Raw genomic sequence first — 114175 nt, 5'->3', positions numbered from 1 at the left:
CGGTAAGCGCACGCAAAAACATGAATGTATTCGTAGGGTTGGCCCGCTGTCGCTGAGGGGATGCAGTGGTTTGTGCATCTCAACCTGGCCGAGGAGCCGGACCAGCGTGGGTTTATAGCCCAGAGAGGGGATATATCAAGCCCGTTTGACGGCCGCAGTATACGGGTTTTGTACCGGGTATTTCAGCCAGTTTTTTTTCGGACGATGCGACGAAATGCCCTAAATTTGGCCTGGACTTGCGCTGGGGTTAGGCGGGGCGCGGGTTTGTCTGCGAGGATTTATTTTGCAGCATGGCTAAGCGGTCGAGTGACCTGCGGTGCAGAAGGAGGCGGGGGGTGTCTGGGGTGGACTAAGCCCGGCCGAAACCGGGCGTTAAGTCACAGGGGGCATCAGCCCAAACGGTGGCCGTTGGTGCGGTCATAGCCGTCCTCAGCAAAAGAGGCTGAGCGAGTGTTGTCGTAGCCGTCTTCGGCAAAAGTGGCCGCGTGCGTGCGGTCGTAACCGTCGGCCGCAAAAGCTGCGCTGGCCAATACCGATAGACTAAAAGCCAATATCAGTGAGCGTTTCATTAACGTCAGTCCTGAAGGTGTTATTCGCGGGGCGTGAACAGTTCAATACACACGACTGTGCATCGAAAGTTATAAGTTCAAGTCGGGATATACACGCCATAAAAGAGGGCGCTTTAAGCATTTAACAATGGCACGTTAGCCGTTGGAGCAACCATTACCCATCACGCGGTATTCGAGGGTGTGTTGCATGCCGTGGGAGTCTTCATAAACCATTTGTGCCGGTACAACTTCGCACACGCTGGGCACTTCGCTCATGGAGATAACTTTGGCAATGTCCAGCTCGGAAGAATAAGAATAGTGTTCAACGGCCGGTGACTGGCTGGAAACAGGGGTGCTGACTTCATCCGCCATGGCGGTTAAACACACACTGCTGAGGGCCAGAACTAACAACGCTTTCATTTCAGTTTTACCTGTTTTCGGTCGAGTGGGGTCACGTAGCCCTTATGAGGCCACGTGTGAAACTTCATCAGTTAAGTGCGACTAAACTTGCCTTCGTGGGGGCTGTCACTTGCGTTAATCGCAGTGCCTTGGTTGGCGAGGTGAATTTTATGCCTGCGCCGGACGGGCATATAGGGGGACTTTTGATAAAGACTGTTGACAGATTTTGCAACAATCGTAGAAAACAAGCCGTGTCAGGTGTTTTTGAGCGTGTCGTCCTGGGTTGCCAAGCCCTGTAAGCACTGTGCTTGAGCCTTCAATACAAAAGCTGTGTTTTTTCTACGCGTTTCTTACTACCAACGTCGAATGGAAGTCGTACGGTAGCCCGGCTAAAACAGGGTCATAAAACAACAACTACAAAAATAATTGAGGTGTGAAACATGAGTGCTGCTTCCCTGTATCCCGTACGCCCCGATGTCGCAGCAACGACGCTGACAGACGAGGCGACCTACAAGGCGATGTACCAGCAATCCGTCGTCAACCCCGATGGTTTCTGGCGCGAGCAAGCTCAGCGTCTCGACTGGATCAAGCCTTTTACCACCGTCAAGCAAACCTCCTTCGACGACCACCACGTCGACATCAAATGGTTTGCCGACGGCACCCTTAACGTGTCCTACAACTGTCTGGATCGCCATCTTGCCGAGCGCGGTGACCAGGTCGCGATCATCTGGGAAGGTGACGATCCTTCTGAGCAGCGCAACATTACTTACCGCGAACTGCACGAAGAAGTGTGCAAGCTGGCCAACGCTTTGCGCGGTCAAGACGTGCACCGGGGTGACGTCGTCACCATCTATATGCCGATGGTTCCCGAGGCGGTAGTCGCCATGCTGGCGTGTACCCGCATCGGCGCGATTCACTCCGTGGTGTTCGGTGGCTTCTCGCCGGAGGCGCTGGCCGGGCGCATCATCGACTGCAAATCCAAAGTGGTGATCACGGCCGACGAAGGCGTACGTGGCGGCAAGCGCACGGCGCTCAAGGCCAATGTCGATGTCGCGCTGACCAACCCGGATACCTCAAGCGTTCAGAAAATCATCGTCTTCAAACGCACCGGAGGTGACATTGCCTGGTACAAGCACCGTGACATTTGGTACCACGACCTGATGGCGGTAGCCTCGACGCACTGCGCGCCCAAAGAAATGGGCGCCGAAGAAGCCTTGTTCATCCTTTATACCTCCGGCTCCACGGGTAAGCCCAAAGGCGTGCAGCACACCACGGGTGGCTACCTGCTCTATGCCGCGCTGACCCACGAACGTGTCTTTGATTACCGCCCCGGCGAAGTCTACTGGTGCACGGCGGACGTGGGCTGGGTCACGGGCCACACCTACATCGTTTATGGACCGCTGGCGAACGGCGCGACCACGGTGTTGTTCGAGGGCGTGCCCAATTACCCGGACATCACCCGTGTGTCGAAAATCATCGACAAGCACAAGGTCAACATCCTCTACACCGCGCCAACCGCCATTCGCGCCATGATGGCCGAGGGGCAGGCGGCGGTTAAAGATGCAGACGGTTCCAGCTTGCGCCTGTTGGGTTCGGTGGGTGAGCCGATTAACCCGGAAGCCTGGAGCTGGTACTACAAGACGGTGGGCAAGGAGCGTTGCCCGATTGTCGATACCTGGTGGCAGACCGAAACCGGTGCTTGCATGATGAGCCCGCTGCCGGGTGCTCACGCCCTCAAGCCGGGTTCGGCAGCGCGTCCATTTTTTGGTGTAGTGCCCGCGCTGGTGGATAACCTGGGCAACCTGATCGAAGGGGCCGCCGAAGGAAACCTGGTCATTCTTGATTCGTGGCCGGGTCAGGCGCGCACGTTGTATGGCGATCACGACCGCTTTGTCGATACCTACTTCAAGACCTTCCGTGGCATGTACTTCACCGGTGACGGTGCGCGCCGCGACGAAGACGGTTACTACTGGATCACCGGGCGGGTCGATGACGTGCTTAACGTTTCGGGGCACCGGATGGGCACGGCCGAGATTGAAAGCGCTATGGTCGCCCACCCTAAAGTTGCAGAAGCGGCGGTTGTAGGTGTGCCGCACGACATCAAAGGGCAGGGCATTTATGTCTACGTCACGTTGAATGGCGGCGAAGAACCGAGTGAAGCGTTGCGCCTGGAGTTGAAAAACTGGGTGCGTAAGGAAATCGGTCCCATCGCTTCGCCCGATGTCATTCAGTGGGCACCCGGCCTGCCCAAAACCCGCTCGGGTAAAATCATGCGTCGGATCTTGCGCAAGATTGCGACGGGGGAATATGACGGGCTGGGCGATATCTCGACGTTGGCAGATCCGGGTGTCGTGCAGCATTTGATTGATACCCATAAAGGCATGAAGGTCGCGTAAGGCGCCGTTTGCTTGAGCAAACCCCCGTCCGGCATTGCCTGGCGGGGGTTTTTATTGATCGGCCAAGCACAATCGTCAGGCGCTCTGTCGTGTTGTGGGGGCGCCTCATATGACTCGTCAACGGCCACCTGTTTTGCGCGCGCGCTGCCTGGCTGGCGTTTGAGGGGCGCAGGTGAGGTGTTACCGCATGTGTAACCGGGTGCGCGAAAACGGGGCCTTGCGCCACGTACAGCACTGTTTTAGAGCCTTGTTATGGGGGCTGAAAAATAAGATGAAACGCTACACTTGCCGGAATAGAAGGCTTTGCGAATAATAGGCCCGCTATTTGCAACTCATATAGGTTCTATATCAATTGCTCTTGCATTAATTTGAAGGGCTGTCAATGCCTCGGGTCGCATTTCTCAGTGCATCTGTAATTTGTTGTCGCATTGAAGAAATAACGGCGTGAAGCCTGTCGTTAGAATGCCGATCACTCGCTCGTCGTTGTTGTGCTGACCCCAGTGCAACGCCAGTAGCACGTGGCGCCGCATTCCCGGTTTAACCTCCGCATATTGGGCTTACGCTCATTCTGCATTTATTGCCCTTTACCGATGGAGTCCTAAGATGAAGAAACTCGTGCTTCTTGGCGCCCTGGCGCTGTCTGTGCTGTCCATGCAGGCTTTCGCTGATCAAAAACCTCTGAAAATTGGTATCGAAGCGGCCTACCCTCCGTTCGCCTCCAAGGCACCGGATGGCAGCATCGTTGGTTTTGACTACGACATCGGTAACGCACTGTGCGAGCAGATGCAGGTCAAGTGCACGTGGGTTGAGCAGGAATTCGATGGCCTGATCCCGGCGCTTAAAGTGCGCAAGATCGACGCCATCCTGTCCTCGATGTCCATCACTGACGACCGCAAAAAATCTGTCGATTTCACCACCCGTTATTACCTGACTCCAGCGCGTCTGGTAATGAAGGAAGGCGCCGTTGTCAGCGACAGCCTTGATGAACTCAAGGGCAAGAAAATTGGCGTGCAGCGCGGTTCGATTCACGACCGTTTTGCCAAGGAAGTGCTGGCGCCTAAAGGGGCCACCATTGTTCCTTACGGCTCGCAGAACGAAATCTACCTCGACGTAGAAGCCGGTCGCCTTGATGGCACCGTGGCGGACGCGACGCTGTTGCAAGACGGCTTCCTGAAAACCCCGGCGGGCAAGGGCTACGCGTTTGTAGGTCCGCAGTTCACTGACGCCAAATACTTTGGTGACGGCATCGGTATCGCCGTGCGTAAAGGCGACAAGGAACATCTGGATCAGATCAACGCAGCGATTGCGGCGATTCGTGCCAACGGCAAATACAAGCAAATCCAGGACAAATACTTCGACTTCGATATTTACGGCGCAGACGCCAAGTAAGTCATCGCAGCACTCTGTCCTGAATGGCGCAAGCAACAGAATTTCTGAAGTTTGCGCCATTTTTTCATTCAAATTTTGAGGACCTGAATCATGTTGAAAGGCTACGGGGCTGTCATCCTCGATGGCGCTTGGCTGACGCTTCAGCTCGCCTTGTCGTCCATGGCCCTGGCCATTGTTCTAGGTCTGATTGGTGTTTCTTTGCGCCTGTCGCCGGTGCGCTGGTTGGCCTGGCTGGGCGATTTGTACTCCACGGTCATTCGCGGAATTCCCGATCTGGTGTTGATTCTGCTGATTTTCTACGGCGGCCAGGATTTGCTGAACCGCGTCGCGCCCATGTTGGGCTACGACGATTACATTGATTTGAACCCGTTGGCGGCTGGTATCGGCACCTTGGGCTTCATCTTTGGTGCGTACCTGTCCGAGACCTTTCGGGGTGCCTTTATGGCCATTCCCAAGGGGCAGGCCGAAGCTGGCATGGCGTATGGCATGAGCAGCTTTCAGGTGTTTTTTCGGGTGTTGGTGCCGCAGATGATTCGCTTGGCGATTCCAGGCTTTACCAATAACTGGCTGGTCTTGACCAAAGCCACGGCCCTGATTTCGGTGGTCGGCCTGCAAGACATGATGTTCAAGGCCAAGCAGGCGGCAGATGCCACCCGCGAGCCTTTCACCTTCTTCCTGGCGGTGGCCGCGATGTACCTGGTGTTGACCAGTGTTTCGCTGTTGGCGTTGCGACAACTTGAGAAGCGCTACTCGGTAGGCGTAAGGGCGGCTGATCTATGATCTTCGACTACAACGTGATTTGGGACAGCATGCCGCTGTACCTCGATGGCCTGCTCGAAACCTTGAAACTGCTGGGTATTTCGCTGTTTTTCGGTCTGCTGGCAGCGGTGCCGTTGGGGCTGATGCGGGTTTCAAAATCGGCGCTGGTCAACTTCCCGGCGTGGCTGTTCACTTACGTGATCCGTGGCACGCCGATGCTGGTCCAACTGTTTTTGATCTACTACGGCCTGGCTCAATTCGAGGCGGTGCGCGAGAGCTTCCTGTGGCCGCTGCTGTCCAGTGCGACCTTCTGCGCCTGTCTGGCGTTTGCCATCAACACCAGCGCCTACACTGCCGAAATCATTGCCGGTAGCCTCAAGGCCACGCCCCATGGCGAAATTGAAGCTGCCAAAGCGATGGGCATGTCACGCGCCAAGATGTACCGCCGCATTCTGCTGCCCTCGGCCATGCGCCGTGCGCTGCCGCAGTACAGCAATGAAGTGATCATGATGTTGCAGACCACCAGTCTGGCATCCATCGTGACCCTGATCGACATCACGGGCGCAGCACGTACCGTGAACGCCCAGTATTACTTGCCGTTTGAGGCTTACATCACGGCCGGTGTTTTCTACCTGTGCCTGACCTTCATTCTGGTGCGCCTGTTTAAATTGGCTGAACGCCGCTGGCTGGGCTATATGGCCCCGCGCAAGGCATGATTGAGCGGTGTGCTCAACGACTGATCCCCTGTTTTCGTGAGAACCGACAGCATGTACAAACTTGAAGTCCAAGACCTGCATAAACGCTATGGCAGTCACGAAGTGCTCAAAGGCGTTTCTTTGGCCGCTAAAGCAGGCGACGTAATCAGCATCATCGGTTCCAGTGGCTCTGGTAAAAGTACCTTTTTGCGCTGCATCAACCTGCTTGAACAACCGCATGCAGGCAAAATCCTGCTCAATGGCGAAGAGCTGAAATTGATCGCCAACAAAGATGGCGCGCTCAAGGCCGCAGATCCCAAGCAGTTGCAGCGCATGCGTTCGCGCCTGTCGATGGTGTTCCAGCATTTCAACCTGTGGTCGCACATGACCGCGCTGGAAAACATCATGGAAGCCCCCGTGCATGTGCTGGGTATGTCCAAGGCCGATGCGCGGGAAAAAGCCGAGCATTACTTGAATCAGGTGGGTGTGTCGCACCGCAAGGATGCTTACCCGGGCCACATGTCTGGCGGCGAGCAGCAGCGTGTGGCGATTGCCCGGGCGTTGGCGATGGAGCCGGAGGTCATGCTGTTTGATGAACCTACCTCGGCCCTCGATCCTGAGCTGGTTGGCGATGTCCTTAAAGTGATGCAAGACCTGGCTCTTGAAGGTCGGACCATGGTGGTGGTGACTCACGAAATGGGCTTTGCCCGTGAAGTGTCCAACCAACTGGTGTTTTTGCATAAAGGCATCGTGGAAGAAAGCGGTGACCCGCGCGAAGTGCTGGTCAATCCGAAATGCGAGCGGTTGCAGCAATTCTTGTCAGGTAGCCTGAAGTAACTGCGATTTCAAGACTGCCGTTGTGCACCAAAATAGGTCATGCTCCGCACCCTGCGCAGCTGGCCTAGGCTGAGTATCTGGCGCAATTGGTTTCTCTCTCTCGTTTTGTTCCGGATAGCACGCTATGACCGCCCATCGAATTGGTTTCCTTATTTGGCCCAGCACCAAAGCGCTGACCCTGGCGCTGGCCGAGGAAGCGTTGCGTGTTGCTCAGCGCGTGCACCCTGAAGTCGTTTATGAGTTGGTGTTCTTGCAGGCCGAGGCGCCAGCAGAAGGCGCCTGGCAACTGCCGGGTGAGCCGTGGGCGGGCAAGCTTGAAGGCTGTAAAAAACTGTTTTTGCTGGCCGATGAGCCACCGCTGGTCGTGGCCTCTGCACTGGGCAGCGCCCTGAAGCAGGTGGTGCGAGCGGGTTGCGTGATTGGTGGTTTGTCAGCCGGGGTGTACCCGTTGGCACAATTGGGCCTGCTGGATGGTTATCGTGCAGCGGTGCATTGGCGTTGGCAGGATGATTTCGCGGAGCGTTTCCCCAAAGTCATTGCCACCAGCCATTTGTTCGATTGGGATCGTGATCGCCTCAGCGCCTGCGGCGGTTTGTCGGTGCTCGACTTATTGCTGGCAGTGCTTGCCCGGGATCATGGTGCTGAGTTGGCGGGTGCGGTCTCTGAAGAGTTGGTGGTGGAGCGCATCCGTGAAGGCGGTGAACGTCAGCGCATTCCGCTGCAAAACCGCCTGGGTTCGAGTCATCCCAAGTTGACCCAGGCTGTGTTGCTGATGGAAGCCAACATTGAAGAACCGCTGACCACCGACGAAATCGCCCAGCATGTGTGCGTGTCCCGTCGCCAGTTGGAGCGGATATTCAAGCAGTACCTCAATCGCGTACCCAGCCAGTACTACCTTGAACTACGCCTCAACAAGGCCCGGCAAATGCTGATGCAAACCAGCAAGTCGATCATTCAGATCGGCTTGTCGTGTGGTTTTTCGTCAGGGCCGCACTTCTCCAGCGCCTATCGTAATTTCTTCGGTGCCACACCTCGCGAAGACCGTAACCAGCGTCGCAGCAGCAGCCCTTTTGAATTGTCCTCGGCGCCCGCAGAGCGCGGCTGAAGCTTATTCGTCTGGTTCCGCAAGGATAACCGCAGCGATACCGTCGGCGTCTTCAAGTGCGATATTCATGTCAAATCCAGTTTGACTGAAGTATTCGCGTACACGGCTCAGGGCTGCCTGTGACAGAGGGTTGTCCTCCAGATCAAGCGCCTCGGTGATAAATGCCGCGGACTCGAAAAGCTCACTGGGCAGCTCGGTAATCAGGTTTTCGCTTAAATCGACGACCTCTAACTCTGAGAGCGCCAGGAGGGAGACGGGGAACTCGCGCAGGCCTGTGTTGCGTAAATGAAGGGTGTTCAAGTTCGGCATATTGCCGAAGTTGGGGGTTATGTTGAGCGGATTGTGGTCCAGGTCAATGTATTCCAGGTGCTCAAGTGCGGCCAGGCCCGCGGCGCTGTCTTGGGTCAGGGTGATTGCACAGTTTTCCAGGCGTAACTCTGTCAGGTTTTGCATTGAAAACACCGCGTCAGGTAAGAGGTCAAGTTCAAAGCCCCTCAGTTCCAGTGCGCGTAATCGAGGGAATTTTTGCAGAAACTCATTGATACCGGTGACAGGGCCCATGCCATTCAAAGACAGGTACGTAATGTGGCTGAAGTCCGCATTGATAGTCGGCATGTCTTCAAGAATCAACCGGGTAAATATCAGTTCGAATCCATCCCGGGCAGGGTCTGCGTAATGGTTGTCGAATGCGGTTTGCCGTTGCCAGGCCCTTCTAAGCTCTTGGCTGAATGCGCGTCTGTCCTGAACTCTGGCCACCAATGAGCTGGGGGAGAGGATGTCGCCTGTTCGTTGATTGACAGCGGGAGCGTTCAGGGTCCAGGTTTCCAGATCATCGCGCAGCGTCATGAGTTCCCTCTCCAGTTCGCCAAGCCTGGCTCTGGCCTTGCTCCCGGTGTCGGGCAGCGAGGCCATCACGCGGGCTCTTTCTCGTGCGTTCAAGGTTGGGTACAGCTCATGCACCTGCGTCTCCAGGGGTGAATGGGAGGTGTGGGGCGCATCGGCGCCCAACAACGGATAGCTGGCGCGACCATGCACCAGCGCCATCGGGGATTTGAAGTCCATGGCAATCACCGGGTGGTCGAAATGGGCGCTAACGTTCAAGCGTGGCAACAAAGGTTGGGCCCGAACGCGCTCTTTAAGGGCTGAGCCCTGGCCTGGGTGCAGGAACCCAAGGGCTTGGCGCTCATGGTCAGGTAACGCGTGGAGCAGGGCGCTGTAGAGATCGTCCGGGCCGTGCAGTTCACGGTTAAGCGCATCACGCGCGCTGTAGCGGTTTTCGGATTTGATCAAAACCTTACGAATAGCCGCGGTTTCGTCGCCGAGACTGTTGAGAAGGGGGCCGGAAAAATGGTTTTCGCGAATTTCCAGCCGCACCTCATGGGACCAGCCAGGCATGGCTTCTAGGGTTTTGAGTGTCAGCCATTCACTGTCCGGGGTGTGGATTGCGTCTAGGAACATGCCTTCGTAAGCGCGGTTGATCCGGCTTTCCATTAATTGCCAGCGGGCCTCCTCCAGAAGGCGTGGCGCAATGGTTTTTTCATTGAGCAATTGCAGTATTTCATCGCCGCTGGCATGCCAGATCAACTCTTTGGCGGCATGGTTTGGCAGGCCTGGAAGTGCTGTTTGCAACAGCGTGACCTCGGCACTGCCTCGAAGCTCAAGGGACTGGTAGCGCGAGTCAAACAGTTCGGTGCGTTTTATGCGGGCAAGGTCTGCCAGGCGCCGATAAAGCCGAGCGCTCCTTTCGTGCATCTTTGGCAGTGGGTCAGCAGAGGCTGGGCTTGTGCCAATCAGTCGCCTGGTTTCGCTGTCTTCCAGTTGCTGGAGCACGCAGGTCACTAACTCGCCGTCACGCATGTTTGATTCGGGCACGGTGATGCGTGATCCCGGGGTTGCGGCTGAGGGGTATTGGGTTAGCACCTGGCCTTGCTCGTCGACAATTGATATCACGCGGGAGGGTGGCCATAGTTCCGGCTGGGTCAGGAGTTGCAGTTGAGTTTGCGGGTCGACCAAGCGATACAGGGCGGGATCGCCGCTTTGCATTCGGACAATGGAGCGCTCGATGTCCGCATCAATTCTGAAGCGCTGTAGTGTGTCGGCCAACAGTGCGGGTGTAGGAAGCGCGTTGCTGATCACATGACGAAGCACGGCTGGATCGGTTTGGGTTATCGCAAGAATCCGCGAAGCTTCAATCTCGGAAAACTCACTGTTACGAGGGCTAAGGCGTTTGAACAGTTGCTCGTTGCTCCATTGAAGCGAGGATTCTGTTTCTGCGATCCAGGCCCCCGAGCCGTTGTGATGTAAGCGGGGTGAATAGGCTCTGTGCGGTGCAGGGTGTTTGATTCGGTAGCCGGGTGGACGTGATACCGGCTCGATCTGGTAGGTTTTGCCTTCCAGGCGCAGATGCAGGGCGCTGTCGTGCACATAGATCCCGGCCTCGTCCGGTTGTACGTGAATGGGCAGGGGGGCGGTGTGTTCATAAGGGCTCAGGTCCGGCTCCCAAAGTCGGGCTTCACCGTTCGACAGGTTCACCCGTTTCAGGCTGTCAACAAAGGGGGAGGGCTTGATGGTCAGGGCCTCGCCGATGACTTTGCCGCCAGCGGCTAAAGTAGCCGTCTGCACCACGGTTTCCAGCACGCTGAATAAATGGTCCCAGGCTTCCAGGGTTTTGCCCTGCGACCAATCCCGAATCCCCTCATAGGTGTCATCAGCGATTTGCCAGGCCATTTGCACCAGCATCAGTTCCCCCAATACAGGGATAAACGGCGCGGCCACGAACTCGATGGCGGTCAGCACAGTCTCGGCAATGGCTTTTAACCGCGCTTTGCGCTCGTGCCGGGTTTTTTGGTCTTCGGTGTCGGTGGGCACGGCAATTAAGGGGGCGTCAGCCAGTATTTTCTGACGTTTTTTTTGGTAAAGGTGTTCTGTGTAGTCTTGGGTGATTTCCAGGAGGGTAAAGGCCAGTACCGGGTGCTCGATCGGTACGATGCGAACTTCGGGCGGATAGTCTTCTGGCCGGCCCTGCGGAACGCGTGCCGGGTCACTCAGGGTGCGCCACAACGAGCGCTTGAGTGTGCTGAAAAAGAGGCCCAGTTGAGCGTGGCCAATGAACCGGCTGAAGTAGTGCTGATAGTGTTCATCGCGTAAATTTTGCGCCAGCGCTGCCAGGCACTCAGGCATCGAGGCATAGCGTTTAAGTGGGTGTTGTGGATCATCTGGCAGGTAAATGACGACTTCAGTGTTATGCGAAGGCTTTAATGCCGGGTGGGTAAACACCAGTACACCGGTTAACTCTGCCCCTAACAGTGTCAGGCTGTACATGGACAGGGCGGGAGGCAATGTGCTCGTCCACGCAGCTGCCTGACCGGGGCTGGAGAGCGATTCGAACATGCTTTGGCTTATGTCACCTCGCGCCAGTGCGTAGTGCATGGCGGCCTCGAATGCGGTTCTTTGCTGGTGCCTGACCTTGGTTTTAAGGGTGAGCTCCCGGTTTTTATTGTGGATGCCCAGTTGCTGTTCAAGATGAGTTTTGTACTGGCCGCCTAAATCCAGTTGGCGGCACAGTTCGATGAAACCCGGCACGGGCAGTTGCGCCGTGAGTGTGTCCAGGGTTTTGTAATACCCGGCGGTGGTGGGTTTGATAATAAAACCGGAATCGGCAGCGTGGGCACTGACCTCGGTTTCAAACTGTTCGAAGTTGTGCAGGGCAGCGTCAAGGATTGAGACTTTCCAGGTTTTGTAAGCCCCTGAGTCCAGGTTTAACAGCGGCAGTTTTATCGGGATGTACAGGTTGATGAACGTCTCTTTCAGGTCGAGTGCAAGGTCGACGTTGTATTGGCTGTGCAAGGCTTGTTTGAGTATCGGCTCTGCAAAGCCATAGATGTCCAGCAGCGTCTCCAGAGATTGCTCCACGTCACTGTGTGCCTTCCAGTGGGCGATGTGCGCGCGATTAAGGGCTGTTCGCTGAGGGGGCGCGATGGCATGAGTGTTTCGAGGGGCGCGCGGCATGACGTCTTTTAAAAGACGTCGCTTGTGAGCGGGTGAATGCAGCGCCCAGTCAGGCAGCAACTGTTTGATCACTTCGTAATGAAACGCAGGGGCCGTTGAGTCAACACCCGGTTCAAGGGGCGGGGTGCGTGTCAGAGGCAGAGCAGTGGGCAGGGACATGAAGGGGTCTGCATGAATGATTGTTGTTTAAGTGTATGAGGCGTTCGGGCGCCAAATAAGCTTAAAAAACAGGGGTGTTCATATATCTATGTAGTTTTATTTATTTGAAAAAATCATCCCCGGCGTGTGGTTCGTATGAGGGGGGTTAGGCGCTCGTGGTCACCGCGCTGCGCTATCGCATTGGGCATACGGGTTTGCAATCAATCGGGTAATACGCTGCCGTAAATATGACCAAGCGTTTAAACTGCGCCTTTGTGACGCAATATGTCGCATTGCCGCAAGCCTTGGAAAATCATGGTTGAGCGCTATAAGAAGTTGTCGCTTGGCGGCAAGGCTTGGCTCCCGTGTGTCCTTACAATCCCTCATCGCTTGCCAGTTTAGGCAGGCGTTCCTCTTCAGGAGACTCCGATGTCCGTTGAGCAAGCCCCGGTACAACGCGCCGATTTCGATCAGGTCATGGTTCCCAACTACGCACCTGCGGCATTCATCCCCGTGCGCGGAGCCGGTTCCCGAGTGTGGGACCAGTCGGGTCGCGAGCTGATTGATTTCGCCGGCGGCATTGCCGTCAACGTGCTGGGCCATGCACACCCGGCCTTGGTCGGTGCGTTGACTGAGCAGGCGAACAACCTCTGGCATGTGTCGAATGTGTTCACCAACGAGCCGGCGCTGCGCCTGGCTAAAAAACTGGTGGACTCGACTTTTGCCGAGCGTGTGTTTTTCTGCAACTCGGGTGCTGAAGCCAACGAGGCGGCCTTCAAGTTGGCCCGTCGTGTGGCGCATGACCGCTTCGGAGCCGAAAAGTACGAAATCATTGCCGCGCTCAACAGTTTTCACGGTCGCACCCTGTTCACGGTCAACGTTGGCGGGCAGTCGAAGTACTCCGACGGCTTCGGTCCAAAAATCACCGGTATTACCCACGTACCGTTCAACGATCTGGCCGCCCTCAAAGCGGCGATTTCGGACAAGACCTGCGCTGTTGTGCTGGAGCCGATTCAGGGCGAAGGCGGCGTGCTGCCCGCTGAGCAGGCTTACCTGCAAGGCGCTCGCGAGCTGTGTGACCAGCACAACGCGCTGTTGGTCTTTGACGAAGTGCAAACCGGTATGGGCCGCACCGGTGAGCTGTTTGCCTACATGCATTACGGCGTGACGCCTGACATCCTCACCAGTGCCAAGAGCCTGGGCGGTGGTTTCCCGATTGCCGCGATGCTCACCACCGAAGCGCTGGCCAAGCATCTGGTCGTCGGCACCCACGGCACCACCTACGGCGGCAACCCGCTGGCGTGTGCTGTCGGCAACGCGGTGATCGATGTGATCAATACGCCTGAAGTGTTGAGTGGGGTAAAAGCCAAACACGAGCTGTTCAAAACCCGTCTTGAGCACATTGGCCAGCAATATGGCCTGTTTACGCAAGTGCGTGGTTTAGGGCTTTTGCTTGGCTGCGTGTTGAGCGATGCCTGGAAGGGCAAGGCCAAGGATATTTTCAACGCCGCTGAAAAAGAAAACCTGATGATTTTGCAAGCCGGCCCCGACGTGGTGCGTTTCGCGCCAAGCCTGGTGGTCGAAGAGGCTGATATCGAAGAAGGCTTGAATCGTTTTGAGCGCGCTGTAAAAGCCCTGACACAAGCCTGAGCTTGACCCTGCATTACTCGTAGCAGTGCGCCCTCAGACACGCGTGTGTCTGAGGGCGCCGCTTGAATGCGAGCACACTCGCATCTACCGGTGATGCGCGAATTCCCCCCCTTTTATTTTTTGGATTAAGGAGTGACACCATGCTGGTGATGCGCCCTGCGCAAATGGCTGATCTGGGCGAGGTACAGCGTCTGGCTGCGGACAGCCCGATTGGTGTCACTTCATTGCCGGACGATATCGAGCGCTTGCGCGACAAGATCGCAGCCTCCGAAGCCTCGTTCGCGGCAGAAGTCAGCTTCAATGGCGAAGAAAGCTACTTCTTTGTTTTGGAAGATACGGCCACCGGCGCACTGGTGGGTTGCTCGGCGATTGTCGCGTCGGCCGGGTATTCAGAACCGTTTTACAGTTTTCGCAACGAGACCTTTGTCCACGCCTCGCGCGAGCTGAAGATTCACAACAAGATTCACGTCTTGTCGCAGTGCCATGACCTTACCGGTAACAGCCTGCTCACCAGTTTCTATGTGGTCCCGCAGTTGGTGGGCTCGGCATGGTCCGAACTCAACTCCCGTGGGCGATTGCTGTTTGTGGCCAGCCACCCGGAACGGTTTGCCGATTCGGTGGTGACTGAAATCGTCGGTTACAGCGATGAAAATGGCGACTCGCCGTTTTGGGATGCGATCGGGCGTAACTTCTTTGACCTGAACTACACCGCCGCCGAACGTCTGTGCGGGCTTAAAAGCCGTACCTTCCTCGCCGAACTGATGCCGCATTACCCGATTTATGTACCGCTGCTGCCCGATACGGCTCAAGAAGCCATGGGGCAAGTGCATCCGCGTGCGCAGATCACCTTCGACATCCTGATGCGCGAAGGCTTTGAAACCGATCATTACATCGACATTTTCGACGGCGGGCCGACCCTGCATGCGCGGGTATCGGGCATCCGCTCAATCGCTCAAAGCCGGGTAGTGCCGGTCAAAATCGGTGAGCTGAGCAAAGGCGGCGGTCGTCAGTACCTGGTCGCCAACGCCCAGCTTCAGGATTACCGGGCGGTGTTGCTAGAGCTTGATTGGGCACCGGGCAAACCGGTCACGCTGGACCTGCAAGCGGCCGAAGCACTGGGCGTGGGCGAAGGTGCCAGCGTGCGAGTGGTTGCGGTTTAACGCCTTTGAGCGAGTGTCGCGAGGTTCGTCAGCGAACCCGTTTGAGGAGATAGCATGATCGTTCGTCCTGTACGCAACAGCGATTTACCGGCCCTGATTGAACTGGCCCGCAGCACCGGCACCGGCCTGACCACCTTGCCGGCCAACGAAGAACGCTTGCTGCACCGTGTGACCTGGGCTGAGAAAACCTTCCGGGGCGAAGCGGAGCGCGGCGATGCCGACTATCTGTTTGTACTGGAAAACGACGACGGTAAAGTCGTCGGTATTTCTGCCATTGCTGGCGCCGTGGGCTTGCGCGAGCCGTGGTACAACTTCCGTGTCGGTTTGACCGTCAGCGCTTCGCAAGAGCTGAATATTTATCGCGAAATCCCGACCCTGTTTTTGGCGAACGACCTGACAGGCAATTCAGAGTTGTGCTCGTTGTTCCTGGGCGCCGACTATCGTACTGGTCTCAATGGCCGGATGCTGGCCAAGGCGCGGATGCTGTTCATCGCAGAATTCCCTGAGCTGTTCGGGAACAAAATCATTGCTGAAATGCGTGGCATGTCTGACGAAGCGGGACGCTCGCCGTTCTGGGAAAGCCTGGGGCGGCACTTCTTCAAGATGGAGTTCAGCCAGGCCGACTACCTGACCGGTGTGGGCAATAAAGCCTTTATTGCCGAGTTGATGCCCAAGTTTCCGGTTTACACCTGTTTCCTGTCTGAAGAAGCGCGTGCGGTGATCGGCAAGGTGCACACCCACACAGAGCCTGCGCTGAACATGCTCAAAAGCGAAGGCTTCAGCTATCAGGGCTACGTCGACATTTTCGACGCCGGCCCGGCTGTGGAATGTGAAACCAGCAAGATCCGTGCAGTGCGCGAGAGCGAAGCGCTGGTGCTGGCCATCGGCACTCCGGGCGACGACGCCACGCCTTACCTGATTCACAACCGCAAGCGCGAGGACTGCCGCATCACGGCGGCACCTGCGCGTCTGGCGGCGGGCACCCTGGTGGTTGATCCACAGACCGCCAAGCGGTTGCAATTGAGTGCGGGCGATCAAGTGCGCGCCGTCACCTTGTCTGCCCAGTCAGTGGCCCCACGGGAGTCGAAATAATGAGCACGTTGTACATCGCAGGCGCCTGGCAAAACGGCCTGGGCGAAGCCTTTGAATCGCTTAACCCGGTCACCCAACAGGTGCTGTGGACAGGCAATGGCGCGAATGCTGAACAGGTGGATGGCGCGGTGAAGGCTGCGCGTGAGGCATTCCCGGCATGGGCCACCCGTTCATTTGAAGAGCGCTTGAGTGTGCTGGAGGCGTTTGCTGCCAGCCTCAAAACCCACGCTGACGAACTGGCCCACTGCATCGGCGAAGAGACCGGTAAGCCGCTGTGGGAATCGGCGACTGAAGTCACCAGCATGATCAATAAAGTGGCTATTTCGGTGCAAAGCTACCGCGAACGCACTGGAGAAAAGAGCGGCCCGCTGGGCGATGCCACTGCGGTGTTGCGCCACAAACCTCACGGTGTGGTGGCGGTGTTTGGTCCGTATAACTTTCCGGGTCACCTGCCCAACGGCCATATCGTCCCGGCTTTGCTGGCCGGTAACAGCGTGGTGTTCAAACCCAGTGAGCTGACGCCTAAAGTGGCCGAGTTGACCGTCAAGTGCTGGATTGAAGCGGGGCTGCCTGCGGGCGTGTTGAACTTGCTGCAAGGCGCGCGGGACACCGGCATCGCATTGGCCGCGCATACCGGCATTGATGGCTTGTTCTTTACCGGGTCGAGCCGCACAGGCAACGCCTTGCATCAACAGTTCGCCGGTCGCCCGGATAAAATCCTGGCCCTGGAAATGGGCGGTAATAACCCGCTGGTGGTCGATCAGGTGGCGGATGTGGAAGCGGCGGTTTACACCATCATCCAATCCGCCTTTATCTCGGCCGGCCAGCGTTGCACCTGTGCACGGCGCTTGTTGGTGCCCGAAGGTGCGTGGGGCGACAGCCTGCTGAGCCGTCTGGTGCAGGTCAGCCAGAGTATCGAGGTCGGAGCGTTCGACCAGCAGCCTGCGCCATTTATGGGCTCGGTCATTTCGTTGGGCGCGGCCCGCGCATTGATGGATGCTCAAGAACTGTTACTCGGGTCTGGGGCTGTGGCCTTGCTGGAAATGAGCCAGCCAGACGCCAATGCCGCTTTGCTCACTCCGGGCATTATCGACGTGACCGAAGTCAGTGAACGCTCCGATGAGGAGCTGTTCGGGCCGTTGCTGCAAGTGATTCGCTACGCTGATTTTGACGCGGCCATGACTGAGGCCAACAACACGGCGTTCGGTTTGGCAGCGGGTTTATTGTCGGACAGCCAAGCGCGTTATCAGCAGTTCTGGCTGCAAAGCCGCGCAGGCATCGTGAACTGGAACAAACAACTGACGGGCGCGGCGAGCAGCGCGCCGTTTGGCGGCATCGGCGCATCGGGTAATCACCGTGCCAGTGCGTATTACGCCGCCGATTATTGCGCCTATCCGGTGGCCTCGCTGGAAACGCCAACCCTGGCACTGCCCGCGGCATTGACGCCGGGTGTGCATCTGTAAGCTGACCTTTAACCTGTATGTGCGGGCCAAAGCTGCGATTTCTTCATAACAGGATCGCAGCCAGCACCAGCGCCTACGGGGCTTGTGTGATTGATGCCTATAACAACCGTTTGCCGGAGCCTCGCTGATGAAGTCCTTTGAAGTCAATTTTGACGGTTTAGTGGGGCCGACCCATAACTACGGCGGTTTGTCGTTCGGCAACGTCGCCTCCCAGAGCAACAGCCAGCAGGCTTCCAACCCCAAGGAAGCGGCGCTCCAAGGTCTGGAAAAAATGAAAGCGCTGATGGACATGGGGTTTGTCCAGGGCGTACTGGCACCCCAAGAGCGCCCGGACGTGAGCGCCTTGCGCCGTTTGGGTTTCAGTGGCTCGGACGCACACGTCATTCAACAGGCTGCCAAAGAGGCGATGCCGTTGCTGGTCGCCAGTTGCTCGGCGTCGAGCATGTGGGTGGCCAATGCTGCCACCGTCAGCCCGAGCGCTGACACTCAAGATGGCCGTGTGCATTTCACCGCAGCCAACCTCAATTGCAAATTTCACCGCAGCATCGAGCACCCGACCACCAGCCGTGTGCTGAGCGCAATGTTTGCTGATCAGCAGCACTTTGCGCATCACGGCGCATTGCCAGCGGTTGCTCAATTTGGTGACGAAGGCGCGGCTAACCACACGCGCTTTTGCCGAGATTACGGTGAGGCGGGCGTTGAGTTTTTTGTTTTCGGGCGCAGCGCGTTCGACAGCCGTTACCCGGCGCCGCAAAAATACCCGGCGCGCCAGACCCTCGAAGCGTCGCAAGCGGTCGCCCGCCTTCACGGTTTGAGAGAGGCGGGTGTGGTGTTTGCGCAGCAAAATCCGGCGGTCATTGATCAGGGTGTATTCCATAACGACGTGATTGCGGTAGGTAATGGCGAATTGCTGTTCCATCACCAGGATGCGTTCCTGAACACCGATCAGATGCTGGCTGAGCTGCAAGCAAAGCTGAGCGCGCGCGGGGGCAATTTCCAGTCCATTTGTGTGCCGCGAGATCAAGTGGCGGTCGAAGACGCCGTGCGCTCGTACCTGTTCAACAGTCAGCTGCTCAGCCGTGCTGACGGCTCGATGCTGTTGATCGTGCCAGAAGAATGTCGCGCCAACCCGCGTGTCTGGCAGTACCTGCAAGGCTTGACGGCTGCGGGCGGTCCGATCCGCGAGATCAAGGTGTTTGATCTTAAGCAAAGCATGCAGAACGGTGGTGGCCCGGCCTGCCTGCGTCTGCGCGTCGCACTGAAAGAAACTGAACTGGCGGCGGTCAATCCGGGGGTTATCATGACGCCTGCGTTGTATGACGCGCTCACCCAGTGGGTGAACACGCATTACCGCGACGCGCTGCGCGAAAGCGACCTGGCTGACCCGCAGTTGTTGCTTGAATGCCGGACGGCGCTGGATGAACTGACACAAATCCTTAAACTGGGCGCGGTTTACCCTTTCCAGATCAATTGAACACCGGCAGGCGGGTTTTAATTTGCCTGCACTGCCACTTCACTTTCCAATGAGTACGAAATTATGAGCGATTCCCTGCAACTGATCCTTGAAGACACCGACGGCACGCAACTGCAAACCTCCTGCACCCGCGTTGCGGTCATGTGGCAGGGTAAAGAGCTGTGGATTCAACAAGACGGTCGTGGCCAACTGTTGATCGGTGTCGACGTAGAAGAAGGCGACGCCGAATACGCCAACCTGCTGCTGCGTCCTTTGGCAACTAACCTTGTAAGCCTGCAACTGGAAATGGAACCGGCTGACCTGGGCGATGACGAAGACGGTCACGTACACGGTCCAGACTGCAATCACTGATTAAGGATGCACTATGCTCGCCCTCGGCAAACTGCTTGAACTGACACTGGCTGGTCGTGAACCGGCGCAGAAAATTCAACTGACCGCCGATGGCGTGCGCTTGCGCTGGCTGAGTGAAGGCGCACTGGAAGTCACGCCGGCGCAAGGACAGGACGATGGCCTGGACTTGTTATTGTCGGCGGGCATCCACGGTAACGAAACAGCGCCGATCGAGCTGCTTGATCGCCTGTTGCAGAGCATTGCACGCGCAGAAATAAAGCCGCGTGCGCGCATTCTTTTCTTGTTCGGTAATCCGGGTGCCATGCGTACCGGGGCGCGTTTTGTCGAAGAAGACCTCAATCGACTGTTTAACGGTCGCCATGAAAGCAGCAGTGGCCCTGAAGCCTTGCGTGCCTGTGAGCTGGAGCATCTGGCGCAGGCGTTCTTCAATGCGCCGGATCGCACGCGGCTGCATTACGACCTGCACACGGCGATTCGCGGCTCGAAAATAGAGCAGTTCGCGCTTTATCCGTATAAAGAGGGTCGCGTTCATTCGCGTCGAGAGCTGGCGCGGCTGCACGCAGCAGGTATGGCTGCGGTGTTGTTGCAAAACAAACCGTCGATTGTGTTCAGTGCTTACACCTACGACCAGTTGGGGGCCGAAGCATTCACCCTTGAGTTGGGCAAGGCGCGCCCGTTCGGGCAAAACGCAGGGGTGAACGTTGAGCGTCTCGAACGGCGCTTGAAGCAAATCATTGAAAGCAACGAACCCTCACTGGCAGATGCCTCTCTGGAAGGCTTGCAGTTGTTCAGCGTGGCCCGTGAAGTGATCAAGCACAGTGAGGCCTTTATCCTGCACCTGCCGGCCGATGTCGAAAACTTCTCTGAACTCAGCAAGGGCTATCTGCTGGCCGAAGATGCAGGTAACACGCGTTGGACGATCGAGGAGAAGGGCGCGCGGATTATCTTTCCCAATCCTAAGGTCAAGAATGGGTTGCGCGCCGGGATGATTATCGAGCCTGCCACTTTGAAAGGTATCGATCAGTCCTTTGAGTAACGAATGTAGGTTTTGCGCAAGGGCAGCCCGAGTTCTTCACGCATACCGTTTTCGCTGTAAGGTTTGGGGTTGGTCGTGGTGGGCGGCGTGGCCGGGTCTTTATCGAAGTCAAAAGGCTCTACGCCACACGGCAGGCCCACTGCTTGCAACTCAATATTATTGACTTGCGGGGCTTGTTTGACCCCGCCGTGCCCGTCTGGGCTGGCGCCTGAAAACTGCGTTCCCGTCACATAGTTATAGGCGTGGCACAGTTCATGGTAGAGCGCAGTGAGGGGGATTGCGTGTGGCGTGGCGAATGAAGGGTTGTAATAAATCGTACCGCCAAAGTCCGGGAGGCCTGCCTGGCCTACCTCAATGTAAGACCTGCCGTCGCCCAGGTTGGGTATGTAAAGGCCATTGTTTACGTGCTTGAGCTCGGCGATGGTGATGGGCTTTTGGCTTTTACGAATACTTTTGGTCAGCTCGGTTATCAGTTTTTGCCCATTGGCAGACCCTAGCAGCAACTTCAAATCATCCTGAACACGCTCAATAAACGCTTCGCTGCCTTGAATAATCAAACCTGACTCTGACAGAGGGGTTGAGGTGACTGTCATCACGTACGTGTTGGCCTGAGCGGGCAAATTTTTAGTGGTTGCGCGACCGTCGGGTGTTCCGTCCGTTATGTAACTGGGGGCGCTTTCGGTGAAAATTTTGTCGTTATCCTTGATCCCGTCAAGGATGTTTTGCCCCTTGCCCGTGTAGATAACGTTAGACCCGGAACCTGCGGTGAGTAGATCGTCGCCATCACCGCCACATAATATGTTGTGGCCTGGACCGCCGACCGCGACATCATTGCCATCACCGGTATCGACAAAGTTCGTGCCAGCCCCACCACGAAAAAAGTCTGCACCTTTGCCCGTATAAGCAACCGTAGTGCCTGCGCCGCTGGCATTCACAATGTCATTGCCGGCTCCGGTATTGATATAGCTGTCTCCAGCCCCCGTCATCACGATGTCATTGCCGTCGCCGGTCAGTACAGTGGCGTGTTGCGCGTTAGTGACAACGGTGTCATTGCCTGCACCGGTTTCAATGTGGAACGGGTTTTTAAGGGTGTCGACGATGTACACCGTGTCGTGACCATTGCGGGTGTGAATTTCGATCATCTGTTTGTCGCTGGCAGGTTTGACGCTATAACGCTCGTGGTTGAGGTCAATTGTCAGTGTGTCGTGGCTGCCTTGGGTTACGAAGATGGAGGCGTGTGGCGAGGTTGCAGTGAATACCAGTCGATCAATGGGTGTGGGATACAAAACCCCTTCAGTGACGTAGCGGATGATGGTCGCGTTGTCACCAATATGAAGAATGCTGCGCACAGTGGTTTCAGAAATATGTGGCAGCGGATTGGAAACTGCGGTTTCGGTCCGGTCTGGCGGGGCTTTGGCGCCACCGTCAACGTCAAACTGATGGATGGCAGGCGCAGGGCCAGATGTTACGGGGGGAGGTGTGGGGCGCATAGTTCAAGTTCCGAGGCGTTATGTTCAAGGGTCAAGGGGGGATTCCCCCGTTACAGGCCATTGAAGCGCTTCGAGTGCCGAGCTGTGCTTTAGATAGTTATCGCGTGACTCTCGACTGACCTGATGGCCAGGCCAGTCGAGAGGTCAGGGGTTACACGGCGCGCTTTTGCTGGGAATCCATGCGCTTGATGGCACGGATTTTATGCAGCGTATCAACGCAGGTTTTCGCCGCTTCTTCGCCTTTGTGTACGAAGTGGTCGAAGAAGAACTTCTGGTGCTCTTCACCGGCGTGGAAGTGGTGCGGGGTCAGGCTGACCGAGAACACTGGGACTTCTGTTTCCAGCTGAACCTGCATCAGGCCGCTGACCACCGATTGGGCAACGAAGTCGTGGCGATAAATCCCGCCATCCACCACCAGGGCCGCGCCGACGATGCCGGCATAGCGGCCCGTTTTGGCCAGCAGCTTGGCGTGCAGCGGGATTTCAAATGCGCCGCCGACTTCAAAGAAATCGATGTCACTTTCCTGGTAGCCCTGCACCAGCATCTCGGCCAAAAAGCCCTTACGGCTCTGGTCGACAATCTCTTTGTGCCAGGCGGCCTGGATAAACGCGACGCGCTCGTTGTGGTGGTTTTTGCTTTTGCTGTCGATTGCGGTGGGTTGCATGTTCTGACTCCTGTTTGTGTGAAAAACAGGGCATATGAATCGAATGGGATTTAAGGGTGCGTTCAGACAGGCGGTGCGTGCGCATGCGCATCGACACCCCCCGCCTGATTGACGGCCCTTTGGCGCCAATCCCGTTCTCTCTTCATCCGGACTATGACCGTCGGCCCCGGGATCACACCGGGTCTGCTGACCTTGCCAAGTCGTTTGCCGAAGCCTTCGGACCTGCCAAGCGCTCGCGGGCTATGCGCATTGCGCGCAATTACCGCCGGTGGGGAATTGCACCCCGCCCTGAGAACGTTGCCACCAGCCTTTCTGGCGGCGGGCATTTTGTATCACATCTGTTTGAAGGATGCATGGCTGCTTTTGGCTAATAGCTATCAAAGATTCAGATGGTTTTATCGGTTATTTGTGACGCAATCGCTTGATTAATGCCGGCTGAACCCGCAGTAATCCTGTTCGACAGGGATTTCCCCGATTAGCATCTGATGCTCATCTCACATGGCCGAGGCTTGCAATGACTGTTATCGATCTTCGTAGCGACACCGTGACCCAACCCAGCACTGGTATGCGCGAGGCCATGGCTGCCGCGCGGCTGGGCGATGATGTGTATGGCGAAGATCCGACGGTCAACAAGCTTGAGGCCGAAATGGCCCAGCGCCTGGGGTTTGCCGGGGCGCTGTTTGTGCCCAGCGGTACGATGAGTAATTTGCTGGCGCTGATGGCGCATTGCGGGCGAGGCGATGAATACATCGTGGGTCAGCAAGCGCACACCTACAAATATGAAGGCGGCGGGGCTGCCGTGCTGGGGTCGATCCAGCCGCAACCGCTGGAAGTACAGGCAGATGGTTCGCTGGACCTGGCTCAGGTTGCAGCGGCGATCAAACCGGACGACTTTCATTTCGCCCGCACGCGTTTGCTGGCGCTGGAAAATACCATGCAGGGCAAGGTGTTGCCGCTGGCGTATGTGGCGGCGGCCAGTCGTTTGACCCGCGAGAATGGCCTGGCGCTGCACCTGGATGGCGCGCGGTTGTATAACGCGGCGGTCAAGCTGGGTGTGGACGCAGGCGATATTACCCGCCACTTCGACTCGGTTTCGGTGTGTTTGTCCAAAGGGCTGGGCGCCCCGGTGGGGTCGGTGCTGTGCGGCACGGCGGACCTGATCGCCAAGGCCCGGCGCTTGCGCAAAATGGTCGGCGGCGGCATGCGTCAGGCGGGTCAGTTAGCCGCCGCCGGGTTATATGCGCTGGATCATCAGATCCAGCGCCTGGCAGACGACCACGCCAACGCCGCGTATCTGGCTGAAGGCTTGCGCGCGTGTGGTTATGAGGTTGAAGCCGTGCAGACCAACATGGTGTATGCACAATTGGGTGATCGTGCAGAGGCGCTCAAGGCCTTTGCCGCTGAGCGCGGGATCACGTTGAGTGCTGCTCCGCGCTTGCGAATGGTGACGCACATGGATGTCAGTCGCAGTCAGATTGAGCAGGTGGTCACGGTTTTTGGTGAATTTAACCGCCAATGAGCGCGCAAGCCGTCCAATTGCATGTGCCTATCGTATAAACACGCTGTACCCAAGGCGCAGGGCCGATATAATGCGGCCCTTTGCGAGTCGCACTGTCGAGCGACATGATTGACTTGCCTCTGGCCTCAGCCTCCGTGGAAGAACCTATGAAAAGCGCAGAAATCCGTGAAGCCTTCCTTCGCTTCTTCGAGGAGCAAGGTCACACCCGTGTCCCTTCCAGCTCCTTGGTGCCGAATAACGACCCGACCCTGCTGTTCACTAACGCGGGGATGAACCAGTTCAAGGACTGCTTTCTGGGTCAGGAAAAACGTGCCTATACCCGTGCAACCAGCAGCCAGAAGTGCGTGCGTGCCGGCGGCAAGAACAGCGACCTGGAAAACGTCGGTTACACCGCACGTCACCACACCTTCTTTGAAATGCTCGGCAACTTCAGCTTTGGCGATTACTTCAAGAAAGACGCGATCAATTTCGCCTGGACCTTCCTCACTGGCGTACTCAAGCTGCCTAAAGACAAACTTTGGGTAACTGTTTACGCCAGCGATGATGAAGCCTATGACATCTGGACCCAAGACGTCGGCGTTCCCGCTGAGCGCATGATCCGCATTGGCGACAACAAAGGTGCGCCGTACGCTTCGGACAACTTCTGGACCATGGGCGATACCGGCCCGTGCGGCCCGTGCACCGAGATTTTCTACGATCACGGCCCGGATATCTGGGGTGGCCCGCCGGGCTCGCCGGATGAAGACGGCGACCGTTACATCGAAATCTGGAACAACGTATTCATGCAGTTCAACCGCACCGCCGATGGCGTGTTGCATCCGTTGCCAGCGCCGTCGGTCGACACCGGCATGGGCCTGGAGCGGATCAGTGCGGTGATGCAGCACGTTAATTCCAACTACGACATCGACTTGTTCCAGAGCCTGTTGAAAGCGGCGGCCGAGGCCATCGGCTGCGCCAACGAAGGCCAGGCGTCGCTCAAGGTCGTGGCTGACCACATCCGCTCGTGCAGCTTTTTGATCGCTGATGGCGTATTGCCGTCCAACGAAGGTCGCGGTTATGTACTGCGCCGTATCATTCGTCGCGCGTGCCGCCACGGCAACAAGCTGGGTGCAACCGGCAACTTCTTTTACAAGATCGTTGCGGCACTGGTGGCTGAAATGGGCGAAGGCTTCCCGGAGCTGGTGCGCGAGCAGGCCAACATTGAGCGCGTGCTCAAGGCAGAAGAAGAGCAATTTTCCAAGACGCTGGAGCAGGGCCTCAAAATCCTCGAACAGGACCTGGCTGAGCTCAAGGGCACCGTGGTGCCGGGTGACGTGGTGTTCAAACTCTACGACACTTACGGCTTCCCGATGGACCTGACGGCCGACATCGCCCGTGAGCGTAACTTGACCGTGGACGAAGCTGGCTTCGAGCGCGAAATGGAAGCTCAGCGCGTACGTGCGCGTTCGGCCAGCTCGTTTGGCCTGGATTACAACACGCTGGTCAAAGTTGACGTGCCCACCGAGTTTATCGGCTACAACGCTACGCAGGCCTCAGCCAAGATCATTGCGCTTTATAAAGAAGGCAAATCGGTCGAGTTCCTGAATGAAGGCGACGAAGGTGTGGTCATTCTTGATCAAACGCCTTTTTACGCCGAATCAGGCGGCCAGGTGGGCGACTGCGGTTACCTGCAAGCAGGTGCTGCGCGCTTTGATGTGCGCGACACCACCAAGACCGGCGGCGCGTTCTTGCACCACGGCGTGGTAGCGACAGGCAGCCTGAAAGTGGGTGAGAGCGTTGATACCCAGGTGGATGCCGATGTGCGTCACGCAACCGCGCTGAATCACTCGGCGACGCATTTGTTGCATGCTGCGTTGCGCAAAGTGCTGGGCGAACACGTACAGCAGAAAGGTTCGTTGGTTGACAGTCAGCGCATGCGTTTTGACTTCAGTCACTTCGAAGCGATCAAGCCTGAGCAAATCAAGGCGCTGGAAGACATCGTCAACGCCGAGATTCGCAAGAATACCCCGGTTGAAACCGAAGAAACCGATATCGAAACCGCCAAGCAAAAAGGCGCGATGGCGCTGTTTGGCGAGAAGTACGGCGATAACGTGCGCGTGTTGAGCATGGGCGGTGATTTCTCGGTGGAACTGTGCGGCGGTATTCACGCCAAGCGCACCGGCGACATCGGCCTGATGAAAATCACCAGCGAAGGCGGTGTAGCGTCGGGTATTCGTCGTATTGAAGCGGTGACGGGCGCTGCCGCACTGGCTTACTTGAACGCCGCTGAAGAGCAGCTCAAGGAAGCGGCAAGCCTGATCAAGGGCTCACGCGAAAACCTGGTCGACAAACTGTCGGCTGTGCTGGAGCGTAACCGTCAGTTGGAAAAACAACTGGAACAATTGCAGGCCAAGGCCGCAAGCGCTGCCGGTGACGATCTGTCGTCGTCGGCTGTGGACATCAAAGGCGTGAACGTCTTGACCGCTCGCCTGGACGGTCAAGATGGCAAGGCGCTATTGGCGCTGGTAGATCAGCTCAAGAACAAGCTCGGCCGTGCAGTGATCCTGCTGGGTGGGGTTTATGAAGACAAGGTTGTACTGGTTGCAGGCGTAACCAAAGACCTGACTGGCCAACTCAAAGCCGGTGATTTGATGAAGCAGGCTGCTGCGGCAGTGGGCGGGAAGGGCGGTGGTCGCCCGGACATGGCGCAAGGTGGCGGTGTGGATGCCGCAGCCCTGGACGCCGCGCTGGCCCTGACTGTGCCATTTGTCGAGCAGGGTATCTGAGGTCCAGAACGCGCTGTCGTCTAGTGGCAGCGCGTGGTTTGAATGATAAATGGGCGCCCTTTAGGGGCTGAGGCTGCTTTGAAATGGCTTTGATCGTACAGAAATTCGGAGGCACCTCGGTCGGCACTGTCGAACGAATCGAACAGGTCGCCGATAAAGTTAAGAAGTTCCGTGAAGCCGGGCATGACCTGGTGATTGTGTTGTCGGCGATGAGCGGCGAAACCAATCGCCTGATCGAGCTGGCCAAACAGATCAGCGATCAGCCGTTGCCGCGTGAACTGGATGTGATTGTCTCCACCGGCGAGCAGGTGACGATTGGCCTGCTGGCGATGGCGCTGAACAAGCGCGGCGTCCCGGCGGTGTCCTACACCGGCAGTCAGGTGCGTATTCTTACAGACAGTTCGCACACTAAAGCCCGCATCCTGAAAATTGACGACCAGAAAATCCGTACAGACCTCAAGGCTGGGCGTGTGGTTGTGGTTGCAGGTTTTCAGGGCGTAGACGAGCAGGGCAACATTACGACGTTGGGCCGTGGCGGCTCTGACACGACGGGTGTGGCCCTGGCGGCTGCATTGAAGGCGGATGAGTGCCAGATCTACACCGACGTCGATGGCGTCTACACCACCGATCCTCGGGTTGTGGCGCAGGCTCAGCGGCTGGAAAAAATCACCTTCGAAGAAATGCTGGAAATGGCCAGCCTGGGTTCCAAGGTGTTGCAGATCCGTGCGGTCGAGTTCGCCGGCAAGTACAACGTCCCGCTGCGCGTCTTGCACAGCTTCAAGGAGGGTCCAGGCACCCTCATTACTATTGATGAAGAGGAATCCATGGAACAGCCGATCATTTCTGGTATCGCGTTCAATCGCGACGAAGCCAAGCTGACCATCCGTGGCGTGCCAGACACCCCGGGCGTGGCGTTCAAGATTTTGGGGCCGATCAGTGCGGCCAATATCGAAGTCGACATGATCGTGCAAAACGTGGCGCACGATAACACCACCGATTTCACCTTCACCGTGCACCGTAACGATTACAGTGCAGCCCAAACGGTGCTGGAAAATACGGCGCGCGAGATCGGCGCACGTGAAGTGGTCGGCGATACCAAAATTGCCAAGGTGTCTATCGTGGGGGTGGGCATGCGCTCTCACGCCGGTGTGGCCAGTCGCATGTTTGAATCGTTGGCCAAAGAGAACATCAACATCCTGATGATCTCGACGTCTGAGATCAAAGTGTCGGTGGTGATCGAAGAGAAGTACCTGGAGCTGGCTGTGCGCTCGCTGCACACGGCGTTTGAATTGGATGCACCTGCCCGACAGGGTGAATGACGCATAACCCGGAGGGCGCGGTTGAACCGCGCCCTTTGTTTTTTTGATGAATGTGAACGAAGACTTCTTGTTTCGTCATGTTGGTCAATACTTAAGGAGCGTCGGGCTATAGCTGTTTAGCTAGTAGGCCGAAGCCCTTTTTTTTTGCAGACTGTTGTCCCTGAATGAATAGCGTGAGGAGAAACGTATGCTGATTCTGACTCGCCGTTGCGCAGAAAGCCTGATCATAGGCGATGGTGAAATTACTGTGACCGTGCTCGGCGTCAAAGGAAACCAAGTGCGAATCGGTGTTAATGCCCCCAAGGAAGTGGCCGTGCACCGGGAGGAAATCTACCTTCGGATCAAGAAAGAAAAGGACGAAGAACCAAGTCTTTAATTTTATTTAAGTTTTTGGTTGCATACGGGGAAAAGGCTGGTTATTATACGCCCCGTGTTGCGGAGAGGTGGCCGAGTGGCCGAAGGCGCTCCCCTGCTAAGGGAGTACATCTCAAAAGGGTGTCGGGGGTTCGAATCCCCCCTTCTCCGCCATTATTCATGTAGCACGTTCGAATCTAGCCATTTCAGTAAGTTGTTGAATTTATTGAAAAAAACACTTGGCAGAGAGATTCAACGGTCTATAATACGCAGCTTCAAATGCACTCGTAGCTCAGCTGGATAGAGTACTCGGCTACGAACCGAGCGGTCACAGGTTCGAATCCTGTCGAGTGCACCATTTAAGAGTTAGTTGCTCCGGTAGTTAACTTGGCTTCAACCAGGGTGGTCTGGTCTAACAAACACACTTGCACTCGTAGCTCAGCTGGATAGAGTACTCGGCTACGAACCGAGCGGTCACAGGTTCGAATCCTGTCGAGTGCACCATTTAAGAGTTAGTTGCTTTGGCAGTTAACTTGGCTTCAACCAGGGTGGTCTGGTTTAACAAACACACCTTGCACTCGTAGCTCAGCTGGATAGAGTACTCGGCTACGAACCGAGCGGTCACAGGTTCGAATCCTGTCGAGTGCACCAAACACCAAGAAGCCCGCCTTTAAAGCGGGCTTTTTGCTGTCTGTGATTTGAGTGACGTAGTGCCGACACACAGTGCGTTACTGTCATGCGCCAGACTTGTCGCCGCTTCACTGCGCCACGCAGGAATTAACTGGCGTGCAAATGGTCTATGTCAGGTGTTATGCAGAACCTGGCGCAGGTTGCGACCATTTCAGTCCTCGCAAAAATCTCAACCCTCGGCAACCGTCACGACTGGCCGTGTCGCCGCGTTAATTTTTTACACAAAGACTGTGCTCCGGGCCGATCATCTGGCGTCGCAGAGTCATCGCGTGAACAAAGTTCGGTGATGCTGCGCAAGCATTTGTTATCCCCGAGATTTTTAGCGTCATTAATTTTTTAAGCCGTGTATGATTGCGCCCGTCAGCCCCGCCGGGGCTTGTGGAATACCTCCATGGACTTACCCAGTAGTAACTCAGCATCCCGTTTTACCAATCATGAATTGACTGATTGATCCTTCCGGCGTGCCCTGCTGCTGGGAGTGGAGTTCGCCTATGACCGAAGTTGAAGTAAAAAAAACACAAGAAAGCCTGCAAAGCCGCCTCGCTCAAGTAATTGAGCTGCTGAATCGCCAGCGTGTGGTCGAAGACCTGACACATCGTCAGGAAGGCCATCACCATGATCGGGTCGAGAACCTGGTCCATCGGCAAAACCTTGTAGAACTCCAGCGCAAGCTTGAGGATCTGCACTCCGCAGACGTTGCCTACATCCTTGAAGCGTTACCCCTCGATGACCGTCTGACGGTCTGGCAGTTGGTCAAGGCTGATCGCGATGGCGACATCCTGCTCGAAGTCTCCGACTCTGTACGTGAAACCCTGATCGCCGACATGGACGATCACGAGCTCCTGGCAGCGGCCAAGGAGATGGATGCCGATGAACTCGCTGACTTGGCCCCCGAGCTGCCGCGAGACGTCGTCCATGAGCTGATGGAAACCCTCGATGGCCAGCAGCGTGAGCGTGTGCGCTCCGCGCTGTCCTATAACGAGGATCAAGTCGGTGCCTTGATGGACTTCGAGATGGTGACCATTCGTGAGGATGTCAGCCTTGAAGTCGTCCTGCGTTATCTGCGCCGCCTCAAAGAGCTGCCGGGCCATACCGACAAATTGTTCGTGGTCGATTATGACGGCGCGTTGAAAGGCGTGCTGCCGATCAAGCGTTTGCTGGTCAACGACCCTGAAAAACAAGTGTCGGAAGTCATGGCCAATGATCCGGTGAGTTTTCACCCGGATGAAGACGCTTACGATGCGGCTCAGGCATTTGAGCGTTATGACCTGATTTCGGCCCCGGTGGTCGACAAAAACGGCAAGCTCATCGGCCGTCTGACCATTGATGAAATGGTTGACTTGATCCGTGAAGAAAGCGAGACCGAAGTCCTTAACATGGCGGGTCTGCGCGAAGAAGAAGATATTTTTGCTTCAGTCTGGAAGTCCCTGCGCAACCGTTGGGCCTGGCTGGCCGTTAACTTGGTGACGGCATTTATCGCGTCGCGGGTAATCGGTTTGTTTGAAGGCTCGATTGAAAAGCTGGTAGCGCTCGCGGCCTTGATGCCAATTGTGGCCGGTATCGGCGGCAACTCCGGCAACCAGACCATCACCATGATTGTGCGGGCGATGGCGCTGGACCAGGTCAACACGGGCAGTACCTCGCGGTTGATGCGCAAGGAGCTGGCAGTTGGCTTGATCAACGGCCTCGTGTGGGGTGGGGTGATTGGCGTAGTGGCGTATTTGCTGTACGGCAGTTGGTCGCTGGGTGTAGTCATGACCGCCGCGATGACGCTTAACCTGCTATTGGCTGCCCTGATGGGCGTGTTGATTCCCATGACCCTGGCCCGCTTGGGTCGCGACCCGGCGATGGGGGCCAGCGTGATGATTACCGCCATGACCGACAGTGGCGGGTTCTTTATCTTCTTGGGGCTGGCCACGATCTTCCTGCTCTGACCCTTAACGGCTTGATCTGGCACTGTCTGATCAAGCCGTTTTTGCTTGTGATGCGTCTTCAGGCGGGCAGAGCGCCCACAAAAAAACCAGCACAAGGCTGGCTTTTTTGGGTGCTGGTTTTAACTCAAGAAGCGTCGGATGCCATTTCAACATCGTGTGCAATCAATGAAACCAAAGCGTTTTGCTGGCGATGAGACAGCTGGCGGAAGCGTTGCAACAGTTCGCGTTCATGCATGGACAGCTCGGGGCTGTCCAGGCGCAGCGCAGGCTCGTCGCCCAATGCGCCTTCCTGGATAAGGCTTTGTTCCAGGCGGGCAATGATTTCTGAGTTCATGCTGCGGTGATGATTGCGGGCCACCTCGGCAATGCGTTCGCGCATTCCGTCTGGCAGGCGCACTACGAACTTGTCAGCCGTGCGGCTGGAATAAATTGCCTGTTTCAATGGGCGCATATAGTTAACCGGTTAGTTCAGGGGAGCGGTTCTCGGAATTGGCCGCAGGATGTTTTTAAGACCGTCCTCAAAGCCAAATGTTCAACCTGAATTGCTAAGAGGCAGGGATCATGCCTCAAATTAGCCACTTCCCTGGCGTCAATTCTGTGACAAATATTGAACCGGATACAGGCTTTTTGCCAGCAACGATTATCAGAAATGAGCACTGGGTTTGATAGCACTTTGCCCATCCGTTCATCTGAAATACATCATATAAGCGGTTTTCAGCGCTTTCATACGTTGAAAGCCAGATTCAGGCCCGCATCTGCACACAGCACTACCCAGCACATTGCGTGGTAATAGCTCAGTACCGAGAGGATCAATTCATGTCAGGCACATTGATCTATTTGATGGGGCCGTCGGGGTCGGGTAAAGACAGCCTGATCAACGCCGCGCGCCCGTATTTGGCTGAGCGCGGTTGTGACGTGATGCGGCGTGTAATAACCCGTTCGGCTGAATCCGTTGGGGAGGATGCGGTGGGCGTTTCGCCAGAGGCGTTCGAGTCGCTCAAGCACCAACGTGCTTTTGCCCTGCACTGGCAGGCCAATGGCCTTGAGTACGGCATTCCTGTGCAGCTTGATGAATGCCTTGATAGCGGGCGGCATGCGCTGGTCAATGGTTCACGCGGCTACTTACAGCAGGCGCGAGCGCGTTATCCGGATTTGCTGGCCATTGTCTTGCGGGTTGATAGCGAGGTGTTGCAACAGCGCTTGCTCAAGCGCGGCAGGGAAACGCCGTCTGAGATCAGTGCGCGACTCAAACGCAATCAATTGTTTCTGGATTCTCTGGCGACATTGAGCGCCGAACAAGTCCATGTGCTGGACAACTCAGCAGCGTTGTCCGTGGGGGTGCAGGGCTTGCTGAGTTTGATCGATAACGCCCTCGCGTATTCTGCTTCAGCGTAACAGCGGGTCAAACTTGATTCGGCGGCCGACCAGCAGGGCAATCAGCCAGGCGATAAAGAACGTTCCGGCAGCAATCAAAGGCAGATCACCCAGATCACCGGATGGCATAAAAATATCCAGAGCCAGACTGGACAGTGCCAGCATTAGAAAGCCGAATGCGAATTTGGACATGATTCTAAAAAGCTCTCTTCAAAATACCCAGTGCTCGCTTTGAACCGTTTGCTGTTGCGCGGCGTGGTCAGAGGTCAGGCGCGATGCGCCGCTCTTGCCCTGAGTCATCACTGCCAGCTGTGGTAACGGCTTGAGCGGTTTATAGGTGTCAGCCAGATTCACGCCCGATTCAGCTGACGCCTGATCGGGTTGGAACTGGAAAATGACCAAAATGGCCAGCGCGAGTGCATTCAACAGGATCAAAGTGCTGTTCATGGCGGTCATCTCTGAGGGCATGGACTTAATACACTTGCCATTGCAGCCTTCGTGCCAACGCAGGATACCTGTAAAACCCTTGTAAATCAGTCAGTTGCTGATGATTTTAAGCGCTCTTGAGTTGCAAATTGCAAGGATGTGATTTGCAGGTCATGCAATATGCACGATGCTGGAGGTCGTTGAAGGGTCGTGTTGCTGCTGATGCGCTGCCGGGGGACTGAGATAGGCGTTGCAAGGCCATCCGCCACAATGGGCGCAATCTCCTTCATTGAGGCTTTGTCTAGTAAGTACTTACAGCCAAAAAGCCAACGGACGACATGACAAAACCCCGCATCGCCGTTACCATGCTCGCCGTCCTGCACGCCACGCCTTGCGTGGTGCGCGTGAATTGTCTCAGTAGCTCAATTGGATAGAGCATCCCCCTCCTAAGGGGAAGGTTGCAGGTTCGAACCCCGCCTGGGACACCATTTCACGCATCTCCCTTTACTCGCGTATTGCAATTGAGGCTCATGGCCACAATTGGGTGATGCGTCGATCCAGTTCTTCGAAATCTGCCATGCCGAGCACGCGCGTGGTGTTCAGACCCCGCAAATAGCCCTTGAGTTGATGTGCCGTGGCGCGCTGCGTTTCTACGTGTGCGTGATCGTCAAGCAGGATGTCTTTGTAGGCAATGAGGTACTCGCCCACACGATCACGGTACTCGGGGAGCACGGCGTCCAGAATCAGGTCGAAGGTGCGTTTTTTTTGCGAGCTATTCACGGTTTACTCCGGATCGATGAGTAGGTTGTTGTTTTTGTTACATCCAGATTTGAATGTAACTCACCCTTTACCTCGACGGCGACTGTGTGAAGCACTTCTTGTTTGGGGGCTGTATGGCGCTCGTGATGGACCCTTAAGGCACTGGTGAAAAGCGATAAGGCGTGAGCGCAGTCGGGTCGATGTTGTGATCGACCGTGGCTATCGCGTCTTTGAGTGGGCACAACAGGCCGACGCGGGTGGCGCGGCAGTCGTTGGCGCTTTTGAAATCGCTGCTCAGCGGTTTTGCTGTGCCCCTGAGTGGGGTCAGGTCGCGGATCTGGTCCATCGACTGCGCTTCAAAGGCGATGCGTAAAAAATAGGCGCCAGTTTTGACTTCTTTGTAGCGTTCGAACTGCAAAGTGCCGACGGGCGGGATGTTGTTGTCGATGTAATCGCCCAGTTTCCAGCTGAAACCCAGCATGGTGCGCAGGTACGAAATATTGGTGTCGTGGGCCACGAGCAGCATCAAGGGCACGTCCGGTGGGGCGCCGGTGGTGTCCTTGGGCGCCAGTGGGGTGCCTTGTTTGAGTGCCAGCGAAATCTGGTTCATCAGCTCAGAAGCGCCACGGCTGGCGATGTAGGGAATGTCGTTCAAGTAGTCGTATTTGGCCTTGGTAAGCACCATCAGGCTCGACACTTCAGCAGCCGTGCGGGCATGGCCGAATGCAACCTGCTCCAGTGGCAGGCCCTGGCTGTATTCGAGGCGAAACACTTCGCCCATGTTGGCGCCTGCGCTCAGGCCTTTTATCGAGAAACGACCTTTTTCGTTTTGCACCAGCTGCCACGGTTCGTGGCCATACGCGCAATTGACGTCGGGCAGGCAGGCGACTTCACGCAGGGTTTCTTCGAAGGGCGCGTAACGCTTCTGGGCCGCTTCGACGCTGCCGCCCAGGGCCTTGAGAATCTGTGCCTTGGCTTTTTCGGCGTCGAGGGCGGCGAAGCTCATCTCGTTAGCCTGAAACAACGCGTCTTGTTTGCCCGCCACGTAGGTGGGCTGCAACCCACAGCCTGGAAACATGCCGTCGAGTAATGCCTGGGCCGTGGCTTTGGTGCGTTGCAGCGGGCTGGCGTGCACCAGCAGGTGTTTGGCATCGGGGCAGCCCTGCGCGATCAAGCCTGCGTGGCGCAATACCGCGCCGCGATAGCGGCCCATCTCCACCGCGCCGGTGTAGCCGTGGCCGGTCAGGTTGCCCAAGGGCACCAGCCACGTCGGCCATTGGCGCTGGGTGACCTTGGTCAGCAGCTTCTCATTGGACTCGGTGGGAGGGCGCACCCCATGGCGGCTGACCTGCACCACTTTGTCCAGTACATAACCATCGCTGCTGGGCGTTTGCGCGAAGGTCATCGGGCTGAGGGCGCCGGCCAGCAGCAGGCCAATGGCGCGTCGGGACACAGAAAATGCGGAGTGCTTCATCAATATTCCTTATGGCAACGCAGCGCTGGGGCAAGCCTGCGGGTTCTTCCAAGACACATTTGGCGACAGAGTCTAGTTGGCAATTGTTACGGCGAATGTGTTTTCTGCCTTCGGTGTAAGGATCACGCTGTGTTTGTGAGCATTTGTGTAGCGCTCGCTTGAAATACCGAACAGGTGGTGCGTATTTTGTACGGGTTGCCGTTCGCGGCGTGTACAACAACAAGGAAAGCGTCATGACGACCGATGGCCAGGGTTCACTCGCACAGCGACTGTCCGGCATTGATGAGATTGAGTGTGTAACGCCCGATTTGAACGGCGTTCCGCGTGGCAAGGTGATGACCGCTGAAGGGTTTCTGGAGGGGCGACGCCTGCAAATGGCCCGCGGTGTGCTGCTGCAATGCATCATGGGCGGCTACCCGGAGTCACGTTTTTATGGCAGCGATGACGGCGATCTGGCGTTGGTGCCGGACGCGGCGCACATCCATCGCCTGCCCTGGAGCCGGCAACCTCGCGCCTTGGCCATTTGTGACGCAGACGAGCTGAGCGGTGAAAGCTCGTGCCTGTCGACCCGTGGTCAGCTCAAAGCGGTGATCGCCCGCTACGCAGCCCGCGGATTGGCTCCGGTCGTGGCCACTGAGCTTGAGTTCTTTGTGTTCGCGCCCAATACCGACCCGACCCAGGCGTTCCAGCCGCCAGTAGGGTTGGACGGTCGCCGTGAAGACGGTTTTTCGGCGTTCAGCATCAGTTCCAACAATGGCCTGCGCCCCTTCTTCAGCGAAGTGTATGAATGCATGGCGGCGCTGGGTTTGCCCCGTGACACGTTCATGCATGAGATGGGCGTAAGCCAGTTCGAGATCAACCTGCTGCACGGCGACCCGCTGCTGCTGGCCGATCAGACGTTTTTGTTTAAGCACTTGCTGAAGGAGGTCGCGCTCAAGCACGGCCTGACTGTGGTGTGCATGGCCAAGCCGCTGGCGAAAACGGCGGGTAGCTCGATGCATATCCATCAAAGCGTGGTGGAACTTGGCACCGGGCGTAACGTGTTCAGCGATGAGGCGGGTCAGCCGACCGCGACCTTCCGTCACTTTATCGGCGGGCAGCAGGCGGGCATGGCAGATTTCACGGCGTTGTTTGCGCCCAACGTCAACTCCTACCAGCGGCTGTGCCACCCGTATGCGTCGCCGAACAACGCGTGCTGGTCCCTCGACAACCGGTCGGCGGGCTTGCGCATACCCGCCAGTTCACCCGTGGCGCGACGCGTCGAAAACCGTTTGCCGGGGGCCGATGCCAACCCGTATCTGGCAATTGCTGCAAGCCTGGCGGCCGGTTTGCACGGCATCGAAAACGAGCTGGAACCGACGGCTGCGATTCAGGGTGAGTTTGAAGTGCCTGAGGCATTGTCATTGCCATGTACCTTGCATGCCGCCCTTGAGCGTCTCAAGCGCAGTCACTTGGCGAGGGAACTGTTCGGCAAGGAGTTCATCGAAGGTTACATTGCGTCCAAGACGATGGAGCTGACCAGCTTCTTTGATGAAATAACACCCTGGGAACGCCGTGTGTTAGCGGCTCAGGCTTAATCGTCCAGACGGCACACAGCCTTGCGGCTTGACCGTTTGAACCTGCTGCGCTCGGCTATCGTCAGATAGCCCGACCGCCACTGCATGGAGTCGCGCAACGCCGATGCGCCAAATCTGGAAGTCTTTTAAAGCGCTGTATTTCGCCTCGCTGATGATGTTGATCGGTTCGGGCTTGTTGAGCACCTACCTTGCCCTGCGCCTTGCGGCCGACAATGTTGATGGCCTGTGGATTGGTGGCTTGATGGCGGCCAACTATTTTGGCCTGGTATTGGGCGGCAAGATTGGCCACCGCCTGATTGCGCGCGTGGGGCACATTCGTGCGTACGCCACCTGCGCCGGTATCGTTGGCGCGGCGGTGTTGTGTCACGGTTTAACCGACTGGCTGCCGATCTGGCTGCTGCTCAGGGTTATCGTGGGTTTGGGCATGATGTGCCAATACATGGTCATCGAAAGCTGGCTTAACGAGCAGGCCGACGCCAAGCAGCGCGGCGTGGTGTTCAGCCTGTATATGATTGCCTCGTATCTGGGCCTGGTGCTCGGGCAATTGATTTTGGTCATCCACCCGCAGTTGGGCCTTGAATTGCTCATGCTGGTGGCGCTGTGCTTTGCCCTGTGCCTGGTGCCCGTGGCCATGACCCGACGCATCCACCCGGCGCCGTTGCACCCCGCGCCAATGGACCCCAAGTTCTTCATCAAGCGCGTGCCACAGTCGTTGATTGCCGTGATGGGGGCCGGGCTGCTGGTGGGCTCGTTCTATGGTCTGGCGCCGCTGTATGCCACGCAGCAGGGCTTGTCCACCGAGTTGGTCGGTTTGTACATGGGTTGCTGTATTTTTGCCGGGCTGCTGGCGCAGTGGCCGTTGGGCTGGCTGTCGGATCGCTACGACCGGCCGCTGTTGATCCGTGTGTTTGCGTTCATCCTGGCGGTGGTGTCGCTGCCGCTGGCGATCATGCCAACCGTGCCGCTGGAGGTATTGTTTGTGGCGGGTTGGCTCAGTGCGCTGGTGCAGTTTTGCATCTATCCGCTGGCGGTGGCGTTTGCCAATGACCACGTAGAGGCCGAGCGGCGCGTGTCATTGACCGCCATGTTGCTGGTGACCTATGGCATTGGCGCCAGCGTCGGACCGCTGGTGGCCGGTGTGCTGATGAAGGTGTTGGGCAGTCAGATGCTCTACGCGTTTTTCAGTGTGACGGGCCTGGTGCTGGTGTGGCGCATCCGACCGAATGCGGTCACCAACTTGCATCAGGTCGACGATGCGCCGTTGCAGCACGTTGCCATGCCCGACAGCATGTCCAGCTCGCCCTTGGTGGCAGCGCTTGACCCGCGGGTGGATGAACAGGTGGTGCAGGAGCAGATGCAGGACAGTGTTGAACCAGTGGTTGAGCCTGAAGATCCTCATCCAGGCCCCCTCCCGGAAGAAGAGAGCGCTGATCTGCGTAAGGATTGAAGCGGTGTGCGCTTAAACCCCTCTCTCTTTAGGAGAGGGGGGATCACTCAATAATCGTCGTCTTTATCAAAGCGTCGCACATCACGTTGCAACTGATACACAAAGCGCTCGACCTGACGCTGCACGTTGCCGCTCATGTTGTGAAAACGCATGCCGGCAAAGGTGATGTTGAGGCGCTCTTCAAAGTGCAGGTAGCGCAACTCCACAGGGGTGGCCATGGTGCCAAAAGGCAGGGCGGCCTCAAAGCGCTCGTAGACTTGCCCCAATTGCAGACGTTCACTGATGTCGCCTTCAAACCTCAGCTTGCAGCCTGTGGCGGACACATCCAGCAACTTGCCTTCGATCGCGGATTTAATCTTGTCCCCGTCGACTTTTACGCTGACCAAGTCCGCCAGCTTGAGTGCCGCGCGGAACGCATTACGGCGCTGGTGGTAAACGATTTCGTTCGGCAAGGCGCCGTGATAACTGCGGTGACCGTCTTTGTCGTCAATCGTCAGTTGAGTGGTGCATTCCCAGGCAATGCGTACGCCATCATGGAAACCTTCAACGCGAAACGGCTCGCCAGCTTCAAGGAAACGCTCACCGTCGCGCGGGATCATTTCATCAAAGGCGAGGGTGGCGGTATCGCGATCTACGTCAATCAAATAGCTCTGAAAGCGCTGACTGCGTTCGTGAAAGGTGATGATCAGGGGGTCATGGCTCTCTTTTAGCCTCCGCAAATTGGCGGAAATTTCCAAGGCAGTGCTGATAACCTTTGGAGGCTGCGGAGCATCTTCGGCAGTGGACACGGTTCGTCAATCTCCAGACAAAATACAACAACACGCAAAAGGCGGCATTTTGCCAGTATGTTGCGTCCTTAGGATAGTGCAGGCCTGCGAGCTTAAGCCTGACTGAATGCACGCGGTTTGTTGACCAGCGCTGTGGTGCCGCGAGCGTCATACAAAGTATGGGCTTCGCCGCCGTGCAGGATGCGCTGTTGATTGGCAGTAATGAGCTGTTGCGTCTGGATGGCTTGGCCATTGACGGCATTGGCAGCTTGGCACTCAGCCAGCAACTGATTCAGTGCAGCGCTTTGGGCCAGCAGTTGCGGGCCAACATCGGAGTGGCTGGCCAATTGTTCAAGGCCGCTGTGGTTGGCTGTCAAACCGAGGCTGACCAGCAGTTCGCTGCGTTTGCGCCCATGCTGGTCGAGCAGAATGATGAGCGACTGCTTGTGTGCCAGGATCTTTTCGAGCACCAGCATATCGCGCCCTTGCAGGGCGACCGTTTCGTCTTGCAGCAGGCTGAGCAGCGTCTGGGCCGGGCCGAAGTCGTCGTTGATCAGTTGCAGTAAAGTCGTGTCGTGCATGGCTGGCTCTGGAATTTAAGCGTCCAAAAGCCTGGCGCTTGCCGCGAAGGCTAGCGCTGGGCTTCCAAGTTAAGCAATTTGCTGGCGACCCGATTGCTGTCGACGGTATAGCTACCATCGGCAATGGCCTGTTTCAACTCAGCCACACGGCTTTTGTCGACAACCGGTTGGTCACGCAGCGAATCGCTGATTTTTTGCAACTGTTGTGCCTCGTGGCTCAGGTGCACAGATTCCCCGCTCGGGGCGTTGGCATCAGCGCGCTCGGCGTTAACAGGGGCCGCTTGCGTGGCGCTACCTGCTTCCTGAGTGGCGTTGCTGCGCGTACTGGCGGTTAAAGGCGCGGCGCTGTTTAGGCGACTGAAGTCGATGACCATGTTGGAAAACCTCTGGGTATTTGGACGCTTGCCATGTTTTCGGCCATACCCGAGAAAACTTTAGGCTCGATTAATCATAGGTCGACGCGAATCAGTACTGATCTGCGTCAAGCGACAGTGTAGGAAAGTTGAGGTACGTATGCCAACTGTCCTACAAAGCCACCTCGACTTGCCCTGGCCCGGTAATGCGCGCTTTGATCACCCGTTTGGAGTTCAGGTTCTTGACCCGAACCTGCTCACTGAGGCCGCCGTCGGACAGCGCTTCGCCGGGCATTCTGACGGTCAGTGTGCCGCTGCGGGCGTTGATCACCACCTGATCGCCCTTGCGTACCACGGCGGCCTGCTCCAGATGCGTCAATGTCAGCACTTGGTCGGTGACCATTGGTCGCAGAAGTTTCTGGCCAACGGCCAGTTCCACAGCCGTCATGTAGCCCTGATTGATCAGGCTGATGTCCCGCTCGCGCAGGACTACGTCGTCATAGTCGATCACCATGCCGCGCTTGAGCGGGTGGGTAACGGTCACCACCTCGCGGAACAACTTGACCTGCGCCGGTACGAAGATCGTCCAGGGCGAGCTACCCTCACAGCGTACGCGCACGGTGACGCGGCCCATGGGTTGGGTCGGGCTTTCAAGGGTGGCTGTCAATTCCTTGTCGCATTGGGCCAGACGCAGGCGGGGGTCCAGGTTGTTCACCTGAATCTCGTAGCGACCTTCTATATGACCAGTGGCGAGGTAGTCTTCGACGGTGAATTCAAGAAAGCCTTGGGTCACGCCGATAAGCTGAGTAGGAGATGTAAATCCATCAGCGTAGGACTGTGCTCCAGCGCTTATCAGGCACCCGGCCGCAAGGAAGCTTAAAAAGCGGCGGCGCAGCGTCTGAGGAATCGGCCAGTGGCGAGAAATTGTCGTTTTTGCATTCATGGCGGATAAATAGCAAAGCCCGTGCCGTTTACCGGGCTATGTGCGTCGCAACTTAAAGTTTTTGAGGGGAACCGAGTATGGCTGGGGTGATGGATGCGGTTAACCAGCGCACTCAACTGGTGGGGCAAAACCGCCTGGAGCTGTTGTTGTTTCGCCTGGACGGGCAGCAGCTGTACGGGATTAACGTGTTCAAAGTCCGCGAGGTGCTGCAATGCCCCAAGCTGACAGTGATGCCAAAATCCCACCCGGTGGTCTGCGGTGTGGCGAGTATTCGGGGGGCGACCATTCCGATTCTCGACTTGGCGATGGCCACCGGCGCAGGCGCTTTGAAAGATCAAAGCAGCCCGTTTGTGATCATTACCGAGTACAACACTAAAACGCAGGGTTTCCTGGTGCGTTCGGTTGAGCGCATCGTCAACATGAACTGGGAGGAGATTCATCCGCCACCCAAAGGCACCGGGCGTGATCACTACCTGACGGCGGTGACGCGGCTGGATGACCAGTTGGTCGAAATCATCGACGTTGAAAAAATCCTGTCTGAAGTTTCGCCTTCATCCGAAAGCATTTCGCACGGCGTAGTTGACGTTGAAACCCAGAGCAAAGCCGTGTCGTTGCGGGTGCTGACGGTGGATGACTCCTCAGTGGCGCGCAAGCAGGTGACACGTTGCCTGCAAACGGTCGGCGTTGAAGTGGTGTCGCTCAATGACGGCCGTCAGGCGCTGCAATACCTGAAGAACATGGTGGACGAAGGCAAAGACCCGTCAGAAGAGTTTCTGATGATGATCTCGGACATCGAGATGCCGGAAATGGACGGTTACACCCTGACGTCAGAAATCCGCAGCGATCCGCGCATGCAAAAGTTGCACATCATTCTGCATACTTCGTTGTCCGGGGTATTCAATCAGGCGATGGTCAAAAAAGTCGGCGCCAATGACTTTTTGGCAAAATTTCGCCCTGATGACCTGGCATCCCGGGTAGTTGACCGGATCAAAGAAGCAGACCACAGCTAGGGGCTTGGCCCTTGGCGGTTAACACGATTGATAGAGGCAGGATCATTTGTCTACGGGTAATTTGGATTTTGAGCAGTTCCGGGTTTTCCTGGAAAAAGCCTGTGGCATTTTGCTAGGTGAGAACAAGCAGTACCTTGTTTCCAGCCGTCTCAACAAGCTGATGGAACAGCAAGGTATCAAGTCGTTGGGTGAGCTGATTCAGCGCATCCAGAGCCAGCCCCGCAGCGGGTTGCGCGAGCAGGTGGTCGATGCAATGACCACCAACGAAACCCTGTGGTTTCGCGATACCTACCCCTTTGAAGTGCTGAAGAACAAAGTCCTGCCTGAGCTGACCAAGGCTAATCCGGGTCAACGTTTACGTATCTGGTCGGCGGCGTGCTCTTCGGGGCAAGAGCCGTTTTCGCTGTCAATGGCCATTGATGAATACGAGCGCACCAACCTTGGGCAATTGAAGGCGGGCGTGCAGATTGTGGCCACCGACCTGTCCAGCTTGATGCTTAACACCTGCAAAACGGGCGAGTACGACAGCCTGGCGATTGGCCGTGGTTTGTCCCAGGAGCGCTTGCAACGCTACTTCGATCCGAAAGGGCCGGGGCGTTGGGTGATCAAGGCGCCGATCAAAAATCGCGTCGAGTTTCGCTCCTTCAACCTGCTGGACAGCTACGCCGGGTTGGGCAAGTTCGACATGGTGTTCTGCCGCAACGTGCTGATCTACTTCTCGGCGGAGGTCAAAAAAGACATCTTGCTGCGTATTCACAGCACGTTGAAGCCGGGGGGGTATCTGTTCCTGGGTGCATCCGAGGCATTGAACGGCTTGCCGGATCACTACCAGATGGTCCAGTGCAGTCCGGGCATCATCTATCAGGCCAAGTAAGTCGGTCTGCGCGTCATCACAACGGGAGCCCGCAAGGCTCCCGTTTTTTTTGCGCTGTAGGGACTGCCCAGGTACGAGGCCGCGATCAAGCGCGAAGCGCTCGCAAACCTGAGCACCGTGGCGTGTCTGAAGAACCAGATTGAATGGTTTTACGACGACCTTGTCGCCGGACGCAGCCTGCGCGGTTCTGCATTTGCGCTCTTGAGCGGTTATTGAGGAACAAAGCGGCAGAAAAGCGGCAGTCGGCGGTCAGTCATTGCCGCTTTTCTGGCATTGGCGCAGCTCATTCCCGCGCAAAGCCTTGAAATATGGGGGTGTGAAAACTGGCACGGCGTTTGCTCTATCCACTGCATGTAAGACCTGAACCACATTCTCAGGTCAGCCCACAAAGGTTTTCCGACATGAGCATCAGCTTCGATAAAGCGCTCGGTATCCATGAGCAAGCCCTTGGCTTTCGCGCACAGCGCGCCGAAGTCCTGGCGAACAACATCGCCAACGCCGATACCCCGAACTACAAGGCTCGGGACTTGGATTTTGCCTCTGTGCTTGCCGCACAGAGTGACAAAAACAAGAACGGCAGCTTTGCCTTGAACATGACCAACAGCCGCCATATCGAAGCTCAGGGCCTGAGCAGTGGCGAGGAGTCATTGTTGTACCGCACGCCCATGCAGCCCTCTATCGACCAGAACACGGTGGATGCTCAGCTCGAACAATCGAACTACGCAGAGAATGCGGTCAACTTCCAGGCCAGCTTCACGCTGCTCAACAGCAAATTCAAAGGGCTGGTATCAGCCCTGCGCGGAGAGTAATCCATGTCTCTAGCCAGTGTTTTCAATATTGCCGGTAGCGGCATGAGTGCTCAGACCACTCGACTGAACACCGTCGCCAGTAACATCGCCAACGCCGAGACCGTTTCGTCGAGCATCGACCAAACCTACCGCGCCCGTCACCCAGTGTTCGCCACCATGTTTCAGGGCGCGCAAAGCGGTAACGGCGGTTCGCTGTTCCAGAATCAGGACGCAGCCGGGCAGGGCGTACAAGTGCTGGGCGTGGTCGAAGACCAAAGCAACCTCGACGCCCGCTACGAGCCGAACCATCCTTCTGCCGACGCCAAAGGGTATGTGTACTACCCCAACGTCAACGTGGTTGAAGAAATGGCTGACATGATTTCCGCCAGTCGTTCGTTCCAGACCAACGCCGAAATGATGAACACCGCCAAAACCATGATGCAGAAGGTCCTGACCCTGGGTCAGTGATAAGGAACGACGCAAATGAGTGTGACCGATTCCGTCAGCAACAAAACCCTCAATCAGGTGCTGGCCAACTCTGCCCAGGCCAAAGCCACGGACACCAGTCTGGCGGCGGCGTCCAAGGCGGTTGCAGGCAATGATAAAGCCCTGGGCAAGGATGCGTTCTTGCAATTGCTGGTCACCCAGCTGAAAAACCAGAACCCGCTGGACCCGCAAGACAACACCGCGTTCGTCGCGCAGTTGGCGCAGTTCAGCAGCCTGGAAGGCATCACCACTCTCAATGACTCGGTGAACTCCATCACCGGCGGCTTGCAGTCCTCGCAAGCCTTGCAGGCGTCGTCGCTGGTGGGCCGTTCGGTGATCGTGCAAACCGGTGAAGCGTTGGTCGATACCGCCAGCGAAAAACCGTTCAACGGCACGGTCGTGGTGAAAGAGGCGGACACCAAGCCGACTATCACCATCACCGATGCAGACGGCGAACTGGTCAGAACCATCCAGATGCCTGCACAGAAAGCCGGCAATGTCGACTTCACCTGGGACGGCAAAAATGATGACGGTGAGCTGATGCCTAAAGGCAATTACACCTTCACCGCATCGTCTAAAACCGACACCACCACCACGGCGCTCACCACCTACCTGCCTGCCACAGTCAACAGCGTGACACTGAGCAAAACCGGCGGTGAAATCATGCTCAATCTCGCAGGCCTGGGCAGCATTGGCATGTCCAAAGTCCAGACCATTGGCCTCTAAGCCGACCCATACGCCTCAAGGAGTGAAACATGTCTTTTAATATCGGCCTTAGCGGCCTCTATGCGGCCAACAAACAACTCGACGTTACCGGCAACAACATTGCCAACGTTGCCACCAGCGGTTTCAAAGCATCGCGCGCCGAGTTCTCGGATATTTACTCGGCGAGCAAGCTGGGCGTCGGCAGCAAGACCATCGGCAGCGGTGTGAACCTGGCCAACGTCTCGCAGAACTTTGCCCAAGGTTCGATCAACAACACCGGCAACCTGCTGGACATGGGCATTCAGGGCAGCGGCTTTTTCGTGCTGAGCGAAAACGGCTCGCTGAGCTACACCCGTGCCGGTACGTTCAAGGCCGATAAAGATGGCTTCGTCACCAGCACTGATGGCAGCGCGCGGTTGCAGGGTTACGGCGTTGACGCCAACGGCAAAATCATCAATGGCGTGCTGACGGACCTGCGTATCGACACCTCGAACCTGGCGCCCAAGGCGAGCGGCTCGGTGGACTCGACCATCAACCTGAACTCGACCAGCGATGTGATCGACCAGGTGAAAAACCCGTTCGACCCTTCAAAGCTTGAAACCTACAGCAAAAAATTCAGCACCACTGTTTACGATACCCAGGGCAACCCGCACCCGATGGATCAGTACATGGTGAAAACCGATTCCAACACCTGGAAAACCTACACCCTGATCGATGGCCGCAACCCGGACGGCAGCCCGGTCACGGGTAAAGATGCCGAGGCCCCGGTCGCCTCGACCATGGTCTTCGACTCGGCAGGCGCGCTGACTAGCGTCACCACACCCGACCCGGACCCGACCAAGCCAGACATCATCAGCAGCACCCTGACGGTGGGTAACTGGATGCCAGGTGCCGAGGTTAACGGTAAGTGGGTGTCCAACGGTGCCGCTTCCAAAGATGGCGGTATTGCCATCAACATGGCCAAAACCACCCAGTACAACACCGATACCTCGCGTAACCCGCCGACCCAGGACGGTTATGCCACTGGCCAGATCACCAACCTGACCATCGACGGTTCGGGCGTGATGTTTGCCAACTTCAGCAACAACCAGAGCCGTGCCATTGGCCAGATCTCGCTCGCCAGCTTCACCAACGAGCAAGGTTTGCAGCCTATCGGCGGTACAGCCTGGAAAGAAACCTTCGCCTCGGGTCAGGCCGGTTACGATGCACCGCAAATTGGCAGCCTGGGCGCCATCAAGTCCAACTCGCTGGAAGACTCCAACGTCAACCTGACCAACGAGCTGGTTGACCTGATCAAAGCGCAGAGTAACTACCAGGCCAACGCCAAAACCATCTCCACGCAGAGCACCATCATGCAGACCATCATTCAGATGACCTGATGCCCTGGCGCTCCACACAAAACCCCTCGAAAGAGGGGTTTTTTTGTGTGTCTCAAATACACATGCTGTCCCGTCGCGACTGCTCAAATACTGACATGGTTGGAATAGGAACCCCCGCGTAACTGCTCGCCACTGATTGAGTTGGAGCCTGATGGCTCACCAATCTAGGGAGGGCAGGATATGAATGTTTCTGGAATACACAGGCCGAGTGCCGGGTACGCTGCGGATTACCCGAGGGCAGATCTGGCAGTCAAGTCAGACCCGGTGGAGCCTGAGGCCAATGCCGCTTCAGTGAAAAAGTTGCTCGACGAGTTGTTTGAGGTCACCAACACGCCCAAAGATCACAAGGTTAAAGAGCTGACGGAGAAACTGGAGGCGCTTCGAACAAGGCTCGGGGATGAAAAATTTAAAGAAATCCTTGATCTGTTGCGCCAGCAAGCAGAAGCCTCGGCAGAGTTTCTGGAGTTTCTACGCAAATTGACCAAGTCGATGTTTGGGGATGACTATGTCCCGTCGCCAGGCCCAAGTCCAAGTCCAAGTCCAAGTCCAAGTCCAAGTCCAAGCCCAGGCCCAAGCCCAGGTCCAAGCCCAGGTCCAGGCCCAGGCATTAACCCGTCTCCGATAGGTCCGGGCGACAGGATGAGCAATAAGCCGACCACTTCGGGCGCCCAGTTCTTCAACTACAAGCCGGATCGCAGCGATCCAGGAAAGCAGCCGACCAATATCTGGAGTGGGTTCAGCCAAGGTCCGGACGGTAACTGCGTCACGGTTTCTGCTATCAAGGTAGCCATGATGGCGGCCGGGCAGAAGCCCACGGATATTTTTAGCGCTGTGAAAGAAACCGCGAATGGTTTCGATGTGACCATGCGCGATGGATTCAGGCTGCAATTGAGCAAGGATGAGTTGAGGGTGGCTGCCAGAGAGGCTCGCTTCAAGGGGGATGATCCGAAGATGATTACGGATGCGAATTTCCTGTATGCCGCCAGCGTCAAGCGTGCGCAAATTGAGGGTAATGACGGCAAGCGCAATATGACATTCGAGGGGGCGGCCGCCAGCCTTAATGACGGTGAACATGGCGATGAGGGGCTACAGCGTCTTGGGTTGAAGAACTACACCCGCAGAACCTCAGCCTCGGATTTGGCGGGTGGGCAGTTGGGCCATTCAATGGCGGTGATTGGTGGACTGGAAGAGCGGTGGGGCACGCGGGGCGGGAGGCCACCTTCGCATAGCGATGCTTATGCTCTGGATATAGCGAGTTTGCGCCGTGACACGCTTAAGGTCGCCTGATTCGCGGTATTTTTTGAGGTAAAAGAAAACCCCCGACAAGCCAGAGGCTTGTCGGGGGTTTTATGTAAGCGCCGTGAGGCGCTTACGGTTCAGCTTATTGGCACGCTTCGCAATCCGGCTCGTCAATCGCGCAAGCTTTTGGCACTGGGGCCGGGCCCGCTGGCGCAGCCGCGACGTCTTCGCTGTTGTTGCCGTTCGATACAGCGTTGAGCTTGCCGGTGTTGACCGTCGACTTCTCGGTGCTGGTCGCGGCCAGTGCACGGAGGTAGTAGGTGGTTTTCAGGCCACGGTACCAAGCCATGCGGTAGGTCACGTCCAGTTTCTTGCCCGAAGCGCCCGCGATGTACAGGTTCAGCGACTGAGCCTGGTCGATCCACTTTTGACGACGGCTGGCCGCGTCGACGATCCATTTGGTGTCCACTTCAAATGCAGTCGCATACAGCTCTTTAAGCTCTTGCGGGATGCGTTCGATTTGCTGCACCGAACCGTCGTAGTACTTCAGGTCGTTGATCATGACCGAGTCCCACAGGCCGCGCGCCTTGAGGTCGCGAACCAGGTAGGGGTTGATCACGGTGAATTCGCCCGACAGGTTCGATTTCACATACAGGTTTTGATAGGTCGGTTCGATCGACTGCGATACGCCGGTAATGTTGGCGATGGTGGCGGTCGGTGCGATGGCCATGATGTTGGAGTTACGAATGCCGTTCTGTACACGGGCGCGAACCGGTGCCCAGTCCAGGGATTCGTTCAGGTCAACGTCAATGTACTTCTGACCGCGCTGCTCGATCAGGATCTGTTGCGAATCCAGTGGCAGGATGCCTTTGGACCACAGCGAACCCTGGAACGTCTCGTAGGCGCCACGCTCGTCAGCCAGGTCGCACGACGCCTGAATGGCGAAGTAGCTGACGGCTTCCATCGACTTGTCGGCAAACTCGACAGCCGCTTGGGAGGCATACGGAATGTGTTGCAGGTACAGCGCGTCCTGGAAGCCCATGATGCCCAGGCCGACCGGGCGGTGCTTGAAGTTCGAGTTACGCGCTTGCGGCACCGAGTAGTAGTTGATGTCGATCACGTTGTCGAGCATGCGCACGGCCACGTCGATGGTGCGCTTGAGCTTGGCGGTGTCCAGCTTGCCGTCCTTGATATGGTTCGGCAGGTTGATCGAACCCAGGTTGCAAACAGCGATCTCGTCCTTGTTGGTGTTCAAGGTGATCTCGGTGCACAGGTTCGAGCTGTGAACCACGCCCACGTGCTGCTGCGGGCTGCGCAGGTTGCACGGGTCTTTGAAGGTCAGCCACGGGTGGCCGGTTTCAAACAGCATGGACAGCATTTTGCGCCACAGGTCTTTGGCCTGAATGGTCTTGAACAGCTTGATCTTGCCAGGGTACTGAGACAGTGCTTCGTAGTACTCGTAACGCTCTTCGAAGGCTTTACCGGTCAGGTCGTGCAGGTCCGGTACTTCGGAGGGCGAGAACAGGGTCCACGGGCCGTCATCGAAGACGCGCTTCATGAACAGGTCAGGGATCCAGTTGGCGGTGTTCATGTCGTGGGTGCGACGACGGTCATCACCGGTGTTCTTGCGCAGCTCGATGAACTCTTCGATGTCCATGTGCCAGGTTTCAAGGTAAGCGCACACGGCGCCTTTACGCTTGCCACCCTGGTTAACGGCAACGGCGGTGTCGTTCACCACTTTGAGGAACGGCACAACACCCTGGGATTTGCCGTTGGTGCCTTTGATCCACGAACCCAGCGCACGGACTGGCGTCCAGTCGTTGCCCAGGCCACCGGCGAATTTGGACAGCATGGCGTTGTCGTGGATCGCGTGGTAGATGCCTGACAGGTCATCCGGCACGGTGGTCAGGTAGCAGCTCGACAGTTGTGGACGCTGAGTACCGGCGTTGAACAGTGTCGGCGTCGAAGACATGTAGTCGAAGGACGACAGCAAGTTGTAGAACTCGATGGCGCGGTCTTCTTTTTGCTTCTCTTCGATCGCAAGGCCCATGGCCACGCGCATGAAGAAGATTTGTGGCAGTTCAAAACGCACGCCATCCTTGTGGATGAAGTAGCGGTCGTACAGGGTTTGCAGGCCCAGGTAGGTGAACTGCTGATCGCGCTCGTGGTTGATCGCCTGGCCCAGTTTCTCCAGGTCGAAGGTCGCCAGAATCGGGTTCAGCAGGTCGAACTCAATACCCTTGGCGATGTAGGCAGGCAGGGCCTTGGCGTACAGGTCAGCCATTTCGTGGTGAGTGGCGCTTTCGGCCACTTGCAGGAAGCTCAAGCCTTCGGCACGCAAGGTGTCCATCAGCAGGCGAGCAGTCACGAACGAGTAGTTAGGCTCGCGCTCAACCAGGGTACGGGCCGTCATCACCAGGGCGGTGTTGACGTCGCTCAGGGCCACGCCGTCGTACAGGTTTTTCAGGGTTTCGCGCTGGATCAGGTCGCCATCGACTTCTTCCAGGCCTTCGCAGGCTTCGGTAACGATGGTGTTCAGGCGGCCCATGTCGAGCGGTGCAAAGGTGCCGTCGGCGCGCGTGATGCGGATCGAGGGGTGAGCCACAACAGCGTCGTCGGCAGGTGCGCGCGTGGCACGTTCTTTGGAGCGGGCATCGCGGTAGATCACATAGTCACGGGCTACTTTCTGCTCGCCGGCGCGCATCAGGGCCAGTTCAACCTGGTCCTGGATTTCTTCGATGTGGATGGTGCCACCCGATGGCATGCGGCGCTTGAAGGTCGCAGTGACTTGTTCGGTCAAGCGGGCAACGGTGTCGTGGATGCGCGACGAAGCGGCGGCATTGCCGCCTTCAACTGCAAGAAACGCTTTGGTGATGGCGACGGTGATCTTGTCATCGGTGTAAGGAACCACGGTCCCGTTACGTTTGATCACGCGCAATTGGCCTGGCGCGGTCGCAGATAGATCCAGATTTGAATCAGAACCCTGCGAGTTCTCGCGAGTTGTGTCGGTTTGCATGGGTGTCTCCACGTTCTCTATGTTTATTTGGGCGCCTCAAAAAGGTGCCCACCGTTGCGTCCTGAAGCACTACAACCGGTGATTAACCGGGCATACCAACCTCGGGACGTACAGAAAGGGGTGTATTTGGCCGCTTCCTTGCCGAAGTTTTGGGTTTGCGCGTACCGCCTCAAACCTTATTCCTGGTGGGTGACAGTTAGGTACTGCAACACCCGGGCCGCATTCCGGCATCAGCCAAAAAACGGTTGCCATCCGCATGAGCGGTTTGGGCTTTGAAAACTGCGTTTGGTTCAACCCGACAGGCGCGAGAAAAGGGCTTGAAATTCTCGACTGAGTTGTGTTGGGTTTTTGCCCTAAAACCCTACATGTAGGGTCTTTTGGCGGAATTGATACAAGATATGCGTTTTGCGGGTCTCGTGCAATGCACTTCCTGTGGATAACTCTGTGTGTAAATTGTGTATGAAACGCAAAAAATCCATGTAGGCCGCATGGCACCGGCATTACACCGTTTGTCACTGGTTTTTGCGGGGTCGTATCGGCGGTCTGAATTTTGAGGGCGCGAACCCTACCACAAAAAACAGCGCTGTCCGAACGCATTTTTTGGCGTGTGCAAAGATAGAAAAGGTCAAGCGCAGATTGGCATCAAGAAGTGCCGGGAAGACCGTTCAAAGCCTTCCCGGCTGTTACGCGAAATTAGAGCAATTGGAAGCTCTTTTGCTGGACGTTTTGTGAATCAAGCCCTAGTTGCACGTTGAACTCACCGGGTTCGGCGGCGTATTTCAACTGTGCGTTGTAAAACTTCAGGGCGTCTTCGTCGATGCTGAACTGCACGACTTTCTCTTCGCCGGGCTTAAGCATCAGCTTGTGGAAGTTTTTCAGCTCTTTGACGGGGCGGCTCATCGACGCACTCACGTCTTGTATATAAAGCTGCACCACCGTCTCACCAGCACGCTGGCCGGTGTTTTTCACCGTCACGCTGGCCGTCAGGGCTGCACCCGGCTTGAGGGTCTCGCTGGAGAGGCGCACATCTGACAGGCTGAAGTCGGTGTAGCTCAGGCCATAACCGAACGGGTAAAGCGGGGTGTTGGGTTCGTCAAAGTACTGCGAGGTGTAGTTGCCAGGTTTGCCTGGGGTGTAGGGGCGACCAATGCGCAGATGGCTGTAGTAGCTCGGAATCTGACCTACCGAACGCGGGAATGTGATTGGCAGTTTGCCCGACGGGTTGTAGTCGCCAAACAGCACGTCGGCGATGGCATTGCCGCCTTCAGTGCCGGTGTACCAGGTTTCCAGCACCGCGTCGGCCTGTTGTATCTGTTGATCAATGGACAGCGGCCGGCCATTCATCAGCACCAGTACCAGCGGCTTGCCAGTAGCTTTCAGGGCGCTGATCAAGGCCCGCTGCGGGGCTGGCAAGTCGAGGTCAGTGCGGCTGGCGGCTTCATGGGACATGCCGCGAGCTTCGCCCACCACGGCGACCACGATATCGGCCTGTTGCGCCGCTTTGACGGCTTCATCGAGCATGACTTGCGCCGGGCGCGGGTCATTGGTCACATCGAGCATATTGGGGTTGGAATGATTGAGGTAGTCGACCACCGTCTGATCATCCGTCACATTGGCGCCCCGGGCGTAGGTCAGCGTGGCCTGTTTACCCATGGCATTGCGCAACCCTTCACGTACTGTCACTGATTGCGCGGGTACACCGGCGCCCGACCAACTGCCGAGCATGTCGATCTTCGAATCGGCCAGCGGCCCGATCAGCGCGATGCGCGCCTGTTTGTTCAAGGGCAGGGTATGGGACTCATTCTTGAGCAGCACCTGACTTTTTCGCGCTACGTCACGGGCTTCGGCCCGGTGCAGGCGGCTTTCAGCGTTGACATCGGCCGGGTCGTCTTCAGCCTTGCCTATGCGCAGGTAGGGGTTATTAAACAGTCCCATGTCGTATTTGGCGCCAAGCACCTCGCGTACGGCGTTATCCAGATCGCTCTGCGCTACTTTTCCGGACTTGACCAAGCCTGGCAGTTCTTTGCCATACACCAGGTCATTCATGCTCATGTCGACACCCGCTTTGATCGCCAGCGTGGCAGCTTCACGCTCGTCTTTGGCCACCCCGTGCTTGATCAGCTCAAGAATCGCGCCATGATCACTGACAGCCACCCCTTTGAAGCCCCATTCCTTACGCAATAAATCCTGCATAAGCCACATGTTGGAGGTGGCCGGTACCCCGTTGATCGAGTTCAGCGCCACCATTACGCTTCCAGCCCCAGCCTCAATAGCGGCGTGGTAGGGCGGTAGGTAATCCTGAAACATGCGGGTAGTACTCATGTCGACGATGTTGTAGTCCCGTCCACCTTCCACGGCGCCATAAAGCGCGAAGTGTTTGACGCTGGCCATGATGTTGCCGGGCAGGGCGGGAGACACGCCTTGATAGGCCTGCACCATGACCTTGGCAATGCGCGAAACCAGATAGGTGTCTTCGCCAAAACCTTCCGAGGTCCGACCCCAGCGAGGATCGCGAGCGATATCGACCATCGGCGAAAACGTCAGGTCGAGGCTATCGGCGCTGGCTTCCTTGGCCGAAATCCGGCCACTCAGGGCGATGGCGTCCATATCCCAGCTGGAGGCCAGTGCCAGACTGATAGGGAAAATGGTGCGATGCCCGTGAATCACGTCATAGGCAAAGAACATGGGGATTTTCAAACGGCTGCGCATGGCGGCGTCTTGCATCGGACGGTTTTCGGGACGCGTCACCGAGTTAAACGTGCCGCCGATGCGGCCTGCGGCGATTTCCTTGCGAATCAATTCGCGGGGCATGTCGGTTGCAATGCTGATAAGACGCAACTGCCCGACCTTTTCGTCGAGGGTCATTTGTTTGAGCAGGTCGGCGACAAACACCTCCTTAGGAGGCAGCGGGGCCGTAGGCGTTTGGGCCCAGACGGCGTGGCTGGTCAGGCTAATCGCGATCGCCAGCAAACACATTTTGGTCATGAAATTCTTCTGCGCGCCGTTCACTCACACCACGTAAACCGGTGGCTTGGGAACGATATTGTTCTGGGAGGGGTGTTTAGTCTGTTTATGGTAGAGATTTGCCCTATCTTTATAGGGGAATATTCCTACATCTTGCGCAGTCTTTTAGCTGATTCGTCCCCAGCAATCCAGTGTTGCCAGGAGATATTCAGGGCGCAGTGGGAGTTTTTAGCGCGAGGGTGGTGTCTATGAACGCAATGCAATCATTTCGGAGCGTCACGAGCATGGGAATACAAAGCGTTAGAGCCTTGGGCTGGAAAGTCATCGCACTGCTGGCGCTGAGCAGCGTATTGGCCGGGTGCGGCATCAACACCATACCCACCCTGGATGAGCAGGTGAAAGCGGCCTGGTCACAAGTGCAGAACCAGTACCAGCGTCGTTCTGACTTGATCCCCAACCTGGTCGAAACCGTCAAGGGCGCGGCCAAGCAGGAGCAGGCAACGCTTACCGCTGTGATTGAGGCGCGGGCCAAGGCCACGTCTATTCAGGTAGACGCCAGCACCCTGAACAACCCGGAAAAACTCAAGCAGTTCCAGGACGCGCAAAATCAACTGACAGGTGCCTTGAGCCGTTTGATGGTGGTGTCGGAACGTTACCCGGACCTCAAGTCCAACCAGAACTTCCTCTCGTTGCAATCGCAACTTGAAGGCACGGAAAACCGCATCAGCGTGGCCCGTCGCGACTTTATTCTTGCGGTAGAGCGCTACAACACTGAAATCCGCACCTTCCCGGGCCGTTTGTGGCATGCCGTGATGTACAGCGACTTGCCGATCCGCCCAACCTTCGAAGCCACCACGCCGGACGCCGACAAAGCGCCTGAAGTGAAGTTTTAAGACGCCTGGCCAATACGCGAGCCCCGTAGCAGCTGCCGAGCAACGAAGACTGCGTTCCTCGGCAACTGCTACGGGTACGTCTCCCCCCTTCAATCAGCGTGGTGCAGATGCGTATATCAAGACTGGGGTCAGGCCTGCTGCTGTGGCTATTTATAGCCACGGCCCAGGCGCTGACATTTCCCGCACTCAACGGACGGGTAGTGGACGACGGGCAAATGCTCGATCCCGCCACGCGTCAGCAATTGACGCAATCGCTTGAAGCCCACGAAAAAGCCACCGGCGAGCAGGTGGTGGTAGTGACCGTGCCTGATTTGCAAGGCACCCCCATTGAAGACTTCGGCTACCAATTGGGGCGCACCTGGGGCATCGGTCAAAAGGACAAAAACAACGGTGCCTTGCTGATCGTTGCCCGTGACGACCGCACATTGCGCATCGAGGTCGGTTATGGGCTGGAAGACCGCCTCACCGACGCGCAATCGTCGGTAATCATCAATCAAGTCATCACGCCTGCCTTTAAAGCGGGCCACTTCAGCCAGGGCATCAGCGACGGTGTTGCAGCGATCCTTCAGGTGTTGGGCGGCGATCCATTGGCCGAACCGGCCTACGCCAGCGGGCAGGGCGATGGCAATGACTTGCTGGCCGAACATCCCTTTGTCGTACTGCTGTTATTCGTCCTGTTTGTCATAGTGGTTGCCGCGTGCCAGTTCTACGGCATCTGCAACTCGGGCGGCGGGGGCGGTTCACGCTCCGGCGGTTTTGGCGGGGGCGGTTTTGGCGGTGGCGCAGGAGGCGGCGGCTTTAGTGGCGGCGGTGGCAGCTTTGGCGGCGGTGGTGCCTCGGGCGGCTGGTAATTCAATTTTCAGGCGAGCATAAATACTCATGGCTTTACTCACACACGCGCAACAACGGCAGGTCGAAGAAGCGGTCACCCGCGCCGAGCAACACACAGACGCCGAAATTGTCACCGTGTTAGCCCCGCGCGCGGACGACTACAGTTATATCCCGCTGCTCTGGGCCAGCTTGATCGCCTTGCTGGTGCCCGCATTGGCGCACTTTTTTATCGGCGGCATTCAGATCTATTCGCTGCTCATGCTGCAATGGGCCAGCTTTGTCTTCCTCAGCCTGATCTTTCGCATCCCGGCGATTACCACCCGCTTGATCCCGCCCCGTGTGCGGCATTGGCGGGCCAGCAATCTGGCGCGGCGCCAGTTTCTGGAGCAAAAGCTGCATCACACCCAAGACCGTACCGGTGTGCTGATTTTTGTCAGTGAAGCTGAGCGTTATGTCGAAATCCTGGTGGATGAAGGGATTTCACGCCATCTGGACGATAGCGACTGGGGCAGCATCGTCAGTGATTTCACGCGTCGGGTGGGTCTGGGTCATACCGCCGAAGGTTTTATTGCCTGCATTGAGGCCAGCGCGCAATTGCTGGCGCAACACATCCCCAAAACCCAACCGCGTAATCAATTGCCGAATCGGTTGGTGATGTTGTAATCGTTTTCTTTGTGGTCTTGATACTTCTGATACTTCGCTAAGAAGTATCAGGCTTTTGTAATATTCTCTTTGTGGTTTTATTCTTGTATCTCCGTAAGTAAGTTCTTGCGAGTCTGCAATATAAGTTCCCGCTATTTATAGTTCTCTTTGTTGTGGAAAACTGTGTTGTCATTTTTTTGAATGATGGCTAGGTTGTATTGTGTCTGGGTGTTTTTTTGATGTGCTCTGAGGTTGATAAAAGATGGAGGAAGGGGATGAAGCTTACATCTAGGGAGAAAGAGGTGCTTGATTTGCTTATGGATGGGCGCACAAATAAGGCGATAGCACAACAGTTGCTGATTAGTGATTTTACGGTTCGGGATCATGTGTCGTCATTGTTGTCAAAGCATGGTGTGGGAAATCGTATGGCGCTAATGGTGGTGGTTAGTCGTTTGGGTGACAACGCCCGAAAATTAACGAAACCCCTACGGATGTAGGGTTGCTGTATCAATATTGAGGGTTTAGTTTTAAGTCAATCGCGCAAGAGGCAGAAATGAAGAAGTCACCTTTTTATATACCGCCTGGTTATGTGGCGACTCCCATGGATTTAGTGGTGATGGTCTTTTTTTGTCTACTGATGTTCGGCGTTGGTGTGATGATGTGGAATGAACGGGTGGAAGTACCCGCGGTGCCTAAAAGCATGGTGCTGCGCAGCGCTTATGTTACCCATGCTTTGGGTAGGTCAAAATCATCAGTGTATTTGTATTTTAATGTGGGGCGAGGCGAGAGTGATTATAAGTACAGGATTGAATTTCCCAGTTATGAGGTCGGTTTATTGGATGTTCGAAAGCATAAAAAATTGTGGGTGGCTGTAGACGCTGACAGCGATAATACATTTGTTTGGGCGGTCTATGATGAAGAGTTTCTACTGATGATGAGCCGTCAGCAGATAGCGCGGTGGACGAGGGATAATAATGTTGTGAGTTATATTATGGTTGCTTACTCAAGTTTGGCTGTAGGTTATTTTGTATTTTATATCATTAGGTGCGGTGTTTTTAATCGATATTGCCAGAGGAAGGTATGCAGTGAGGATAGAGAAGATTGACGAATCAATTTATGTGATTGATGATTTTTTGACAGAAGCTGAAGAGAGTGAAATCAATATTCAGCTCAAAGGAGAGGTGTGGCGGTATAACTGGCCAAATTATGAGGCTTTACCCTTTGTCAGACCCTGCTGGCACGTTTTTATAGCCGGCAAAGGGCGCCCGCTTGGCCAGTCAAGTCTTGATGAATTGAGGGGCAACCAGGCTTGGGGTTTTTTGACGGGGATGTGGGAACGATTTTTAGTATTAAACGAATTATGAAGTCGGCCGGAGATTTCTTTGGCAATAATCCTTCCGATAACTACCTCGATTATAGGTGTGCTCCGGATATGAAGATTGTTGATCGTAATACCCTGAGGCTGGCGTATGCCAATATGATGTTGTCCTGTAATTGGATATCGGCGACGGGTGAGTTGCAGCCTTTTTCAACGGTTGCCCCCGATCTTGGTAACGGAATAGGTGGTGGTTTTATCGGCGGTACATATACACCGTCCAGGCCTGTACTTCCGTCGCCACCGCCTCCCCCTCATAATGTAGGCAATGTAGGTATCAGTATTATTGTGGGTGGCAACACCTATGATGCAGGGGATGAATATGGATGTTGCACAGGCAGCAGTGACGGTTATATATAATTATTTTCATGGTTGACTTGTTTGTCGACGTAATAACGAGTTAAGGCACCCAATTTAGGCTGTTCGAATGACCGTTTATGCATGCCGGCCGGCGGCATTTTCAGGGTTTTATCCGTGTCAATTTCATGTGGTTGGTTACGCCACTGAGTCTTTGCAATGCCAGGAAGGGGGGCATCCGAACCCCACGAAGACTGCGCAGCAAAATTACCCCGTGCCCTGTGCCGCCAACCCGCCTAAAATACCCGCCATTGTTTTCTGATTTCCCCTCCTGCACCCCCCGAGGCACCTTTTTCAATGTCAGTGACTGCTACCACCGCCGCGTCCGTGCCGGATCATCGTGCGCAATTTTTGAACCTGCTGGAAACCGGGCTGGCTCAAAACTCCTTCATCAAGCTGGTGCTGGCCAAGTACGTCGGCCCGGACGCCGAGTTGCAGCGGGTCATCATCAAGCAGGTCACGGTCAAGGATCAGCCTTGCCTGTCGTTTGTGTACCGCTATAAGACCCGCGATATCACCAAGAACTTCCCCCTTGATGAGGCCGTGACGACCATTGCCGGGTTGCTGCCTGAAGCGTTCAAAAATGCGCATCTATTGACCCTCACTGACGAAGTGCAACTGGAGTACAGCAAAAAGGGCAAAAGCTCGCTGTTCAAGGGTAAAAGTCAGCAGGCCCGTGAACTGCCTTCGGCTGAGCACAATCGCGAGAAGAACCGTTTTCTGGATTTGACCCGCCCCTTTCTTGCCGACCTTGGGGTGACCAACAAGCAGCAAGAGCTGATCCCGGCGATGTCGCGCAAGTGGAAACAGATCAACAAGTTCATCGAAGTGTTTTCCCACGCGCTGAGCAGTTCGCCGCTTGCGCTAGACCAGCCCATCAAAGTGGCTGACTTCGGCTCGGGCAAGGGCTATCTGACGTTTGCCATTCACGATTACTTGCGTCACAGCCTGCAAGCCGAAGGCGTGGTCACCGGCGTTGAGCTGCGTGAAGACATGGTCACGCTGTGCAATAACGCCGCGCAGCGTCTGGAGCATCCGGGCCTGAGCTTTCAGCACGGTGACGTGCGCAGTTTTGCGCCCACTCCGATTGACGTGATGATCGCCTTGCATGCTTGTGACATTGCCACTGACTACGCGATTCACATGGGCATCCGCTCGGGCGCCGCGATCATCATGTGCTCGCCGTGCTGCCATAAGCAGATCCGCCTGCAAATCCAGAGCCCGGCGCTGCTCAAGCCGATGCTGCAATACGGCCTGCATTTGGGCCAACAGGCCGAAATGGTCACCGACAGCCTGCGTGCGCTGTTCCTTGAAGCCTGTGGTTATGAAACCAAAGTGTTCGAGTTCATCTCGCTGGAGCACACCAACAAAAACAAAATGATCCTTGCGGTCAAGCGCGCCGAACCGGTTGATAACGCCCAGTTGCGGGTGAAAATCCAGGAATTGAAGGCGTTCTACAGCATTCAGGAGCATTGCCTGGAAACCCTGCTGCAAGCGGACGGGTTGCTGAAGTAAATCGGTGTAGTACCGGGTTATTACCCGTGTAGGTACTGTGCGGCTACTCTTGCAGGTGTTAACGAGTCTCCAGCACAGCGCCTACCGGCGCCTGCTGGGTATGCACTCCAAGCCTTCACTCACAGGAGTACGCAGCATGGCGGCGAAAAAGATTTTGATGCTGGTGGGCGATTACGTCGAAGACTACGAAGTGATGGTGCCGTTTCAGGCGCTATTGATGATCGGCCATCAGGTGCATGCGGTCTGTCCGGGTAAAAAATCGGGGCAGACAGTGCGTACCGCGATTCATGACTTTGAAGGCGATCAGACCTACAGCGAAAAACCGGGCCATCTGTTTGCCCTGAACTTTGATTTCGACGCAGTCAACGCCCGCGATTACGACGCGCTGCTAGTGCCCGGTGGTCGTGCGCCGGAATACCTGCGCTTGAACGAAAAGATTCTGCAGTGGGTACGTGACTTCGACAAGGCAGGCAAACCGATTGCCGCGGTCTGTCATGGTGCGCAATTGCTGGCCGCGGCCGGCATCCTGGCAGGCCGTGAGTGCAGTGCATACCCCGCATGTGCCCCGGAAGTGCGTTTGGCGGGCGGTACTTTTATTGATATCGACGTGAACCAGGCCCGTGTGCAGGGCAACCTGGTGACAGCTCCCGCGTGGCCAGCGCATCCGGCCTGGCTGAGCGCTTTTCTGGGGCTGCTGGGGACTTCTATTTCCTTGTAAGGCGAGGGTGTGACCATGTGTGAGCTGTACGTTAAAGCCGACCCGATTCTGTACGAATCACGCTCGCGCTCACTGCGTATTTGCGGCGTGGTCACCACGTTGCGACTGGAAAACCAGTTTTGGGACATCCTCAGTGAGATCGCACAAGCGGATGGCATGACCACCAATCAATTGGTGGCCAAGCTCTACGAGGAAGTGATGGATTACCGCGGCGAAGTGGTCAACTTCGCCTCGTTCTTGCGCGTGAGTTGCACCCGCTATTTGAGCCAGCGCTCAGATCAGGCGCCGGGGCTGAGGGTTGTAACGCGTAACACCCGCTGATCTGGCGGAGCAAACCCGCAGGCTGCGATCTTTTGAGCTGTTAAAAAGATCGCAGCCTGCGCCAGTTCCTCTTACAGGGTGGGGTTAGAAGAACCGCGTAACGCTGATCTTGGCGTTACGCCCCTGGCTGTAGGCGTTATCGCCGCTGAGCATCGGCTGGTAACTCTTGTTGAACAGGTTGTCCACGGTGAAGTTGACCTCGGTGCCTTTAAGGTACGGCTGCTGTGGTTTCCAGTTGGCGAACAGGCCCTGCACGTTATAGCCGTCGTTGGCGTATTGGTCGTAGTAGCGATCGCCCAAGGCACTGATCGCGGTGCCGTAGTACTTGTCGCTGGGCAAACGGTCGGTCTTGCGCACGAACTCGCCTTTCCAGCCGATGCGCGCATCCCATGCCGGTATTTTGGTGCCCAGTATGGCGACCCATTTCGGGGCGGGAATGTCCCGTGCCCAGACGTTCGGTCCCCACGGGTTGGTGTAGGCGCCTTCGTGTTTACCGGTCATCCATGCGTAAGACAGCGAGCCAAAGACGTAAGTGGACTCGTAGAAGCTTTCAATTTCAAAGCCCTTGATGGTCACACTGCCAATGTTGCGGTAGTTGGGTATATTGCCCGGCCCACAGTCTTTGGACATGCTGCCGGCGGCCGTTTGGGATGCGCACCCTACGCCGGTGGCTTTGAAAATTTCATTGTCGACGGTGTTGCGAAACAGGGTGGTGCGGATCAGTGCGTGGTCGTTGTCGCCAAAGATGTGATCAAAGTTGGTGATGTTGCCTGCACGCCAGCCCGTGATGACTTCGGGTTTCAAATTGAGGCTGGTCGCGGTACGGCTGCCCAGTCCTTGAAGCTCGTATTGTTCATCGATTACCGGTGCGCGCCAGGTTTTGCTGTAGTCGACAAACAAGGCGGTGTTCGGGTTTATTTTCCAGAAGCCCGACAGGCGAGGCGACCAGCCAGTGTAGGTTTTGTCGCTGTAGTCGTGACCCAGTTCCGCGTGGTTATAGAACGGTGCGTCGTTTTGCTCGCCGCGGTTGCGCACATGGTCGTAGCGCACGGACGGTGTCAGGGTGAAATCACCGTACGTGATCGCGTCTTGCAGATAGAAGCTATTGGTATCGACCTTGCCCTTGGGCATGAAGCTGGGTTGATAGTGGCCGTAGTTGTACTTCTCTACCTCATAGGTTTTACCCGGCATCCACATGTCGACATCACGCTGGTGCTTGCGAATTTGCATGCCTGTAGTCACAGCGTGATCCAGCGGGCCGCTGGCAAACAGGCTGATGTTTTCGATCTGAAGCATGTCGTCGGTGTAGCCGGTGTCCATCTTGCGACCGCCAGTGGCGGGCTGGAAATAGGCTTGAGAGCCGCGCGTGTCCGTTTGCTCAGTGTTTGAGTGCGAGTACTTGACCTCAAGATTGACCAGCGGGTTTTCGATAGGCTGGTACTTGTATTTGGCCGACCAGGTGGTGTCGATGGTCGAACGGTTGGACAAGTAACGTCTTGAGGCAACGTCGTACCCATATTTGTCGATGTTGGCCTGGCTCGGTGGCGCCGGGTAGCTGATGGCCGAGAAGGGCACCCACAGGTAATTGTTGGAGCGTGAATACGACATCCCGAGGCTATGTTCCTCATTGAAATGCAGGTTCACTTTGAGCAATTGCGCGTCCAGGTCCTGTGCGGTGTTGGGCAAGCGCTTGGGGTTGACCGGGTAGGCGTGCTTGGGGTCCGGTATGTGGCCGGCCAGCTTCATGTCATCGCCATCGCGCTTGGTGTAATACACCAGCGCATCCGCTCGGCCATCATCGGTGCGGCCATACACCGCGCCACTGTAAACCTGTTGGTGGTCGTTGCTGCTGTAGCCGTATTTGAGCATGGCGCCGGTGTCTTTGCCCTCTTCGAGCAGGTCCGGTGCATCTTTGGTTTCCATGTGCACGGAACCGGCAAAACCACCGTTGCCGGTGCGCATGTCGTGCGGGCCTTTTTCGACGACCAGCCCCTTGATCAGTTCAGGCTCGATAAAGATGGTGCCTTGCATGTAGCGTTCGAAGCCGCTTTTGGTCGCGCCATCCACGGTCATTTGTACGTCTTCGGCTTCACCCATGCCCCAGATGTTGATGGTCTGACCGCCGGGCTTGAGCGAGCCACCGAGGTTGATACCGGGCAAGGTCGCCAGCAGGCTGGGAATATTATTGGCCTGATAACGATTGATTTCAGCTTGGGTCAGGGTCGATTTTCCGACGTTGCTGGAGTCAATTTCATTACCGGTGCCAATCACGCTCAGCGCACCCAGTTGCAGGCTGTTGCTGGTGGTGGTGCCTTCCTCTTTGGGGCGGACGACAAAGGTGCGGTCGACCTGGATCAGGCTGAAATCGGTGCCGCGCAACAATTGATTGATGGCGTCTTGCGCGCTGTAGGCACCACTGAGCGCCGGGGCTTTGATGTTGCGCAACAGCTCTTCGTCAAACAGCAGCTGGATCTTGGCTTGCTGGGCCACTGCACTCAACGAACTGGCCAGCGATTGAGCGGGCAATTGCAGTTGGATCGACTCGGCGTGCGCGTGCAGGCTAAAAGCCATGCATGCGCCGAGCAAGGTCGGGCGAGTGCACAAGTGTGAGACGAAATGTGGTGCGCGAAACATGAAACCCCCCAGTGCGGCAACAAAGGCCAAAAAGACATGCGTTAGCAACGCAGACCGAAGGAAGACGCAGCACGATGAGAAAACCTCATATGCGAATGCAAAATATTCGCATATGTTTTTTTAGCGGGGTTCGATGCGTATTTTTCCGTTGTCCAGGAGCACGGTTTTCACCGGTATCAAGGCAGGCAGGGCTTTGACCAAAGCCAGCGGATCGTTGACGTCGAGGTTGCCGGACACCTTGTAACGGGCGAGTGGGCCGCTGGCCAGTTCAATGACGCCGGGGCGGTAGAGGTCCAGTTCGTCGATCAGGCTGGCCAGTTCGCGTTTGCGAAAGGTCAGGTGGCCGCCGCGCCAGTCGGCAATCTCGCTGGAGGTGAGGGTTTGCTCGCTCAACACGTGTCGGGCGTAGTCGTAACTGGCACGCTGGTCAGCGCTTAGCAAGGCCGAGTGTTTGGCGTCGGGCAAAAATGCCACCTGGCCGTGGGCGACGCTGACCACTAATTGCCGCGGGCTGCGACGCACATCAAAGCCGGTGCCGACCACGCGTATCCGCGCATCGCCTGCGTGCACCACCAAGGGTTGGTCTTTATTGGCTGCCACCTCGATATAGAGCTGGCCGTGATCCAGAAAAATGTCGCGTTGATGCGCGCTGAAGTTGATGCGCAGTTGTGTGTTGGCGTTGACGTACAGGGTGCTGCCATCAGGAAGTGTAAGGGTTCTGGCACCCTTGGCCTGTGTGGCAATGTGTTGCTGGTGCAGTGCAACGGGGGTGCCGAGGTTTAATGCAAACACGGCGCACAACACGGCTGCCGCAGTGGCTAATGCCAGCACTGAGCGGCGCTTGACCGGTGGCTTTACCGGGAGCACGCGCGGTTTATTCAGTTGCCTGAGTTCGCCCAAGTCACCCCACAGCGATTCAAATGCGGCATAGGCTTTGGCATGTGCGGGGATGGCGTACCAGGCACTGAATTGAGCGCGGCTTTGACGATCGGGCTGATTGCGGTTGCGCGCAAACCAATGGGCCGCCTCAGCGTCAATGCTGTCTTCGGCGCTGGCGTGAAAAGAGGTCATTTTGGCTGCTCCTTGCCGCTGTCCCGATGTAGATGTTGCTTGCAGTGCAACAAGGCAAAGGCGATGTGCTTTTCCACCATGCTTACCGAAATTCCCATGCGTTGCGCGATCTGCGCCTGACTCAAACCTTCAAAGCGGTGCAGCATAAGGGCTTCGCGGCGTCTGGGCGAGAGTTCTGCAAGCACGGCCTTAAGCTGTTCCAGGCGTTGCAGGCGCTGTGCAGCCAGCATCGGGTCATCCCTCTCATCGCTTAACGGCTCGGCGTCGTGCTCAGGCGGCTCGGCGTGAGCCGAGTGGCGCACCTGCTGACGACGCCAGTGATCGCGCAGCAGATTGCGCGCCATCTGGAACAAAAAAGCCCGTGGTTGCTCGACTTTGGCCCGGTCTTGATAGCCCAGCCATTGGGTGAAAACGTCTTGCGTCATGTCAGCTGCATCGCTGGCGTTGTCGGTGCGTTTGCGCAGGAAATGCAGAATCTGCGTATAGAACTCGCGCAAGGATTCGGCCAACGCGGGATCGTGTTTTAAGCCGGGCATGAAAATCCTTGGGGGCTCAGCGATGCAAAATAAGTTGCGAATGGTATCGAGAATTATTGCTATTTGTCTGCATGGAAATTGATCTTTCGTCATTTCATGCAGATAAATGGATAAAAGCTGGGCGCAGGCTTTACTCAGGCATGCAAAAAACCGTCAGCATTCAGGAGAAACGTCATGTCGGGTTGGTACGAGTTGGGCAAAACCAGTAATGGGCAGTTCCGGTTTGTTTTGAAAGCGGCCAATAACGAGCCGATTTTGGTGAGCGAGCAGTACACCACGCGTGAGGCGGCCAAAAACGGAATTGCTTCGGTGCAGGTCAATAGCCCACTGGATGAGCGCTATGAGAGAAAAGTGGCCAAGGACGGTAAGCCGTACTTCAACCTCAAGGCGGCCAATCACCAGATTATTGGCACCAGCGAGCAATACAGCACCGAGGCGGCACGTGAGAAGGGCATTGCCAGTGTTAAAAGCAATGGGCCGACGACGGTGATTAAAGAGCAGCCGTAAAGGCCTGTAGAGGCTCTGTTGCCAGAGTTGTCGCAACTGACGCGTAGCGCGAGGCTGTGTCCGGTCGCTTGGCAATCGAACACAGCCTTCGGTCTCTAGCGGTTTATTTCAGTTGGGTGAGTAAGCCTTCCAAGTGTTTAACCCCCGCTTCACCCAGCGCGAATACGGGCAGGCGCGGGTCGCCCGCTTCCAGGCCGGTCAGGCGCAAACCGGCTTTGATGGTGGCGGGCAGGCCGCCTTTGAGGATGAATTCGAGCAGCGGCAGTTGGCGGTAAAACAGCGCCCGGGCGCTGTTCAAGTCGTTGGCCTGCACCGCTTGATACAGCGCCAGGTTCAGCGCCGGGATCAAGTTGGGCGCTGCGGTGCACCACCCTTTGGCGCCTGCCGCGAACGCTTCCAGGGCCAACGGGTTGCAGCCGTTGTAGAACGGCACCTGGCCCTCGCCCAGTTGTTGCAGACGGTGCATGCGCTGAATGTCGCCCGTACTTTCCTTGACCATGGTGACGTTTTCGACGGCATTGAAAATCCGCAGGATCAACTCCACGGACATGTCAGTGCCGCTGGTGGCCGGGTTGTTGTACAGCATGATCGGGGAGCTGATGCTGTCGCCGATGGCTTGGTAGTGGGCGAGAATTTCTGCCTCGCTGAGTTTCCAGTAAGAGGCGGGCAGCACCATGACCACGTCGGCGCCGTGCTGTTCGGCGAAACGGGCACGGCGTACGGCCTTGGCGGTGGTCAGGTCGGAGACGCTGACAATGGTCGGTACGCGTTTGGCAACGTGGGCAATGCTGAACGCGCTGACGTCATCCCATTCGGCGTCACTCAGGTAGGCGCCTTCGCCGGTGCTGCCCAGCGGCGCGATGGCGTGTACGCCGCTGTCAATCAGTCGGTCAATGGAGCGGCCCAGGGCGGGCAGGTCGAGGGTGTCGCCGTCTGCCGTGAACGGGGTGATGGTGTAGCCGATGATGCCGTGGAGGGTTGGAGTCGTCATGGTCAGTGTCCTGTCAGGTAGGGGGAGGCGGATCAGTTCAGGCAGTCGGCATGACGACGCAGGTTTTGCCGAGCATAGTAATTGAAGGCAGCGGCGTGGCGTTTTGGACGGCTGATCCAGTCATGGGCTTCGCGACCGAGTGCCGGTGTAATCGGCTTGATGGTGCCCGCCGCCATTGCAAGCAATTGCAGTTTGGCCGCGCGTTCTATCAGTTGGGCAATCACGCAGGCTTCTTCAATACTGGCGCCGGTCGACAATTGGCCGTGGTGCGAGAGCAAAATCGCGCGTTTATCGCCCAGCGCTCCGGCGATCAGTTCGCCTTCTTCGTTCCCCACCGGTACGCCCGGCCAACCTTCCAGAAAAGCGCAGTCTTCATACAGCGGGCACAGGTCCATGTGCGATACCTCAAGCGCCACCTCGAGCATCGACAGGGCGGCCACATGCGTGGGGTGGGTGTGAATGATGCAGTTCACGTCGGGACGGGCGCGGTACACCCAGCTGTGGAAACGATTGGCCGGGTTGGGCATGCCGTGACCTTGGAGCACCTCCAGGTCTTCATTGACCAGCAGCAGGTTGCCCGCAGTAATTTCATCAAACCCCAGGCCCAATTGTTGGGTGTAGTAGGTGCCGGGTTGTGGCCCGCGGGCAGTAATTTGCCCGGCCAGGCCTGAGTCGTGACCATTTTCGAACAGGATGCGGCAGGTAAGCGCCAGCTTTTGCCGGGCAGTCCACGTATTATCCGCCAGCGTATGTTGCATCTGCGCCAGTGCTTGCTTGACCAGTTGTTCTTTGGGAAGTGCTAATGTCTTGGCCATGTCGGTGTCCTCGGTGATTGCCGGATGGGCCTGCCCCTATGGCGTGAAAGGTGATGGGGGCAGTGCGTTATGACACTTAAAAGGCTATATGACACAAAGTGTCATTGGCAAGTAAAACTCGCTACTCCTTTGATGGATTAATCGCTCTACATGTCTATCCGTTTGAAATTACTCAGAAAAAAACTTGGCGTGACCCTTGAGACGCTGGCTGAAAAATCCGGTATGACCAAGAGTTATTTATCGAAAGTCGAGCGCGGTTTGAACACCCCGTCGATTGCCGCTGCGTTGAAACTGGCCAAGGCACTCAACGTCAATGTTGAGGAGTTATTCGCCCAGGAGAATGCCGGGCTTGATGGCTACAGCCTGGTGCGCAGCGATCAGCACCGACTGCTGTCGAGCAATGAAAAGTCGCCGGGGTATGCCGTGTTGGCGCATCAGGTCAGTGAACGTAATTTGCTGCCGTTCATGATGTACCCACCCGCCGAGTTCGCCGACCCCAGCTTCAAAGAGCACGTGGGGGAAGAGTTTCTGTTCGTGCACGAGGGCGCGGTCGAAGTCGATTTCATGAATGAGCGGGTGATCTTGCAGCGTGGCGATGCGCTGCATTTCAACGCGAACAAACCTCACCGCCTGCGCTCGGTCGGTGAGGTACAAGCGCAATTGTTGGTGGTGGTGCACAGCACCGAGCAATAGCGCGAGAGGCGGTTTACTCCTCGACCGGCACTCTGTGCCGGGTTGAACCCAGTGGGTGTGTTTTTGAGTTATAGAAGCGCAATGCCACCTTTTTCTCTGCAAATAGCTGCGTGTAGTGGTTTTTCTGGAAGCGGATAAATGCTTCGCTGCGCGGATAGATCGAGATGCACAGGGTTTTCAGAGGCGCCACACGCAGGGCGTCGATCAGGTGCTGATCCTGCTCGCCCAGGCTGTGGCCGAAGATGCACAGCGTGTCTTTATGAGTCATCAGTTGCTCATGACAAAACGACAGGTAATCGCAATGGCGGATGGATTTACGCTTGTCGTCGCTGGTGCTTTCGCTGACAAACAATGGCACATCGTCCAGCGCGCTGATTGAGTGGTTGATCGCAAAGTTGCTGAGCAAGGCCGACTCGTTACCCGTGCATTTGCGCGCTTTGCCTTCCTGGTTTTTCACCAGATGCAGCGCGCCGTGCAGGTACAGCACGCGCGTGGTTTTGCCTTTGCTCAGGCTGTCGCCCAGCTCAAACGTGGCGCCCGGGGTATTGAACAGGTCATTGAAGCGCTTGGGGGCCTGCATCAAGGCCCAGGGCGTGAGCAGGTCATAGTTGGCGCAATACACCGTGGCGTATTGCGCCAACGCTTCTTGCCAGCACGCCAAGGTGTGCGGCTGCATCAGGCGCCACGGGATGTGCACGTCCTGGGTGCTGTTGATCAGCGCTTCCTTGATTGCGTAATAGCGTTTGCGCGGTGATGCCGAATTGATTGCCAGGGCTTTGTTGACCTTGCTCGCGGTTTTAAGTGCGCTGAGCACGTGTTCAAAGTTACGTGTGCCCAAGGCTTCAAACACACTGAGTTCGGTCTGGCTGAGGGGTTTTTCGGCCACACTGCGGGTTTTTTCAAACAGCGAGTCGTAATAAAAGTCATGCCACACAGCCATGCTTGCGCCATTGCCCAGCAGCAAGCCGCTGCACGGGGTGCTGGTGCGTAAGGCGTTCCAGTCTTCTAGTTCGGCATCAAATTCCTGGAAGGGGGTCATCGCAAATATCGTCTCAAGGCGTGGGCGGTGCAGGACTTTATCACGCCGCTGTGTTGAGCCAGATCAACATCCTTATTAACTGATGGGGTGAAGCTATGCTCATTGACTTCATCAGCGTCGCGGGTGCGCCCGCAAAGAGGACTCGCCATGACCAGTACCTTTTTTATTCCTGCCGTGAACATCATGGGCAACGGTTGTCTGGATGAAGCCATGACTGCGATTCGCAATTATGGGTTTCGTAACGCGTTGATCGTGACCGACGCAGGTCTGGCCAAGGCGGGGGTGGCCGCTAAAATTTCCGAAAAACTTGCATTGCAAGACATCAATGCCGTGATCTTTGACGGTGCCAAACCCAACCCGAGTATTGCCAACGTTGAAGCGGGTTTGGCAGTGCTCAAGCAGCATCAGTGTGATTTTGTGTTGTCGCTGGGCGGCGGCTCGCCCCATGACTGCGCCAAGGGTATTGCGCTGTGCGCGACCAATGGCGGGCATATTCGTGATTACGAAGGCGTAGACCGCTCGGCCAAACCGCAATTGCCGCTGGTGGCTATCAACACCACCGCGGGCACGGCCAGCGAGATGACACGGTTTTGCATCATTACCGACGAAGAGCGCCACGTAAAAATGGCCATCGTTGATCGCAACGTGACACCGTTGCTGTCAGTCAATGACCCGGAGTTGATGGTGGCCATGCCCAAGGGGCTGACCGCGGCTACGGGTATGGATGCGCTGACGCACGCCGTCGAAGCGTATGTGTCGATTGCCGCCAATCCGATTACCGATGCGTGCGCAATCAAGGCGATGGAGCTGATCAGCCATAACCTGCGCGATGCGGTGAAAGACGGCACGAATCTGACTGCCCGCGAGAACATGGCTTACGCGCAGTTTCTAGCCGGCATGGCGTTCAACAATGCGTCGCTGGGTTTTGTGCATGCGATGGCGCACCAACTGGGTGGCTTCTACGATCTGCCGCACGGGGTGTGCAATGCCGTGTTGTTGCCCCATGTACAAACGTTCAATGCCAGTGTGTGCGCATCGCGCCTGACCGACGTGGCCCATGCATTGGGTGCGGATGTACGCGGTTTAAGCCCGGAAGAGGGCGCGCAGGCGGCCATTGCGGCGATTCGTACACTGGCCAAGGATGTAGAGATCCCGGCGGGCCTGCGGGACTTGGGCGCCAAGCTGGATGACATACCGCTGCTGGCCACCAATGCCTTGAAAGATGCGTGCGGGTTCACTAACCCGCGTAAAGCGGATCAGGCGCAGATTGAAGAGATTTTTCGTAACGCGTTTTGATGCCAGGGGCTGTTTAAAACAGCGCCCATAAAAAAACGGCCGGTTTAACCCGGCCGTTTTCGTGTCTGGCTGATCAGTGCTTACTGCACTTCAACAGCCAGGCTCTCGCTGATTTTCTTCTGCCAGATCGCCGGGCCGGTGATGTGAACCGACTCGCCTTTGCTGTCGACTGCCACGGTCACCGGCATGTCTTTCACATCGAACTCGTAGATCGCTTCCATGCCCAACTCGGCAAAGGCCACCACGCGCGACTTTTTGATCGCTTGGGCCACCAGATAGGCCGCGCCACCCACCGCCATCAGGTACACCGCTTTGTGATCCTTGATCGCTTCGATTGCGGTCGGGCCGCGCTCGGATTTACCGATCATGCCCAGCAAGCCGGTTTGGTCAAGGATTTGACGGGTGAATTTGTCCATCCGCGTCGCTGTGGTCGGACCTGCTGGCCCCACTACTTCGTCGCCAACCGGGTCAACCGGGCCCACGTAATAGATGAAGCGGCCTTTGAGATCGACCGGCAAGGTTTCACCCTTGTTCAGCATCTCGACCATGCGCTTATGCGCCGCATCACGACCGGTGAGCATTTTGCCGTTCAACAACACGGTTTCGCCCGGCTTCCAGCTTTGTACGTCTTCAGGCGTCAGGGTGTCGAGGTTGACGCGGCGGGCCGATGGGCCTGCTTCCCAGACGATTTGCGGGTAGGCGTCCAGCGGCGGCGCTTCGAGCGATGCCGGGCCGGAGCCGTCCAGTACGAAGTGGGCGTGACGGGTGGCCGCGCAGTTCGGGATCATGCACACCGGCAGCGACGCTGCGTGGGTCGGGTAGTCCATGATTTTGACGTCGAGCACGGTGGTCAGACCGCCAAGGCCCTGGGCGCCGATGCCCAGCTGGTTGACCTTTTCGAACAGCTCCAGGCGCATCTCTTCGATACGATTGGACGGGCCGCGCTTGATCAACTCGTGAATGTCGATGGACTCCATCAGCACTTCTTTGGCCATCACAGCGGCTTTTTCAGCCGTGCCGCCGATACCGATGCCCAGCATGCCCGGTGGGCACCAGCCCGCGCCCATGGTCGGAACGGTTTTGAGTACCCAGTCAACGATCGAGTCGGACGGGTTGAGCATGGCCATTTTCGACTTGTTCTCGGAACCGCCGCCTTTGGCCGCGACGTCCACTTCCACGGTGTTGCCCGGAACAATGGAGTAGTGGATGACTGCAGGGGTGTTGTCCTTGGTGTTGCGACGGGCACCGGCCGGGTCGGCCAGGATGGAGGCGCGCAGGACGTTTTCTGGCAGGTTGTAAGCGCGACGCACGCCTTCGTTGATCATGTCGTCCAGGCCCATGGTGGCGCCGGTCCAGCGCACATCCATGCCCACACGCACGAACACGGTGACGATACCGGTGTCCTGACAGATCGGGCGGTGGCCAGTGGCACACATGCGCGAGTTGATCAGGATTTGTGCCATCGAGTCACGGGCCGCTGGCGATTCTTCGCGCAGGTAAGCCTCGTGCATGGCCTGGATGAAGTCCACCGGGTGGTAGTAGGAAATGAATTGCAGGGCGTCAGCAACGCTCTGAATCAGGTCGTCTTGCTTGATCACGGTCATGGGTCGCGCTCCTCTATAAGACGGGAACATTCAATTAAGGTGTTTGCGACCTGGGTGTTTCGGTCTGTCGTAAACATCTTTGCAGGGATATACCGGGCACGCATGACCGGTACAAAAAAGGCGCGGCAGTATAACCCGGCCAACCTTGTGATACATCCGTTGCGGTTAAAACGAAAGTAGGGGGTGCGCGTCGTCGCTGCCCAAGGCTGTGTCCCACAGCGAAGGCGTCGTAGAATCAGCCCGCGAAATCATTCAGCTAAATCGCGTGCGCCATCTTATGATCGCCTGCAATAAGACGTCTAAGCCCCACAGGAGCCTGAAGTGCCCGAGTTACACGTCGCTGACCAGCACTGGTCAGTTGCCACCGGCAGCAATTTGCTCGACAGCCTGAATCAGGCGGGCGTGCCCGTGCCTTACAGTTGCCGCGCGGGCAGTTGCCATGCGTGCTTGGTGCGCTGTGTGCGGGGTGAGCCGCTGGACTTGCAGCCGGATGCCTTGACCCGAGCGCAGCGTGAGCAAGGCTGGCGCTTGGCGTGTCAGTGCCAAGTGGTCGAAGACATGCAGGTCGAGGCATTTGACCCGGTGCGCGATGGCGAGCCTGCCGAGGTGGCGGCATTGGACTGGTTAAGCCCCTCGGTGCTGCGGCTGGGCCTTTTACCGCGGCGCCCACTGCGTTACCGCGCGGGGCAGCATCTGGTGCTGTGGACGCGCAGCGGGGTGGCGCGCCCGTATTCGTTGGCCAGTCTGCCGGGTGAGGACCCTTTGTTGGTGGTGCATGTCGATTGCAGCGCTCGCGGAGCGTTCGTCAATGCGGCGCGTCAGCTTGTGGTCGGCGACGTGTTGCGCCTGGGCGAGCTGCGCGGTGGCGCGTTGCATTACGACCCTGACTGGCAGGAGCTGCCGTTGTGGCTCTTGGCCGCAGGCACGGGGCTGGGGCCGCTTTACGGTGTGCTGCGCGAAGCCTTGCGCCAGGAGCATCACGGGCCGATCCGCCTGGTGCATGTGGCCACAGACACCGCAGGGCATTACCTCAAGCAGGAGCTGGACGGGCTGGCGCGCACGTATCCAGCGCTGTGTGTGGAATACGTGTTGGGCGCTGAGCTGGCTGACTATCTAGTCCAGATGCGTCTTGTTTCCCGTCAAACGCGCGCTTTAGTCTGTGGCCACCCCGACACGGTTCAAGCGTTTGCCAAGCGCTTGTTTCTGGCGGGGCTGTCGCGCAACCAACTGCTGGCGGATGTTTTTCTAAGCCGCAGTTGAGCGCAGGTTCCGACTCTTCGGGAGCACGCATGACTCAAGCCATCGTTGTAGAGCGCGACGGCGCGGTGTTGACCTTACGCCTGAACCGTCCCGAGAAGAAAAACGCCCTGACCCGTGACATGTACAGTCGTTTGGCGCACGCATTGGAACAAGCCGATGCGGATGCCTCAGTGCATGCGGTGGTGTTGTGCGCCAGCGCGCAGTGTTTTACCAGTGGCAATGACATTGCTGACTTTCTTCAAGACCCGCCCGTGGACCTGAGCAGCCCGGTGTTTTGTTTCATGCGCAGCCTGATGGCGTGTCGCAAGCCCGTGGTCGCGGCGGTGGCCGCCACCGCAGTGGGGATCGGTACGACGTTGCTGCTGCATTGCGATCTGGTGTACGTAACAGCAGATGCGCGTCTGCGCATGCCCTTTGTCAATCTGGGGCTAAGCCCGGAGTTTGGTTCGAGCCTGTTGTTGGTGCAGCGGCTGGGGCAGGCCAGGGCGGCTGAGTTGTTGTTGCTCGGTGAGGGTTTTAGTGGGGCGCAGGCGGCGGCATGGGGGCTGGCCAATGCGGCGCTGGAAGACGGTGAAGCGGTCTGGCGTGCAGCCCTTGTCGCCGCTCATCGACTGGCCGCATTGGCGCCAGCGGCGGTGCAAGACACAAAGCGCCTGATGAAAGCCCCGGGGCGCGAGCAGTTGCAGCGTGTGATCGAGGAAGAAAGCTGGCTGTTTATTCAGCGCCTGAGTTCGCCTGAAGCGATGGCGGCGCTGTCCGGATTTATCAACAAGGGCAGCCCGAAGACCTTGTGAGCCACTGACGCCGCCGGCGAAGGCGGCGCCTACGCTGAATAGTGATGACGAAAAAGCCCCGCCTGATCACTCAGGCGGGGCTTTGGGTTATCGCCTTGTCAGGCTTAAACCATTTTGTCGCCGACATGCAGGATCTTCATGCCGTTGGTGCCACCGATGGTGTGGTAGCTGTCGCCCTTGGTCAGGATGACCCAGTCGCCTTTCTCGACAACGCCGCGCTTGAGCAGCTCGTCAATGGCTGCCTGGCTGACCTGTTCTGGCGGCAACGAAGCCGGGTCGAACGGCACGGTGTAAACGCCACGGAACATGGCGGCACGGGCCTGGGTTTCGCGGTGCGGGGAGAACGCGTAGATCGGCACCGAGGAGCGGATGCGCGACATGATCAGCGGCGTGTAACCACTTTCGGTCAGCGCGATGATCGCTTTGACGCCCGGGAAGTGGTTGGCGGTGTACATGGCTGCCAGCGCAATGCTCTGGTCGCAGCTTTCGAAGGTTTTACCGATGCGGTGGCTGGACGTTTTGCTGGTCGGGTGCTTTTCGGCGCCGACGCAAATCCGTGCCATGGCCTGCACGGCTTCGAGCGGGTAGGCGCCAGCCGCACTTTCAGCCGACAGCATCACGGCGTCGGTGTAGTCGAGCACGGCGTTAGCCACGTCGGACACTTCGGCGCGGGTTGGCATCGGGTTCTGAATCATCGACTCCATCATCTGGGTCGCGACGATCACCGCTTTGTTGTGGCGGCGTGCATGCAGAATGATTTTTTTCTGGATGCCCACCAGCTCAGCGTCGCCGATCTCGACGCCCAGGTCGCCACGGGCCACCATCACGGCGTCGCTGGCCTTGATCAGGCCATCGAGGGTTTCGTCATCGGCCACGGCTTCAGCGCGTTCGATCTTGGCCACCAGCCACGCCGTGCCGCCAGCTTCGTCACGCAGTTTGCGGGCGTATTCCATGTCGGCTGCGTCACGCGGGAACGAAACGGCCAGATAGTCGACTTGCATCTCGGCAGCGAGCTTGATGTCGGCTTTGTCTTTTTCGGTCAGGGCCGGTGCAGTCAAGCCGCCGCCACGACGGTTGATGCCTTTGTGGTCCGACAGCGGGCCACCGATCAGCACGGTGCAATGCAGTGCGTCATCCGTGGCGGTGTCAACACGCATCACAACGCGGCCGTCATCGAGCAGCAACTCGTCGTTTACGCCGCAGTCTTTAACCAGATCCGGGTAATCGATACCGACGATTTCCTGGTTGCCTTCGGTCAGCGGGTGGCTGGTGGAGAAGGTAAAACGATCACCGATTTTCAACTCGATGCGTTTGTTGGCGAATTTGGCGATACGAATTTTCGGGCCTTGCAGGTCACCCAGCAGGGCAACGAAGCGGCCATGCTTGGCGGCGATGTCACGCACCAGCTTGGCGCGAGCTTTGTGCTCATCGGGGGTGCCGTGGGAGAAGTTCAGACGGGCAACGTCCAGGCCAGCAAGGATCAGCTGTTCCAGCATTTCCGGTGAGTTACTGGCAGGGCCAAGGGTGGCAACGATTTTGGTTCGACGAACGGACATGCAAAGACTCCTGAGTTCAAGCGCTGCCAAAGGCTACTATGGTCTTTGGCTGTAGTCATTGTTCCTCTGCACTACTTTCGACTTAAGTTGTGGTGCATACGGTCATTGGCCTGAAGAATTTGCTCGCGGGGTCGATACACTGCCCAGAACAGGAGATACCCATGCGCATTTTGCTCGTTTTACTGTTGGCCACCACGGTGACCGGTTGTACCCGCTGGTCGATGAATCACCATTTGAACAATGCCTACCGCGCTTACGATCGTGGGCATTGCGAAACCGTCATGCTCGAACTCTCGGAGGTTGATCGCGACAGCCGCAGTCGTCCGTATATCTGGCCGCAAACAGCGATGTTGCGCGGGCTGTGCCTGGAGCGTACGAAGTTTTACCTGGACGCTGCCCAGACTTATCAGTGGATCATCAATGAATTCCCGCAGAGCGAATATGCCTACCGCGCCAAGGCGCGCATTGAGACGCTGCGTATTCTTAAGTTCATCCCTGGGGGCGGCACCACGCAAGCGCTTCCCGCACAGATCTGATGATGGATGAAATAGAAGCTGGCCATTTGCCTGACTTTTACTAATATGACAGGGTGACAGGCCGCATTGTGGGTGCGCGCCTGCACGGCCTTGCTGCCCGGTCCGGGCCAGCACTTCGCGTGTACACCATGCCTGTGCGCCGTGGTGCGCGGGCACTCAAAGCACTAGCGCGGCCATGCTCAATGGCCTTTCAAAGTGATATTTCGCATGTTTACTGATCGCCGTATCGAGCGTCATCAACTGCCGTATTTCTTGAAAGTCTTTAATCGGTTCACGGACAAGCCTATCGGGTTCCTCGGTTGTGTGTCGGATGAGGGGCTGATGTTGATCAGTCAACTGCCGGTGCTGATCGATGCCAATTTTGAGTTGCGCCTCAAGCTGCCAGGCGTTGAGGGGCATGTGCAAGTCATTGACCTGACCGCCCGCTGCCTGTGGTGCCATGAAGATGTGACGCCGCATCACTATGATTCGGGCTTTATCCTGTATCAGCCACCTGCCGAGTACAGCGCGCTGATCACAACCTTGCGTCAGTACTTCAGTTTTTATCCCTTGCCGGCTTCTGCTTGATGCCAGGGCGCGGGGCTGGTCTTGCTCACGCTTGAGCGCCTAGACTTACGGGGTCTACTGTTCAGGAACACCCCGTGACCACTATTTTTTGGTACGACTACGAAACCACTGGCATCAATCCGCGCTGTGACAGGGCGGTGCAAGTTGCCGGTATTCGCACCGACCTGGAGCTCAATGAGATTGACCAGCCGCTCAATCTGTATTGCCAGCCCAGCGACGATATCCTGCCGCACCCAATGGCCTGTTTGATCACTGGCATTACCCCCAGTCGCCTGGAAGATCGGGGCTTGGTCGAAGCCGAGTTCATGACGCGCACGCACGCCCAACTGGCGTTGCCGGGCACCTGCGGTGCGGGCTACAACTCGCTGCGCTTTGACGACGAAGTGACCCGCTACAGTCTTTACCGAAACTTCTTTGATCCCTACGCACGTGAGTGGCAGGGCGGCAACAGTCGTTGGGACTTGATTGATGTGGTGCGCACCGCCTATGCCTTGCGCCCTGAGGGGATCGTCTGGCCGCAGGAGCAGGGGCGTGTGACGCTCAAGCTGGAGCGATTGACGGCCGCTAACGGGATTGACCACGGCCAGGCCCATGATGCGCTGTCTGATGTACGGGCCACGATTGCACTGGCGCGATTGATTCGTGAAAAACAGCGCAAGTTATATGACTGGTTATTCCAGTTGCGGACTAAGCAACGGGTGTTGGATCAGGTTCGACTTTTACAGCCGATGGTGCATATTTCCGGTCGCTTCTCGGCAGCTCGCCATTATGTGGGGGTGGTGTTACCGCTGGCATGGCACCCAAAGAATCGCAATGCACTGATTGTGTGTGACCTGCACTTTGATCCCCGGCCGTTATTGGAGTTGGATGCAGCCACCTTGCGCCAAATGCTCTACACGCGACGTGAAGACTTGGCCGATGGACAATTACCAGTGCCGCTCAAGCTGATACACGTTAATCGGTGTCCTGTGGTGGCGCCGTTAAATGTAGTGCGTGCGCAGGATCAAGAGCGTCTGCAACTGGACATGGATGAATATCAGGCCCGGGCGCAAACTCTTATCGAGCACCAGCAAGTTTGGCAGGAAAAACTAGCGGCTGTTTATGCCCACGAAGACTTTGTTCCGAGCGCGGATCCCGAGCAGCAGTTATACGATGGTTTTATCGGTGACCGTGACCGTCGGCTGTGTGAGCAAGTAAGGCTCAGTGACCCTGAAGCATTAGCCAAAGATACGTGGCCTTTTGATGACGAGCGCTTGCCCGAGTTATTGTTCCGTTACCGGGCACGAAACTTTGCACATACCCTCAATGAGCAAGAACAGGCACGCTGGCGTGAATTCTGCCAACAGCGCTTATCCGACCCGCAGATGGGCGCACCGTTGACCCTGGAAGGCTTTAGGCAGGCCGCCGAGGAGCTGGCACGCAGCGCCACGCCTGACCAGCTTCAGGTGTTAGAGCAATGGCAGCGTTACGCGCAAGCGTTAAGCCGGCGCGTGATGCCGCAGGCTCAAGAAGACCATTGAACCTGACGTAACGCCCATAAAAAAACGCCAGCGAGCTGGCGTTTTTATTAGCAGCGCAAACAGGGTGCGCGTGCAGTGTTACTTAGTCGAGCAGCGTTGCCCAACCTTCAACCACGTCACCGCCCCACTTGGCTTTCCACTCTTTCAGAGTTTTGTGATTGCCGCCTTTGGTTTCAATCACTTCGCCGTTGTGCGGGTTTTTGTATTGTTTAACCTTACGGGCACGCTTGGTGCCGGTAGTTTTCACAACACCGCGCGGTGCTTTGCTTACTTTGGACTCTGGGTCCAGCAGCGCGATAATATCGCGGAGCGATTTTTGATACTCACCCATCAGCGTGCGCAGTTTGCCTTCAAATTCCAGCTCGGTTTGAAGTTTGTCGTCTTCGGACAGGTTCTTCAGGCGAGCTTGCAGCTCTTTGATCGCTTCTTCTGTTGCGCGGTATTCGTTGATCAGGGACATGAGGATAACCTTATGTTGAAAAGGGTTAACAGGGACACAGTGCGGCAATAATAGTCAGACACTTTGTGCAAGTAAACCTGTCTTGGCAGAATAATTTAAATTTTTATTCATTAACTTCGCAGTTTTCAATAACCCCGTTATTAAATACCGGAGGTTCCTGGGACTCATATAAGCCGTTAATGACGGCTCGCCTGTGTGCATTAAATACGACGCAGCCCGCGGTGCTGCTGACGCGGGCTGTACCCTGCGCGACTGAATGGCACAGGTAATTACCATCAAGGAATACTGTAGTTTTGCCGCGCACTCGCTAGAATGGCGGCCTTAGTAAAGTTTTTTGGAGTTTGCCCTACATGCGCACTTTTCGATTGGTGATTGCGTGCCCCGACGGTGTCGGCATTGTCGCCAAGGTCAGCAATTTTTTGGCGTCACATAATGGCTGGATCACTGAAGCGAGCCACCACTCGGACGATCAAAGCGGCTGGTTCTTCATGCGTCACGAAATTCGTGCCGATTCGCTACCGTTTGGAATAGAGGCCTTTCGTGAGGCATTTGCGCCAATCGCCGAAGAGTTTTCGATGGTGTGGCGCATTACAGACACGGCGCAAAAGAAACGCGTTGTACTGATGGCCAGTCGCGAATCTCACTGCCTGGCGGATTTGCTGCACCGCTGGCACAGCGACGAACTGGATTGTGAAATCTCGTGCGTCATATCCAACCACGATGACTTGCGCAGCATGGTCGAGTGGCACGGTATTCCTTACTACCATGTACCGGTTAACCCCAAGGACAAAGAGCCGGCGTTTGCCGAGGTTTCGCGTCTGGTTAAACAGCATGATGCTGAAGTCGTGGTACTGGCGCGCTACATGCAAATCCTGCCGCCAGACTTGTGCACCGAATACGCCGGCCAGGTGATCAACATTCACCACAGCTTCCTGCCTTCATTCGTGGGTGCCAAGCCGTACCACCAGGCTTCGCTGCGCGGCGTGAAACTGATTGGCGCAACGTGCCACTACGTGACTGAAGAGCTGGACGCCGGTCCGATCATCGAACAGGACGTGGTGCGTGTCAGCCACAGTGACAGCATTGAAGACATGGTGCGTTTCGGTCGTGATGTCGAGAAGATGGTGCTGGCCCGTGGCTTGCGCTATCACCTTGAGGACCGCGTGCTGGTGCACGGCAACAAAACCGTGGTGTTCTAAGCTGTTGCGCAACCCGCCCCAGGTTTCGGCAGTTGCTACGGGAAAGGGGAACAAAACCCGGCGTAGAAGCTGCCGAGCCGCGAGGCTACGATCAGGCGCTAAGCGCCCGTAAGCCAGGAGAGGTGCCATGAGCGATCCGCTCGACAAGGCCACGTCCAGTGCGCCTGCCACTTTGGGTGAAGGGTGCCTGAGTCGTTACGACCCGCACGCGCTCAGTCCCGAAGACGGTACGGATTTTCCTGACGCCGCCAGGCTGTGGGATGAGTTGCAGCAAGAAGCTGAAGTAAACCCTGATCTGTAGCCGCCACGGGCGGCCACAGATTCACGTCCTGTTTAAATACGGAAACTGCCGACCAGATGTTTCAGGCGCGCGGCCTGTTGCTCAAGGTCTGAGCAGGCGCGCAACGTGGCTTGCAGGTTTTCGACGCCTTCCTGGTTGAGGGTGTTGATCTCGGTAATGTCCATGTTGATCGACTCCACGACCGAGGTCTGCTCCTCCGTCGCCGTGGCCACCGATTGGTTCATGCCATCAATTTCACCAATGCGTTCGGTCACACTGACCAGCCGCTCACCCGCGCTGTTGGCGATGTGCACGCTGTCCTTGCTGTGCCGCTGGCTCTCTTCCATGGTGCTTACCGAATCGCGGGCGCTGACTTGCAACTCTTCGATCATTTTCTGCACTTGTTGCGCGGACTCTTGGGTGCGGTGAGCCAGGTTGCGGACCTCATCAGCGACCACGGCAAACCCGCGCCCGGCTTCCCCGGCACGTGCCGCTTCAATCGCCGCATTCAGAGCCAGCAGGTTGGTCTGCTGCGAAATACTGGTGATCACTTCCAGGATCTGCCCGATGTTCACGGTTTTGTCGTTTAGCGACTCAATGTGACCACTGGAGGTGCTGAGCATTTGCGACAGTTGTTGCATTGAACCGATGCTGCGTTCAACCACTTGCTGGCCTTCTTCAGCCAGGCCACGTGCGTCACTGGCTTGATGCGAGGCTTGGGCGGCGTTGCGTGCAATTTCTTGTGCCGCGGCGCCCAATTCGTTGATGGCGGCGGCCACGCTGTTGGTGCGGCTGGCTTGCTCATCAGAATTGAGCATTGAGGAATTGGACGCACTGACCACGCGCAAAGCGACTTCGTTGACATGTTCAGTGGCGGAGGCCACTTCGGTCATGGAGGTGTGGATGCGCTCAACGAATCGATTGAACGCACTGCCCAATGTGCCGAACTCGTCCTTGGACTCAACGTTCAGGCGGCGGGTGAGGTCGCCTTCGCCTTCGGCAATATTTTGCATGGCACGTGTCATCACATGCAGGGGCTGCATCAACAAACGAATCAGCAAACCGAGCAGAGCAATGATCGAGACCACGGCAATCAGGGTCGCGATGATGGCGGACGTGCGGAACGTGCTGAGCATGGCGAAAGCCTGCTCTTTATCAATCGACAGGCCCACGTACCAGTTGACCGACCCCAAGCCTTTGACCGGGGCAAAGGTCACGATCCGGGTTTTACCATCGACCTGGACTTCGCTGATCTCGGTGCTGATCGGTGGTGTGCCTTGAGGGTAGATATCTTTGAGGTTTTTTGTCACCAGGTTGCTGTCGGGGTGAACCAGGATCTTGCCGTCCGAACTGATCAGAAAGGCATAGCCCATGCCATCAAAGTTCAGGGCGTTGATGCTGTCAGTGATGGTCTTGAGGGTCAGGTCGGCCCCTATCGCACCGAGCGTCTGGCCAGCTTTTTTAACCGCCGTGCCAATCGAGATAACCATCTGCCCGGTGGCCGCGTCGATATACGGTTCGGTCAGGCTGGCCCCGTTGCTGTTCAGTGCGTTCTTGTACCAAGGGCGGCTGCGCGGGTCATAACCGTCTGGCATTTTGCTGTCCGGGCGGATGGTAAAGCCGCCTTGGCTATCACCGTAGTACACCAACATGAACGTGCTGCTGAGGGCTTTTTGCTCCAGCAGGCTGCTGACGTTGTCTGCTTGCGGGTTAATGGCGATCGATTCGGCCAGGTTTTCACTCAGTACGATGCGTCCGCCCAACCAGGTTTGAATGTTGTTGGCGGTGGCGTTACCCATTTCGTGCAGGTAGTTTTCCAGGTTGCTGCGGATGGCGTTGCGCTGCAAATAATCGTTGTACAGCGTAAATAGCGAGAAGGCGGCTATTACGATCAGGGACGCGGCAAGCAGGATTTTATGGCTGAAACGCAGGTTTTTATTCATGGCTTGAAGGGTCCGCTAAGGTCTAAAAGTTCGATGCCTACCAACTTGAAATGCGCGCAACATAGAAATCACTGACAGAACCGGAGCAATTTCTATATTTGTTTGCGCTCTTTCCAAAATTAAATTCGGATTTTTCTGGTCTAGCATTAACGCTGTATCGACGTGTCATCGCGAAAGATTAATTAAAGGTGGGAAAATGCCTGACTCCTCAGCTCTACTTCTCGGCGCCGACCTTGCGGGTCAGCCTATCGCTCAGTCTTTGCGCCTGGCCAATCGTCATGGCCTGGTCGCGGGGGCGACGGGGACAGGTAAAACCGTGACCCTGCAACGCCTGGCAGAGCAATTCAGTGATGCTGGCGTGGCGGTGTTCGCGGCCGATATCAAGGGTGATCTGTGCGGCCTGGGGGCGGCCGGTAACCCGCAAGGCAAAATCGCTGAACGGATCGCGGGCATGCCGTGGCTCAATTATCAGCCCAAGGCTTACCCGGTGACGTTGTGGGATATCCAGGGCAAAACAGGCCATCCATTGCGCACCACCTTGAGTGAAATGGGGCCGTTATTGTTGGGTAGCTTGTTGGAGCTGACGGACAGTCAGCAGTCAGCGCTGTATGCGGCGTTCAAGGTGGCGGACCGTGAGGGGCTGTTGCTGCTGGATCTTAAAGACCTCAAGGCGCTGCTTAACCACCTGCGTGAAAACCCTGAGGTATTGGGAGATGACGCGGCCTTGATGACCACCGGCTCCAGCCAGGCGCTGTTGCGCAGGCTGGCAACGCTGGAGCAGCAAGGCGCAGAAGCATTGTTTGGCGAGCCGGCGTTGCAGCTGGAAGATATCTTGCAGCCGAGCAGTGATGGTCGCGGGCGTATTCACCTGCTCGATGCCAGTCGCTTGGTGCATGAAGCGCCCAAGGTGTATGCCACCTTCTTGCTGTGGCTGTTGGCCGAGTTGTTTGAGCAATTGCCGGAGCGTGGCGATGCTGAAAAGCCGCTGCTGGCCCTGTTTTTTGATGAGGCGCATTTATTATTCGCGGGCACGCCCAAAGCACTTCAGGACCGATTGGAGCAAGTCGTCAGGCTGATTCGCTCCAAAGGTGTCGGCGTGTACTTTGTCACACAATCGCCTGCGGACTTGCCCGACACCGTGCTGGCTCAACTGGGGTTGCGTATTCAGCACGGTTTGCGGGCGTTTACGGCTAAAGAGCAAAAGTCGCTCAGGGCTGTGGCCGAAGGCTTTCGCCCCAATCCGGCTTTCGATGCTTTGGCGGTGCTCACGGAGTTGGGCACCGGTGAAGCGTTGGTCGGCATGCTGGAAGACAAAGGTACGCCGGCGATGGTGCAGCGTGTGCTGATCGCGCCGCCTCAATCGCGAATCGGGCCGTTGACGGACGCCGAGCGCGGCGCATTAATCGCCAGTTCCCCGTTGCAGGGCCGTTACGATAAGCCCATTGACCGTGAGTCTGCCTATGAAGTGCTGATGGCGCGTAAAGGTGGCGTGCCTGAGGGGCAGGCGCCAGTCGCGCCAAAAGAGCCGGGGTTTCTGGATCAGGCGGGCGAGTTTTTGGGTACCTCGACCGGCAAGGCGCTGCAATCAATGGCGCGCCAGGCCGTAAACCAGATGGGACGCCAATTGGTCCGCGGCTTGTTGGGTTCGTTACTGGGCACCAGCAAACGTAAATAAACGGGCGCGTAATCGCTGTCGCAGGCTGCGCGCTTTTAAAGCGCGCACCTCAAGAGAGGTTCGCGCCTTGCGGCAGTGGTTATATAGGTTCGGGTTTAGGCTTTGCGTGACTGGCCAGGCGTTCAAGGGCTGCGCGCAGTGCGGGGTCGGTAATGCCTTCGGCCGTTGCCTGAATGGTTTGTGCGGCGCCCTCTGACAAGTCCAGCGTGTGGCCTGCCACTTTGGCCAGCACGGTGGGCGGCTGCACCTTGAATAAAATCCGGGTCAGGCTGGCGAATTCATCAAACGCTTGTAATTGACGCTGCAAGCGTTTTTGTTGATAGCGCAGGCGGGTCGCCCAATGCCCATCGGTCACGATTAACAACAGGCTGCCTTCACGCCATGAGGCTACGTGGCAATGCTCGCGCGCTGCCGGTTGAAGCTGGCTCTCAAGCAGGCGTTGCAGGTGCGCCAGGCGCCGTGCGTGGCCAAAAATGGCTTTTAGCGGCTTGGCCTCGCGCAGCAGGACGGAGGGTGCCCGAGCTGGATGTGGGCGAAATGCCATGTTCTAACACCTGGGAAAACTGAGGCGCAATCTTAGCAGAATCCACCCATGTGACTGTGTTTGATCCTGCCGTAAACGGCTTTCGCTGCAAAATCAATGGGTAACTTATTCGCCTTATGGGTTGAAGTTCAGCAAAAAGCCCTTATTTTAGTGAAGCCCCGTCACAACGCTGTACCAGTATCGTGGAATAACGCCACTTTCCTCACCGCCGTTTCCGGGTAGAATGCTCGCTCGCATGCGGCCATCAGGGCTGCTCGGGCGACTCTCGGGGCCGCCCTCCATCCCTATGTGTGGAAGATCCTGCCGATATGTTTGCGCCTTTGTTAAAGAAACTTTTTGGAAGCAAGAACGAGCGCGAAGTTAAACGCATGCTCAAGACGGTACAGGTCGTTAATGCCTTCGAAGAGCAAATGGTTGCTCTGACTGATGAGCAATTGCGCGCCAAGACCGAAGAGTTCAAGGCCCGCATAGCCAAAGGTGAGACCCTCGATCAACTCCTGCCAGAAGCCTTTGCGGTGTGCCGCGAAGCGGGCAAACGCGTCATGGGCATGCGCCACTTTGACGTGCAGCTGATCGGTGGCATGACCTTGCACGAAGGCATGATCGCAGAAATGCGTACCGGTGAAGGCAAGACCTTGGTCGCGACCTTGGGCGTTTACCTCAACGCGTTGTCCGGCAAGGGCGTACACGTTGTGACCGTGAACGACTACCTCGCCCGCCGAGATGCCAACTGGATGCGTCCGCTCTACGAGTTCCTCGGTCTGACTGTCGGTGTTGTCACGCCGTTTCAGCCGCCACAGGAAAAACGCGAAGCCTACGCCGCCGATATCACCTACGGCACCAACAACGAATTCGGCTTCGATTACCTGCGCGACAACATGGCTTTCAGCATGGAAGAAAAATTCCAGCGTGAGCTTAACTTTGCCGTAATCGACGAAGTCGACTCGATCCTCATCGACGAAGCCCGTACGCCGCTGATCATCTCGGGGCAGGCCGAAGACAGCTCCAAGCTGTACACCGAAATCAACAAGCTGATCCCGCGTCTCGAACAGCACATCGAAGAAGTGGAAGGCGAAGTAACCAAAGCCGGTCATTACACCATCGACGAGAAGACCCGTCAGGTCGAACTGAACGAAGCCGGTCACCAGTTCGTTGAAGAAATGCTCACCCAGATCGGTTTGCTCGCAGAAGGCGAAAGCCTGTACTCGGCGCACAACCTGGGTTTGTTGACCCACGTGTACGCAGCGCTGCGTGCTCACAAACTGTTCCATCGCAACGTTGAATACATCGTTGAAGACGGCCAGGTACTGCTGGTTGACGAACACACCGGGCGTACCATGCCGGGTCGTCGCCTGTCCGAAGGCCTGCACCAGGCCATCGAAGCGAAAGAAGGCCTGAACATTCAGGCAGAAAGCCAGACCCTGGCGTCGACCACTTTCCAGAACTACTTCCGCCTGTACAACAAGCTGTCCGGCATGACCGGTACGGCGGACACCGAAGCGTTCGAATTCCACCAGATCTACGGTCTGTCGGTGATGGTGATTCCGCCGAACAAGCCTTTGGCGCGTAAAGACTACAACGACCTGGTGTTCCTGACCGCTGACGAGAAGTACGCGGCGATTGTGGCTGACATCAAAGACTGCATGGCCAAGGGCCGTCCGGTACTGGTCGGTACGGCGACCATCGAAACCTCCGAGCACATGTCCAACCTGCTGAATAAGGAAGGCATCGAGCACAAGGTTCTGAACGCCAAGTTCCACGAAAAAGAAGCTGAAATCATTGCACAGGCCGGTCGTCCGGGTGCGCTGACCATCGCCACCAACATGGCCGGTCGTGGTACTGACATCCTGCTGGGCGGTAACTGGGAAGTGGAAGTGGCGTCCCTTGAGAATCCGACGCCTGAGCAAATCGCACAAATCAAGGCCGATTGGCAGAAGCGTCACCAGCAAGTGCTGGAGTCGGGCGGCCTGCATGTGATCGCTTCCGAGCGTCACGAGTCGCGTCGTATCGACAACCAGTTGCGTGGTCGTGCCGGTCGCCAGGGTGACGCGGGTTCCAGCCGTTTCTACCTGTCGCTGGAAGACAGCCTGATGCGTATTTTCGCCTCTGACCGGGTGAAGAACTTCATGAAGGCGTTGGGCATGCAGTCTGGCGAAGCGATTGAGCACCGTATGGTGACCAACGCGATCGAGAAGGCTCAGCGCAAGGTTGAAGGGCGCAACTTCGATATCCGTAAGCAATTGCTGGAGTTCGATGACGTCAACAACGAGCAGCGTAAAGTGATTTATCACATGCGTAACACGTTGCTGGCCGCCGATAACATCGGTGAAACCATCGCTGACTTCCGCAAAGACGTGCTCGACAGCACGATCAGCGCTCACATTGCGCCACAATCGCTGCCTGAGCAGTGGGACGTGGCAGGTCTGGAAGCCGCCATCGAAAGCGGTTTTGGCGTGAAGTTGCCGATTCAGCAGTGGCTTGATGAAGACGATCACCTGTACGAAGAAACACTGCGTGAGAAGCTACTGAGCGAATTGATCGCGGCTTACAACGAGAAAGAAGAGCAGGCGGGCGCTGAGGCGCTGCGCACCTTCGAGAAGCAAATTGTGTTGCGCGTGCTGGACGACCTGTGGAAAGACCACCTGTCGACCATGGACCACCTGCGCCACGGGATTCACTTGCGCGGTTATGCGCAAAAGAACCCGAAGCAGGAGTACAAGCGCGAGTCGTTCAACCTGTTCTCCGAGCTGCTTGACTCGATCAAGCGCGATTCGATCCGCGTGTTGTCGCACGTACAGGTTCGTCGCGAAGACCCGGTCGAAGAAGAAGCGCGTCTGCGTCAGGAAGCTGAAGAGCTGGCCTCGCGCATGCAGTTCCAGCATGCCGAAGCACCGGGCCTTGATCAGCCGGACGCCTTGGCCCAAGTACTGGAAGGCGCCGATGTCGATGAAGTGACCACGGCCAATGATCCTGTTCGTAACGAGCAGAAGCTGGGTCGCAACGAGTTGTGCTACTGCGGCTCGGGCAAGAAATTCAAGCACTGTCACGGGCAAATCAACTAAGTAGCCTGTTTCAACTGCTGAAGAAACACCTGCGCCGCGACCGGCAATAGCCGTCGCGGCGTTTTACCTTTGAATTCCCGCCTTTGAGGGCGGCGCACACATCTAAATAGGAGCGCATCATGGCGGTTGGTCTTGGTCCTTTGCCCACTTTGCACCCGGTTGCAGGTTTTGAACTGGGGATTGCTTCAGCCGGTATCAAGCGGGTGGGGCGTAAGGATGTGGTGGTGATGCGTTGCGCCGAAGGCTCCAGCGTGGCCGGAGTGTTCACTCTGAACGCATTCTGTGCGGCGCCCGTGATCCTCGCCAAGCAGCGCGTGCAAGGTGCGGTGCGGTATTTGCTGACCAACACCGGCAATGCCAACGCCGGGACGGGAGCGCAAGGTCTGGTGGCTGCGACCCGCACGTGTGCCAAATTGGCCGAGTTGACGGGTGTGGAGGCCAGCGCCGTGCTGCCTTACTCCACTGGCGTCATCGGTGAGCCGTTGCCGGTCGAAAAAATTGAAAGCGCCCTTCAGGCTGCGCTCGATGACCTGTGCGAAAACAACTGGGCACAAGCCGCTACCGGCATCATGACCACAGACACTTTGCCCAAAGGTGCAAGCCGCCAGTTTCAGCACGAGGGTGTGACCATCACCGTGACCGGCATCAGCAAAGGTGCGGGGATGATTCGTCCCAACATGGCGACCATGTTGGGTTACATCGCCACTGATGCCAAAGTGTCGCGTGAGGTGCTGCAAAACCTGTTGCTCGATGGCGCTAACAAGTCGTTCAACCGCATCACCATCGATGGTGATACCTCGACCAACGATTGCTGCATGTTGATTGCCACCGGCAAGGCTGATGTGCCTGAAATCACCGAAGCGCGCGGTCCATTGTTCGATGCGCTGAAACACGCGGTGCTTGAGGTGTGCATGGACGTGGCTCAAGCCATCGTGCGTGACGGCGAGGGCGCAACCAAGTTTGTGACCGTTGAAGTCAATGGTGGGGCGAATCATCAGGAATGCCTGGATGTGGGTTACACCGTGGCGCACTCGCCGCTGATCAAAACCGCGCTGTTTGCCAGCGACCCTAACTGGGGACGTATTCTGGCGGCGGTAGGGCGCGCAGGCGTGCCTGAGCTGGACGTCAGCAAAATTGATGTGTTCCTCGGTGAGGTGTGCATTGCCAGCGGCGGCGCTCGTGCGACGACGTACACCGAAGAGCAAGGCTCGGCGGTCATGGCGCGCGAAGAAATCACCATTCGCATTGAGCTGGGGCGTGGTGCATGCAGCGAGACTATCTGGACCACTGACTTGTCCCACGAGTACGTGAAAATCAACGCCGAATACCGTACCTGAGTGTTTCGACATTGCCTGTCAGTCACCGCGTGAGCATGACTGACAGGCAGGGTTGGCAGGTCGGCGCAAGATACAGCGGTTGAGCGGTGACCTGCGCTCAAGGCATGGCAATAGGCCGGATCAAAGGAAGTACAAGTGTGAAAAGAGTTCATGTGGCTGCGGCCGTTATCCGAGGCGCTGACGGCAGAATTTTGATCGCTCGTCGTGCTGATACCCAGCATCAAGGCGGTCTGTGGGAGTTTCCCGGCGGCAAAGTTGAAGCGGGCGAGACCGTCAGCGCCGCATTGAGCCGTGAGCTTAAAGAGGAGCTGGGGATTGGCGTCACGGCTGCTCGTCCGCTGATCAAGGTTCAGCATGACTACCCTGACAAGCAGGTGCTGCTGGATGTGTGGGAGGTTTCTTCATTCACGGGCGAACCTCATGGTGCAGAAGGTCAGCCTCTGGCGTGGGTCAATCCACGCGATTTGATGAATTATCAATTCCCCCAGGCCAATCAGGCCATTGTGGCGGCCGCACGCTTACCGGACCAATACCTCATCACCCCGGACGGTTTGGAAACACCGGAGTTGTTGCGCGGTTTGCAGAAGGCCATTGCAGGTGGCATCAAGCTGGTCTCGTTGCGCGCGCCCAATGGCTATGACCCCAAATACCGCGACCTTGCAGTAGATGCTACGGGGCTGTGTGCGGGCAAAGCGCAACTGATGCTCAAAGGGCCTTTGGAGTGGTTGGGCGACTTTCCTTCTGCCGGTTGGCATTTGACGGCGGCGCAATTACGAAAATACGCGCCTAAAGGTCGGCCGCTGGCGAAAGACCGCTGGTTGGCAGCCTCGTGCCATAACGCTGAAGAGTTGGCGCTGGCAGAACAGATGGGCGTGGATTTTGTGACGTTGTCACCGGTGTTGCCTACCCAGACGCATCCCGATACTGCGCCGTTGGGCTGGGAGCAAGCGCAGCAATTGATCGAAGGTTTCAGCAAGCCTGTATTTGTGCTGGGCGGGCTTGGGCTTGCCGACCGTCAGCAGGCATGGGAAATCGGCGCACAAGGTATCGCGGGGATTCGTGCGCTTTGGCCACAAACGGCCTGAGATGCGCTGTTGCCGCTGACGAGTAATACGCGTCAGCGGGGCATCGCGGTTGCACGCCCTTGACGGCGGTGCCTCACAAGCTCCGCAGTCATCGGGATTGCGAGCGCTTCGCCATCGGGCCTCACCTGCGGCAACGGCTACGCCAACCTCGGCACTTTCGGTGTGGCGCGAGGTTGCTTCACGCTTGGGGCTTGGGAGCGGCCTGCCACAGAATCTCCGCAATGCCCTGGCGCTTGGCAATCAAGCGGGCGGCCACAAACAGCAGGTCTGATAACCGATTGATGTAAGCCAGCCCCGGACCTGTCAGGGGTTCCAGTGCATTGAGCTGCTGGCAGCGGCGTTCAGCGCTGCGGGCCAGGCTGCGGCAAACGTGTGCTTGGGCAATCAGCATCGAGCCGCCGGGCAGTATGAAGTTTTCCAGGGGACCCAGTTCCTCGTTCCAGCGATCAATTGCGGTTTCCAGGCGCATCACTTCAGCGTTGTCGAGCGCCTGATAAGCCGGCATCGCCAGTTCGCCCCCCAGATCGAACAATCGATGCTGGCAAGGTTCAAGCACTTCAGACACCTCAAGTAAACCTGCGTATTGGGTGGTGTGTTCGTGGAGTCCGGCCAGCAACACGCCCAGCTGGCTGTTGAGCGAATCGACTTCGCCGATGGCCTCTATGCGAGGGTGATCCTTGGGCACGCGTCGGCCATCGCCCAGACCCGTTTCGCCCTTGTCACCCGTGCGGGTGTAAATCTTGGATAAGCGAAAGCCCATGTCTACAGTTCCACCTTGGTTGATTCATGTGCGGGCATCAGCGGCAAGCGCAGGGTAAAGCAGGTGCCTTGACCCAGTGTTGAATGCACTTCCATTTGCCCTTTGTGGTTGTTGGTAATAATGAAGTACGACACGCAAAGCCCCAGTCCGGTCCCTTGCCCGACTTCTTTGGTGGTGAAAAAGGGTTCAAAGATACGTTTGCGTACGTGCTCAGGCATGCCTGCGCCATTGTCTTCGACCTGTATTTCTGCCCACGGCGGGTTCAGTTTTGTGCGCAGCGTGATGCGCCCTGGTTCGCTGGGGTCTTCGCGCAGATGAATGGCCTGTGCCGCGTTTTTAAGCAAGTTCAATAACACTTGCTCAAGCTCGTTGGGAATGCCGGGCACGGGATCAAGCTGGAGGTCGAACTGACGAATGATGGCCTGCCCTTTGAAATCAAAGCCCAGCGCCAGATCGAAGTCATTACTGGCAATGTCCAGGGCCTGTTCAATCAGGGCTGGCAAGTCACAGGGGCTCATTTGTCGATTGCTGCGACGGCTAAAACTCAGCATGTGGGTGACAATTTTGGCCGCGCGGGTGCCCGCCTGCTGGATACCGTCCAGTAGCTTGGGGATGTCGCGTGCGTGTAAATATTGGTTAATGGACGCCAGATCTACGCCTGCTGCGGTTGCCTGTTCAATGTTCTTGGGCAGTTCATTCGACAAGCGCCTGCGGATGTTCTGCACGTTATGCAAGATGGCCCCCAAGGGGTTGTTGATCTCGTGGGCCATGCCTGCGGCTAACCCACCGACAGAGAGCATCTTTTCGGACTGCACCATCATGTCCTCCAGCGAAAGGCGCTGTGTGATGTCATCGATCCGGATCACCGCGCCGCGTCCGCCATCGCCCATTAATGGGTAAAAAGTCAGTGCGTAGTGTTTGGGTTCATCGTCTTGAAGCCAGGTGACCCGCTCAATTTTTACCACGCGATGTTGCTCGATGGTGTCCTTGATCTGCCTCAGGTACGGCTTGAGGGGCGCAAACGCTTGATAAACAGGCTGGTTCAGGGCTTCGTCCAGCCGTGTACCCGAAAGCGCGCTGGCTTCCTGGTTCCACTGGTTGACGTAAAGTTGCTCATCCAGTGCAATCAGAGCCGAAGGCATGGAGTCGATGATGTTGTTGAGGTAGAGCTGGAAGCCGGTCAGTTTTTTCTCGATTTTGCTGCGTACCTGCACCTCGAGTTCCAGCTTGCGATTGGTGTGGCGGGTTTCCTGTGCCAGTGCTTGCGCCTGGTCGTAGGCGGCCTGAGATTGATCCCGGGCGCGTTTGAGCTCCTGCTCGCGCGCTTCAATACGCGACAGCATGGTATTAAACGCTTGCGCCAGGCTGCCGATTTCGTCGTGATTACCCGGCGTTGCCCGCAATGCGTAGTTCTCTTCGCGAGTCACCTGACGCGACAGTACTTCAAGTTGATGAATGGGCTGGGTAATCAGGCGTTTGATCTGGCGCGCGATCACGAGCCACAGCAAAACGCTGAACACCAAAATGCCAAGGCTGGCCGTGAGCGTGCCGGTGTAGAAGGCCATGGGCAGCTCACTGCTGGCCACCAGCAGCAAGTGCCCGGGGGGCTGATCACCTCGGGGTAGTGGCGTAACGTGATGGCTGCGCAGCTCTGTCAGGCTCCAGGCGTCGATCTGCGCGAAGTGCTCGGGCAAGGGCAAATGTTCGCCATGCTGCAATTGCGCCAGTAAATTGCCAGCGCTGTCATAAATTGCCCCGGCACGCAGCGGGGCGTAGCTGCCAATGGTTTTGAGCAGTGCCTTGGCGCTTTGTGCAGAGTCCAGAGCCTGCGCCATCAGGTCAGGATTAGAGGCCAGGCTGCCCAGTGTTTGCAGCGCTTGGGGAGCGGTGCTTTCGTGGGAAATCCAGTAAGCCACACTGACAAAGGTCAGGTTGGCGACCACTAGCACGGTCGCCAACAGTACAAGCAGGGCGGCCAGCAACTTCTGGCCCACCGGAAGGTTTTCAAGGCGCTGGCGTAAAGGCATGACGTGGCCGTATGAGGGGCAGATAAGCGGGCAGGTTAGCGCGTAGCTCAGTTGCAGGGCAATCCACGGTGCAGCAAGTGTGCGCACAAGCGCTGGTGCAGGTGTTGCAGGTGCGGCACAGCAAGCTGAAGACTGATCGCGGCATGGTTTGCATAACCGGTTAAGTAGCTGATTTCGGTACGTCTGCCTTGAGCGACGTCTTGATGCATGGAGGCGTAATTGTGTGCGGTCGCGTCAATGATGCGATGAACTTCGTCGTTCAAATTGAACGCAGCCTCGGGCTGGGCGCAGCTTTCAAGCAGGGTGCTCAGCTCGGTGCACAAGGCATCCACTTCAAGGCGGTGAGCCTTTAGGCCGCCATTGCGGCAATTGTGCAGAACGGTCAGCGGATTGATGGCGCAATTGATTGCGAGCTTGCGCCACAGGCGACTCAGGATATTTTGGCTCCACTCGTGACTGATGCCGCTGCGTTGCAGTTCTTCAAGCCATGCCGGTGCGGCGCCAGGTTGGGGATCGCCCAGCCAGTTATGACCGTGCCCGGCAAATACCACGCGCCAGTCACCCTCGCGGAACGCGCCTTCTGTGCTGGAGGCAAAGATACAGCGCGCATGCGGCACCCGAGTGGCAATGGCCTGCTGGCTGCCAAGCCCGTTCTGCAGCAGGATGATTTCGGCGTCGGGTGTCAGTCGGTGGGCAACCTGAGCCACCGCGGTTTCGGCGTCATAGGCTTTGCAGGCCACCAGCAAGCGTGCAATCGGCTCGTCGGCTTCGGGTGTTTGTGCCGCAATGGGCAATAAGATGCAATTTTCGCCTTCGACCAGCGTCAAGCCTTGTGCGGCTTCATAGGCTTGCAGACGGGCTTGATTGCGCAGGATCAGGCGCACTGCAAAACCGGCGCGGGACAAGCGTGCGGCCCACAATGCGCCCATGCTACCTGCACCCAATATGTGCCAGGGGATTGGCGTATGAAGGGAGGTGTGGGTAGGGGTTTGCGTGGGCATGTGTGCTCGCCAGTCAATCAAGTTAAAGAATCGCTATAATGCCCGCGCATTCTAACTGTCAGGCCAGGCGCGCTCCATCTGTGTTGTGCGCGCCCTTTATTTTGGAGATAAACACATGCCGTCGTTCGACGTGGTATCCGAACTGGACAAGCACGAAGTCACCAACGCAGTCGAAAACGCTGTGAAGGAGCTGGACCGCCGTTACGACCTCAAAGGCAAAGGCTCCTTTGAGTTCAAGGAAAAAGACCTGACCGTCAACATGACCGCTGAGGCGGACTTCCAGCTGGAAGCCATGATTGAGATCCTGAAGTTGGCGCTGGTCAAGCGCAAAATCGATGCGCAGTGCCTTGAGATCAAAGATGCCTATGCCTCGGGCAAGTTGATGAAGCAGGAAGTGGTGCTCAAAGAAGGCATCGACAAAGAGCTGGCGAAGAAAATCGTTGCTCACGTCAAAGACGCTAAGCTCAAAGTGCAGGCTGCCATTCAAGGTGAGCAAGTACGCATCACCGGCAAGAAGCGTGACGACCTGCAAGAAGCGATTGCAGCCTTGCGCGCCAAGACGTTTGACTTGCCATTGCAGTTCAACAACTTCCGCGATTGATCAATGATCATTGGCCGTGGGGGAACCTATGGCGATCATTGACGTCCGAGTGTCCCGGGCACTGCACAAGCGATTGAGCGTTGCCGTTCAATCGTTTAGCTGAATACATAACGTCGCCGGGTATCGGTACGAGGAGAAGTAAATGGATTTGAACGCTGAAGTCGATCAGTTGATCAAGGCCTCGCAAGCCTGGATCCCGATGATCATGGAGTACGGAAGCCGTGTGCTGTTGGCGCTGATTACGCTGGCGGTGGGCTGGTGGTTGATCAACCGTTTGACCGCCAAGCTGGGTAATTTGCTGGCCTTGCGCAAGGCTGATCTGGCCCTGCAAGGCTTTATCAGCAGCCTGGCCAACATCATCCTCAAGGTCCTGCTGGTGGTCAGCGTGGCCTCCATGATTGGCATTCAAACCACATCGTTCGTTGCGGCGATCGGTGCGGCGGGCCTGGCGATCGGTTTGGCACTGCAAGGCAGCCTGGCAAACTTTGCCGGCGGGGTGCTGATCCTGTTGTTCCGTCCATTCAAGATCGGTGACTGGATTGAGGCGCAAGGTATCAGCGGTACCGTTGACAGCATCCAGATCTTCCACACGGTGCTGCGTACCGGTGATAACAAAACAGTCATTGTGCCGAACGGTAATCTGTCCAACGGCATCATCACCAACTACAACCGTCAACCGACGCGCAAGGTGGTGTTTGATGTCGGCGTGGATTACGAGGCCGATCTGCAAAAGGTGCGTGAAGTGTTGCTGGCCCTGGCGGATGACCCGCGCGTACTGAAAGACCCCGCGCCGGTGGTGGTTGTGACCACGCTGGGGGACAGTGCGATCACTATGTCGTTGCGAGCATGGGTCGATACACCTAATTACTGGGATGTATTGTTCATGTTCAATGAGCAGTCGCGTGATCGGCTGAAGGCTGCAAATATTGATATTCCTTTCCCGCAGCGTGTCATCCGAGTGGTGCAAGAGCGGGCAGAGTAACAAGTTGCAGCGAGTACACAGCGAATGCCTGATGTAGATCATCTGGGATAAGCAGCAATTAAGGGGGCGAAAGCCTCCTTAATTGTTTCTGGCGTGTGTGGATAGGTGTTGATAGCCGATGCATTGCATCTAATAAGTTAGTTAGCTTGCTATATAGATAACTTTTGACCGTGCAAAAAAACATGCCCTTATGCAAGGGCATGGTTTTTTCTGAATCGTATCTGCAATAAAGGCTTTAGGGCGCTTATTACAGAATGTTCAGCGGGTATTCAACGATGACGCGAACGTCGTTGGTGTCTACGCCGTAGTTGCTGGTGGTGCGGTAGATCGCGCTACGCAGGCGGAAAGACAAGTCTTTGGCCGGGCCTTCTTGCATCACGTATTTGCTTTCGAAGTTGAACTCGTGCTCTTTGCCTTCGCCGTCGGTGGTGGAGATGTTGTCACCGGTGACGTAGCGCGTCATGAAGCTCAGACCAGGCACGCCGTAGGAGGCCATGTTCAGGTCGTAGCGCGCCTGCCAGGAGCGTTCGTCTTTGCCGTTGAAGTCGGAGTACTGCACGGAGTTGGCGAGGAAAATAGTGCCACCGCCGTCTACGCCATAGTAGTAACCGCTGTCACCGGTGGAGCGCTGGTGAGCCAGGGTGAACTTGTGAGCGCCGAGGCTGTAAGCCGCTGCCAAACTCCAGATTTTGTTGTCGACGTCACCCGCCAGTTCCTTGCCTTGGCTGGAGGTCCGGTAGCCGTTGAAGTCGAAGTTCAGGGCTTGGGATTCAGCGATTGGCAGGGTGTAGTTCAGGTTGACGTATTGCTTCTTGAAGTAGTCGTCAACGTCGGACGCTGCCACGCCACCGACCAAATTGTCAGTGAACTGGTAGGTCGCCCCCGCAATGTTTGCAGAAGGCAGGTGCAGGCTGTCGTGGAACATGCCGGTTTGCGAGCTGATGCCGGTAAAGCGACCTGCGGTCAGCTCAAGACCTTTGATTTCTTTGCTGGTGATCAATGTGCCGGTGGCCACTTCAGGCAGCAGACGGCTGTCGTCGGTAGAGAAAACCGGGCTGGCCACGAACTGGTTGCCGTATTTCAGTACGGTGTCGGACAGGCGGAATTTTACCGCGCCACCGATTTTCGATTGAGTGTCTTCCGGAGAGCCATCGCTTTTGGTTGCGAACAGGCCGTTACCTTGACGACCCGCGCCGCCGTCCAGACGCACGGTACCCATGGCAAATGCATCAACGCCCACCCCAATGGTGCCTTGGGTGAAGCCGGATTCGTAGTTAAGCAGTTCGCTCAGGCCCCAGTCTTCGCGATAGCCGCTTTTGTAAGGATGGCCGCCCGCTTCACCGTTTTTGCTGATGTTGCCAGCGCCATTACGGTAATCACGGTTCATGTACAGCATGCGAGTTTTAGAAGTCAGTGTGCTGTCTTCAATAAAGCCCTTGGCGTCATCTTGGGACGAGGCCATTGCGAACTGTGTAGTACCGGCTGAAACAGCCAGTGCGATCATGCTCCACTTCATCACGCGCATCGTGATTTGCTCCTTTGGTTTTAGGAAGAGTACTGCCGTCCCACCTGAATTTTTATCTGGGCGGCTCTTTCTTTTTGTGTCGGCGCAAACTTATATCACGCCGACCTTATTGGCGATACTTACCCTCAAAAGCTTTCAGCTTCTTTACAGGCACGTCGCAAAACAGATTTTTGATGACGTAAATGTGCAGTAGCCATACGGGTTTGAACGGGCTGTTGAAACTACTAGCAGGGCTAAACACATGGCGCGATGTTGTGTGTCCACGGTTTAACAACTCCAATTTCCTGCGGCTGAGCTATTGTTATTTAGCGTAGGGCCTTACGTCCGTTGGTAGGCTCTTGCGACTATGTACGAGCTTTATGCAACAAGCATGCTCAAAGCGGCGTTGTCATGAAAAATAATTGATTTGTGCCTTGGTCTGCCTCTAAAGCCCGATAAAGCGAGGGCGATGCTTGTATGGGGTTCATCTTTGCGGACGCCTGGCTCCCCGCGTGCCAGCGTTGAAGTGTTCCGGCCAGCCTAAAGCGTTACCGGTTAACACCTGTTTGGGTACGCGGTGACGTTTGGCTGCACTAAAAGCATTCGTGTTGTTCACTTTTGGTGCAGCAGTGTCTGAACGCTGTTTGGATCGGGTGTGATGCGAGCTTCAATCAAGGGTATCCTGCGCCTTTGCCGTCTGGCGCTTGATGAGTCTCATCGGTGTGAGTCGAGCTACAAAAACCACCCGTCGAACAGGAGACCGTTCAGTGTTCGCTTTGGATTCACGGCTTAAACAGGACACCTGGCTGATAGGGGATTTCCCTTTGTGCAGCCTGCTGCTGTCCAATGACTCAAATTACCCCTGGTTTATTCTGGTGCCGCGGCGCGAGGGTATAAGTGAATTGTTTCAATTGGATGACGGTGATCAGCAGCTTATGTGGCGTGAAACCAGCGCCTTGGCGCGGGTGCTGAAGGAGGTGCTGGGTGCCGATAAAATGAACGTTGCCACGTTAGGTAATGTGGTCAGCCAGCTGCATATGCATGTCATTGCGCGCTTTACCGCTGACGTGGCATGGCCAGGCCCTGTGTGGGGCAAATGTCCTGCCAGGCCTTACACCGCAGATGAAGTGGTCAGGCTGTGTAAGCAGCTAAAACCTGTTTTGGGCGATAACTTCACTTTTTCGGAGGTTGTGGCGTGACATTAGAAGCGCGAGTTATGGACCTTGAAAGTCGTTTGGCTTTTCAGGATGACACCATTCAGGCACTGAATGATGTGTTGGTCGCACAGCAAAACGCAGTGGATCGTTTGCAGATGCAAATCGCTGCCTTGCTCAAGCGCCAGGAAGAAATGGGCGGTCAGTTTGAGTCCTTTGAAGATGAAGCGCCGCCGCCACATTATTAATACGTTCCACCAGCGAAAAAAAACCGCGATCAGCCTGGGCTGGTCGCGGTTTTTTTTGGGGGGTATGAAATCAGCGGCGTGGCAATGCTGCGATAACGTCTTCTGCCTGCAAGCCTTTGTCACGGTTCATGACCGAGAACTCGACACGTTGGCCTTCGACCAGAACGCGATGACCTTCACCGCGAATGGCACGAAAGTGCACGAAAATATCATCACCCGAGTCGCGTGAGATAAAGCCGAACCCTTTTGAGGTGTTAAACCACTTCACCGTTCCAGTGTCGCGGTTAGTCATGTCGTAATTTTGCGTGGCTTGCGAGGGGGATGACTTGTAGAAACTCACAGCCAGATGAAGCGCAACGGCTAGCACGGCCGGTGCAAGGCTAAGCAGAACGGCAGGCTGGTCGCCGATTGGCAACAGCAAGCCAAACAAGGTCAATGTCTGCAAAACAACAGACAGTACCAAGAGGGCGCTGACCAGGTTTTGCAGGTGATGGCGCGCACCTTTATTCCAGAACGGAATGACGGGAGCGAGTGTCAGGTTGAGCAGGCCGAGAAAGGCCAGATAGAGGGCATCAGCGTGTTGGAGGTACGGAACGGCGTCGGGCTGTAGGCTGGGTATAAAGGACAGCAGCAAGGCCGCTGTTCCCGTCACCAAGTGGACGATTTTCAACATTTCAATTAACTCACATTAAGACGGATCACAAGGAAGAGCGGATTGAGTACGGTTCGCTTCTGAAAAAAAAGGGAGGCGTTGGGCACGTACAGTCATCAGCCTATGCACCACCACCAAGGGCAGGTGAGGGCGACACGCCGCCTATTTAACAGTAAAGCTTGGCGGTTCTCAAATTAAGCCTCCTGAGCGGTAAATAAGGGCGCTTCCGTAGGGCTAGTAGTCTCTGTCTGTTTTCTGTGTGGGCATCATCCTGATGATATATAGCTCAATTCCAGTTTTTGGTCAGCGTTGGGAGGGGCTGGGTGTTGCTTGTTTCTATATTTGTATGGGTGCCTTGTGTTGAGAAAGTTGTGTATATTTTTTGGTTGAATTAAGTGCGGGGTCTTTTAGTTTGTGGCGCTGGATTAGGTTTTATTAATGATCGTGTTGAGTGCGGCTGATCAGTTGATAGTTAAAAGAGGGTGGGTTCTGTGCTGAATGAGCACGCTGCCCCGAGTCTTTTTTCGTTAACTTGTCTGGGGAGCGGGACGCTGGATCTTGTGGTGCGAGGGGGCTGTGTCTTTGACGATGATGCGCGCGTGCAGCGCTCAATGCCGGCCCACCTTTAAATCGCCGCTCTTGAGGGGGCGGGGCGCTCGAATTCATCGCTCCTATCGAGATGGCTCCTACGTGTTTGAGGGGGAGATCCGCTGGATAAGAAGTTTTACATATTGTTTTATGTGAGTGCGTTACAACAAATATCAATCAACTTAAATGGTGTTGCAATGGAGTGCTCTAATTATGGGGCGATTAATTCGGCATGAAGGTGTGGGTAGCAGGTTGGTGCAAAGAGTCAAGATCGATCCGGCTATTCTTGAGTTTGAAATGTCATTGGCTCGGCCGTTATCCCGGTCGGTGAGGTTAAATGGTTTTGCCACCTGTTTAAGACTTGAAGAAATCTATTGGGAGGTGCTCGCTGATATTGCGCGTATCAATGATTGTTCAATCAATGCCTTGTTGTCCTATGTCGACAGGGAGGTGCATTTGCGGCATGGGGGGGTGAAGAATTTCAGTGGCTTGATCCGGGTTGTGTGCGTTATGCATTTGTCCGGTGCGGCACGAGGAGTGGCGGGGACGTCTCAAAAGCAGTTCTTTTGGGGGTGAGCGGCAGGTTGTGAAAGGCAGTGCTTGCGCGCAGCGGCTTGTAATCGATCGATATTTATGATGCCTTTAGTTCGTTCTGGTCATTCGTGCGGCTGCAAAGGCTCGATTTAACAGATATAATCTCGCGCTTTGTGGCCCTCTGTAGGGGTTGCCGCTAACGGATTGTCGAGATACGCCAATGCCCATGTACGATTATCAATGCGCTTCCTGTGGTCATCAGTTGGAAGCCATTCAAAAAATCAGTGATTCACCACTGGTTGATTGTCCTGCCTGTCAGGCGCCTGAGTTGAAGAAGATGCTGTCCATGCCAGGCTTTCGCTTGAGCGGAACCGGATGGTACGAAACAGACTTCAAGACAGGCTCGAAAAAGAATCTGGCAGGCGGCGACAAATCCGACTGAGATTGAGCGAAAGCAGTCTGAATATGAGCGGGCTCTTGCACTTTATCAGCACCGACGGTGCGCAAGACCTCCACCGAATTTCGAATTACGAGAAGTGAAACCACTACCATGATGCGCAGCCATTATTGCGGCCAACTGAACGAAAGCCTGGAAGGCCAGGAAATTACCCTTTGCGGATGGGTTCACCGTCGCCGTGACCACGGTGGGGTGATTTTCCTCGATATCCGTGATCGTGACGGTCTGGCCCAAGTGGTTTTCGATCCGGACCGCGCTGAGTCCTTCGCTGCCGCCGACCGCGTGCGCAGTGAGTACGTCGTCAAGATTACCGGCAAGGTGCGCTTGCGTCCGGCGGGTGCAGGCAACACCAACATGGCGTCGGGCATGATCGAAGTGCTGGGCTATGAGCTGGAAGTACTGAACGAAGCTGAAACCCCGCCGTTTCCGCTCAATGAATTCTCGGATGTAGGCGAAGAAACGCGTTTGCGTTATCGCTTCATCGATCTGCGCCGTCCTGAAATGCTCGAAAAGCTGCGTCTGCGTTCGCGCATGACCACCAGTATTCGCCGTTACCTGGATGAAAACGGTTTCCTGGACGTTGAAACGCCGATTCTCACCCGTGCGACCCCTGAAGGTGCTCGTGACTATCTGGTGCCAAGCCGTACCCATGCGGGCAGCTTCTTTGCCCTGCCGCAATCGCCACAGCTGTTCAAGCAACTGCTGATGGTTGCCGGTTTTGACCGTTACTACCAGATCGCCAAATGTTTCCGCGATGAAGACCTGCGTGCTGACCGTCAGCCTGAGTTCACTCAGATCGATATCGAAACCAGCTTCCTTGATGAAAAAGACATCATGGGCCTGACCGAAGGCATGATCCGCAACCTGTTCAAGGAAGTGCTGGATCTGGAGTTCGGCGAGTTCCCGCACATGACTTTCGAAGAAGCCATGCGCCGCTACGGTTCCGACAAACCAGACCTGCGTAACCCGCTGGAACTGGTCGACGTTGCCGACCAGCTCAAAGACGTTGAATTCAAAGTGTTCAGCGGCCCTGCCAATGACCCGAAAAGCCGTGTCGCCGCCCTGCGCGTTCCTGGCGGCGCGAGCATGCCACGCAGCAAGATCGACGACTACACCAAGTTTGTCGGCATCTACGGTGCCCGTGGCCTGGCGTACATCAAGGTCAATGAGCGCGCCAAAGGTGTTGAGGGTCTGCAATCGCCGATCGTGAAAAACATTCCTGAGGCTAACCTCAATGTGATTCTGGACCGCGTAGGTGCAGTCGATGGTGACATCGTCTTCTTCGGCGCCGACAAAGCCAAGATCGTTAGCGAAGCCTTGGGTGCGCTGCGCATCAAGGTCGGTAATGACCTGAACTTGCTGACGTGCGAGTGGGCACCGATGTGGGTCGTTGACTTCCCGATGTTCGAAGAGAACGAAGACGGCAGCTTCAGCGCCTTGCACCACCCGTTCACAGCGCCGAAGTGCTCGCCAGAAGAGCTGGAAGCCAACCCGGCTACCGCTATTTCGCGTGCCTACGACATGGTGCTGAACGGCACTGAGTTGGGTGGCGGCTCGATCCGTATCCACCGTAAAGAAATGCAGCAGGCCGTATTCCGCTTGCTGGGTATCGAAGAGGCAGAGCAAGAAGAGAAATTCGGCTTCCTGCTGGATGCTCTGAAGTACGGAGCACCGCCTCACGGTGGCCTGGCTTTCGGTCTGGATCGCTTGGTGATGCTGATGACAGGCGCTCAATCGATTCGTGAAGTGATTGCGTTCCCGAAAACCCAGAGTGCTGCGTGTGTCATGACCCAAGCCCCTGGCCTGGTCGATGCCAAGGCGCTGCGTGAGCTGCACATTCGTTTGCGTGAACAGCCTAAGGCTGAGTAAAACTGGCCCACAAAGGCGCATCCCCGGATGCGCCTTCGTCGTTGGGGTCGAGCATTTTTATTGCCGGGCTGTGTTCACGGGCAGGGCCGGGCAAGGTTTCACACAAGGATTCGGAGTAGGTTATGGCAGGTCATTCTAAGTGGGCGAACATCAAGCACCGCAAAGAGCGTCAGGATGCCAAAAAAGGCAAGATCTTCACCAAGTGGATTCGTGAGCTGACGGTTGCTGCCCGTCAGGGTGGTGGCGATCCGGGCACCAACCCTCGTCTGCGGCTGGCGCTGGACAAGGCGCTGGGCGCCAACATGAGCCGCGACATCATTGATCGGGCGGTGTCGCGCGGTACAGGCGCAGCTGAAACCGACGACATGGTCGAGCTGACTTACGAAGGCTACGGCCCGGGCGGTGTGGCGGTCATGGTCGAATGCATGACGGACAACCGTAACCGCACGGCCGCAGCTGTGCGTCATGCGTTCAGCAAGTGCGGTGGCAATTTGGGGACCGATGGCTCGGTGGCCTACCTGTTCGAGCGTAAAGGTCAGATTTCCTACGCTGCCGGTATTGACGAAGATGCGTTGATGGAAGCGGCGATGGAGGCAGATGCCGATGATGTCGTAACCAATGAAGACGGTTCCATCGATGTCTTTACCTCGTTTTCCAGCTTTTATGCGGTGCGCAATGCTTTGGAAGCGGCAGGGTTCAAACCGGTCGATGCTGAAATTGTCATGCTACCCACCACCAGTGCCGAGCTTGATCTGGAGGGGGCTGAAAAAGTGCTCAAGCTGATCGATATGCTTGAAGACCTGGATGACGTGCAAAACGTCTATTCCAATGCCGAAATACCCGAAGCGGTGCTGGAACAGCTAGCCTGATACCTGCTGCGACCTTGGAAGCCGGAGGTGCAACGCCGCGATGATCGCAGGCTGTGCACCTCCGGCTTCTGCCTTTAAGCTGTCCGGGTTAATGCCCGAGGGCATCACTTCAAAAGCTGTAGGCGTTATGACTCTTATTCTTGGTATTGATCCTGGCTCGCGAATCACTGGCTATGGCGTGGTGCGAGACACGGGGCGTGGCTGCGTGTACGTGGCTTCGGGGTGTATTCGTACGGGTAACGGCGAAATGCATGAGCGGTTGCAGATCGTGTATCGCGGTGTGCGCGAGGTCATTCAGACGTACGGGCCGGTTACCATGGGCATCGAAAAGGTGTTCATGGGGCGCAACGCTGATTCCGCGCTAAAGCTGGGGCAGGCACGGGGGGCGGCCATTGTTGCAGGTGGTGAAGAAAGCCTGGAAATTGCCGAGTACACCGCCACGCAAATCAAACAGGCGGTCGCGGGCACGGGTGGGGCGAACAAAGAGCAGGTCATGATGATGGTCATGCATTTGCTCAAGCTCACCTCCAAGCCGCAGATTGACGCTTCGGATGCGCTGGCGATTGCGTTGTGCCATGCCCATACCCGCTCAAGCCTGTTGCCCCACGGCTTGGGTGCGGCACGTAGTCGTGGTGGTCGTCTGCGCCTTTGAAATGATGGCTTTTACTTTATTAAGCGTGCGGGTGATCGCTCCCGCAGTTACTCCTCGCTGCTGTCTTGTGAGCCAGGCGTTGTTCTGGCCAGAGAAAAGGATCTAAAACGTGATTGGACGCTTGCGTGGCACTCTGGCTGAAAAACAGCCGCCCCATCTGATTCTGGATGTCAACGGCTTGGGTTATGAGTTGGAAGTGCCAATGACCACGCTGTACCGCTTGCCATCCATTGGTGAGCCGCTGACCCTGCACACGCATTTAGTGGTTCGCGAAGATGCACAGTTGCTCTATGGTTTCATTGGTAAGCGAGAGCGTGACTTCTTTCGCGAGCTGATCCGGCTCAATGGCGTTGGCCCCAAGCTGGCCTTGGCCTTGATGTCCAGCCTGGAAGTCGATGAGCTGGTGCGCTGCGTTCAGGCGCAGGACACCTCAGCGCTGACCAAGGTGCCGGGCGTCGGCAAAAAAACAGCTGAGCGCTTGTTGGTCGAACTCAAAGATCGATTCAAGGCGTGGGAGCAAGTGCCGAGCATGTTTGCCCTGGTGCCTAATCAGCCGGATGCACCTGTGCAAGTTGCCAGTGCTGAAAGCGACGCGGTCAGTGCTTTGATTTCTTTGGGGTACAAGCCTCAGGAAGCGAGCAAGGCCGTGTCAGCGATCAAGGACAAGACCTTGAGCAGTGAAGACATGATTCGCCGTGCCCTTAAGGGAATGATTTAAGTGATTGAAGCTGACCGTTTGATAACCGCCTCCAGCGGGCGCGACCGCGAAGAGGTCCAGGACCGGGCGATTCGTCCATTGAGCCTGGCTGACTACATTGGTCAGCCGACGGTGCGTGAGCAAATGGAGCTGTTTATTCAGGCCGCGCGCGGGCGTTCTGAGTCACTGGATCACACCTTGATTTTCGGCCCGCCCGGGTTGGGTAAAACCACGCTGGCTAACATCATTGCTCAGGAAATGGGTGTCTCGATCAAAAGCACCTCCGGCCCTGTGCTGGAGCGTCCGGGCGATTTGGCGGCTTTGCTGACCAACCTTGAGCCGCATGACGTACTGTTTATTGATGAAATCCATCGACTTTCACCCATCGTCGAAGAAGTGCTGTACCCGGCAATGGAGGACTTCCAGCTCGATATCATGATTGGCGAAGGGCCCGCTGCGCGTTCGATCAAGCTGGATTTACCGCCGTTTACGCTGGTTGGGGCGACGACCCGCGCTGGCATGCTGACCAATCCTCTGCGTGACCGCTTCGGCATTGTGCAGCGTCTGGAGTTTTACAGTACCGATGACCTAGCGACGATTGTCAGTCGCTCTGCCGGTATTTTCGGTTTGCCGCTTGACCCTGAGGGGGCATATGAGATTGCCCGGCGTGCGCGCGGTACGCCGCGAATCGCCAACCGTTTGTTGCGTCGTGTTCGCGACTTTGCTGAAGTGCGGGCCAAAGGGCATATCACCAAGCCTGTGGCTGACCTGGCGTTAAACCTGCTGGATGTGGATGAGCATGGCTTCGATCATCAGGACAGACGTTTGTTGCTGACCATGATCGAGAAATTCGATGGTGGGCCGGTGGGGATCGACAGCTTGGCGGCGGCGATCAGCGAGGAGCGCCATACCATTGAAGATGTGCTTGAACCGTATCTGATTCAGCAGGGCTACATCATGCGTACGCCGCGCGGTCGCGTCGTGACCCGGCATGCGTATTTGCACTTCGGTCTGAACATTCCATCGCGCTTGGGTGAGATGCCGACCGAGGACGTATTTTTGAATGCAGTGGACGATTAATTAGCCATCACGGGTCGATTTTTTTGTCGTTTTTGATGTCTCAAAGGCTGGCGCTGAAAATCTTGGGTCTTAAAGTCTAAGAAGAGTGAAAAACAGTGGTTTGGCGGATTGGCAACCTGAGGAGTAAGCACTAGAGTATGCGCGCGCAAAACAGGCTGGAGCCGTTCGCACATCGCTGTCGCGTTTATTACGAAGACACCGATGCGGGTGGCGTCGTGTATTACGTCAATTACCTTAAGTTTATGGAGCGGGCTCGAACCGAAAGGCTGCGGGAACTGGGCTTTGCCCAATCTGCGCTGGCGGGTGAGAACCTGTTGTTCGTCGTGCATTCCAGCGAGGCGCGTTACTACGCACCGGCGCGACTGGACGACGAATTGTTGGTAAGTGCGCACGTAATGGAACTCAACCGTGCCAGCCTGCGTTTCAAGCAGCAGGTCTGGCGGGCTGCGGACTCAACGCTACTCTGTGAAGGGCAGTTTTTGGTCGCCTGCGTGCGCGCCGATAGTTTTAAACCCCGGGCCATTCCCGAAGCTTTACGTACGGCCTTTGCCGACGTGAGCGGCGCGGGTAAACATTTAGAGCAGGAGATAAAGCGTGGAAGCTAACGTCGTCGACCATTCCTCCATGTGGAGCTTGGTCAGCAATGCCAGCATTGTTGTGCAGTTGGTAATGTTGACCCTGCTGGCCGCATCGGTGACCTCTTGGGTCATGATTTTTCAGCGCAGCACGATGCTGCGCGCAGGTCGGCGTGCTCTTGAAAGCTTTGAAGAGCGCTTCTGGTCGGGTATCGACTTGTCAAAACTGTACCGTCAGGCCGGCAGCAACCCTGACCCGGACTCCGGCGTTGAGCAGATCTTTCGTGCCGGTTTCAAAGAGTTTTCTCGCCTGCGCCAACAGCCGGGCGTTGACCCCGAAGCGGTCATGGAAGGTGTTGCGCGTGCCATGCGCGTGGCGATCTCCCGTGAAGAAGAGAAGCTGGAACAAAGCTTGCCGTTTCTGGCCACTGTCGGTTCGGTAAGCCCGTACATCGGTCTGTTTGGTACGGTTTGGGGCATCATGAACTCTTTCCGTGGACTGGCCACGGCTCAGCAAGCGACGCTGGCCACCGTAGCGCCCGGCATTGCCGAAGCGTTGATTGCAACGGCCATTGGTTTGTTCGCGGCCATTCCGGCAGTTATTGCCTACAACCGTTTTGCTGCGCGTAGCGAAACCCTGATCGGTCGCTACTACACCTTCGCCGATGAATTCCAGGCGATCCTGCACCGTAAAGTGCACACCAGCGAAGAATAAGCAGGTAATTCCCAATGGCTTTAATCGCTCGAGCTCGCAAAAAGCGCAAGCCGGTCGCCGAGATGAACGTTGTGCCATACATCGACGTGATGCTGGTACTGCTGGTCATTTTCATGGTGACTGCGCCCATGCTTAACCAGGGTGTGAAAGTGGATTTGCCCAAGGTCTCCAGCGAGGCCTTGCCGCAAGACAACAACACTCAGGTTTTGACTATTTCGATCAAGGCTGACAAGACCTATTTCTGGAACCTTGGCAGCGAAGTTGATACCGAAAAGCAGATGGACAAGGCCATGACCTTGCCGCAGATGACGGATGCGGTGACTAAAATCATCCGCGCCGGTAACGAAGGCGGAAAGCATACTCAAGTCTTCATTCGGGGTGACAAGACCGTGGACTATGGCGCGGTGATGGGTGCCATGGGCGGCTTGCAGAAAGCCGGGGTCGGTAACGTTGGCTTGATAACCGAGGCTCCCTGATGCGCGAACAGCGGGAGCCGTCCGCCTCTGAAAACTTTTTTTGGCCTACAGTGTGGGCGGTGGCACTGCACGTCCTGATTTTTGGCATGCTCTTCGCCAGTTTTGCCATGACACCGGAGTTGCCACCGTCCAAGCCGATTGTTCAAGCGACCTTGTATCAACTGAAGTCCAAGAGTCAGGCAACCACCCAGACCAATCAAAAGATTGCGGGTGAGGCCAAGAAATCTGCCGCGCGTCAGACCGAAGCTGAGCAGATGGAGCAGAAAAAGGTTGAGCAAGAGGCGGTAAAAGCGGCGGAACAAAAGAAAGAAGAGGCTGCCGAAAAAGCAGCTGAGGCCAAGAAGGCGGACGAAGCCAAGGCGAGTGAAGCCAAAAAGGCTGATGAAGCTAAAAAGGCCGATGAAGCCAAAAAAGCTGACGATGCTAAAAAGGCCACCGACGCTAAAAAGGCTGAAGAGAAAAAACTGGCTGATATAGCCAAGAAGAAATCTGAGGAAGAGGCCAAAAAAGCCGCTGAAGAAGAGGCGAAGAAAAAGGCCGCCGAAGACGCCAAGAAAAAGATTGTCGAAGATGCGAAGAAGAAAGCGGCTGAAGATGCCAAGAAAAAGGCCGTAGCAGACGAGGCGAAAAAGAAAGCCGCCGAAGATGCGAAGAAAAAGGCGTCAGCTGATGCTGCCAAGAAAAAGGCAGTAGAAGCCGCGCGTAAATCGACCGAAGAGAAAAAGGCGCAAGCCTTGGCAGATTTGCTTTCCGACACGCCGCAACGTCAACAAGCCTTGGCAGAGGAGCAGGGCGATGAGGTCGCCGGTAGTTTTGATGACCTGATTCGTGCCCGGGCAGCAGAGGGTTGGGCGCGCCCACCATCGGCTCGCAAGAACATGACAGTGGTTCTGCAAATCGGCATGTTGCCAGATGGCACGGTAACGTCAGTGACGGTTGCCAAATCCAGTGGTGACGGGCCTTTCGACAGCTCTGCTGTGGCGGCGGTCAAGAACATTGGCCGTTTAACGGAGATGCAGGGTTTGAAACCCAGCGAATTTAATCCTTATCGATCATTCAAGATGACATTCACACCTGAGGATCTAGCCTTGTGATTAACTTTTTTCGAGGACTGCTAGTCGTCGTCTGCTGCTTTGCAGGGATGGCGATGGCTGAAGAGAAGAACATTCTGGTCACCAGTGGTAGCGACCGGGCAACCCCGATTGCGGTGGTTCCGTTTGGTTGGCAGGGCGGGGCTGTTCTGCCGGATGACATGGCTGAAATTATCGGCAACGACCTGCGCAACTCGGGTTATTACGCGCCGATTCCAAAGCAGAACATGATCAGCTTGCCCGCCCAGGCCAGCGAAGTCATTTTCCGTGACTGGAAAGCGCTGGGTGCCCAGTACGTTATGGTCGGTAACATTGTCCCGGCGGGCGGGCGCCTGCAGGTGCAATATGCCTTGTTCAACGTGGCTACCGAGCAGCCAGTGTTGACGGGCAGCGTTTCGGGCACCGCCGAACAGTTGCGTGACATGGCGCACTACATCTCCGATCAGTCGTTTGAAAAACTGACTGGTATTAAAGGTGCATTCTCGACGCGTCTGCTTTATGTGACCGCTGAGCGTGCCAGTGCCACCAATACCCGTTACACCTTGCAGCGCTCCGACTACGACGGCGCTCGCGCGGTGACGTTGTTGCAATCGCGTGAACCTATCCTGTCGCCACGTTTTGCGCCGGACGGCAAGCGTATTGCTTATGTATCGTTCGAACAGAAACGCCCGCGTATCTTTATGCAGAACATTGATACCGGTCGTCGTGAGCAAATTACCAACTTTGAAGGCTTGAATGGTGCGCCTGCATGGTCGCCGGACGGTTCGAAGCTGGCGTTTGTGTTGTCCAAAGATGGCAACGCTGAAATCTACGTGATGGACCTGGCTTCCCGCCAACTGACGCGTGTGACTAACAGCCCTGCTATCGATACCGAACCGTTCTGGGGTAAGGATGGGTCTACCATCTACTTCACCTCTGACCGTGGCGGTAAACCGCAAATCTACAAAACCACAGTCGGTAGCGGTAATGCAGAGCGTGTGACATTTATCGGGAACTACAACGCCAGTCCGAAGCTTTCGGCTGATGAAAAGACCCTGGTAATGATTCATCGTCAGGACGGATTCACTAATTTCCGAGTTGCAGCGCAAGATTTGCAGCGCGGAAGTGTAAAAATCCTTACAGATACCAACCTTGATGAGTCAGCTACTGTTGCACCCAACGGCACCATGGTAATCTACGCCACCCGCCAGCAGGGCCGGGGAGTCTTGATGCTCGTGTCCATTAACGGACGCGTAAGGCTCCCTCTTCCTACCGCTCAAGGCGAAGTCAGAGAACCTTCCTGGTCCCCTTACCTGAACTGACGTGGTGATAGCTTTACGTTGCACTTAACACTTGGGGTTCATTAGGAGTTTTACGATGGAAATGCTGAAGTTTGGTAAATTTGCTGCGCTGGCACTGGCCATGGCTGTAGCTGTAGGTTGCTCGTCCAAAGGCGGCGACAATGCCGGTGAAGGCGCTGCTGTTGATCCAAACGCTGGTTACGGCGCAAACACAGGCGCTGTTGATGGCTCCCTGAGTGAAGAAGCTGCTCTGCGCGCGATCACTGTTTTCTACTTCGAATACGACAGTTCGGACCTGAAACCAGAAGCAATGCGCGCTCTGGACGTTCACGCAAAAGACCTGAAAGCTAACGGCGCTCGCGTTGTTCTGGAAGGTAACACTGACGCCCGTGGTACTCGTGAGTACAACATGGCTCTGGGCGAGCGTCGTGCGAAAGCCGTTCAACGCTACCTGGTACTGCAAGGTGTTTCCCCAGCACAGCTGGAGCTGGTGTCCTACGGTAAAGAGCGTCCAATCGCTACTGGCAACGACGAACAGTCGTGGGCTCAAAACCGTCGCGTCGAACTGCGTAAGTAATTCGTCATGCGAACGTGCCGCCGCGCTGTAACTATTCTGACTCTCAGCCTCATGCCGCTTGCGGCCTGGGCTGCGGTTCCTGTGGTCGATGACAATTCTGGCTATAACAATAGCGGGGGGAGTTATCCGTCAACGGGTTACGGTGCGAGCGGCGCCTATGCCGGGGGAGGGGTTTCGGCCCCTGTCTCGGCACAGGGCGAGCTGTTCAACCAGTTGCAACAAATGCAGGAACAGATAGCACGCCAGCAAGGTGTGATTGAGGTTCTGCAAAATGATGTATCGCGCATGAAGCAAGAAAGCCTGGAGCGATACCAGGAACTTGATCGGCGTATTGGTGCTGGCATTGCTCCTGCTGCCACGCCTGATAATTCTTCTGCTGGTGGCGCAACCAATGCCGCCGGCAATACCGCAGCGCCTGCACCTCAGGTGGCTGCAAGTACTGAACCTGCTGATCCGGCGAAAGAAAAGCTCTATTACGATGCGGCTTTCGATTTGATCAAGGCCAAGGATTTCGATAAAGCCAGTCAGGCATTTACTGCTTTTCTGCGCAAATACCCAAACAGCCAATACGCGGGCAATGCTCAGTACTGGTTGGGTGAAGTGAACTTGGCCAAGGGCGATTTGCAAGCTGCCGGTCAGGCGTTTGCCAAAGTCAGTCAGTTGTATCCAAAGCATGGCAAAGTGCCGGACTCGTTGTACAAGCTGGCTGATGTAGAGCGCCGCTTGGGGCATACCGACAAAGTCAAAGGCATTTTGCAGCAAGTGGTGGCCCAGTATCCGGGCACATCCGCTGCGCAGTTGGCTCAACGCGATTTGCAGCGTATGTGAGTCCACCAAGCTTTCATCGAGAAACCCGCGCCTGTCGCGGGTTTTTTCGTTAGAATCCACGCCCTTTTATGAAATACGCTCTTCTGAGTCCTGCGCAGGCAGATTCTTTGGAGTGCCTGACGGAGGCGGACAGCCTGTTTAGCTGTTACGCCCGTGGCGGATATGCAAGACACATTAAGAATTACCGAAGTTTTTTACTCGTTACAGGGTGAAACGCGAACGGCTGGCTTGCCCACCGTTTTTGTACGTCTCACTGGCTGCCCTTTGCGATGCGGCTACTGCGACAGCGCTTATGCCTTCAGTGGTGGCACTGTGCGCTCCCTCGACAGCATCCTTGAGCAAGTCGCTGGTTTTCGTGCGCGTTACGTTTGCGTGACCGGTGGTGAGCCGTTGGCTCAACCCAACGCGATTCCACTTCTCAAGCAGCTTTGTGATGCTGGCTACGAGGTCTCTATCGAGACCAGTGGTGCGCTGGACATATCAGCTGTCGATCCGCGTGTCAGCCGCGTCCTCGACTTGAAAACCCCGGACTCTAAAGAGTCCCATCGCAATCTCTATGACAATATCGCCCTGTTGACGCGTAATGATCAGGTCAAATTTGTGATCTGTTCGCGCGACGACTACGACTGGGCGGTCTCCAAGTTGATTGAGTACGGTTTGGAGCGGCGTGCCGGTGAGGTGTTGTTCTCTCCGAGCCACCACGATTTGCCTGCGCGCGATCTGGCTGACTGGATCGTGGCGGATAACTTGCCTGTGCGCTTGCAGATGCAGTTGCACAAATATCTATGGAATGATGAGCCGGGGCGCTGAAATGACTGAACAATCGTTAGCCACTGAAAAAAGAGCGGTAATCCTGCTGTCGGGCGGTCTTGATTCTGCGACCGTCGTAGCGATGGCGCGTGCCGAAGGGTATAGCTGCTACACCATGAGCTTTGATTACGGGCAGCGCCATCGTGCTGAACTGGACGCTGCCGCTCGGGTTGCGCGCGACTTGGGAGCCATTGAGCACAAGGTCATCGGCCTGAGCCTGGACGGCATTGGCGGTTCAGCGCTGACGGACAGCTCTATCGATGTGCCTGAGGCGCCAAGCGAAGGCATTCCGGTGACTTATGTGCCGGCGCGAAACACGGTATTCCTGTCATTGGCGCTGGGCTGGGCAGAAGTGCTGAGCGCACGCGACATCTTCATCGGCGTCAATGCGGTGGATTATTCGGGCTACCCGGATTGCCGACCTGAGTTTGTTGAGGCCTTCGAAGTGATGGCCAACCTGGCGACTAAGGCAGGTGTGGAGGGGCAGGGCTTCAAGATTCAAGCGCCTCTGCAAAATATGAGTAAGGCACAAATCGTACAGGCCGGAGTAAAGCTGGGCGTCGATTACTCGTTGACGGTTTCTTGCTACCAGGCTGATGGTCAGGGGCGTGCATGCGGTAAATGTGACAGCTGCCGCTTGCGCGCAGAAGGCTTTGCAGCGGCCGGAATTAAAGACCCAACCCGCTATTTTTGATTTATTTGGTATTTATTTTTAATCGGGTGTTGAATTCTCGTTAAAAATCAGTATTATACGTCCCACAACGAAGCGGGTCGTTAGCTCAGTTGGTAGAGCAGTTGGCTTTTAACCAATTGGTCGTAGGTTCGAATCCCACACGACCCACCATATCGCTACACCAAAACAGCCGGTCTAATCCTAAGGATTAACCGGCTTTTTTGTGCCCGCGATTTGGCGTGATCGCGGCATGGCGGGTTGTCGCGTGCGTCACGTTTGATACGGGCTGATTCAATTGGGGGGAGATCGGCGGGAGCCGTTGTGCGCTTTGGGGGTACTAACGTGTGTATACGTTCATTATCCGGAGTCAGGAATGAGTATCTCCTCGCTAAGTGCTATTCGGCCCTGTGGCTCCAGCCTTCAATCGCTGAGCCGGTTAAAAGAGCAAGAAGTCTGCACCGCCAGACCTGAATCTGATGCCGCGCGGATGTTGTTGCTCCTGGAAAAAGTTCAGCATCGTACTGGCATTGTGGCCAGTCACTTGGTGCCCTTGCAGAGCATTGCGAAAGAGCACAACTGCATTATTGGCATTCGCCCGGTTGAAGCCGTGGCGACAGGGCTGATCGAGGAGGGGCACCCCACCAAAGATTTCCACATCAAAGGCAAGAGCGCCAATTGGGGGCCTCAGGCCGGGATGATCTGTGTCGATCAAGCGTTCAGCAAGCTAGAAGGGTGTCGGGCGTCGGACCCTGCGCGTATTGAAAAATTCAACGGGCAGACGCGTGAATGCATAGAAAACGGTCACGCCGTTGCCATCCCACTGGTGGTTTCCAGAGAGCGCCTGCACACGTTGTTGGCCGGTGATCTGATTACCGACATGCAGGCTGCGAATGCCGAGGGTTGCATCAGGTTTAGCGCAAAAGCGCCCAGTGGTGAGCGTTACCTGTTCGAAGCCGCACCGGCAGTGGACGCAGCGCAGGGTTTATATCAGATCAGCCAGCAAGGAAAACCGCTGGAAGTACTGGCAAAAACAGCCGGGGGCAAGGCGCTGACGGCTGACTATGACTTGCATCTGGTCGGGCCTCATTTAAGCGATCTTGGGACGCAAGATAACCTGCCGGTTCAGGATATAGCGCACGGTCTGTTCAGGGCTCGCATTGATGGATACATCGATCGCACAACCGATTCACGCCCTAAAAATCTGGCGCCCGAACTGCGTCAGGCTTATGCAAGTGCCAGCAATTTTTATCGCAAGGAATGTTCTGAGATCGGTAATGCCACGCGCCGTATCGCTGAGATGATTCCTGTGATCAACGCGGCTTTGGTTGGTACGGGGGAGCGCGTGGTTCATCACAACGCAGACTCCGGTAGTCCGGCGAGTGAGGCCGCTGCCAACTATCCGGCCACGTTCTTCTTGCCCGTCAAGCTTGAGGGGTTTGACGAAATGTGTGTGATTGAGGACCGTCAGCAGATGGCCGAGCTAATTCAGCAAGCGAAAAACAGCGGATATCACGTGCCGTTAAATCCGTTATGGGAGGCGGATGTGACCAGTATCAGGCGCGCTGATTTCGTAAACGCTCAGCGAGTACTTAATCGCTCTGGATAACAGGTCCGTGTACATCTACTGCACGGCCCATCTGCCGGGTTCAGGGTGGAGAAACTACAGGGGCTTGCACGCTTTCGCCGCAACGGGGTCATTGGGGATAAATGAATCGGGTGCCCCCTGCTTCAAGACTACATACCCGCGCCGCCAGGGCTGATCGTCGACCATGTGCCAGCGATGTCCGGTGCCTGTGTTGTCTTCGGCCACCAGCACCTCACCGGGATGCAGCGTGAATGTTTCGCCGCCGCGGGTGGCGAAGGCCAGCGTGCCTGACAAGGTCATCACGTACTGCGGCTCAGGGTCGTTGTGCCAGCCATAAGAGGCATGGGCGGCCGTCGACTTGAAATGAATGGCCGTCACGTCGTTGCGCGTACTTGGGTCAATCGTTCCTTCTAATACGTGTGAGGCGTTGTCCGCACCTGTACACAATTTGTACGCTTTGATGCTGTCAGTCGCGGGTGTAGCCGCGTAAGCGCCACTTAAGGTGACAAGGGTGAATGCGCAGGCGCAGGCGGTGTGTGCGCCCAGGTTGCGCAGGGACTGTATGACGTGGTGCTGTGTTGAGCCTTTTTTTTGCTGCATGGAACAGGTTTCCCCTTGAGCGTGCGTCATGTGACGGTCGGTGTCTGGGGGTTATGGTCTGCGCGGCTGTGGCACTGGACAACTAACAAATATTTCATTCTCGCGGGGGCTCTGCCCTGACGGTCAAGCCGGACACGACCCTGGTGTGAGGTGGTCTATGCTCACAGCCCAATCCCGGGCTGAACCATTTGTGACTGTGTGTAGCCAAAGCAATAGCGTTCGGCTAGGGCTTGGAAC

The 114175-nt window shown here is 56.5% G+C and carries 106 protein-coding genes, 6 tRNA genes, 1 pseudogene and 1 riboswitch; of the genes and pseudogenes, 79 read left to right on the top strand and 34 right to left on the bottom strand.

Going from position 1 to position 114175, the window contains the following annotated elements; genetic code table 11:
- Positions 1 to 389: 389 nt before the first annotated feature.
- Complete coding sequence (locus AP059_RS11105; protein WP_059763214.1) at positions 390 to 569, bottom strand: hypothetical protein; 180 nt, start codon at positions 567 to 569, stop codon at positions 390 to 392.
- Between the two features lie 135 nt (positions 570 to 704).
- A complete protein-coding gene (locus tag AP059_RS11100) occupies positions 705 to 968 on the bottom strand; it encodes a DUF2790 domain-containing protein (RefSeq protein ID WP_048363470.1) in 264 nt (87 codons plus the stop codon).
- A gap of 419 nt (positions 969 to 1387) precedes the next feature.
- Between AP059_RS11100 and acs the strand changes: the two genes are divergently transcribed.
- The 6 genes from acs (at position 1388) to argR (ending at position 8128) form a co-directional block, all read left to right on the top strand.
- Positions 1388 to 3343 carry an acetate--CoA ligase gene (acs, locus tag AP059_RS11095; RefSeq protein WP_048363471.1) on the top strand — a complete coding sequence of 652 codons (1956 nt, stop codon included), beginning with the start codon at positions 1388 to 1390 and terminating at the stop codon, positions 3341 to 3343.
- 603 nt (positions 3344 to 3946) lie between these two features.
- Entirely contained in the window at positions 3947 to 4732 is a 786-nt protein-coding gene (locus AP059_RS11090) for an ABC transporter substrate-binding protein (RefSeq protein WP_059763213.1), read from the top strand.
- Positions 4733 to 4822: 90 nt separating this feature from the next.
- Positions 4823 to 5512, top strand: a complete 690-nt coding sequence (locus AP059_RS11085) for an ABC transporter permease (RefSeq protein WP_048363473.1) — start codon at positions 4823 to 4825, stop codon at positions 5510 to 5512.
- Positions 5509 to 6207: an ABC transporter permease gene (locus tag AP059_RS11080; RefSeq protein ID WP_048363474.1), complete on the top strand. Its 699-nt coding sequence runs from the start codon at positions 5509 to 5511 to the stop codon at positions 6205 to 6207. The genes AP059_RS11085 and AP059_RS11080 overlap by 4 nt, the downstream gene beginning before the upstream one ends.
- Positions 6208 to 6258: 51 nt before the next feature.
- The gene (locus tag AP059_RS11075) at positions 6259 to 7023 is read left to right on the top strand and encodes an ABC transporter ATP-binding protein (protein WP_048363475.1); all 765 of its coding nucleotides are present in this window, start codon (positions 6259 to 6261) and stop codon (positions 7021 to 7023) included.
- Between the two features lie 124 nt (positions 7024 to 7147).
- Positions 7148 to 8128 (top strand): transcriptional regulator ArgR, encoded by a 981-nt coding sequence (gene argR / locus AP059_RS11070; RefSeq protein WP_059763212.1) that lies wholly within the window; start codon positions 7148 to 7150, stop codon positions 8126 to 8128.
- Between the two features lie 3 nt (positions 8129 to 8131).
- Here argR and AP059_RS11065 read toward each other — a convergent pair whose 3' ends face one another.
- Positions 8132 to 12295 carry a dermonecrotic toxin domain-containing protein gene (locus tag AP059_RS11065; protein ID WP_059763211.1) on the bottom strand — a complete coding sequence of 1388 codons (4164 nt, stop codon included), beginning with the start codon at positions 12293 to 12295 and terminating at the stop codon, positions 8132 to 8134.
- Between the two features lie 408 nt (positions 12296 to 12703).
- On the opposite strand from AP059_RS11065, the gene AP059_RS11060 reads away from it, so the two are divergent.
- The 7 genes from AP059_RS11060 to astE all read left to right on the top strand — a co-directional run bounded on the left by AP059_RS11060 (position 12704) and on the right by astE (position 20500).
- Entirely contained in the window at positions 12704 to 13924 is a 1221-nt protein-coding gene (locus AP059_RS11060; protein ID WP_059763210.1) for an aspartate aminotransferase family protein, read from the top strand.
- A 140-nt stretch (positions 13925 to 14064) separates the two neighbouring features.
- On the top strand, positions 14065 to 15084 hold the full coding sequence (gene aruF, locus AP059_RS11055) for an arginine/ornithine succinyltransferase subunit alpha (RefSeq protein ID WP_059763209.1): 1020 nt from the start codon (positions 14065 to 14067) through the stop codon (positions 15082 to 15084).
- 54 nt (positions 15085 to 15138) lie between these two features.
- Positions 15139 to 16176, top strand: coding sequence for an arginine N-succinyltransferase (astA, locus tag AP059_RS11050; protein WP_059763208.1), 1038 nt, complete (start codon positions 15139 to 15141; stop codon positions 16174 to 16176).
- A complete protein-coding gene (gene astD, locus AP059_RS11045; RefSeq protein WP_177332378.1) occupies positions 16173 to 17639 on the top strand; it encodes a succinylglutamate-semialdehyde dehydrogenase in 1467 nt (488 codons plus the stop codon). The genes astA and astD overlap by 4 nt, the downstream gene beginning before the upstream one ends.
- A 127-nt stretch (positions 17640 to 17766) precedes the next feature.
- Positions 17767 to 19113, top strand: coding sequence for an N-succinylarginine dihydrolase (gene astB, locus AP059_RS11040; protein WP_059763206.1), 1347 nt, complete (start codon positions 17767 to 17769; stop codon positions 19111 to 19113).
- Positions 19114 to 19176: 63 nt separating this feature from the next.
- A complete protein-coding gene (locus AP059_RS11035) occupies positions 19177 to 19464 on the top strand; it encodes a hypothetical protein (protein ID WP_059763205.1) in 288 nt (95 codons plus the stop codon).
- Between the two features lie 13 nt (positions 19465 to 19477).
- Complete coding sequence (gene astE, locus AP059_RS11030) at positions 19478 to 20500, top strand: succinylglutamate desuccinylase (RefSeq protein WP_059763204.1); 1023 nt, start codon at positions 19478 to 19480, stop codon at positions 20498 to 20500.
- On the opposite strand, the gene AP059_RS11025 is transcribed toward astE, so the two are convergent.
- On the bottom strand, positions 20485 to 21990 hold the full coding sequence (locus AP059_RS11025) for a M91 family zinc metallopeptidase (RefSeq protein ID WP_059763203.1): 1506 nt from the start codon (positions 21988 to 21990) through the stop codon (positions 20485 to 20487). The genes astE and AP059_RS11025 overlap by 16 nt on opposite strands.
- A 151-nt stretch (positions 21991 to 22141) precedes the next feature.
- Positions 22142 to 22654, bottom strand: a complete 513-nt coding sequence (locus AP059_RS11020) for a 6,7-dimethyl-8-ribityllumazine synthase (RefSeq protein ID WP_048363484.1) — start codon at positions 22652 to 22654, stop codon at positions 22142 to 22144.
- A 129-nt stretch (positions 22655 to 22783) separates the two neighbouring features.
- A riboswitch (FMN riboswitch) is annotated at positions 22784 to 22954 on the bottom strand.
- 214 nt (positions 22955 to 23168) lie between these two features.
- On the opposite strand from AP059_RS11020, the gene ltaE reads away from it, so the two are divergent.
- The 9 genes from ltaE (at position 23169) to mgtE (ending at position 31235) form a co-directional block, all read left to right on the top strand.
- The gene (gene ltaE / locus AP059_RS11015) at positions 23169 to 24173 is read left to right on the top strand and encodes a low-specificity L-threonine aldolase (protein ID WP_059763202.1); all 1005 of its coding nucleotides are present in this window, start codon (positions 23169 to 23171) and stop codon (positions 24171 to 24173) included.
- 146 nt (positions 24174 to 24319) lie between these two features.
- Positions 24320 to 26938 (top strand): alanine--tRNA ligase, encoded by a 2619-nt coding sequence (gene alaS, locus AP059_RS11010; protein WP_059763201.1) that lies wholly within the window; start codon positions 24320 to 24322, stop codon positions 26936 to 26938.
- 83 nt (positions 26939 to 27021) lie between these two features.
- Positions 27022 to 28257, top strand: coding sequence for an aspartate kinase (locus tag AP059_RS11005; RefSeq protein WP_048399856.1), 1236 nt, complete (start codon positions 27022 to 27024; stop codon positions 28255 to 28257).
- A 187-nt stretch (positions 28258 to 28444) separates the two neighbouring features.
- Positions 28445 to 28633, top strand: a complete 189-nt coding sequence (csrA, locus tag AP059_RS11000) for a carbon storage regulator CsrA (RefSeq protein WP_003175645.1) — start codon at positions 28445 to 28447, stop codon at positions 28631 to 28633.
- 61 nt (positions 28634 to 28694) lie between these two features.
- A tRNA-Ser gene (locus AP059_RS10995) sits at positions 28695 to 28785 on the top strand.
- Positions 28786 to 28892: 107 nt separating this feature from the next.
- Positions 28893 to 28969, top strand: a tRNA-Arg gene (locus tag AP059_RS10990).
- A gap of 69 nt (positions 28970 to 29038) precedes the next feature.
- A tRNA-Arg gene (locus AP059_RS10985) sits at positions 29039 to 29115 on the top strand.
- 70 nt (positions 29116 to 29185) lie between these two features.
- Positions 29186 to 29262: transfer RNA gene (locus AP059_RS10980), tRNA-Arg, on the top strand.
- Positions 29263 to 29792: 530 nt separating this feature from the next.
- Positions 29793 to 31235, top strand: coding sequence for a magnesium transporter (gene mgtE / locus AP059_RS10975; RefSeq protein ID WP_059763200.1), 1443 nt, complete (start codon positions 29793 to 29795; stop codon positions 31233 to 31235).
- Positions 31236 to 31359: 124 nt separating this feature from the next.
- On the opposite strand, the gene AP059_RS10970 is transcribed toward mgtE, so the two are convergent.
- The gene (locus tag AP059_RS10970; RefSeq protein ID WP_047276944.1) at positions 31360 to 31686 is read right to left on the bottom strand and encodes an Arc family DNA-binding protein; all 327 of its coding nucleotides are present in this window, start codon (positions 31684 to 31686) and stop codon (positions 31360 to 31362) included.
- A gap of 365 nt (positions 31687 to 32051) precedes the next feature.
- Here AP059_RS10970 and phnN point away from each other — a divergent pair, with 365 nt between their 5' ends.
- Complete coding sequence (gene phnN / locus AP059_RS10965) at positions 32052 to 32630, top strand: phosphonate metabolism protein/1,5-bisphosphokinase (PRPP-forming) PhnN (protein ID WP_059763199.1); 579 nt, start codon at positions 32052 to 32054, stop codon at positions 32628 to 32630.
- Here the strand turns inward: phnN and AP059_RS10960 are convergent.
- Both AP059_RS10960 and AP059_RS10955 read right to left on the bottom strand, forming a co-directional pair.
- The gene (locus tag AP059_RS10960; RefSeq protein WP_059763198.1) at positions 32622 to 32801 is read right to left on the bottom strand and encodes a PA3371 family protein; all 180 of its coding nucleotides are present in this window, start codon (positions 32799 to 32801) and stop codon (positions 32622 to 32624) included. The genes phnN and AP059_RS10960 overlap by 9 nt on opposite strands.
- 18 nt (positions 32802 to 32819) lie before the next feature.
- Positions 32820 to 33056: a hypothetical protein gene (locus tag AP059_RS10955; RefSeq protein WP_059763218.1), complete on the bottom strand. Its 237-nt coding sequence runs from the start codon at positions 33054 to 33056 to the stop codon at positions 32820 to 32822.
- A 390-nt stretch (positions 33057 to 33446) separates the two neighbouring features.
- Between AP059_RS10955 and AP059_RS10950 the strand changes: the two genes are divergently transcribed.
- A tRNA-Arg gene (locus AP059_RS10950) sits at positions 33447 to 33523 on the top strand.
- A gap of 40 nt (positions 33524 to 33563) precedes the next feature.
- Here the strand turns inward: AP059_RS10950 and AP059_RS10945 are convergent.
- Both AP059_RS10945 and AP059_RS10940 read right to left on the bottom strand, forming a co-directional pair.
- Complete coding sequence (locus tag AP059_RS10945) at positions 33564 to 33815, bottom strand: hypothetical protein (RefSeq protein WP_059763197.1); 252 nt, start codon at positions 33813 to 33815, stop codon at positions 33564 to 33566.
- A gap of 133 nt (positions 33816 to 33948) precedes the next feature.
- A complete protein-coding gene (locus AP059_RS10940) occupies positions 33949 to 35268 on the bottom strand; it encodes a histidine-type phosphatase (protein ID WP_059763196.1) in 1320 nt (439 codons plus the stop codon).
- 335 nt (positions 35269 to 35603) lie between these two features.
- On the opposite strand from AP059_RS10940, the gene AP059_RS10935 reads away from it, so the two are divergent.
- Together AP059_RS10935 and AP059_RS10930 are read left to right on the top strand one after the other, a co-directional pair.
- Positions 35604 to 36845, top strand: coding sequence for a glutamine synthetase family protein (locus tag AP059_RS10935; protein WP_177332376.1), 1242 nt, complete (start codon positions 35604 to 35606; stop codon positions 36843 to 36845).
- Between the two features lie 103 nt (positions 36846 to 36948).
- Entirely contained in the window at positions 36949 to 38292 is a 1344-nt protein-coding gene (locus AP059_RS10930; RefSeq protein ID WP_059763194.1) for an MFS transporter, read from the top strand.
- Positions 38293 to 38339: 47 nt separating this feature from the next.
- Here the strand turns inward: AP059_RS10930 and AP059_RS10925 are convergent, their stop codons facing one another.
- The 4 genes from AP059_RS10925 to flgA all read right to left on the bottom strand — a co-directional run bounded on the left by AP059_RS10925 (position 38340) and on the right by flgA (position 40936).
- Positions 38340 to 39080 carry a flagellar brake protein gene (locus tag AP059_RS10925; RefSeq protein ID WP_059763193.1) on the bottom strand — a complete coding sequence of 247 codons (741 nt, stop codon included), beginning with the start codon at positions 39078 to 39080 and terminating at the stop codon, positions 38340 to 38342.
- A gap of 92 nt (positions 39081 to 39172) precedes the next feature.
- The gene (locus AP059_RS10920) at positions 39173 to 39640 is read right to left on the bottom strand and encodes a flagella synthesis protein FlgN (protein WP_059763192.1); all 468 of its coding nucleotides are present in this window, start codon (positions 39638 to 39640) and stop codon (positions 39173 to 39175) included.
- Between the two features lie 50 nt (positions 39641 to 39690).
- Complete coding sequence (gene flgM / locus AP059_RS10915; RefSeq protein WP_059763191.1) at positions 39691 to 40014, bottom strand: flagellar biosynthesis anti-sigma factor FlgM; 324 nt, start codon at positions 40012 to 40014, stop codon at positions 39691 to 39693.
- 151 nt (positions 40015 to 40165) lie between these two features.
- Positions 40166 to 40936 carry a flagellar basal body P-ring formation chaperone FlgA gene (gene flgA / locus AP059_RS10910; protein ID WP_059763190.1) on the bottom strand — a complete coding sequence of 257 codons (771 nt, stop codon included), beginning with the start codon at positions 40934 to 40936 and terminating at the stop codon, positions 40166 to 40168.
- Positions 40937 to 41013: 77 nt separating this feature from the next.
- Here flgA and AP059_RS10905 point away from each other — a divergent pair, with 77 nt between their 5' ends.
- The 7 genes from AP059_RS10905 to AP059_RS22465 all read left to right on the top strand — a co-directional run bounded on the left by AP059_RS10905 (position 41014) and on the right by AP059_RS22465 (position 47465).
- A complete protein-coding gene (locus tag AP059_RS10905; protein ID WP_048363516.1) occupies positions 41014 to 41946 on the top strand; it encodes a chemotaxis protein CheV in 933 nt (310 codons plus the stop codon).
- A 46-nt stretch (positions 41947 to 41992) separates the two neighbouring features.
- Entirely contained in the window at positions 41993 to 42820 is an 828-nt protein-coding gene (gene cheR, locus AP059_RS10900; RefSeq protein WP_048363517.1) for a protein-glutamate O-methyltransferase CheR, read from the top strand.
- A gap of 401 nt (positions 42821 to 43221) precedes the next feature.
- Positions 43222 to 43629, top strand: a complete 408-nt coding sequence (gene flgB, locus AP059_RS10895) for a flagellar basal body rod protein FlgB (protein ID WP_059763189.1) — start codon at positions 43222 to 43224, stop codon at positions 43627 to 43629.
- A gap of 3 nt (positions 43630 to 43632) precedes the next feature.
- Entirely contained in the window at positions 43633 to 44076 is a 444-nt protein-coding gene (gene flgC / locus AP059_RS10890) for a flagellar basal body rod protein FlgC (protein WP_048363519.1), read from the top strand.
- A gap of 15 nt (positions 44077 to 44091) precedes the next feature.
- Positions 44092 to 44820, top strand: a complete 729-nt coding sequence (flgD, locus tag AP059_RS10885) for a flagellar hook assembly protein FlgD (protein ID WP_059763188.1) — start codon at positions 44092 to 44094, stop codon at positions 44818 to 44820.
- 29 nt (positions 44821 to 44849) lie between these two features.
- The gene (gene flgE, locus AP059_RS10880; protein WP_059763187.1) at positions 44850 to 46178 is read left to right on the top strand and encodes a flagellar hook protein FlgE; all 1329 of its coding nucleotides are present in this window, start codon (positions 44850 to 44852) and stop codon (positions 46176 to 46178) included.
- 180 nt (positions 46179 to 46358) lie between these two features.
- A complete protein-coding gene (locus AP059_RS22465) occupies positions 46359 to 47465 on the top strand; it encodes a hypothetical protein (protein ID WP_156425777.1) in 1107 nt (368 codons plus the stop codon).
- Positions 47466 to 47559: 94 nt separating this feature from the next.
- Here the strand turns inward: AP059_RS22465 and AP059_RS10870 are convergent, their stop codons facing one another.
- Both AP059_RS10870 and bglX read right to left on the bottom strand, forming a co-directional pair.
- Positions 47560 to 50433, bottom strand: a complete 2874-nt coding sequence (locus AP059_RS10870) for a ribonucleoside-diphosphate reductase subunit alpha (protein ID WP_059763186.1) — start codon at positions 50431 to 50433, stop codon at positions 47560 to 47562.
- 693 nt (positions 50434 to 51126) lie between these two features.
- Complete coding sequence (bglX, locus tag AP059_RS10865) at positions 51127 to 53418, bottom strand: beta-glucosidase BglX (protein WP_059763185.1); 2292 nt, start codon at positions 53416 to 53418, stop codon at positions 51127 to 51129.
- Positions 53419 to 53681: 263 nt separating this feature from the next.
- Between bglX and AP059_RS10860 the strand changes: the two genes are divergently transcribed.
- The 10 genes from AP059_RS10860 (at position 53682) to AP059_RS10820 (ending at position 60049) form a co-directional block, all read left to right on the top strand.
- Positions 53682 to 54290 carry a LemA family protein gene (locus AP059_RS10860; RefSeq protein ID WP_059763184.1) on the top strand — a complete coding sequence of 203 codons (609 nt, stop codon included), beginning with the start codon at positions 53682 to 53684 and terminating at the stop codon, positions 54288 to 54290.
- 107 nt (positions 54291 to 54397) lie between these two features.
- On the top strand, positions 54398 to 55141 hold the full coding sequence (locus AP059_RS22855; RefSeq protein WP_059763183.1) for a TPM domain-containing protein: 744 nt from the start codon (positions 54398 to 54400) through the stop codon (positions 55139 to 55141).
- A 28-nt stretch (positions 55142 to 55169) separates the two neighbouring features.
- Positions 55170 to 55784 carry a TPM domain-containing protein gene (locus AP059_RS10850; RefSeq protein ID WP_059763182.1) on the top strand — a complete coding sequence of 205 codons (615 nt, stop codon included), beginning with the start codon at positions 55170 to 55172 and terminating at the stop codon, positions 55782 to 55784.
- 254 nt (positions 55785 to 56038) lie between these two features.
- Complete coding sequence (locus tag AP059_RS10845) at positions 56039 to 56260, top strand: LuxR C-terminal-related transcriptional regulator (protein WP_082706786.1); 222 nt, start codon at positions 56039 to 56041, stop codon at positions 56258 to 56260.
- A gap of 56 nt (positions 56261 to 56316) precedes the next feature.
- On the top strand, positions 56317 to 56868 hold the full coding sequence (locus AP059_RS10840) for a hypothetical protein (protein ID WP_059763180.1): 552 nt from the start codon (positions 56317 to 56319) through the stop codon (positions 56866 to 56868).
- Entirely contained in the window at positions 56849 to 57127 is a 279-nt protein-coding gene (locus AP059_RS10835) for a hypothetical protein (protein WP_256209808.1), read from the top strand. The genes AP059_RS10840 and AP059_RS10835 overlap by 20 nt, the downstream gene beginning before the upstream one ends.
- A gap of 68 nt (positions 57128 to 57195) precedes the next feature.
- Positions 57196 to 57498, top strand: a complete 303-nt coding sequence (locus AP059_RS22340; RefSeq protein ID WP_131811520.1) for a hypothetical protein — start codon at positions 57196 to 57198, stop codon at positions 57496 to 57498.
- Between the two features lie 294 nt (positions 57499 to 57792).
- Positions 57793 to 59010: a class I SAM-dependent methyltransferase gene (locus AP059_RS10830; RefSeq protein ID WP_059763179.1), complete on the top strand. Its 1218-nt coding sequence runs from the start codon at positions 57793 to 57795 to the stop codon at positions 59008 to 59010.
- Between the two features lie 136 nt (positions 59011 to 59146).
- Complete coding sequence (locus AP059_RS10825) at positions 59147 to 59728, top strand: DJ-1/PfpI family protein (protein ID WP_059763178.1); 582 nt, start codon at positions 59147 to 59149, stop codon at positions 59726 to 59728.
- 15 nt (positions 59729 to 59743) lie between these two features.
- A complete protein-coding gene (locus AP059_RS10820) occupies positions 59744 to 60049 on the top strand; it encodes a ribbon-helix-helix domain-containing protein (protein WP_059763177.1) in 306 nt (101 codons plus the stop codon).
- Positions 60050 to 60133: 84 nt separating this feature from the next.
- On the opposite strand, the gene AP059_RS10815 is transcribed toward AP059_RS10820, so the two are convergent.
- The 3 genes from AP059_RS10815 to AP059_RS10805 form a co-directional block, all read right to left on the bottom strand.
- Complete coding sequence (locus AP059_RS10815) at positions 60134 to 62683, bottom strand: TonB-dependent receptor (protein ID WP_059763176.1); 2550 nt, start codon at positions 62681 to 62683, stop codon at positions 60134 to 60136.
- A 120-nt stretch (positions 62684 to 62803) separates the two neighbouring features.
- Positions 62804 to 63754: a FecR family protein gene (locus tag AP059_RS10810; protein WP_059763175.1), complete on the bottom strand. Its 951-nt coding sequence runs from the start codon at positions 63752 to 63754 to the stop codon at positions 62804 to 62806.
- On the bottom strand, positions 63751 to 64290 hold the full coding sequence (locus AP059_RS10805) for an RNA polymerase sigma factor (RefSeq protein WP_059763174.1): 540 nt from the start codon (positions 64288 to 64290) through the stop codon (positions 63751 to 63753). Before AP059_RS10805 ends, AP059_RS10810 begins: the two co-directional genes overlap by 4 nt.
- 174 nt (positions 64291 to 64464) lie before the next feature.
- Here AP059_RS10805 and AP059_RS10800 point away from each other — a divergent pair, with 174 nt between their 5' ends.
- Positions 64465 to 64797 carry a YegP family protein gene (locus tag AP059_RS10800; protein WP_059763173.1) on the top strand — a complete coding sequence of 111 codons (333 nt, stop codon included), beginning with the start codon at positions 64465 to 64467 and terminating at the stop codon, positions 64795 to 64797.
- Positions 64798 to 64900: 103 nt separating this feature from the next.
- On the opposite strand, the gene AP059_RS10795 is transcribed toward AP059_RS10800, so the two are convergent.
- Positions 64901 to 65788 (bottom strand): dihydrodipicolinate synthase family protein, encoded by an 888-nt coding sequence (locus tag AP059_RS10795; protein WP_059763172.1) that lies wholly within the window; start codon positions 65786 to 65788, stop codon positions 64901 to 64903.
- A gap of 32 nt (positions 65789 to 65820) precedes the next feature.
- Positions 65821 to 66603 (bottom strand): aldolase, encoded by a 783-nt coding sequence (locus tag AP059_RS10790; protein WP_059763171.1) that lies wholly within the window; start codon positions 66601 to 66603, stop codon positions 65821 to 65823.
- A gap of 150 nt (positions 66604 to 66753) precedes the next feature.
- Between AP059_RS10790 and AP059_RS10785 the strand changes: the two genes are divergently transcribed.
- Entirely contained in the window at positions 66754 to 67296 is a 543-nt protein-coding gene (locus tag AP059_RS10785) for a helix-turn-helix domain-containing protein (RefSeq protein WP_059763170.1), read from the top strand.
- A gap of 13 nt (positions 67297 to 67309) precedes the next feature.
- On the opposite strand, the gene AP059_RS10780 is transcribed toward AP059_RS10785, so the two are convergent.
- The gene (locus tag AP059_RS10780) at positions 67310 to 68335 is read right to left on the bottom strand and encodes a DUF4917 family protein (protein WP_059763169.1); all 1026 of its coding nucleotides are present in this window, start codon (positions 68333 to 68335) and stop codon (positions 67310 to 67312) included.
- A gap of 147 nt (positions 68336 to 68482) precedes the next feature.
- Between AP059_RS10780 and yiaY the strand changes: the two genes are divergently transcribed.
- Positions 68483 to 69631, top strand: coding sequence for an L-threonine dehydrogenase (yiaY, locus tag AP059_RS10775; protein WP_059763168.1), 1149 nt, complete (start codon positions 68483 to 68485; stop codon positions 69629 to 69631).
- A gap of 80 nt (positions 69632 to 69711) precedes the next feature.
- Here the strand turns inward: yiaY and AP059_RS10770 are convergent, their stop codons facing one another.
- Positions 69712 to 71235: a fumarate hydratase gene (locus tag AP059_RS10770; protein WP_048363543.1), complete on the bottom strand. Its 1524-nt coding sequence runs from the start codon at positions 71233 to 71235 to the stop codon at positions 69712 to 69714.
- A 321-nt stretch (positions 71236 to 71556) separates the two neighbouring features.
- Between AP059_RS10770 and AP059_RS10765 the strand changes: the two genes are divergently transcribed.
- Together AP059_RS10765 and AP059_RS10760 are read left to right on the top strand one after the other, a co-directional pair.
- Positions 71557 to 72495, top strand: coding sequence for an iron-sulfur-binding ferredoxin reductase (locus tag AP059_RS10765; protein ID WP_059763167.1), 939 nt, complete (start codon positions 71557 to 71559; stop codon positions 72493 to 72495).
- A gap of 29 nt (positions 72496 to 72524) precedes the next feature.
- The gene (locus AP059_RS10760) at positions 72525 to 73289 is read left to right on the top strand and encodes an enoyl-CoA hydratase-related protein (RefSeq protein ID WP_059763166.1); all 765 of its coding nucleotides are present in this window, start codon (positions 72525 to 72527) and stop codon (positions 73287 to 73289) included.
- A gap of 104 nt (positions 73290 to 73393) precedes the next feature.
- On the opposite strand, the gene pyk is transcribed toward AP059_RS10760, so the two are convergent.
- Positions 73394 to 74845, bottom strand: coding sequence for a pyruvate kinase (gene pyk, locus AP059_RS10755; protein ID WP_048363545.1), 1452 nt, complete (start codon positions 74843 to 74845; stop codon positions 73394 to 73396).
- A gap of 161 nt (positions 74846 to 75006) precedes the next feature.
- On the opposite strand from pyk, the gene AP059_RS10750 reads away from it, so the two are divergent.
- The 3 genes from AP059_RS10750 (at position 75007) to sbcB (ending at position 77468) form a co-directional block, all read left to right on the top strand.
- The gene (locus AP059_RS10750; RefSeq protein WP_048363546.1) at positions 75007 to 75381 is read left to right on the top strand and encodes a tetratricopeptide repeat protein; all 375 of its coding nucleotides are present in this window, start codon (positions 75007 to 75009) and stop codon (positions 75379 to 75381) included.
- Positions 75382 to 75588: 207 nt separating this feature from the next.
- Positions 75589 to 75948: a pilus assembly protein PilZ gene (locus tag AP059_RS10745; RefSeq protein ID WP_059763165.1), complete on the top strand. Its 360-nt coding sequence runs from the start codon at positions 75589 to 75591 to the stop codon at positions 75946 to 75948.
- A gap of 74 nt (positions 75949 to 76022) precedes the next feature.
- Entirely contained in the window at positions 76023 to 77468 is a 1446-nt protein-coding gene (sbcB, locus tag AP059_RS10740; RefSeq protein WP_059763164.1) for an exodeoxyribonuclease I, read from the top strand.
- 82 nt (positions 77469 to 77550) lie between these two features.
- On the opposite strand, the gene mvaT is transcribed toward sbcB, so the two are convergent.
- Positions 77551 to 77928 (bottom strand): histone-like nucleoid-structuring protein MvaT, encoded by a 378-nt coding sequence (gene mvaT, locus AP059_RS10735; protein ID WP_048363549.1) that lies wholly within the window; start codon positions 77926 to 77928, stop codon positions 77551 to 77553.
- 350 nt (positions 77929 to 78278) lie between these two features.
- Between mvaT and purU the strand changes: the two genes are divergently transcribed.
- Positions 78279 to 79127 carry a formyltetrahydrofolate deformylase gene (gene purU, locus AP059_RS10730; protein ID WP_048363700.1) on the top strand — a complete coding sequence of 283 codons (849 nt, stop codon included), beginning with the start codon at positions 78279 to 78281 and terminating at the stop codon, positions 79125 to 79127.
- A gap of 127 nt (positions 79128 to 79254) precedes the next feature.
- A complete protein-coding gene (locus tag AP059_RS22460) occupies positions 79255 to 79428 on the top strand; it encodes a hypothetical protein (protein ID WP_165599928.1) in 174 nt (57 codons plus the stop codon).
- Between the two features lie 32 nt (positions 79429 to 79460).
- Here the strand turns inward: AP059_RS22460 and AP059_RS23235 are convergent, their stop codons facing one another.
- Both AP059_RS23235 and AP059_RS23230 read right to left on the bottom strand, forming a co-directional pair.
- On the bottom strand, positions 79461 to 80225 hold the full coding sequence (locus tag AP059_RS23235) for a methyl-accepting chemotaxis protein (RefSeq protein ID WP_441295894.1): 765 nt from the start codon (positions 80223 to 80225) through the stop codon (positions 79461 to 79463).
- Between the two features lie 93 nt (positions 80226 to 80318).
- Positions 80319 to 81350, bottom strand: a pseudogene (locus AP059_RS23230) (HAMP domain-containing protein); the annotation flags it as partial.
- A gap of 196 nt (positions 81351 to 81546) precedes the next feature.
- On the opposite strand from AP059_RS23230, the gene AP059_RS10720 reads away from it, so the two are divergent.
- On the top strand, positions 81547 to 83025 hold the full coding sequence (locus AP059_RS10720; protein WP_059763162.1) for a helicase HerA-like domain-containing protein: 1479 nt from the start codon (positions 81547 to 81549) through the stop codon (positions 83023 to 83025).
- A 79-nt stretch (positions 83026 to 83104) separates the two neighbouring features.
- Here the strand turns inward: AP059_RS10720 and AP059_RS10715 are convergent, their stop codons facing one another.
- On the bottom strand, positions 83105 to 83569 hold the full coding sequence (locus AP059_RS10715; protein ID WP_059763161.1) for a DUF721 domain-containing protein: 465 nt from the start codon (positions 83567 to 83569) through the stop codon (positions 83105 to 83107).
- Positions 83570 to 83877: 308 nt separating this feature from the next.
- Here AP059_RS10715 and secA point away from each other — a divergent pair, with 308 nt between their 5' ends.
- The 3 genes from secA to AP059_RS10700 all read left to right on the top strand — a co-directional run bounded on the left by secA (position 83878) and on the right by AP059_RS10700 (position 89053).
- Positions 83878 to 86631, top strand: a complete 2754-nt coding sequence (gene secA, locus AP059_RS10710) for a preprotein translocase subunit SecA (protein WP_059763160.1) — start codon at positions 83878 to 83880, stop codon at positions 86629 to 86631.
- A 119-nt stretch (positions 86632 to 86750) separates the two neighbouring features.
- Positions 86751 to 87968: a bifunctional glutamate N-acetyltransferase/amino-acid acetyltransferase ArgJ gene (argJ, locus tag AP059_RS10705; protein WP_059763159.1), complete on the top strand. Its 1218-nt coding sequence runs from the start codon at positions 86751 to 86753 to the stop codon at positions 87966 to 87968.
- A gap of 137 nt (positions 87969 to 88105) precedes the next feature.
- Complete coding sequence (locus tag AP059_RS10700) at positions 88106 to 89053, top strand: Nudix family hydrolase (protein ID WP_059763158.1); 948 nt, start codon at positions 88106 to 88108, stop codon at positions 89051 to 89053.
- 178 nt (positions 89054 to 89231) lie between these two features.
- Here the strand turns inward: AP059_RS10700 and AP059_RS10695 are convergent, their stop codons facing one another.
- Genes AP059_RS10695 through AP059_RS10685 form a run of 3 tightly spaced genes read right to left on the bottom strand, consistent with a single transcriptional unit; the run spans position 89232 to position 92841 of the window.
- A complete protein-coding gene (locus tag AP059_RS10695) occupies positions 89232 to 89813 on the bottom strand; it encodes a cob(I)yrinic acid a,c-diamide adenosyltransferase (RefSeq protein ID WP_059763157.1) in 582 nt (193 codons plus the stop codon).
- A 2-nt stretch (positions 89814 to 89815) separates the two neighbouring features.
- Entirely contained in the window at positions 89816 to 91840 is a 2025-nt protein-coding gene (locus tag AP059_RS10690) for a sensor histidine kinase (RefSeq protein WP_059763156.1), read from the bottom strand.
- Between the two features lie 47 nt (positions 91841 to 91887).
- Positions 91888 to 92841, bottom strand: a complete 954-nt coding sequence (locus AP059_RS10685) for a putative 2-dehydropantoate 2-reductase (protein ID WP_082706785.1) — start codon at positions 92839 to 92841, stop codon at positions 91888 to 91890.
- Between the two features lie 115 nt (positions 92842 to 92956).
- Between AP059_RS10685 and AP059_RS10680 the strand changes: the two genes are divergently transcribed.
- Complete coding sequence (locus AP059_RS10680; RefSeq protein WP_019410225.1) at positions 92957 to 93442, top strand: YajQ family cyclic di-GMP-binding protein; 486 nt, start codon at positions 92957 to 92959, stop codon at positions 93440 to 93442.
- 142 nt (positions 93443 to 93584) lie between these two features.
- Positions 93585 to 94424, top strand: coding sequence for a mechanosensitive ion channel family protein (locus tag AP059_RS10675; RefSeq protein ID WP_048363559.1), 840 nt, complete (start codon positions 93585 to 93587; stop codon positions 94422 to 94424).
- Positions 94425 to 94671: 247 nt separating this feature from the next.
- On the opposite strand, the gene AP059_RS10670 is transcribed toward AP059_RS10675, so the two are convergent.
- Positions 94672 to 95949: an OprD family porin gene (locus AP059_RS10670; RefSeq protein WP_059763154.1), complete on the bottom strand. Its 1278-nt coding sequence runs from the start codon at positions 95947 to 95949 to the stop codon at positions 94672 to 94674.
- A gap of 746 nt (positions 95950 to 96695) precedes the next feature.
- On the opposite strand from AP059_RS10670, the gene AP059_RS10665 reads away from it, so the two are divergent.
- Positions 96696 to 97127: an HIT family protein gene (locus tag AP059_RS10665; RefSeq protein WP_059763153.1), complete on the top strand. Its 432-nt coding sequence runs from the start codon at positions 96696 to 96698 to the stop codon at positions 97125 to 97127.
- Positions 97124 to 97330 (top strand): SlyX family protein, encoded by a 207-nt coding sequence (locus AP059_RS10660; RefSeq protein WP_059763152.1) that lies wholly within the window; start codon positions 97124 to 97126, stop codon positions 97328 to 97330. Before AP059_RS10665 ends, AP059_RS10660 begins: the two co-directional genes overlap by 4 nt.
- 70 nt (positions 97331 to 97400) lie before the next feature.
- Here the strand turns inward: AP059_RS10660 and AP059_RS22850 are convergent, their stop codons facing one another.
- A complete protein-coding gene (locus AP059_RS22850) occupies positions 97401 to 98003 on the bottom strand; it encodes a cold-shock protein (RefSeq protein ID WP_048363563.1) in 603 nt (200 codons plus the stop codon).
- Positions 98004 to 98783: 780 nt separating this feature from the next.
- On the opposite strand from AP059_RS22850, the gene AP059_RS10650 reads away from it, so the two are divergent.
- The 18 genes from AP059_RS10650 (at position 98784) to AP059_RS10565 (ending at position 113359) form a co-directional block, all read left to right on the top strand.
- Entirely contained in the window at positions 98784 to 99146 is a 363-nt protein-coding gene (locus AP059_RS10650) for a ribbon-helix-helix domain-containing protein (protein WP_059763151.1), read from the top strand.
- Between the two features lie 178 nt (positions 99147 to 99324).
- On the top strand, positions 99325 to 99546 hold the full coding sequence (locus AP059_RS21990; RefSeq protein ID WP_003441220.1) for an FmdB family zinc ribbon protein: 222 nt from the start codon (positions 99325 to 99327) through the stop codon (positions 99544 to 99546).
- Between the two features lie 108 nt (positions 99547 to 99654).
- Positions 99655 to 101430, top strand: coding sequence for an aspartate--tRNA ligase (gene aspS, locus AP059_RS10640; RefSeq protein ID WP_048363566.1), 1776 nt, complete (start codon positions 99655 to 99657; stop codon positions 101428 to 101430).
- Positions 101431 to 101552: 122 nt separating this feature from the next.
- The gene (locus AP059_RS10635; RefSeq protein ID WP_059763150.1) at positions 101553 to 102299 is read left to right on the top strand and encodes a YebC/PmpR family DNA-binding transcriptional regulator; all 747 of its coding nucleotides are present in this window, start codon (positions 101553 to 101555) and stop codon (positions 102297 to 102299) included.
- A gap of 127 nt (positions 102300 to 102426) precedes the next feature.
- Positions 102427 to 102951 (top strand): crossover junction endodeoxyribonuclease RuvC, encoded by a 525-nt coding sequence (gene ruvC, locus AP059_RS10630; RefSeq protein WP_048363568.1) that lies wholly within the window; start codon positions 102427 to 102429, stop codon positions 102949 to 102951.
- Positions 102952 to 103060: 109 nt separating this feature from the next.
- Complete coding sequence (ruvA, locus tag AP059_RS10625) at positions 103061 to 103669, top strand: Holliday junction branch migration protein RuvA (RefSeq protein ID WP_019823258.1); 609 nt, start codon at positions 103061 to 103063, stop codon at positions 103667 to 103669.
- Positions 103670 to 104728 (top strand): Holliday junction branch migration DNA helicase RuvB, encoded by a 1059-nt coding sequence (gene ruvB, locus AP059_RS10620; protein ID WP_048399792.1) that lies wholly within the window; start codon positions 103670 to 103672, stop codon positions 104726 to 104728. It begins immediately after the preceding gene.
- A 137-nt stretch (positions 104729 to 104865) separates the two neighbouring features.
- Positions 104866 to 105333, top strand: coding sequence for a tol-pal system-associated acyl-CoA thioesterase (gene ybgC / locus AP059_RS10615; RefSeq protein ID WP_048399790.1), 468 nt, complete (start codon positions 104866 to 104868; stop codon positions 105331 to 105333).
- Positions 105323 to 106018 (top strand): protein TolQ, encoded by a 696-nt coding sequence (gene tolQ / locus AP059_RS10610; protein ID WP_048363571.1) that lies wholly within the window; start codon positions 105323 to 105325, stop codon positions 106016 to 106018. The genes ybgC and tolQ overlap by 11 nt, the downstream gene beginning before the upstream one ends.
- A gap of 23 nt (positions 106019 to 106041) precedes the next feature.
- Positions 106042 to 106494 carry a protein TolR gene (gene tolR / locus AP059_RS10605; protein WP_162207799.1) on the top strand — a complete coding sequence of 151 codons (453 nt, stop codon included), beginning with the start codon at positions 106042 to 106044 and terminating at the stop codon, positions 106492 to 106494.
- Complete coding sequence (tolA, locus tag AP059_RS10600) at positions 106494 to 107588, top strand: cell envelope integrity protein TolA (protein WP_048363572.1); 1095 nt, start codon at positions 106494 to 106496, stop codon at positions 107586 to 107588. Before tolR ends, tolA begins: the two co-directional genes overlap by 1 nt.
- A gap of 47 nt (positions 107589 to 107635) precedes the next feature.
- On the top strand, positions 107636 to 108886 hold the full coding sequence (gene tolB / locus AP059_RS10595; RefSeq protein ID WP_238938449.1) for a Tol-Pal system beta propeller repeat protein TolB: 1251 nt from the start codon (positions 107636 to 107638) through the stop codon (positions 108884 to 108886).
- Positions 108887 to 108941: 55 nt separating this feature from the next.
- Positions 108942 to 109442, top strand: a complete 501-nt coding sequence (pal, locus tag AP059_RS10590) for a peptidoglycan-associated lipoprotein Pal (RefSeq protein ID WP_003441254.1) — start codon at positions 108942 to 108944, stop codon at positions 109440 to 109442.
- 6 nt (positions 109443 to 109448) lie between these two features.
- Positions 109449 to 110270 carry a tol-pal system protein YbgF gene (gene ybgF, locus AP059_RS10585; RefSeq protein WP_048363574.1) on the top strand — a complete coding sequence of 274 codons (822 nt, stop codon included), beginning with the start codon at positions 109449 to 109451 and terminating at the stop codon, positions 110268 to 110270.
- A 162-nt stretch (positions 110271 to 110432) separates the two neighbouring features.
- Positions 110433 to 111080, top strand: a complete 648-nt coding sequence (gene queE / locus AP059_RS10580) for a 7-carboxy-7-deazaguanine synthase QueE (RefSeq protein WP_059763149.1) — start codon at positions 110433 to 110435, stop codon at positions 111078 to 111080.
- Between the two features lies 1 nt (position 111081).
- The gene (gene queC / locus AP059_RS10575) at positions 111082 to 111774 is read left to right on the top strand and encodes a 7-cyano-7-deazaguanine synthase QueC (RefSeq protein WP_048363701.1); all 693 of its coding nucleotides are present in this window, start codon (positions 111082 to 111084) and stop codon (positions 111772 to 111774) included.
- 74 nt (positions 111775 to 111848) lie between these two features.
- Positions 111849 to 111924, top strand: a tRNA-Lys gene (locus tag AP059_RS10570).
- 202 nt (positions 111925 to 112126) lie between these two features.
- Positions 112127 to 113359 carry a CyaA/EF/ExoY family adenylyl cyclase toxin gene (locus AP059_RS10565; protein WP_256209806.1) on the top strand — a complete coding sequence of 411 codons (1233 nt, stop codon included), beginning with the start codon at positions 112127 to 112129 and terminating at the stop codon, positions 113357 to 113359.
- A gap of 54 nt (positions 113360 to 113413) precedes the next feature.
- Here AP059_RS10565 and AP059_RS10560 read toward each other — a convergent pair whose 3' ends face one another.
- On the bottom strand, positions 113414 to 113938 hold the full coding sequence (locus AP059_RS10560) for a cupin domain-containing protein (protein ID WP_059763147.1): 525 nt from the start codon (positions 113936 to 113938) through the stop codon (positions 113414 to 113416).
- Positions 113939 to 114175 lie beyond the last annotated feature (237 nt).

The sequence above is a fragment of the Pseudomonas sp. TAA207 genome (genome assembly GCF_001529285.1).
Lineage (GTDB): Bacteria > Pseudomonadota > Gammaproteobacteria > Pseudomonadales > Pseudomonadaceae > Aquipseudomonas > Aquipseudomonas weihenstephanensis.
The sequence above is the reverse complement of the archived record's forward strand: the minus strand, read 5'-3'. Positions and strand labels throughout refer to the sequence as shown.

Coding starts and splice junctions, on each gene's coding strand:
- csrA (WP_003175645.1), top strand. CDS start 28,445: ATGCTGATTCTGACTCGCCGTTGCGCAGAAAGCCTGATCATAGGCGAT.
- pal (WP_003441254.1), top strand. CDS start 108,942: ATGGAAATGCTGAAGTTTGGTAAATTTGCTGCGCTGGCACTGGCCATG.
- flgD (WP_059763188.1), top strand. CDS start 44,092: ATGAGTGTGACCGATTCCGTCAGCAACAAAACCCTCAATCAGGTGCTG.
- flgC (WP_048363519.1), top strand. CDS start 43,633: ATGTCTCTAGCCAGTGTTTTCAATATTGCCGGTAGCGGCATGAGTGCT.
- queE (WP_059763149.1), top strand. CDS start 110,433: ATGCAAGACACATTAAGAATTACCGAAGTTTTTTACTCGTTACAGGGT.
- AP059_RS22340 (WP_131811520.1), top strand. CDS start 57,196: ATGAAGATTGTTGATCGTAATACCCTGAGGCTGGCGTATGCCAATATG.
- AP059_RS10770 (WP_048363543.1), bottom strand. CDS start 71,235: ATGACCGTGATCAAGCAAGACGACCTGATTCAGAGCGTTGCTGACGCC.
- AP059_RS10970 (WP_047276944.1), bottom strand. CDS start 31,686: ATGCGCCCATTGAAACAGGCAATTTATTCCAGCCGCACGGCTGACAAG.
- queC (WP_048363701.1), top strand. CDS start 111,082: ATGACTGAACAATCGTTAGCCACTGAAAAAAGAGCGGTAATCCTGCTG.
- AP059_RS22855 (WP_059763183.1), top strand. CDS start 54,398: ATGCGTATATCAAGACTGGGGTCAGGCCTGCTGCTGTGGCTATTTATA.
- AP059_RS11080 (WP_048363474.1), top strand. CDS start 5,509: ATGATCTTCGACTACAACGTGATTTGGGACAGCATGCCGCTGTACCTC.
- AP059_RS10635 (WP_059763150.1), top strand. CDS start 101,553: ATGGCAGGTCATTCTAAGTGGGCGAACATCAAGCACCGCAAAGAGCGT.
- astA (WP_059763208.1), top strand. CDS start 15,139: ATGATCGTTCGTCCTGTACGCAACAGCGATTTACCGGCCCTGATTGAA.
- AP059_RS10780 (WP_059763169.1), bottom strand. CDS start 68,335: ATGACCCCCTTCCAGGAATTTGATGCCGAACTAGAAGACTGGAACGCC.
- secA (WP_059763160.1), top strand. CDS start 83,878: ATGTTTGCGCCTTTGTTAAAGAAACTTTTTGGAAGCAAGAACGAGCGC.
- acs (WP_048363471.1), top strand. CDS start 1,388: ATGAGTGCTGCTTCCCTGTATCCCGTACGCCCCGATGTCGCAGCAACG.
- AP059_RS22850 (WP_048363563.1), bottom strand. CDS start 98,003: ATGTTGAAAATCGTCCACTTGGTGACGGGAACAGCGGCCTTGCTGCTG.
- AP059_RS11020 (WP_048363484.1), bottom strand. CDS start 22,654: ATGCAACCCACCGCAATCGACAGCAAAAGCAAAAACCACCACAACGAG.
- AP059_RS10565 (WP_256209806.1), top strand. CDS start 112,127: ATGAGTATCTCCTCGCTAAGTGCTATTCGGCCCTGTGGCTCCAGCCTT.
- flgM (WP_059763191.1), bottom strand. CDS start 40,014: ATGGTCATCGACTTCAGTCGCCTAAACAGCGCCGCGCCTTTAACCGCC.
- AP059_RS11105 (WP_059763214.1), bottom strand. CDS start 569: ATGAAACGCTCACTGATATTGGCTTTTAGTCTATCGGTATTGGCCAGC.
- AP059_RS11075 (WP_048363475.1), top strand. CDS start 6,259: ATGTACAAACTTGAAGTCCAAGACCTGCATAAACGCTATGGCAGTCAC.
- AP059_RS10920 (WP_059763192.1), bottom strand. CDS start 39,640: ATGCACGACACGACTTTACTGCAACTGATCAACGACGACTTCGGCCCG.
- AP059_RS10960 (WP_059763198.1), bottom strand. CDS start 32,801: ATGTCCAAATTCGCATTCGGCTTTCTAATGCTGGCACTGTCCAGTCTG.
- argJ (WP_059763159.1), top strand. CDS start 86,751: ATGGCGGTTGGTCTTGGTCCTTTGCCCACTTTGCACCCGGTTGCAGGT.
- AP059_RS10830 (WP_059763179.1), top strand. CDS start 57,793: ATGTCAGTGACTGCTACCACCGCCGCGTCCGTGCCGGATCATCGTGCG.
- AP059_RS10715 (WP_059763161.1), bottom strand. CDS start 83,569: ATGGCATTTCGCCCACATCCAGCTCGGGCACCCTCCGTCCTGCTGCGC.
- AP059_RS11085 (WP_048363473.1), top strand. CDS start 4,823: ATGTTGAAAGGCTACGGGGCTGTCATCCTCGATGGCGCTTGGCTGACG.
- purU (WP_048363700.1), top strand. CDS start 78,279: ATGCGCACTTTTCGATTGGTGATTGCGTGCCCCGACGGTGTCGGCATT.
- AP059_RS11035 (WP_059763205.1), top strand. CDS start 19,177: ATGAGCGATTCCCTGCAACTGATCCTTGAAGACACCGACGGCACGCAA.
- flgE (WP_059763187.1), top strand. CDS start 44,850: ATGTCTTTTAATATCGGCCTTAGCGGCCTCTATGCGGCCAACAAACAA.
- AP059_RS10825 (WP_059763178.1), top strand. CDS start 59,147: ATGGCGGCGAAAAAGATTTTGATGCTGGTGGGCGATTACGTCGAAGAC.
- ruvC (WP_048363568.1), top strand. CDS start 102,427: ATGACTCTTATTCTTGGTATTGATCCTGGCTCGCGAATCACTGGCTAT.
- AP059_RS11100 (WP_048363470.1), bottom strand. CDS start 968: ATGAAAGCGTTGTTAGTTCTGGCCCTCAGCAGTGTGTGTTTAACCGCC.
- pyk (WP_048363545.1), bottom strand. CDS start 74,845: ATGTCCGTTCGTCGAACCAAAATCGTTGCCACCCTTGGCCCTGCCAGT.
- argR (WP_059763212.1), top strand. CDS start 7,148: ATGACCGCCCATCGAATTGGTTTCCTTATTTGGCCCAGCACCAAAGCG.
- AP059_RS10760 (WP_059763166.1), top strand. CDS start 72,525: ATGACTCAAGCCATCGTTGTAGAGCGCGACGGCGCGGTGTTGACCTTA.
- AP059_RS10695 (WP_059763157.1), bottom strand. CDS start 89,813: ATGGGCTTTCGCTTATCCAAGATTTACACCCGCACGGGTGACAAGGGC.
- mgtE (WP_059763200.1), top strand. CDS start 29,793: ATGACCGAAGTTGAAGTAAAAAAAACACAAGAAAGCCTGCAAAGCCGC.
- AP059_RS21990 (WP_003441220.1), top strand. CDS start 99,325: ATGCCCATGTACGATTATCAATGCGCTTCCTGTGGTCATCAGTTGGAA.
- bglX (WP_059763185.1), bottom strand. CDS start 53,418: ATGACCAAAATGTGTTTGCTGGCGATCGCGATTAGCCTGACCAGCCAC.
- AP059_RS10675 (WP_048363559.1), top strand. CDS start 93,585: ATGGATTTGAACGCTGAAGTCGATCAGTTGATCAAGGCCTCGCAAGCC.
- AP059_RS10955 (WP_059763218.1), bottom strand. CDS start 33,056: ATGAACAGCACTTTGATCCTGTTGAATGCACTCGCGCTGGCCATTTTG.
- AP059_RS10860 (WP_059763184.1), top strand. CDS start 53,682: ATGGGAATACAAAGCGTTAGAGCCTTGGGCTGGAAAGTCATCGCACTG.
- AP059_RS11060 (WP_059763210.1), top strand. CDS start 12,704: ATGTCCGTTGAGCAAGCCCCGGTACAACGCGCCGATTTCGATCAGGTC.
- AP059_RS10560 (WP_059763147.1), bottom strand. CDS start 113,938: ATGCAGCAAAAAAAAGGCTCAACACAGCACCACGTCATACAGTCCCTG.
- AP059_RS10800 (WP_059763173.1), top strand. CDS start 64,465: ATGTCGGGTTGGTACGAGTTGGGCAAAACCAGTAATGGGCAGTTCCGG.
- AP059_RS10810 (WP_059763175.1), bottom strand. CDS start 63,754: ATGACCTCTTTTCACGCCAGCGCCGAAGACAGCATTGACGCTGAGGCG.
- AP059_RS10720 (WP_059763162.1), top strand. CDS start 81,547: ATGCCTGACTCCTCAGCTCTACTTCTCGGCGCCGACCTTGCGGGTCAG.
- AP059_RS10845 (WP_082706786.1), top strand. CDS start 56,039: ATGAAGCTTACATCTAGGGAGAAAGAGGTGCTTGATTTGCTTATGGAT.
- AP059_RS10815 (WP_059763176.1), bottom strand. CDS start 62,683: ATGTTTCGCGCACCACATTTCGTCTCACACTTGTGCACTCGCCCGACC.
- AP059_RS11005 (WP_048399856.1), top strand. CDS start 27,022: ATGGCTTTGATCGTACAGAAATTCGGAGGCACCTCGGTCGGCACTGTC.
- ltaE (WP_059763202.1), top strand. CDS start 23,169: ATGACTGTTATCGATCTTCGTAGCGACACCGTGACCCAACCCAGCACT.
- ybgF (WP_048363574.1), top strand. CDS start 109,449: ATGCGAACGTGCCGCCGCGCTGTAACTATTCTGACTCTCAGCCTCATG.
- AP059_RS11090 (WP_059763213.1), top strand. CDS start 3,947: ATGAAGAAACTCGTGCTTCTTGGCGCCCTGGCGCTGTCTGTGCTGTCC.
- AP059_RS10935 (WP_177332376.1), top strand. CDS start 35,604: ATGACCGCTGAAGGGTTTCTGGAGGGGCGACGCCTGCAAATGGCCCGC.
- AP059_RS10820 (WP_059763177.1), top strand. CDS start 59,744: ATGTGTGAGCTGTACGTTAAAGCCGACCCGATTCTGTACGAATCACGC.
- AP059_RS10750 (WP_048363546.1), top strand. CDS start 75,007: ATGCGCATTTTGCTCGTTTTACTGTTGGCCACCACGGTGACCGGTTGT.
- AP059_RS10690 (WP_059763156.1), bottom strand. CDS start 91,840: ATGCCTTTACGCCAGCGCCTTGAAAACCTTCCGGTGGGCCAGAAGTTG.
- AP059_RS22460 (WP_165599928.1), top strand. CDS start 79,255: ATGAGCGATCCGCTCGACAAGGCCACGTCCAGTGCGCCTGCCACTTTG.
- AP059_RS10670 (WP_059763154.1), bottom strand. CDS start 95,949: ATGCGCGTGATGAAGTGGAGCATGATCGCACTGGCTGTTTCAGCCGGT.
- astE (WP_059763204.1), top strand. CDS start 19,478: ATGCTCGCCCTCGGCAAACTGCTTGAACTGACACTGGCTGGTCGTGAA.
- flgB (WP_059763189.1), top strand. CDS start 43,222: ATGAGCATCAGCTTCGATAAAGCGCTCGGTATCCATGAGCAAGCCCTT.
- AP059_RS10870 (WP_059763186.1), bottom strand. CDS start 50,433: ATGCAAACCGACACAACTCGCGAGAACTCGCAGGGTTCTGATTCAAAT.
- AP059_RS10850 (WP_059763182.1), top strand. CDS start 55,170: ATGGCTTTACTCACACACGCGCAACAACGGCAGGTCGAAGAAGCGGTC.
- AP059_RS23235 (WP_441295894.1), bottom strand. CDS start 80,225: ATGCTCAATTCTGATGAGCAAGCCAGCCGCACCAACAGCGTGGCCGCC.
- AP059_RS10785 (WP_059763170.1), top strand. CDS start 66,754: ATGTCTATCCGTTTGAAATTACTCAGAAAAAAACTTGGCGTGACCCTT.
- AP059_RS11065 (WP_059763211.1), bottom strand. CDS start 12,295: ATGTCCCTGCCCACTGCTCTGCCTCTGACACGCACCCCGCCCCTTGAA.
- astB (WP_059763206.1), top strand. CDS start 17,767: ATGAAGTCCTTTGAAGTCAATTTTGACGGTTTAGTGGGGCCGACCCAT.
- ybgC (WP_048399790.1), top strand. CDS start 104,866: ATGCGCGCGCAAAACAGGCTGGAGCCGTTCGCACATCGCTGTCGCGTT.
- AP059_RS10905 (WP_048363516.1), top strand. CDS start 41,014: ATGGCTGGGGTGATGGATGCGGTTAACCAGCGCACTCAACTGGTGGGG.
- yiaY (WP_059763168.1), top strand. CDS start 68,483: ATGACCAGTACCTTTTTTATTCCTGCCGTGAACATCATGGGCAACGGT.
- AP059_RS10795 (WP_059763172.1), bottom strand. CDS start 65,788: ATGACGACTCCAACCCTCCACGGCATCATCGGCTACACCATCACCCCG.
- AP059_RS10650 (WP_059763151.1), top strand. CDS start 98,784: ATGGGGCGATTAATTCGGCATGAAGGTGTGGGTAGCAGGTTGGTGCAA.
- AP059_RS10940 (WP_059763196.1), bottom strand. CDS start 35,268: ATGAAGCACTCCGCATTTTCTGTGTCCCGACGCGCCATTGGCCTGCTG.
- AP059_RS10805 (WP_059763174.1), bottom strand. CDS start 64,290: ATGCCCGGCTTAAAACACGATCCCGCGTTGGCCGAATCCTTGCGCGAG.
- AP059_RS10680 (WP_019410225.1), top strand. CDS start 92,957: ATGCCGTCGTTCGACGTGGTATCCGAACTGGACAAGCACGAAGTCACC.
- phnN (WP_059763199.1), top strand. CDS start 32,052: ATGTCAGGCACATTGATCTATTTGATGGGGCCGTCGGGGTCGGGTAAA.
- aruF (WP_059763209.1), top strand. CDS start 14,065: ATGCTGGTGATGCGCCCTGCGCAAATGGCTGATCTGGGCGAGGTACAG.
- tolB (WP_238938449.1), top strand. CDS start 107,636: ATGGCGATGGCTGAAGAGAAGAACATTCTGGTCACCAGTGGTAGCGAC.
- AP059_RS22465 (WP_156425777.1), top strand. CDS start 46,359: ATGAATGTTTCTGGAATACACAGGCCGAGTGCCGGGTACGCTGCGGAT.
- AP059_RS10840 (WP_059763180.1), top strand. CDS start 56,317: ATGAAGAAGTCACCTTTTTATATACCGCCTGGTTATGTGGCGACTCCC.
- mvaT (WP_048363549.1), bottom strand. CDS start 77,928: ATGTCCCTGATCAACGAATACCGCGCAACAGAAGAAGCGATCAAAGAG.
- AP059_RS10745 (WP_059763165.1), top strand. CDS start 75,589: ATGTTTACTGATCGCCGTATCGAGCGTCATCAACTGCCGTATTTCTTG.
- AP059_RS10790 (WP_059763171.1), bottom strand. CDS start 66,603: ATGGCCAAGACATTAGCACTTCCCAAAGAACAACTGGTCAAGCAAGCA.
- AP059_RS11025 (WP_059763203.1), bottom strand. CDS start 21,990: ATGCGCCCCACACCTCCCCCCGTAACATCTGGCCCTGCGCCTGCCATC.
- tolA (WP_048363572.1), top strand. CDS start 106,494: ATGCGCGAACAGCGGGAGCCGTCCGCCTCTGAAAACTTTTTTTGGCCT.
- AP059_RS10930 (WP_059763194.1), top strand. CDS start 36,949: ATGCGCCAAATCTGGAAGTCTTTTAAAGCGCTGTATTTCGCCTCGCTG.
- flgA (WP_059763190.1), bottom strand. CDS start 40,936: ATGAATGCAAAAACGACAATTTCTCGCCACTGGCCGATTCCTCAGACG.
- aspS (WP_048363566.1), top strand. CDS start 99,655: ATGATGCGCAGCCATTATTGCGGCCAACTGAACGAAAGCCTGGAAGGC.
- AP059_RS10685 (WP_082706785.1), bottom strand. CDS start 92,841: ATGCCCACGCAAACCCCTACCCACACCTCCCTTCATACGCCAATCCCC.
- alaS (WP_059763201.1), top strand. CDS start 24,320: ATGAAAAGCGCAGAAATCCGTGAAGCCTTCCTTCGCTTCTTCGAGGAG.